Here is a 111,798-nt window from a genome sequence, read left to right on the forward strand (position 1 = left end):
CGTAGCTGCGGCGGCCGAACATCATCGCGCCCGCCTCCTCCATCTCGCTGGCCTTGATCGCGTAGGCCTCCGGCAGGAACTCGATGTCCTTGAAGGTCCAGCCCCCGCTGCGGTGCTGCTCGGACGGCGAGCCGCCGCCGGGGGAGTCGACGACGCCGTCGAGGGATACGAACGCTGAGTAGATGAGGGTGCGCATGGGGCAGATCCTGCCGGGCGGACCCGGATGCCGCCACCAGTATTCGACGACCCTGGGCCGACGCCCCGATGGGGCCACGTCGGGCTCGTCGAGCACTAACGTGGGTCACGTGACCGCTCGACGACGTGCTCAGGAGTTCTGCGAGGCGTACGGCCTCTCGATGCCGATCCTTCAGGCGCCGATGGCGGGGGCCTGTCCGCCCGCGGCGGCGGCCGCGGTCGCCGATGCGGGCGGGATGGGTGCGGCGGGGGTGGTGCTCGACTCGCCCTCGCGGATCGCGGAATGGGTGGACGAGTTCCGGTCGATGTCGGCCGGCCCGTTCCAGCTGAACATCTGGATCCCGGACCCGCTCGACGACGACCCGGCCCGGATCTCGGCCGCGGAGGAGTTCCTGGGCAGGTTCGGTACGCCGGGCCCCGAGCAGCCGCCCGCGCCCTCGTTCGAGGAGCAGTGCGAGGCGATGCTCGCCGCCCGGCCGAGGGTCGTCTCCTCGATCATGGGACTCTTCCCGTCCGACTACGTCGATCGTCTGCACGAGGCCGGGATCGCCTGGTTCGCCTGCGCGACGACCCTGGCCGAGGCGCGCGCTGCCCAGGAGGCGGGTGCCGACGCCATCGTCGCCCAGGGCCTCGAGGCGGGCGGGCACCGCGGGGTCTTCGAGGCGGAGACGGCGGAGCGTACGGCCGTCGGGCTGTTCGCGCTGCTGCCGCACATCGTCGACGGCGTGGACGTGCCGGTGATCGCCACCGGCGGGATCGCCGACGGCCGTGGGGTCGCCGCGGCGCTGACCCTCGGTGCGAGCGCCGTGCAGGTCGGCAGCGCACTGCTGCGGTCGCCCGAGACCGGGATCGCCGACGCCTGGGCGGCCTCGCTGGACGGGCTCGAGCCGGAGGAGACGGTCGCGACCCGGGCGTACTCCGGACGGCTCGGCCGCGCCGCTCCGACGCCCTACGTGCGCTCCTGGGAGGCCCCGGACGCACCCTCGCCCGCGCCTTACCCGCAGCAGCGCCGCCTGGTCGCCAGGTGGCGCAAGGGAACTCCCGATCCCGCCGCCACGGCGCCCCTGGATCGCGCCAACCACTGGGCCGGCCAGGCGGCTGGTCGCGCCGTCGCCGAGCCGGCCGCCGACATCGTGACCCGGATGTGGAGCGAGGCCCGGAGTCTGCTTCCCGGCGCGGAGCAGGACGACGGTGTAGAACGGAAGGCATGAGCGAAACCTGGCCCCAGCGACTGCTCGCGGACGGCTTCGGCCGGATCGCGGAGACCCTTCCCACGATCGTCGACGGCCTCTCGGTCGACGACCTGCTGTGGCGGCCGTACGACGAGGCGAACTCGATCGCCTGGATCCTGTGGCACATCGCCCGGATGGAGGATGCCCAGATCGCGCCGCTCGCCGGCACCGACGAGGTGTGGGCGCGCGACGGCTGGGTGGAGCGGTTCGGGCTGCCCTATCGGCCGCGCGCGATGGGCTACGGGCAGTCAGCCGCGGAGGTCGGCGCCTTCCGGCTGGAGGACCCGACGCTGCTGACCGGCTACTACGAGGCGGTCCACGCGGCCACCATCGAGCTCGTCGACTCGCTGAGCGAGGAGGATCTCGCCCGCGTCATCGACGAGCGCTGGGACCCGCCGGTCACCACCGCGGTGCGCCTGGTCAGCGTCGTCGACGACGCCGCCCAGCACATCGGCCAGGCGGCGTACGTCAAAGGGCTGCTCGGTCTCCGCTGAGTCAGAGGACGGCGGCGATGGCCTCGTCGATCGAGGCGTCGCCCGAGACCAGCTCCCACTGCTTGCCCACGGTGGCGTCGTCGTCGATGACGGCGGCGATGACCGCGGCCACGTCGGCGCGCGGGATGGTGTGCCGGTCGAGCTTCGGGGCCAGCTTCACCCGCCCGGTCCCGGGCTCGTCGGTGAGCCCGCCGGGACGCAGGATGGTCCACTCGAGGTCGCTGTCGCGCAGCGCGATGTCGGCGTCGCGCTTGGCCTCGACGTAGGCCTTCCAGACCTCGCCGGTATCGGCCGGCACCGGCTCGTCGACGCTGATCGCCGAGACCTGCACGAACCGCTTGATGCCGGCCGCCTTCGCGCCGGCGATCGACTTCGTCGCGCCCTCCAGGTCGACGGTGCGCTTGCGCTCCTTGTTGCCGTCGGCGCCGCCGCCGGCGGCGAAGACCACCGCGTCGCAGCCCGCGAAGGCAGCGGCGAAGCCGTCGGCGTCCTGGTTCTCGATGTCGAGGATGCCGACCTCGGCCCCGAGCGACTCGAGCTCGGCTCGGTAGCTCTCGCTGCGTACGAGCGCGAGCGGGGTGTGGCCCGCGGCGGCCAGGATCGGATGGAGGTGCAGGGCGACCTTGCCGTGGCCGCCGACGATGGCGATGCGCATGGCCTCAGCCTAGGCATACGAGGCCACTGACATTTGTCACCGACGGGTCCCGACAATCACATCTGCCGCCGGTGGTCGTGCGGGCGCGAGTCTGGAGACACCACTCACGGTGGGTGGTGGAGACGGAGGCTCGCATGACAACGTCGATGAACGAGACCGCGCAGCGGACCCGGGTCGGGTGGCCGCGGATCGCGGGAGTGGCGGCCGTCGCGGCCGTGGCGGCGACGGCCGTGTGGCTGCTGTGGACGGCGGCCGGGGGAGTGGACCTCGCGGTGAAGTCTGGGGCGGATGCTCAGGAGATCGGGATCGGCTCGGTCATCATCAGCAGCCTGCTGATCGGACTGGCCGGCGGGGCGCTGCTGCGCTGGTGGGAGGGCCGTTCCGAACGCGGGACGAGGCGGTGGACGATGCTCGCCGTCGGGATCGCCGTGGTCTCGCTGATCACGCCGACCAGCGCGCTCACCGTGGCCGCCGGTCTCGGGCTCGCGAGCCTGCACGTCGTCGTCGCTGTTGTGGTCATCGCCGGTCTGCGGCGGCGATAAGGTGACGAGCGTGTCCGGCCTGTGGTGTCACCTCCAGCGCCACGGCGTGGTGCTGATCTGGCTGCCGGTCCTGCTGCTCTTTCCGCTGCTGAACCTCTCCGACGGGGTGCTGCCGGCGGTCGGCCAGGTCGCTCTGGTGCTGGGGATCGCCGCCGTCGCGGTCGCCCTCGTGGTCACCGGGCGTGTGCCCGTCCTGCTGCCCGCCCTCGTCGTCCTGATCGTGCTCGCTGCGATGCAGGGTGAGGGCTGGCAGACCGTGTGGGGAGTGCTGGCCATCGTCTCGCCGGCGGTTCTGCGCGGCTGGCGCCTGCTGGTCGCCATCGCCGCGGCCACGGTCGGGGTCGCGGTCTCGATCGCGCTGATCGAAGGCGTCGGCGACGCCTACCTGCTCAGTGTCGGTGGCACCCTCCTCAGCGGCATCACCACGACCTCGTTCCTGCGTCTCATCGAGGCCGTCGAGCAGCTCCGCCGCACCCGCGAGGAGCTCGCTCGCGCGGCCGTCGCCGAGGAGCGCGCCCGGATGTCCCGCGATCTCCATGACCTGCTCGGCCACACCCTGAGCGTGATGGTCGTCAAGGCCGAGGCCGTACGCCGCCTGGCGGCTCGTGACCCGGAGGCCGCGGCTGCGCACGCGGCCGACATCGAGGAGGTCGGGCGTGCCGCCCTGGCCGACGTGCGGGTCGCGGTCGACCAGATGAAGACGCTCTCCCTGGCCGAGGAGCTCGACGGCGCACTCCGAGCACTCGACGCCGCCGGGATCCGTACGTCGGCGACCCCTGCTCCGTTCGAGGTCCCCGACATCGCCGGTCAGGCGCTCGCCTGGGTCGTGCGCGAGGGGACCACGAACGTACTCCGTCACTCCGGGGCGGCCAGCTGCCGCTTCGAGCTCACCGCGGACGACGGTGAGTTCCGGCTCGCCGTGATCGATGACGGGGTGGGCGGTCCGGTGGGTGAGGTCGGCTCGAACGGACCGGGGGAGAGAGCCGGCGGGCTCGAGGGCCTGCGGCAGCGGCTGCGCGCGGTCGACGGGCGGCTCGACGTACGTGCTGGGGCCGAAGGCTTCCGCCTCGAGGCGAGGGTGCCGGCATCGTGATCCGCATCCTGCTCGCCGAGGACCAGGCGATGATGCGCGGCGCGCTCGCCGTGCTGCTCGGGCTCGAGGATGATCTCGAGGTGGTGGCCCAGGTCGGCACCGGCACCGAGATCGTGCCGACCGCGCTCGAGGTGCGCCCCGATGTGGCTCTGCTCGACATCGAGCTGCCCGGGATCAGCGGGCTCGAGGCCGCGCGTGAGCTGGCCGCGCGTATCCCGGAGTGCCGGGTGATGATCCTGACGACGTTCTCCCGGCCCGGCTACGTTCGCGAGGCGATGGCTGCGGGCGCGGTCGGCTTCCTGGTCAAGGACGGGCCGGTCGAGGAGCTGGCCGACGCGATCCGCCGGGTGCTCCGCGGCGAGACGGTCCTCGACGCCGACCTGGCCGCCGCCACGCTCCGTGCCGCGCCGAACCCGCTGACCGCACGCGAGCGCGACGTGCTCGCGGCCTCCGAGGACGGGTCGAGGATCGCCGACATCGCCGGCAGGCTCTTCCTCTCGCCGAGCACCGTGCGCAACTACCTCTCCGCCGCGATCGGCAAGACCGGCACGCGCAACAAGACCGAGGCCGCTCTCGCCGCCCGGCGCAATGGCTGGCTGGGCTGATCTTCGGGCGGGGCTGATCTTCTGGCGGGGCTGATCTTCTGGCTGGGCAGAACAGCGGGTGAACGAAAATTCCTTCACCACGAGATGGTGAATGAAAGTTCGTTCACCGGGAGAGGGTGAATGAAAGTTCGTTCACCCCGAGATCGCGAATGAAACTTCGTTCACCCTGCGACGGCGAACGAATTTTCGTTCACCTCCGTGGCGACATCCCCCGGAGCAGCCCCGGGTGGCGTCGAGCGGAGCCCCGGCTTCCGTGCTTCGTCAGGCCGGCGACAGCGATCCGAGCGCGTGCACGAGCGGCGCGAGCTCGGGGATCTCGGCGGCCTCGTCGAGTGCCGTACGCAGCACCTCGTCGTGCAGCGGCCGAGCCTTCTTCAGCAGGGCCCGTCCGGCCGGCGTGAGCTCGGTGTAGATGCCGCGCCGGTCGTCGGCGCAGAGGATCCGGGTGAGGAGGTTGCGGTTCTCCAGGCGGGTGACCAGGCGGGTCGTGGCCGAGGAGGAGAGGGCCGCGGCGCGGGCCAGCTGCTGCATGCGCATGTGCCAGCCGTCCTGGCGGCTGAGCGCGTCGAGGACGGTGAACTCGACGACCGAGAGGCCGTGCTCGCGCTGCAGCGCCTTCTCCAGCGCGGCCTCGATCAGGCCGTGCACGGCCGCCAGCGTGCGCCAGCCCTGAGCACGGATCTCGACGGCGTCGTCTGCGATTCCCATGGGTCCTCCTTCGTGGACACCTCCAAGCATACCCGAGTTGCGCGGATAGTGCGCGCGTGCAACTATAAATACGAAGCGCGTGCAACTACTGCGCACGCGGACTATCGACAGACGCAACCCGTCTCGACCAAGGAGCATCCATGCCCGTCGCACTGCTAGCCCTCGCGATCGGAGGGTTCGGCATCGGCCTCACCGAGTTCGTCATCATGGGCCTGCTGCCCGAGGTCTCCGCCGACTTCGCGGTCAGCGAGACCACCGCCGGCTATCTCATCTCCGGCTACGCCCTCAGTGTCGCGATCGGCGCGATCGCCCTGACCCTCGCGCTCACCCGTGTGCCCCGTAAGTTCGCTCTGCTGGGCCTGATGGTGCTGTTCATCATCGGCAACCTGATCTCCGCGATCTCGCCCGACTACGCCACCATGATGGTCGGCCGGATCATCGCGGCGCTGTGCCACGGTGCCTTCTTCGGCATCGGTGCCGTCGTCGCCGCTCAGCTGGTCGCCCCGGAGCGCAAGGCCAGCGCGATCGCGTTCATGTTCGGCGGCCTCACCCTCGCCAACGTCCTCGGCGTGCCGCTCGGCACCCTGCTCGGCCAGGCTGCCGGCTGGCGCTCGACCTTCTGGGCGATCACCGCGATCGGCGTCATCGCCTTCATCGGCATCGCGCTCCTGGTCCCCGCCCACACCGGCCGCAACGAGGAGGCCGCCCCGGCCGTACGCACGGAGCTGGCCGCCTTCGCCAGCCCGCAGGTCTGGTTCTCGATCGCCCTGACCGTGCTCGGCTACGGAGGCATGTTCGGTGGCTTCACCTACATCGCCTTCACCCTGACCGAGGTCAGCGGCTTCTCCTCCGGCGCCGTCCCGCTGCTGCTCGTCCTCTTCGGTGTCGGCCTGTTCTTCGGCAACATCGTCGGTGGCCGCGCCGCCGACCGCGACCTGGTCCGCACCCTCGGTGTGCTCCTCGCGGCCCTGACCGTCGTCCTCGCCGTCTTCGCCCTCGTCGCCGCCAGCCAGGTGCTGACCGTCGTCGCGCTGGTCCTGATGGGCGCGGTCGGCTTCGGCACGGTGCCGGCCCTGCAGATGCGGGTGATGGGATACGCCGACCAGGCCCCCACCCTCGCCTCCGGCGCCAACATCGCCGCCTTCAACGTCGGCAACGCGCTCGGCGCCTGGATCGGCGGCGTCACCCTCGCTGCCGGACTCGGCTACACCTCGCCGCTGTGGGCGGGTGCCGGGGTCACCGCGCTCGGTCTCCTCGTGCTGCTGGTCGCCGTCCGTGCGCCCGGGGGCGAGCGGCGTACGTCCGTCCCTGTTCCTGCTTGAACCCCGATCCCCAAGAAAAGAGAAGGCTCATGACCATCCCCGACATCACCCTGAACAACGGCGTCGAGATGCCGCAGCTCGGCTTCGGCGTCTTCCAGGTGCCGAACGACGAGACCGAGGCGGCCGTGACGGCCGCGCTCGAGGCCGGCTACCGCAGCATCGACACCGCGGCGGTCTACGGCAACGAGGCCGGCGTCGGCCGCGCCCTCGCGACGTCGGGCATCGCCCGCGAGGAGCTCTTCATCACCACGAAGCTCTGGAACGCCGACCACGAGCGGCCGGTCGAGGCGTACGAGAAGAGCCTCGAGCTCCTCGGCCTCGACCGGGTCGACCTCTACCTGATCCACTGGCCCGCCCCGGCCCGTGACCTGTACGTCGGGGCCTGGCAGGGCCTAGAGGAGCTGTACGCCGCGGGCCGGGCCCGCGCGATCGGCGTCTCGAACTTCCTGCCCGAGCACCTGGACCGGATCGTCGGGCTCGGTGGCACGGTACCGGCGGTCAACCAGATCGAGCTGCACCCGGCGCTGCAGCAGCGTGCCACGGTTGCCGCGAACGACAAGCTCGGGATCGTGACGGAGGCGTGGAGCCCGCTCGCCCAGGGCGCGATGCTCCAGAACCCGGCCATCACCGCGATCGCCGACCGCCTCGGTCGCACCGCCGCCCAGGTGATCCTGCGCTGGCACCTCCAGCAGGGCCGGGTCGTGATCCCCAAGTCGGTGACCCCGGCACGGATCGCGCAGAACATCGACGTGTTCGGCTTCGACCTCACCGCGGCCGACCTGGCCGCGATCGACGCCCTGGAGAGCGCGGGTCGCACCGGCCCGGACCCGGCGGAGTTCAGCGCCGCCTGAGCCCCTGGCGGCCAGGGGCAGGTGTTATCGATCGGTGATCGGCCCAGGGGTGGTCTCCGTCCCGGTTCGGGGCATGCTTGGCTCATGCGATTGACCGAGCATGAGCTCACCGTGGCCCTGACCGGGACGGCGAAGACCTTCCTGGGCTCCGGCCGGAAGTTCCGCAAGGGCGGCGCCGACATCGACCAGGTCTGGGACGAGACCGACCGTTTCCAGCGCTTCAAGCTCCTGGACAGCATCGGCACCCAGATCTTCCCGGTGCTCACCGACCTCCCCGACGTCGACGTCCCGGTCGGCGGTCGTCCGTCCTTCCCGGAGGAGCAGATCCGCGAGGTCGTCGAGCGCCACGTCGGTGACGTCGGCCGGCTCCGCCGGGCGGTCACGGTCAAGGCACGCGTCGCGCTCGTCCAGACCGCCCTCTCCAACCTGCCGCCCCGGGCCGAGGGCGATCTGCGCCTGAACGACTGACTCGTCCGGGTCAGTCGCGTAGCAACGCCGCGACCGCTTGGCCGACCTTGGCCGGATTCGCCTGCGCGCCGGTGATCATGTCGGTGTAGAGAAATGTCTCCACCACTCGCACCAGCAGGTAGGCGAGGTCTGGAGGCTCCATGGGCAGCTTGGCCGGGTCCAGGTGCTGGTTCAGCAGTTCCTGCATCGCGGCTGTCATTCTGCCCTGGAGAGAGCCCGCGCGAGTGGTCAGCACGCGCAAGGCCCGTTCTGGCTCGCGACGCAGGAACACGGCGAAGTAGTCCGTCGCGAGCAGCGTTTCGCTGAAGCTCTCCAATGCGCCGGCCAGCTTCGTGCCGCCCTCGCCCGGTGCCGCTGCGACCGCGTCGCGCAAGGTCGGTTCGGCGAGCGACCACATCACCTCGGTCAGCAGCTCGTCTCGACCGCCGACCCAGCGAAACAGCGTCGCCCGGCTGACGCCGACCTCGGTGGCCAGGTCTTGCATCTCGATGCGCCGGCCGGCCTGGAACCAGCGTCGGGCGATCTTGAACGCGGTCAACGGATCGGGCCGGCCTTTCGGGCCCGCCAGCTGTCGTCCCAGTGGTGTCTGGCTGATGGGGACCTCCTAGAAGAGACATATCTGAAAACGTTGCATGACTGAATCAAATGGGGTAAACAGAGCATACATGTGAGTGCTGTCACATTTGTATCGCTTTGGCGAGTGGCTTCGTGCCCGCGCCCTCGGAGCAGGAGGAGTCTGGTGAATAGGAACAGATGGCGATCGTCGGCTGTGTCGATCGCGTCCGCACTGGTCGTGACGCTGAGCGCGCTCGCGATGTCGAGCGGTCCGGCCGTGGCGACCGACCGCGAGTCCGTGTCGGTCGACGATCACGAGTTCGCTCCGATCGACCAGCCAGGTCCGGCCCTCACGGTGCCGGAGGCGACCCTTGCCAAGAGCGTGGTGTGCTCCGGGAATGTCGAGCAGTCTCGGCGCGGGGTCGTGCTCTTTGTCCACGGCACCACGATGACGCCGGGTGAGAACTTCGAGTGGAACTGGCTGCGGGCGATGACGCAGAGTGGCCGGCCATATTGCACGGTAGCCATGCCGAACCGTGCGATGACCGATGCGCAGATCTCGGCCGAGTACGTGGTGCACGCCGTGCGCTACGTTCATCGGACGAGCGGTCGCAAGGTCGACATCCTGGGGCACAGCCAAGGCGGTCTGGTGCCCCGCTTCGCCCTCCGGTTCTGGCCGGACATCCGTGCCATGGTCGATGACTACGTCGGCTTCGGTGCCACCAACCATGGATCGTTCGTGGTCAATGCACTGTGCCCCCCGGCTGTTGGCTGCTCGCCGTCTCTGTGGCAGCAGACGGCGGACTCGGACTTCACCAGGGCAACCAACTCGCGGCAAGAGACCTTCGCCGGCATCTCGTACACCAACATCTACAGTCGCACCGACGAGTTCGTACGTCCCGCGCTCGACGACACCGGCACCAGCTCGCTGCACACCGGTGACGGTCGCATCACCAATGTCGCGATCCAGGACGTCTGCCCACTCGATGCCGCTTCCGAACATATCGCGGTCGGAACCTACGACCCGGTGGCCTATGCGCTGGCCATAGACGCGCTGGATCATGACGGTCCGTCGGACCCGGGAAGGGTCGCGCGTTCGGTGTGCACGCAGTTGTTCATGCCTGGCGTGGACACGCTGCAGTTCGCCACCGAGTATGTGAACTCGATGACCTCCATCGCCAAAGAGCTCGTGCTGCACAACCGCACGCCGAAGGAGCCTGAGCTCAAGTCGTACGTGTTTGCCAGGTGAGGTTCGGGGCCGGATCTCTGTCTGTTCTCTGAGTCGGTGACCAGTGGTCTGTGCTTGGGCGGCCGAGTGGGTGGACCCCCTCGGCCGCTCAGGACAGCCGCTGGGCGACGTTGTCGCTGAGGTGCTCGAGCGAGTCCTTGAGGATGGTGAACTCCTCGGTCTGGAGGGCCATCACCTCGGCGATGGTGTCGGGCACGCCTTCGGCCCGTTTGCGCAGGTCGGCGCCGGCGTCGGTCAGGCGGAGCCGGACGCTGCGCTGGTCGTCGGGGTGCTTCTCGCGGGTGATCAGCCCGGCGGCCTCCAGGCGCTTGACCAGCGGCGTGACGGTGCCGTAGTCGAGGCCGAGCTGCTCGCCGAGCTCTCCGGTCGAGATGGGGGAGCTCTCCCATAGCACGAGCATCGCTACGTACTGGGAGTAGGTCAGGCCGAGGGCATCGAGGATCGGTCGGTAGGCGGCGGTCACGAGCCGCTGCGCGGTGTAGAGCGAGAAGCACAGCTGCTCGCTCAGCTCCAGGCTGTGGCGAGTCTCTGTCATGACCCCAGCCTACAACCCCTTGCGCGCAAGCCTTTTGATGTAGAGCCTTGCGTGCAAGGTAAGTGCGGGTAAGATTCCTTGTGCGCAAGGTATTTGACCTGAAGGAGTGACCGACATATCCAAGTCCGTGCTGGAGCCGGCAGCAGCCGAGTTCGCTGACCTGCCCTGCCTGTCCGACCGCGGCCCCGCCGATGGTCGTGTGCCCACGTCCCACGTCCGCCGGCGGATCGCGTTCCTGCTCTTCGACGGGGTGAAGATGCTCGACTACGTCGGTCCCGCCGAGGTCTTCGTCGAGGCCAACCAGGCCGTGGACGGCTACGACATCGTGCTGCTCTCGCCGGACGGGAAGGACGTGGTGACCTCGCTCGGCAGCCGGGTCTCCGTGCACGGGGCGGCCCACGAGGTGGGCGATCTCGACACCGTGATCGTGCCGGGGAGCGAGCTGCCACCCCACGAGTTCGTACGCAGCCCGGTGACCGAGGCGGCGAGCGCGCTCGCTTCGCGTGCCCGACGGGTGGTCTCGATCTGCAGCGGCGCCTTCGTGCTCGCCGAGATCGGCCTGCTCGACGGCCGGCGCGCGACGACGCACTGGAAGTTCGCGCCGGAGCTCCAACGTCTGTATCCGAGCGTGCGGGTCGAGCCCGACGCGATCTTCGTCCGTGACGGCGAGATCCTCACCTCGGCCGGCGTCGCGGCGGGCATCGATCTGGCGCTCGCCCTGGTCGAGGACGACCACGGCGCCGACGTCGCGCGCCAGGTCGCGCAGCTCCTGCTCGTCTACCTGCAGCGCTCCGGCGGTCAGTCGCAGTACTCGGTCCCGCTGCGGGCCCGGGCGCAACCGGCGTCGATCGTCCGCCGTGCGACCGATCTGGTCGATGCCGATCCCACCCGCGCCTGGACCGTGACCGACCTCGCCCGTCTCGTCTCGACCAGCCCGCGCCACCTGGCCCGGCGCTTCCGCGACGAGCTCGGCCAGTCACCCTCCGAGTACGTCACCGCGGTGCGCTTCGACCTCGCCCGGATGCGCCTCGAGGTCGGTGCCAGCGTGACCGAGACGGCGGCGCAGTCGGGATACGGCAGCCCCGAGGCGCTGCGGCGTACGTTCATCGCGCGGCTCGGCATCTCCCCGTCGCAGTACCAGCGCCGGTTCCGGTCCGCACTGCCGGCCGAACGCGGCCGGCGCAAGGGACGAGCCGAGTTCGAGCTGGCGGACTGAACCGCCTCAGAGCGCCTGGTTGCCGACGACCGTCACCAGCGCCAGGCGCTCGGCATCCTCGGTGCCGGGCTCGGCGGTGTAGACCATGATCCGCAGGCCCTCGACGGCGACGGTCAGCGTGTCGCAGTCGAGCGCGATCCGGCCGACCGTGGGGTGCTCGATGATCTTGTGGCGCGCCGGTTCATGGTGCTGGGAGGGGTCGGCGCTCTCCCACAGGTCGGCGAAGTGCGGGCTGGCGGCGCGCAGGTCGTCGAGGAGCCGTCGCAGCCGCTGGTCACCGGGGTAGCGAGCCGCGGTGAGCCTCAGGTCGCCGACCAGGCCCGCCTGCAGCGCCTCGGTCTCCGCCTGGGTGGTGACCGCCCGGCTGCTGGGGCCGACGAAGTTGCGCCACACCGCGTTGCGCTCGCGGCTCTCCCAGGTCGTGGTCTCTCCCATGAGCGCGTCGTAGGCCTCGTTGGCGATCACCAGGTTCCATGCCGCGTCGTAGACCACGACCGGGGTGTGCGCCAGCCGGTCGAGGAGCCGCTGCACGCTGGGCGGAACCCGCGAGGAGACCACCTCCCGGCCGGGAGTGGCATGCCCGGCGAGGCGGAACAGCAGGTCACGGTCGGCGTCCGGGAGCCGGAGCGCCCGGGCGAGCGCCTCGACCACCTGCGCCGACGGTGAGGTCGCCCGCCCCTGCTCGAGCCGGGTCAGGTAGTCGACCGAGATGCCGGCCAGGCTCGCGACCTCCTCGCGCCGCAGCCCGGTGGCCCGGCGCCGCCCGCCCGCCGGCAGGCCGACCGAGGTCGGCTCCACGCGGTCGCGCCAGCGACGCAGCACCCGGCCGAACTCCGATGACTCCACCCCACCAGTCTCCGACATGGCCGAGCCGATGTCCTGGCCCTGCCGGTCCTACGAAAACCGGACCGCTTCCTAGGGCCGCGTCGCCGACGCAGCCTGGAGACATGACCACCACACTGATCACCGGGGCCAACAAGGGTCTCGGCAAGGAGACCGCCCGCCGCCTTATCGCCGCCGGGCACACCGTCTACGTCGGCGCCCGTGACGAGGCCCGTGGCCGGGCCGCGGCCGCCGAGCTCGGCGCCCGGTTCGCACGCATCGACGTCACCGACGACGCCTCCGTCACCACTGCGGCCGAGCAGATCGCCGCCGACGGCGGCCTGGACGTACTCGTCAACAACGCCGGCGTCGAACCGCGGCTGGCCGGCAACGCCATCCCGACCGCCGCCGACGAGAGTGTCGAGGACGTACGCGCCACCTTCGAGACCAACCTGTTCGGCGGGCTCCGGGTGACCCGGGCCTTCGTCCCGCTGCTGCTGAAGTCGCCGGCACCCGTCATCGTCAACGTCTCCAGCGGCCTGGCCTCGCTCGGCATGCTCAGCGACCCCGAGGGCTTCACCTACTTCTACCGGGGCCTGAGCTACCCGGCCTCCAAGGCCGCCGTCAACGCCGCCACCATCCAGCTCGCCAAGGCCTACCCGAGCATCCGGATCAACGCGGTCGAACCCGGTTTCACCGACACCGACCTCAACGGCCACACCGGCACCCAGACCGTCGAGGAGGGTGCCGAGATCATCGTCCGGATGGCGCAGCTCGGCCCGGACGGCCCGACCGGGACGTACGTCTCGGGCCAGGGCCCGCTGCCCTACTGATCCTGTTCCTGCTGCTGGACGAGCGGCAGTACGTCGGCGATGGAGGAGACCACGCGCGTGGGCCGGAACGGGAAGGTCTCGACCTGCTCGGGCCTGGTCGACCCGGTCTCGACGAGGATCGTGCGCATCCCGGCCTCGAGGCCGCTGATGATGTCGGTGTCCATCCGGTCGCCGATCATCACCGTGGTCTCGGAGTGAGCCTCGAGCTGGTTGAGGGCGCTGCGCATCATCAGCGGGTTGGGCTTGCCGATGTAGTAGGGCGCCCGGTTGGTCGCGGCGCTGATCAGCGCGGCCACGGAGCCGGTGGCGGGGAGGGTGCCCTGCGGGCTCGGCCCGCTCGGGTCCGGGTTGGTCGCGATGAACCGGGCGCCGCCCTCGATCAGCCGGATCGCCCGGGTGATCGACTCGAACGAGTAGGTGCGGGTCTCGCCCAGCACGACGTAGTCGGGGTCGTTCTCCGTCATCACGTAGCCGACCGCGTGCAGCGCGGTCGTCAGGCCGGCCTCGCCGACGACGTAGGCCGATCCGTCCGGGCGTTGGTCGGCGAGGAACTGCGCGGTCGCCATGGCCGAGGTCCAGATCGACTTCTCGGGCACGTCCAGGCCGGAGCGGAGCAGTCGGACCCGCAGGTCGCGCGGGGTGTAGATCGAGTTGTTGGTCAGCACCATGAACGGCACCGATGCCTCGGTGAGCTTCTTCAGGAACTCGGCGGCGCCCGGGATCGGCTCCTCCTCGCGCACCAGGACACCGTCCATGTCGGTCAGCCATGTGTTGATGGGGCGCTCGTCGATCACGAAGACATCCTCGCCCACGGATCGCTGGATTGGCGAGATGGAGTTCACCGACGGCGAGCCGGTGCCGGATCGGCCGGCGATGGCCGAGGTCGAGGCGTATGTCGAGACCGCCGGCCCCGACACCCGAGCCGTCCGGCTGCGGCCGACCGCAAGCGGCCCGTCCGTTGCGGTCGGGGTGCGCTCGAAGGTGTCCGGATTCGTGGGGTATCGGGCAGATGGGGCGGGGCGGTGGAGGGTACCGAGCGCCGAGGATTGACGTGGCGTCGGGACCGCGACAGCTTCGGCGATGGGGGCGGCGGACCGACGTATGACTGCGAGGACTCCCACCATGCCAACCTTCACCACCTCTGACGGCACCGAGATCTACTACACCGACTGGGGCGCCGGGAAGCCCGTCGTGCTGAGCCACGGCTGGCCGCTCAGCTCGGACGCCTGGGCGGCCGTGGCCAAGCTGCTCGCCGACGCCGGCTACCGCGTCATCTCCCACGACCGCCGGGGTCACGGCCGTTCGACCAACACCGACCTCGGGCACGACATGGACACCTACGCCCGCGACCTGGCCGAGCTCGTCGAGCACCTCGACCTCACCGAGCTCGTCGTGATCGGCCACTCGACCGGCGGCGGCGAGGTCGTCCGCTACGCCGCCCAGCATGGCAAGGGTCGCGTCCGCAAGGTCGTCACCGCCGGCGCGGTGCCGCCGGTCATGGTCCAGTCGGAGACCAACCCCGAGGGCACGCCGATCGAGGTCTTCGACGGCATTCGTGCCGGTGTGCTGGCCGACCGTTCGCAGTTCTACAAGGACCTGGCGGTGTCGTTCTACGGCTTCAACCGCGAGGGTGCCAAGGTCTCGCAGGGCCTCATCGACGACTTCCAGCGTCAGGGGATGCTGGCCGGTCTCGTCGCTGCGTACAACTGCGTCAAGGTCTTCTCCGAGACCGACTTCACCGAGGACTTGAAGGCGCTCGACGTGCCGATCCTGATCGCGCACGGTGGCGACGACCAGATCGTGCCGATCGCTGCCGCCGCCGACAAGGCGATCAAGCTCGTGTCCGACGGCACCCTGAAGGTCTACGAGGGTGCTCCGCACGGCGTCGCCGGCGACTACCAGGACGCCCTCGTCGCCGACATCCTCGAGTTCATCGCCGACTGAGGCTCGGGAATAGCCCGGCGGCGGCCGCGCGCTGCCTCAGGTGTGAACCAGGACCGCACGGCATGGGAGATGACGTTCGCCTACCAGGAGGAGCTGGCCGCCGGCTCCGCCGGTGAGGACGTACGCAACGCCGGCTGGTTGCTCGTCGACGACGGCACGGTCGTGCTGACCGCCGCCGGGCAGTCGCACCTGCTCCGCGCGGGCGACGCGGCTCTGGTCGGGGGACAGGTCAGACACCGGCTGGCGACCCACGACGGGGCGGTGCTCACCCGAGCCGACCTGCGGGCGGTCGCGGTGGCGTACCCGCTCGCGAACCCGCTGGTCGTGCGCGACTTCGTCGGCCGGCACGGCGGCGTGGCCGAGCTCGTGCGGCGGTGCCCGCTGGCGGGCCCCTGCCGGCCGTCGGCGCTGTTCGCCTCGGGCTACGCATCGCTGCTCGGCGCCGCGATGACCGCCTCCTGGCTGGAGGACACCGGGCGCGGGACCGACGGTCCCGCGCCCGTCCTCGACCCGGCCGTGGCCCAGGTGCTGTCTGCGTTGATCGACGATCCAGGACGGGCCTGGTCCGTCGAGTCGATGGCGGAGTCGGTGCACCTGTCGAGGTCCGCACTGGGGGAGCGGTTCCGGCGCAGCCTGGGGCAGAGCCCGAGCGAGGCGCTGCGGGACGTACGGATGCGCGCGGCCCGCCACCTGCTCGCCGGCAGCGACCGTCCGGTCGAGCAGGTGGCGTACGCCGTGGGCTACGGGTCGGGCGCAGCGTTCAGCCGGGCCTTCACCGCCACCCACGGGATCGGGCCGCAGGCCTGGCGCGAGGATCCTTCAGGAGCGCGGGACGCGGAGCGCACCGAAGCCCGCCGCGGCGACGGCCGCACCGATCGCGCCGATGAGGAGCACGCGCCCGACGCCGTACTCGTCGAGGACCGCGCCTCCTAGCGCTGCACCGAGGGTGATCGCCACCTGGAACGCGGTCACCTGGAGCGCCAGCGCCGACTCGGTGCGATCGGGCTCGACGCGGGTGACCCACAGCTGCGTGCCGACCGGCACCATGTTGAACCCGAACCCCCACACGAGCATCGCCAGCGCCATCACCGGTGTGCTCTCGGCGAGGACGGTCAGCACCAGCCCGCCGGCGAGGAGGAGCGGCGCCACGGTCACGACCGCCCGCAGCCGGTGGGAGAACCGGCCGGCCGCAAGGTTGCCGAAGAGCCCGCCGACGCCCCACAGCGCCAGCATCCACATGCCCGCGCCGGGGGAGGTCTCGGCGATGGCGATCCGGATGAACGGGTACGCGACGAAGTTCCCGAGCACCACCACGACGAGCACCACCACGCCGGCCACCAGGAGCGGGTTGCGGAGGGCCTGACGCATCATGGTGAGCCCGGCCGCCGGGTGGGCGGGCACCGGCGGGAGCGCCCGCGCCAGCGCCGCGGCAGAGACCAGGCTCAGCACCGTCGCCGCCCCGAACCCCCAGCGCCAGCCCGGCCCGTCGGCGAGCAGCGAGCCCAGCGGCAGGCCGACGATCGTGGCCCCGGTGACACCCAGCGCGATCGAGGTCGAGATGACGTGGTCACGGCCGGGCGATGCGTACGTCCCGACGGCAAAGGCGAAGGACCAGTAGCCGGCGATCGCCGCCCCGAGGACCAGCCTGCCGAGGAGCAGGACGACGAAGCCGGGCGCCACCGCGACCGCCAGGTTGGCGACCGCGGCGGCGACGAGCAGGCCGACCAGCAACGTACGCCGGTCCATCCGGGGGAACACCATGGCGATGGTCGGCGCGGTGGCCGCCCCGGCGATCGCGGTCGCGGCCACCGCCAGCCCGGCAGTGCCCTCGCTGATCCCGAGGTCGCGCGCCATCGTGGGCAGCACGCCCGCGGGCAGGAACTCGCTCGAGACCAGGATCGCGATCCCGGCGGCGAGCGCGATCACGGGCGCGGCGCGCCCGGAGGTCGTGGTCGGTGGGGTGGTCGGGGTGGCGGTCGAAGCCGGCGAAGTCGATGTCACCCTTCGATCGTCGCCGTGATCCGGCCGCCCGAGTTGATCATCCGTCGCCCGTGCTTGACCGGATGGCCGGTGGTGACGAAAAGCGCCCCTCGTTGCCCACAAAGAGCGAACCGAGCAGGATCAGGCAAGAGATCACCAGGAACGGTCTAGGGCATCGGTTCGTCAGGCACCAGGGTCGAAGACATGAACATCTCTCTCATCACCGGTGGTAGCTCGGGCATCGGCCAGAGCACGGCTCTCCAGCTCTCACGTCAGGGAACCGGCGTGATCGTGACCTACCGCAACAACCCCGACGGGGCCGAGGCGACCGTCGAGCAGATCACGAGGTCGGGTGGGACCGCGGCAGCGCTCCCGCTCGATGTCGGCAGCGTCGAGACCTTCGACGGCTTCGTGGAGGACGTACGACGCTGCCTGAAAGACGTCTGGCAGGCCGACCGTCTCACCGGCCTGGTCAACAACGCGGGGCTCTCGCGGGCACTGCCCTTCGACCAGATGGACGTCGGGACGTTCGACGAGCTCTCCGACGCTCTGCTCAAGGGGCCCTACTTCCTCACGCAGCGGTTGCTGCCCGTCCTTGCGGACGGAGGCGCCATCGTGAACACATCCAGCAACGCCGCCGGGCTGACGGGACTCACGCCCGGATTCTCGGCGTACGGCGCACTGAAGGGTGCCGTCGTGGTGTGGACCCGGTACCTGGCCAAGGAGCTCAGCCCGCGAGGGATCCGGGTCAACTCGGTCGCCCCGGGGCCGACTCGGACCCGGCTCGGCGACGACGGGTTCGCCAAGCACCCGGAGCTCATCGCCCCGCTCGCGGCCCAGACGGCCCTGGGCCGGATCGGCGAGGGCGAGGACATCGCCGGCGTGATCGCCTTCCTCCTGTCCGACGGCGGTGGCTGGATCACCGGCCAGGACATCGAGGCCTCCGGCGGGTTCAATCTCTAGAACGCTGTGCGCAGCGCCTCCGGGAGTGCCTGCTCGGGAAGGTCCCGGAAGCGCCGCCGTGGCATCGCCCAGGTGACGGCCACGCCGGCCGGATCCGGCGCCGAGGGCTCAGTCGAGGACGCCGAGGGCGACGAGCAGGACGAGGGTGAAGGTGATCGCGGCGAGGATCCCGTGGCCGTAGATCACCGGGCGCGGGATCTCGTGCTCGGCGACGTCGTACGGCCGGCGGACCGGATCACCGACCTCGTCGGTCTCCTCGGCGAGGACGAAGCGATCAGGTTTCATGGTCTGGGCGAACAGGACGGCACCGAGGCTTATGCCGGCGGCGAGCATGCCGACGGCGACCCAGGCGAACGCGCGCTCCTCGGTGATGATGAAGCCCAGCCACGCGGCGAAGGCGCCTCCGGTCAGGGTGGGGTGGGAGAGCAGGGCCGGGCCCGGGAGCCGCGAGTTGCGGATGGCTGCGGGCGGGGCGCCGAAGCGGCTAGCGGTGCCGAACATGAACGCTCCGGCGGCCATCGTGAAGAGCCAGACGAGCACCACCCCGTTCGTCACCATCAGCGGGCTCCTCGCCACGCCGCGAGCCAACCGGCCTCCAGGGCGGCGTCGAGCAGGTAGGTCCAGCGGATCCGGCCCTGGGGGACGTACACGAGATCGATCGCGAGCAGGGTGAGAGCGGTGCCCTGGCCGATCCGGCGGGCGGCGACCGGCTCACCGGCCCGGGCGGCGGCGATCTGCGCCGCGCCGTTGACGCAGAGCAGGCCGGCGACCGTGTACTCGAGCCAGCGGTCCTGCTTGGGCCCGAACACCCACTCGAAGCTGCGCAGGCTCAGCAGCGGCCACAGACCCGCGACGATGTTGAACACGCCCTGGGGGACCGCGGGCCCGGTCGGCGCATCGGAGGTGGATGACGGCTGCATCCTCGGGCGGTACCCGCGGACGCCGTCCGATATGTCACCTGCCCGAGGCTCGGGCAGGTGACCGGCGTCGGAGGCTCAGCCGCTGTGCACCCCCGCGATCCCGACGGCCCGGGAGATGACGGCGTCGGCGAGAGGATCGGGCAGGCGCCCGATCATGGGCAGCATCCCGGCGCCCCGTCCGGCGGTGTAGAGGGTGCGTGGCCGAGGCGTGGTGATGGCCTTGACCAGCACCTTCGCGATCGAGTCCGGGTCGGCCAGGGCCATCTTCGCCCCCGCCTCGTCGGCCGCGGCGATCATCGGCGCATACAGCCGCTGGACCTGCGGGTCGGTCCGCTCGAACGAGTCCTCTGCGGCGGCGCGGGCGCGCGCGAAGATCGGGGTGTCCGCCGCCGTCGGCTCGACGATGACGACCTTGATGCCCCACGGCGCCAGCTCTCCGCGGAGTGCCACCGAGAGTGACTCGAGCGCGGCCTTGCTGGCCGAGATCGGACCCATCAGCGGCACGGCCCGGCGCGCGGTCGGCGCGGACACGTTGACGATCCGGCCGGGGCCGGGACGCAGCAGCGGCAGGAACGCCCGGATGACGGTCGCGGGACCGAGCACGTTGACCCGCAGCTGCCGCTCCAGCTCGGTGCCCTCGACCAGCTCCAGCGGGCCCTGCACGATGATGCCGGCGTTGTTGACGACGGCGTCGAGCGGGTCGGCGCCGAGCTGCGCTGCGACCGCCTTCGCCGCAGCGGTCACGGAGGCCTCGTCGGTGACGTCCACCTCCACCGGAACCACCCCGGTGAGGTCGTCGAAGGCGCGCGCGAGGTCGCGGTCGCGTACGCCGGCGAAGACCCGGTGGCCCTGGCCCGCGAGCATCCGCACGGTCGGTACGCCGATGCCGCCGGTCGCTCCGGTGATGAACACGTTGCTCATGTCTTTCCTCGTTCCTCGGGATCTGTCGGGCGATACGACGATCGTGACGAACCACGAGGGCGCCAACCAGATGCAGCGGATGCTGGTAGCCGGATCACCAGGCTTGGGCACAATGGAGGTCGTGACCACCGTCGACCTGCGCCGCGAGCTCGGCGACTTCCTCCGCAGCCGTCGCGAGCGCCGGCGGCCCGAGGACGTCGGCCTGCGGGTGAGCGGGCGCCGACGTACGCCGGGGCTGCGTCGCGAGGAGGTGGCGACCCTCTCCGCGGTGAGCGTGACCTGGTACACCTGGCTGGAGCAGGGGCGAGCGGACGTACGGGCGTCTCGGCAGGTGCTCTCCAGCATCGCCGAGGTCCTCGGCCTCGACGACCTCGAGACCCAGCACCTCTTCCAGCTGTCGGGGGAGCTGCCGCCGCGGCGCGCGGAGCGCTCCGACGCCGGTCGCTACCAGCGGCTGCTCGACCACCTCGACCCGAACCCGGCGTTCGTGGTCGACCGCCACTTCTTCATCGTCGCCTGGAACCGGGGCGCGGAGCTGCTCTTCCCCGGCCTGGACCAGCTCGCCGACTCCGAGCGAAACGTCATCTGGCAGACCTTCACCTCGCCGCAGGTGCGCGCGATGTCCGAGAGCTGGGAGGCCGAGGCTGCCGAGGCGGTCGCCTTCTTCCGCTCGCAGACGGCCGTCGACATGGCCGACCCGGAGGTCGCCAAGCTGGTCGCCGACCTGGAGTCGGTCAGTGACGAGTTCCGTACGCTGTGGGGTCGGCGTGACCTGGCCGCGATCGGCTCGCACACCCGGGTGGTGCGCCATCCGAGCCTCGGGCGGGTCGAGCTGGAGCTCACCAAGATGCGCACCGTCGACGACGAGCTGACCCTGGTCGCCTACCTGGCGCCGCCCGGATCCGAGGTGCTCGGCGCCCTCGCCGACGCCGTGCGCCACACGCCCTAGCCGGGTTTCATCGAGGAGGACCGAAACGGTTACGCCGCCGAAATAACCGCTCCTTACGCTCGAAAATGTTCATCTCATCAACATTTTGAGCGGAGAGGGGGCGCCGATGACCGGGGCACGAGGTACGGGACAGGTCGGTCCGGTGGACGGTCCGGCGTCCCTGGCCGGCGTGGAGCTGACCGCCCTGCGCAACGTACGCCTCCTCGACGGCACCCTCGCCGACCTCGATCTCGCGGCCGGTGAGATCACCGTCGTCCGGCCGGTCGAGGGCGGCCCCGGGACCGACGCCACGGGCTGGCGGCTGGTCCCCGGCGCAGGTGAGCCGCACGCCCACCTGGACAAGGCGCTGAGCGCGGAGCTGATCACGCCCGGCCCGCGGGCGGGCAACGACCTGGTCGCGGCGATCGAGCAGTGGCGTGCGCTCGTCCCCACGCTCACCGCAGCCGACTTCGCCGACCGCGCCCGGCGGGCGGTCCACCGCTACGTGGCGAACGGCATCACCACGATCCGTACGCATGCCGACGCGCTCCTCGCCGGCGACCCGCTGCGTGGGGTCGACGCCCTGCTCGGGCTACGGGAGGAGCTTCGGGGCGTGGTCACCCTCCAGGTCTGCCTGCTCGCCGGGCAGGACGTCCCGGACGCGGTGATCGAGGACGCGATCGGCCGTGGCATCGACGTCCTCGGCGGCTGCCCCCACCTGGCCGAGGAGCCGGCCAAGGAGACCAGCCGCATCCTCGACCACGCCGAGCGGTCCGGTCTCCCCGTCGACCTGCACACCGACGAGCAGACCACCACCCACCACCTCGACCTCGCCGATCTCGCCGAGCAGGTCATCGCCCGGGGCCTGCAGCAGCAGGTGACCGCCTCCCACTGCGTACGCCTCGGCATGCTCGACCACGACCGTCGCCGTCCCGTCGTGGACCTGGTGGCGAAGGCGGGGATCGGCATCGTGACCCTTCCGATCACCAACCTCTACCTGCAGGGACGCGACGCCGACGGGGCGGTGCCGCGGGGCCTCACCGCCCTCCGGGCGCTGCTCGACGCGGGGGTGCCGGTCGCGGCCGGTGCCGACAACCTGCGCGACCCCTTCAACCCGGTCGGCCGGGCGGACCCGTTCGAGACCACCTCGCTCCTGGTCGCCGCCGGACACCTGCGGCCGGCGGAGGCGCTCGCCGCCGTCACGACGACCACCCGCACCGTGCTCGGGCTCCCGGCCGCGGGCACGGGACCGGGCAGCCGGGCGGACTTCCTGCTCGTCCCCGACGTACCTCTCGACGAGGTCGTCGCCGGCGCCCGGACCGCCCGCGTAGTGGTCCACGGCGGCCGCGTGCTCGCCGACACCCGCGTCAGCACCGTCCTCGATCTCGATCCCATGCCGAGGTGACATGAAAACGACCACCGCCACGCTCGCCCTCACCGGGGTGACCAAACGCTTCCCGACCGGCACGACGGCGCTGACCGGGGTCGACCTGAGCGTCGACGCCGGCGAGTTCGTCTCCGTCGTCGGCCCCTCCGGTTGCGGCAAGTCCACCCTGCTCCGGCTGGCCTCGGGACTCGAGGAGGCCACTGTCGGCCGTGTCGACGTCGACGCGGGCACCAGCAGCTACGTCTTCCAGGACCCCACCCTGCTGGAGTGGCGCAGCGCCCGGAAGAACGTCGAGCTGATCGGCGAGCTGAGCGGGCTCCCGAAGTCACAGCGGCAAAAGGCTGCCCAGGAGGCGCTGGATCTCGTCGGTCTCACCGGCTTCGAGAAGCAGCACCCGCGCCAGCTCTCCGGAGGCATGCGGATGCGGGTCTCGATCGCCCGCGCGCTGGTCGCCGAGCCCGACCTCGCCCTCTTCGACGAGCCGTTCGGTGCCCTCGACGAGATCACCCGGCTGGCGATGCAGACCGAGCTGCAGCGGCTCTTCAGGCTCAAGGGCTTCGCCGGTCTCTTCATCACCCACTCCGTGGCCGAGGCCGTCTACCTCTCCACCCGCGTCGTGGTGATGAGCGGCCGGCCGGGCCGGATCGTGGCCGAGATCCCGGTGCCCTGGGAGTTCCCGCGCCCGCCCGAGCTGCGGTTCGAGTCCGACTTCGCCCACCTGGTCGGCCAGGTCTCCCAGGCACTGGAGGAGCACGCATGAGCACCGAGCTGGTTGTGGGCCCGGACATCGCCGCTGCGACCGAGGCCGCTCCCGTTGAGCCGACCACAAGACGTACGCCGCCACTGCTGCGCCGGGCCGTCGCCAAGGTCGTGCCGATGATCGCGGCGCCCGGCGGTCTGGCGGGGCTGTGGTACCTGGTGACGTACGTCGTCCTGAGCGAGGACAAGCGGTTCCTGCTCCCGCCGCCGCACCAGGTCTTCGGGGAGACCCTCGGCCGGCCGGAGATCATGCAGCCGATGCTCGCGGCGCTGTGGCAGTCGGTCCAGGTCGCGCTGGCCGGTCTGCTGATCTCGGTGGTGATCGGGATGGCCTGGGCGATGGTGATGGCCCAGACCCGGCTGCTGGAGAAGGTGCTCTATCCCTATGCCGTCATCCTGCAGACGGTCCCGATCCTGGCGCTGACCCCGCTGATCGGGATCTGGATGGGCTACGGCATCTCGGCCCGGATCGTGGTCTGCGTGATCATCGCGGTCTTCCCGATGATCGCCAACACGCTCTTCGGCCTGCAGTCGGCGACCGCGCCGGCCCACGACCTCTTCACCCTCAACCGGGCGACCCGGCTGCAGCGGCTGCTCAAGCTGCAGCTGCCGGCGGCGATGCCCGCGATCTTCACCGGCCTGCGCAACGCCGCCGGGCTGTCGGTCATCGGCGTGATCGTCGGTGACTTCTACTTCCAGCAGGGCAGCCCCGGCATCGGCGGGCTGCTCCGGGTCTACACGCTGCGGCTCAGCATGGAGCCGCTCTTCATGGCGATCATCCTCACCGCCCTCTTCGGGGTCGTCGTCTTCTCGGCCTTCGCAGCTCTCGACCGTGCCGTCATCGGCAAGTGGTACGGCGAGCGCTGACCCTCCACCCTCACGAAACGGACACCGCATGAACAGCGTCTCGAACCGCGCCTTGAATCGTCCCCTGAACCGACCCAGACACCGCCGCGCCGCCGCCCTGATCGCACTGGCCACTGTCGTACCGCTGGCCCTGACCGGCTGCGGGAGCGACTCCGGCGCCGCCAGCACCGCGAGCGCCGGGGAGGTGACGAAGGCGGAGAAGGGCAGCGCGAAGGACCTCTCCGACGTGTGCCCGGCGACCGTGGTGATGCAGCAGGACTGGCAGCCGGAGGCCGAGCACGGCGGCATGTACAGCCTGGTCGGCGAGGGCTACACCGTCGACACCGACAAGAAGTCCGTCACCGGTCCGCTCGTCTCCGGAGGCGTCGACACCGGTGTGAAGATCGAGGTCCGCTCGGGCGGTCCGGCGACCGGCTTCCAGCCCGTCCCGGCGACGATGTACCTCGACAAGGACATCCTCATCGGGGCGGTCAACACCGACGCCGCGATCGCCGCCGCGGCGAAGCAGCCCACCGTGGCCCTGACCTCCCAGCTGACCGTCTCGCCGCAGATCCTGATGTGGGACCCGAAGAGCCAGGACGGTGCGAAGACCATCGCCGACGCCGCGAAGGACGGCGACCCGGTCGTGACCGCCGGCGACGTGATCCCGGCGCTGCTAGAGTCGCAGGGGATGATCGAGAAGAAGCAGTCGGACCTCTCCTACGAGGGCACCCCGCAGCGCTTCGTCACCGAGCCCACGATCCTGCAGCAGGGGTTCGCCACCGCGGAGCCCTACATCTACGAGAAGGAGATCAGCAGCTGGGGCAAGCCGATCGGCTACCAGCTCCTCTCCGAGGTCGGCTACGACATCTACCCCGAGCCGATCGCGGTCCGCGCCGAGGACGTCGAGAAGGAGGCCGACTGCCTCGAGAAGCTCGTCCCGGTGATGCAGCAGGCCGAGATCGACTACCTGGCCGACCCGGACTGGGCCAACAGGATCATCGTCGACATCGTCGACCGCTACCAGACCGGCTGGACCTACAGCGAGGGCGTCGCCGCGTACGCCGCCAAGACGATGACCGACCTCGACCTGGTCCACGACGACCCGAAGTCGGGGGTCTTCGGGCAGATCGACGGCGAGCGGATGAAGCAGGTCGTCGAGACCTTCGCGCCGATCATGAAGCAGGCCGGCACGATCGGCTCCGACGACATCGACCCGGAGTCGCTCTACGACAACCGGTTCATCGACGACTCGATCTCGATGAAGTGACGCCGATGACGATCTCGCAGCGCACGTCCCTGGTGACCGCCCAGGTCGCCGACCGCCTCGGCGCGGACCGGGTCGAGACCGACCCGGCCGCGCTGGTCAAGCTCTCCTCGGACTGGTCGCGGATGTCACCGATCCTCCAGGAGAAGGTGCCGAGCGGCCGCTACGTCGCCGACGCCATCGTCCGGCCGCGGACCGAGCAGGAGGTCGCCGACGTGCTGGCGATGGCCTACGAGCACGACGTGCCGGTCGTCCCGCGCGGCGCCGGCACCGGCAACTACGGCCAGGCGACCCCGTTCACCGGCGGGATCATCCTCGACCTCCGCGGCCTGGACGCGATCGAGGTGCTGGCCGACGGCGACGTACGCGCCGGGGCCGGTGCCCGGATGACGAAGATCGACAAGGTGGCCCGGGAGGCCGGGCGCGACCTGTGGATCTTCCCCTCCACCAAGGGCTCCACGATCGGCGGCTTCATCGGTGGCGGCAGCGCCGGCACCGGGACGATCGAGCACGGCACCACCTCCGACGGGTTCGTCACCGAGCTCACGGTGGCGCCGATGGACGGGAGCGGCCGGCTCCTCACCGTGCGGGGCGAGGAGACGCTGCCCTACATCCACGCCTACGGCGTGACCGGCGTCGTGACCTCGGTGGTGGTCCGCACCGATCCCGCGCGGGACTGGGTGGCGGTCTACGCCGCCTTCGACAGCTGGGACGCGATGGTGGCCGTGCACCGCCGGCTGCTGGACCTGCCGGTGCTGCCGCGGCTGGCCTCGGGCGACGAGCCCGCGCTGGTCCCGACCCTGACCACCAACGTCGATCTCGACCCGGCTCAGCACAGCCTGCGGGTGATCGCCGAGGCCTCCACGGTCGCCGCGATCGAGTCGCTGGTCGTGGCGGCCGGGGGCAGCGTACGGGCGTGTCTGGAGGACTACGCCGCGACCGACCTGCTCTCCGGGATGTCCTACAACCATCCGGTCTACTTCCTCCAGCGCGCCCACCGCGACCGGAGCTGGTTCCACATGGAGACCGGGGGAGAGCTCTACTGGACCGACGCCGACCGGGTGCGCGAGGTCTACGACGGGCCGGTCTGGCTCCACCTCGAGCTGATGGGGAGGGGACCGCTGGCGATGGTGGTCGCCGAGTACGTCTCCGAGGAGCAGGTCCTGGCCGGCATCCCGCGCTTCGACGAGATCGGCGTGGGCGTGCACTCGCCCCACCAGTGGTACGTCGACCGCAACCTCGAGCTCGTCACCGAGGTCGCGCGCGAACGCGACCCCAAGGGCCTGCTCAACCAGGGCAAGCTCACCGACCACGCCCTGGTCGACACCCGCGTCAACATCGGAGTCCGCTGATGCCCCGTTTCGCCGACCTCACCGCGCCGGAGATCGCCGAGCTGCCGCCGGACACCGTGGCGGTCCTCGGTCTCGGCGCGATCGAGCAGCACGGTCCCCACCTGCCGGTCTCGACCGACTACGTGATCGCCGCCGAGGCTGCCGAAGCCGCCGTGGCGGCCGTGGCCGAGGCGGGCAGCGCCTCCGTGGTGCTGCTCGAACCCCTGGCCTACACGAAGTCCGACGAGCACTCCTGGTCGCCCGGCACGATCTGGCTCTCCTGGGACACCCTGATGCGGGTGCTCGTCGACATCGGCCGCTCGCTGAGCACCTCCGGGATCACCCGGCTGCTCTTCGTCAACGGGCACGGCGGCAACTCCGCGCTCGGCCAGGTCGCCAGCCGGGAGCTGCGCAAGCAGTTCGGGCTGGCCACTTTCTTCGCGCACCTCTCGGTGCCGCCGGACCAGGGCGGCCGATCGTCGCGGGAGGACGAGCTCGGGCTCGGTATCCACGGCGGCCACGGGGAGACCTCCATGATGCTTCACCTGCGGCCGGAGCTTGTCCACCAGGATCGAGGCGAGCGGAAGGTGCCTTCGCATCTCGCCGGTTATCAGCACATCGGCTTCGGCAAGCCGGTCTCCTTCGGCTGGCTCTCCGACGACTTCGGCACCGACGGCTATCTCGGCGACCCGACCACCGCGACCGCCGAGGATGGCAAGGCCCGCTTCGAGGCCGGGGTCGCGACGCTGGCCGAGGTCATCGTGGAGGCCGCTCGCTTCTCGCCGTCGGCATGACGCTGCGGATCACAGGGGCGGCCGCGGGGGATCTCGAGGTCGAAGGGCCCGACGATGACCTGGACGCCTCGGGGTGCCTGGTCACGCCGGGCCTGGTCAACGCCCACCACCACCTCCTGCAGACCGCGTTCCGCACCCTCCCCGGCACCCGTGGCGTCCCCATGGCGACCTGGCTGCCCACCATGGCCGCGGCCTACGACCGGGTCGGGGTGGACACCGAGCTCACCTACGCGGCCGCCCGGGCCGGGCTCGCCGAGTCGCTGCTCTGCGGGGTCACGACGGTCGCCGACCACCACCTGACCTGGCCGGCCCCGCTGACTCCCGAGGAGACGGTGCCGCTGGCGCAGGGAACCGCCCGGGCGGCGGCGGAGCTCGGCGCCCGCCTGGTGTTCGTCCGTGGTGCCGCCCGGGACGACCCCGAGACCGCGGCGCACAGCGCCGACCTGATCGCCGAGGCGCTGGTGGGGGAGGCGCCCGGCGGGGTGAGCGCCGACGGGATGCTGCAGGTCGCGGTCGGCCCGGCCGGGGTCCACTCCGACCCGGAGCCGACCTTCCGGCTGCTCGGGGAGGTGGCGGCCCGGCGCGGGCTGCGGCGGCGTACGCAGGCCAACGAGCAGGTCGACGTCGCGATCGCGGCCGAGCGCTACGGCCGGCGCCCGATCGACCTGCTGGAGGAGTGGGGCTGGCTCGCGCCCGACGTGACCCTGGCCCACCTGTGCGACGTGACGCCGGACGAGATCCGGCGGCTCGCAGTGGCCGGGGTGAGCGGCACCCACGCGCCCGGCTGCGACCTGCCGATGGGGTGGGGGATCGCGCCGGTCGCCGCGCTCCGGGAGGCCGGGATCGAGGTCGGCCTCGGCACCAGCGGCGGCGGCAGCAACGACGCCGGCCACCTGCTGGCCGACGCTCGCCTCGCCATGCAGGTGGCGCCGCTGGTCGGTCCGCCGCTGGCCGCCGCCGACGTGCTCGAGATGGCGACGGCCGGCTCTGCGGCCGGTCTCGGCCGCCCCGGGCTGGGGTCGGGGCCGGACCTGTGCGTCTGGGACGTCTCCGGTGTCGCCGACGCCGGGGTCCACGACCCCGTCGCCGGACTGCTGTGGGCCTCGCCCGGGCGACGACCGCGGCACGTGGTCGTGGCCGGCCGGGTCGTCGTACGCGACGGCGTGCTCGTCACCGCCGACGAGCACGAGATCGCGGCCGGGCTGAGGCGGTTCAGCGCCTGCGCTGCTCCTTGACCACCAGCAGCCGGAAGAGCCCGCCGTCGGCGCTGGCCCACCGGTGACGTACGCCGCCGGGGATGTAGACCGAGTCGCCGGTCTCCATGACCTGCTCCTCCTCGTCCAGGTCGATCCGCAGCGTGCCGCCCACCACGTAGACGAACTCGTCCTCGTCGTGCTGCCAGTAGCGGTCCCAGGCGGTCTCGTCGCCGGCGAACTCCATCGGGATGAACGCATGGTCGGCCCCGGCGACGAGCGCCTGGACCGCACCGTTGGAGGCCTCCGCGGTGCCGGGGCCGGAGCGGCGTACGACCGCTGCCGGGCCGGTGGAGACGCTCTCGACGCTGTCCGCCAGGAGCCCCTGCTGGGTCGTGCCCAGGGTCTGCGCGATCCGGAACAGCGAGGACATCGAGGGGCGCGCCATCCCGCGCTCGATCTGGCTCAGGAACGGGTGGGACAGGTCGGTCGCCTCGGCGAGCTGGACCAGGGTCATGCCCTGTGCCTTGCGCAGCTCCCGCACGCGGGCACCCAGCCGCAGCACCGAGCGATCCAGGGACTGTCGCGGGTTCCGGGTCACCCGCTCAACCTAGCCCCGAACCTGGTCCGGCGGTCACGGTGCCATGAGGAACTCACCGTCCCGTGACGTGTGGGAAACACCTCGCCGTGCCGAACCCCGGGACGATGGTCCCGGAATGCGGTCGACAGCGGTAGTAGGTTGAACGCCATGACCGTTCCTCCTGTGGTCAGACAGGAACAGCTCATCGATGAGATCGCCCTCCACCTCGCCGACGAGGTAGAGGGCGACTGGTCCACGTTGGTCTTCAACCACCGCAACCTGTCGATGTTCTTCACCGGTCGCATCGACGTGCACCGACCCGACGGCAGCCTCGCCTACGCCAAGCCGCCCGACAGCATCCTCGCGCTGACCGACGAGCTCAGGCGGGTGATGTACGAACCCGGCAAGGGCGCCTGGTTCTCCGCCCGCTGGACCATCGCCAGCGGCGAGGGCGAGGGGGAGAAGAACTTGACGAAGGTCGTGTTCAACTACGACGACGAGCCGGTCTGGCGCTGGCCGGCCCATCCGGGGCTGTACGCGCTCGACCTCGAGACCTTCCCCCGTGACGAGGACCGCATCCCCGCCTGGCTCCGGCAGAAGATCAACGGCGCTCGCAGGACGTTGTAGCCCTCCCGTCACGGGGTGAGACGAGTCGCTCCGCGAGGGCGCACGTCCACTGGCTGCCGAGCCTCTCGGGGGTGCTGAGCCTCCGTGACCGAGGTCGGCTGTTCCAGGGCCGGCACGAAGTACAGGAGATTGCGGTTCCGTCCGGTTCCGCGCACCGCGCGACACCTGGAGCCGGGTTCAGCACTCCCGCGGGGGAGCGGAACCTGGGAGTGATCGGCGGCATGCCCTCTTCCGATGAGGGCCAGAACGATCCGCAGACCGGTCAGTGCCGCGATACCGACCGCCATGACCAGCAAGGTCTCGAATGTCATGGGGCGACCTCGATTCTTCCGGTGAACACGCGGCTCGTGCCGCACGTTGTCTCGGAATGGTGACTGCCGTCACACCGGCTGGACAGCGCTCGGCGAGGGAAACGCCCGTCGCCATCACCCCATGCGGAAAGCGCCCAGGATTTGGCGATCCGGGCGCCCGCCACCCGGTGAGAACGCGCCTGTATCGCCACCTCCGGGCCGTTCTCGCCGTCGTGTCAGCCGGTATTCGGCGGGGATTCCGACGGGTGTGGAACGGCGGCGCTCGATGACGGTGTGACGCTCGACACAGGTATCGACGGGCCCTTCACTGAAGCGATCCCGGGGCGGCAGACCGCTGCTGACCCGGTCGGCACAGCCATCACGCCGAAATCGCATCAGGAGGACACCGCATGATCACCAGGGACGGCAAGAACTACTTCATCGTCGACGGCCACATCCACATCTGGGATGGGTCGGACGAGAACTGCCTGAACGACTATGGCAAGGGCTGGACCCAGTGCTTCTTCGACTACCACAACGGCCTCTCCCCGGAGGAGGAGAAGTGGTCGAAGGAGCGCTTCGCGAAGATCGAGAAGGCCGACGTCGTCAAGGACGTGCTCGACAACGGCGGTGTCGACGTCGCCATCTTCAACCCGACCGTCCTGAGCGCGTTCTACAAGACCGGATTCCGCCGCGAGAAGGAGGCGCTGGAGCTGGTGGAGGAGAACCCGGGCAGGTTCATCCTCAACACCTCCTGGGATCCGCGCTTCGGTGAGGAAGGCCTCGAGCTGCTCGAGAAGGAGGCCTCCGAGCGCAAGATCCAGGGCGTCAAGCTCTACACCGCGGAGTGGCAGGGCGACTCCCGTGGCTACTCGCTCACCGACCCGATGGCCTACCGCTACCTGGAGAAGTCCCAAGAGCTCGGTATCAAGAACATCCACATCCACAAGGGCCCCACGGTCTGGCCGCTCGACCGGGACGCCTTCGACGTCCACGACGTCGACCACGTGGCCACCGACTTCCAGGACCTCAACTTCATCGTCGAGCACATCGGACTGCCGAGGCTCGAGGACTTCTGCTGGATCGCCACCCAGGAGCGCAACGTCTACGCCGGCATGGCCGTCGCGATGCCGTTCGTCCACGCCAAGCCCCGCTACTTCGAGCAGATCATGGGCGAGCTCCTCTACTGGCTCGGCGAGGACAAGATCTGCTTCGGCAGCGACTACGCGATCTGGACCCCGCGCTGGCTGGTCGAGAGGTTCCTCGACTTCCAGTTCTCCGAGGGCAGCGAGTACGACGCCATCACCGACGACCAGAAGGCCAAGGTCCTCGGCCTCAATGCCGCGCGTCTGTACGACATCGAGGTCCCGGAGGGCGTCGTCGGCGGCGCAGAGGTGGATGCCCTCGTCGAGGTCGTGGCTTGATGTCGACCGCATCCGACGTCCTCGCGGCGCTGGAGGAGGTGCACGACCCGGAGGTCGACCGCTCGGTGACGGACATGGGATTCATCCGGTCCGTCACCGAGGACGGCGGAGCCGTGCGCATCGTCATGCAGCTGCCGACGTACTTCTGTGCGCCGAACTTCACCTGGCTGATGGTGGACGACGTACGTCAGGCGGCCGAGCGCGTCGTCGGGAAGGGCGCCGTCTCTGTCTCCGTCGAGGACCACTTCGAGTCGGAGCGGATCCAGTCCGGCGTGCAGAGCAGGGGTGGGTTCATGACCGCATTCCCCAGTGAGGCCGAGGGGAACCTCGAGGACCTGCGCGACCACTTCCGGCGCAAGACCCTGCTGATCCGTCAGGAGCAGGTCTGTCGCCAGCTGGAGGAGGTCGGCGTCGACGCCGAGAGTCTCGTCGATCTCGTGCTGGGAGACGTGATCCGCCTCGACCCTCCCGCTCTCGGGAAGTACCTGACCACGCGAGAGGAGCTCGGGGTCGGCAGTCGCCACGACGATCCCTTCCTCATCGCCGCCGATGGCCGTCCGGTGGGTCCGGAGCAGGTCCGGGCCCATCGGCGGTCTGCCCGCGTGATGGCCGTGTCCTTCGAGGGCAACGGTCATCTCTGCAAGGCGCTGCTCGCGGAGCGCTACCCCGCACAGCTCACCACCGTCGACGAAGGAGAAGTGGCATGAAGGCCGCGCGGCTCTACACCTATGACTCGAAGCTGGTCATCGAGGACGTGCCGAAACCCCGGATCACCGGGCCGCACGACGTGGTGATCAAGGTCGGCGCCGCAGGCGTGTGCCGGACCGACCTCCACGTGATCGAGAAGGTCTGGAAGGACACGCTCGACACCGAAGGCACCCTCCTCCCGTTCATCCTCGGCCACGAGAACGCGGGCTGGGTCGACGAGGTCGGTTCCGCGGTCACCACGGTGGCTCCGGGTGACACCGTGATCCTGCACCCGCACATCACCTGTGGCGTCTGCGCCGGGTGTAGGCGCGGCGAGGACATGTACTGCGAGACGGCCGGATTCCCGGGGCTTGCCATGGACGGCGGGTACGCCGAGTACATGCTCACCAACGAGCGCGCCTGCATCAAGCTCGATCCGAGCCTGCAGCCGGTCGACGTCGCCCCGCTCGCGGATGCCGGCATCACGGCGTACCGGGCGGTGAAGAAGGCCGTGCCCCGGCTGCAGGCCGGGACGAAGACCGTGGTGATCGGTGCCGGCGGTCTGGGGCACATCGCGATCCAGTCGCTCAAGGCGCTCAGCCCGACCGAGATCGTGGTCGTCGACACGAACCCGGACGCCCTCGAGCTCGCGAGACAGATCGGTGCGGACATCACGGTCGACGCGAGCGAGGGCGACGTCGTCGAAGCGGTCAAGGACCTCGCCGGCGGAGACGGAGTCGAGGCTGTCATCGACTTCGTCGCCGAGCACGGCACCACCGACCAGGGCCCGAACATGCTCCGCCAGGGCGGGACCTACTACGTCGTCGGCTACGGCGGCAACGTCAACGTGCCGGCACTCCAGGTCATCTTCAGCGAGATCAGCGTCGTCGGCAGCCTGGTCGGCAACTACACCGAGCTCTCCGAGCTGATGGAGCTGGCGGCAGCCAAGAAGGTCACCCTCCACTCCCAGATCTACTCCCTCGACGACGCCAACGTCGCGCTCGACGACCTGCACCACGGACGGGTGCGCGGTCGGGCCGTCCTCATTCCCTGACCCGGACCTCCGCACGACAAACGGAAGGAAAAACCATGTCCACAACCATCACCCCGGAATCCCGGGAGGACACTCGCGGGGACTCGTCCGGCGAGTTCCCCAAGGGCCGCGGCCCGATCGACTGGAACGGCGGCTGGCGCTGGATGTTCATCGGGAGCTTCCTGCTCGCCGGATCATTCATCGGTCTGCGGATCTACCAGCAGAAGTTCGCCTGGTACAAGGAGTACGGCCTGGACGCGGCGAGCGATGGCTTCCGGACGTACTGGTTCAACCTCTTTCTCGGCGAGCTGGTCGTCGTCACGATCGTGACGCTCGCCTGGTGGGGATGGTTGATCAAGTCGGGCCAGAACCTGGCCGCCAAGGCTGAGGCCAAGCCGATCAGCAAGGCCGAGGAAGTACGCCGCATCGCCGTCTTCTGGGGCCTGATCGGCGCCACGTCGCTGACGCTCTACTTCATGGCGAGCTTCTTCCCGAACCAGGACGGCGTCTGGCACCAGACGGCCGTTCGCGACACCGCGCTCACCCCCAGCCACATCGTGATGTTCTTCTGGGCGTTCCCGCTCGGCATCACGATGACGGTGGGCACGTATCTCTACGGACGTACCCGCCTGCCGAAGGTCTACTCGCCGGACAAGGGTTTCCCCTGGTCCTTCTTCCTCCTCATCGCCGCCTCGGTCACCGAGATGATGCAGGTCGCGATGAACGAGTGGGGCCACAGCCTCTGGATCACCGAGGAGATCTTCGCCGCTCCGTTCCACTGGCCGTTCGTGACGTACGGCTGGCTGGCATCCGGGATCTTCGCCCTCTGGGCCGAGTCCCTGGGTCGACTGCTCCAGATCGAGGACGAGATCGAAGAGGAACGACAAGCCGTGACGACCTCGGATCCCGCGATCGCCTGACCAGTGGACCGTTCACATCCCCAAACCAAGGAGCCCTCATGAGTGCCACAGCTTTGGCGCCGGAGTCAGAGGAGCGTACGCAGGCACTGCGGAAGCTGCTCAACCGCCGTTACACCTTCATCGACCGTAAGTGGGACATCGTCTTCTGGGTCACGGCAGCCTTCGTGGTCGCCGCCGCAGCCGACATCACCAAGCTCCTGTTCGCAGGGGACTGGGACTTCTGGACGGACTGGAAGGACCGTCAGTGGTGGCCGATGGTGACCCCGTTCGCGGTCATCATCATCCCCTCGGCCCTGCAGTACATCCAGTGGCTCGCCTGGCGCATGCCGACAGGTGCCGTCTACACCGCCATCAGCATGACGATCGCGTCCTGGATCGGCCGCATCTTCAACTGGGACATGTTCGGCGGCTTCCCGCTGGCCTTCGTGTGGCCGGTGATGATCCTGGCCGCCGCCATCTGGCTGGACTGGGTCCTGTTGAAGACGAAGAGCTTCGTGCTGACCTCGCTGGTCGGAGCGTTCGGTTTCGCGCTGATCCTCTGGTTCACGAACTACACGGTGCTCGCGCCCTACCTGCAACCGATCGACTGGATGGGTCTGCACGTCACCGTCGCCGACGTCCAGGGCATCGAGTACGTCCGTGGTCAGACACCGGAATACCTCCGCATGATCGAGCACGGGTCGCTCCGCACCTTCCTCGGCGAGACCCAGTACGTCTCGCTGGCCTTCGGAGCCACCCTCGCCGTCGCCGGCTACTGGGTCGGCCAGGCCATCGGTCGCGGACTTGCCATCTGGCCCATCGGCCGCTTCATCAAGCGGTTCTGAGAGGAGTACGACATGCGTAGCAAACTGAAGTACATCGGGGCGGTGATGGCCGCTGCCATCGCTGTGGTGCTCGCTCTGCCGCCGGCGCCGGCTTCGGCCCACGGGGAGACGGCCCAGGAGGCGTTCCTCCGGATGGGCACGGTCGCCTTCTGGGACGTGAAGTACTCCGCGGAGGAGGTCGCCCAGGGCGAGGAGCTCACCATCACGGGGACGGCGAAGATCCTCGAGACCTACCCTGAGCAGCTTGCGGAGCCGAAGCTCGGCTTCATCGGCGTGATCGCTCCTGGCCCGACCGTCGTCATCAAGGAACGCACCATCAACGGCGCTCCGGCGCCGATGGCGATCGAGATCGAGAAGGGCGGGGTCTATCAGTTCAAGATGGTGCTCCAGGGGCGGCGGGTCGGTCACTGGCACATCCATCCCATCTTCGGGATCCATGGCGCGGGTTCGCTCATCGGGCCGGGACAGTACGTCGACGTGACCGAGTCCGCCGGCGGCTTCACCAACGACGTCAAGCTGCTGAGTGGGAAGACGGCCGACCTCGAGAACATCGGCATGGGCGGTGTCACCTTCTGGAACGTCATCTGGCTGGTGATCGGCTTCGCCTGGTTGCTCTACTGGATCGTCCCGAAGCCGACCGTGACGCGTCTGCCCGTGACGAGCCAGATTCCGCTGAACACCGACGGTGGTGCGTACGGGCTGATCACGAAGAAGGACCACCGCGTCATGAACGTCATGATGGGCGCGACCATCGCCCTGGTGGTGGGAGGCATGCTGTGGCAGGCGCAGGCCTATCCGGACAAGATGCCGCAGCAGGTGCTCCACTTCGCGCCGGAGGACGCGGTGGTCGACGCCAAGTTCGTCACGGCGGACGCCTCCGAGGCCGCGTTCGACCCGGCGACGGACACCGTGACGGCCAAGGTCACCGTGCAGAACACGGGAAGCTCGCCGGCCTCTGTCGAGTCGTTCACGACGAGCACGCTCACCTTCCCGGTGGCTGAGAAGGGGAGTGCGGAGCGGTCCGTCCAGATCTCCCCGGCGACGCCGATCGCCCCGGGCGAGACGCGGGAGCTGACGATGAGCATGACGGACGCGGTGTGGGCCAAGGAGCGGCTCATGCCGGTCGGCGAGTCGCGCATGCAGCTCACCGGTGTGCTGCGGCTCCAGGACGAGGCCGGCCACGAGAACTTCGTGACCATCCAGAGCTTCGTCACTCCGTCGGCCATGGCCTGACGGAACCCATTCACCCGGTGGTGCCGCTCTCTCTCGGCACCACCGGGTTTCCACCCTTGAACCAGGAGTGCGCATCATGACCATCCCGACGATCCTCCCCATGCATGGGGGAGGCACGAGCTCCATGGACATGCTGATCGGGCTCGGTCCCGTCATCCTCGGCGGACTGCTGATCGGCATCTTCGTGCTGATGCTCTCGATCGACATGTCCGGCACCTCGAACCGGCGCTATCAGTCGGGTTACCGCGATGAGCGTCCGACGGGTGCGCGGCTGCTCTTCAGCGGCAAGTACTTCGAGCTCGAGGAGCTCCTCCGGCGCGACGCCGAGGAGCCCTCCCGGACCCGGGAGACCGTGCCCGCCGATCAGCCGGAGGGGAAGTGACGAGCATGAGGAACCACGCTCACGTCGACGAGGCGCCGACGGGCTGGCGGACGTTCGATGCTGCGATCGAGAGAGGAGCGGTCGCCGGGAGTCTGTCGGCCCTGGTCATCATCGCGCTGCTCGCCCTGGCCGGCGCGGTCCAGGGGGTGGGAGCGGCCACCCCGTTCTACGCGATCGTCTCGATCCTGTCGCCGGGCGCCCTCGAGGTGGCGCAGGCCGCGACAGCAGCCGGCGAGGCCGTGCCCTTCTTCCAGCAGGAGTTCGTCGGCGGGCTGGGGATCTGTGTGGTCCTGGGCGGCGTGAGCGGAGCGATCTTCTCGCTCGGCACGCGTAACCATCCCGTCACCGGACGGGCCCTGTACGCCGTCGCCGCCCTGCACGGCGTCATCCTCATGTGCTTCTTCTACCTGGTCTGCCTCCAGGTCGTCGGGACCGTCGTCGGTGCGCAGCCGGAGGCCTCCAGCCTGAGCAGCCTCATCGGCTGGCCGTGGATGGTCGGGATCCATGTCGTGCACGGCCTTGTCCTCGCCCTCGTCATCAGCAGCCGCCTCGTGACCGACGAACGTCGTCTCGGAAGGAACCAACATCCATGATCAGCACACGTCTCGCGCTTGCCCTCGCCACCGTCCTGACCGCCTCGGCCCTCGCAGCCTGTGGCGTGGAGACCTCCACCGCCGCGGAGGCGGACCACTCCGGGCACGGGTCGACGGAGGCAGCGGCGCCCTCGGCGAGCGCCACGCCCTCGCCGGCGGACACGCAGCCGACGGGCACGGTCATCCGGATCGAGGTCGTGGACGGGAAGCCGTCCCCGCCGGCGCATCTGGAGCCCGTCGGCCTCGGCGAGCAGGTGACCCTCGCCGTCACCAGCGACGTCGCGGACGAGCTGCACCTGCACGGCTACGACACGCACCTCGACCTGGCGGCCGGCCAGGAGGGCCGGCTCACCTTCACCGCCGACATCCCCGGTCGTTTCGAGGCGGAGCTGGAGGGAGCGGGCGCGCTGCTCGTCGAGATCGAGGTGAAGTGATGATCCTGACCCACGGGCTTGGTGACCGCTCGGACCTCCCCGTCCCGGTATGGATCGCCCTGTACGTCGCGGTGGGGGTCCTGCTCTTCTCCTTCCTCGCGCTCGGGCTGCTGTGGCGTTCGAGCCGGTTCGGGACCGAGGACGGAGTGGTGCTCCCTCGGTGGACACAGGTCGTGGTGGGGGAACGGTCCTCGCACATCGCACAGGCTGTCGCGCTGGTGGGTGCGGTGGCGTTCCTCGCAGTCGCGTGGTTCGGTCCGACGAGTGTGGCGACGAACCCGGCTCCCACCTGGCTCTACGTGTGGGTGTGGGTCGGCCTGGTGCCGTGCTCGCTGCTCCTGGGGCCGGTGTGGCGGTTCCTCAACCCGGTGCGGGCACTGGCACGGCTGCTCCGCAGAGCGGTGCCCTCCCGCCTCCGGCGGTCAGGGCTCCCGGCGCGCGTGGGCCGGTGGCCGGCCGTCGCCTCGCTGGGCGTGTTCCTGTGGCTGGAGCTCGTCTTCGACCACTCCGACGAGCCGCGGGTGGTGGCCGGGTTCGTGACCGCGTACGTTCTCGTGCACGGGATCGGTGGTGCCGTGGCCGGTCCACGGTGGTTCGACGCCGCCGATGGGCTCGAGGTCTACTCGGCGACCATCGGGCGGCTCGCACCATGGGGTCGGTCGGAGGACGGCGAGGCCATCGTCCGCCACCCGCTGGCCGGACTCGCCGCCATGCCGGTCCCGCCGGGGCAGATCGCCGTGCTGTGCACGCTGCTCGGGTCGACGGCCTTCGACGGGGTGACCCGCACCTCGTTCTGGGGCGACCTGACCCGCGACCTCGGCCGGCCCGACTATCTGATCACCGGCACCCTCGGCCTGCTCGCCGCCATCCTGCTCGTGGCCGGTGCCTACCAGTTAGCGATGCGCGCCACGGATGTCTTCTCGCGGTATGCCGACGGCACCTCGCAAGCCTTCGCGCACACGATGGTGCCGATCATCGTCGGCTACACCGTGGCCCACTACTTCTCGTTCGCGATCTTCCAAGGCCAGGTCGGAGCGATCCTGGCGTCCGACCCCTTCGGTCGCGGGTGGGACCTCTTCGGGTCGGCCCAGGCGTCGATCGACTACCTGGTCGTCTCACCCCGGACGATTGCCGTCGTCCAGCTCGCCGCGGTGGTCTGCGGACACGTCGTCGGCGTCGTGGCGGCCCACGACCGCTCGCTCGAGGAGCTCCGTCCGCGATCGGTCGCGGTGGGGCAGCTGCCGTACCTCCTGTTGATGGTCGGCCTGACCTCGACGGGCCTCGTTCTCCTGATGGGATTGTGAGAAATGATGATCACGCCGTTGCACATCGTCGACTACCTGTGGGTGTTCCCGATGGTGGCCATCGCGCTCGTCGTCGGCCTCTACGCATGGCTGAAGGCGCCGTCCCCCGTCGAACGTGAGGAGCGCACCGACAGGGACGGGCCAGCCGACTGAGGGTCAGGCGCCGGGCTCGATGTTGTAGGCCTTGATCTTGCGGTAGATCGAGGCCCGCGACATACCGAGCGCCTCAGCGGCGCGCGCCTTGTCCCAGTCGCAGGCTCGCAGCGACTCCACGATGGCGTCCCTGGTCATCCACTCGAGCGGGGTGAGCCGATACCGCAGCCCGCTGCCGAAGTCGGCCGGAAGGTGCTGCTCGCGCAGGACGGAATCGGTCGCCGACGGGATCATCCCGGTGACCAGCTCGACGACCTCGGCCAGGTTTCCCGGCCACGGCTCGCGGATGAGGCGGGTGAGCAGCTCGGGGGAGACCGACGTGACCCGCCCGCGGCTCAACCGGCGCACCATGTCAGGCAGCAGGACGCGTAGGTCCTGGACGCGTGCCCTCAGCGGGGGAAGGGCGATCATCGGGATACCGGCGGCAGCCAGGTCGCTCTCGGTCTCCTCGGATCCCTCGGCGCGCTTGTGATGGGTGCGGGTCGTGAAGGTGAGCCAGCCGCCGGTCGAGGGAAGGTCCATGCCGTTGACCAGCTCTGCGAGGCGCCCGGACGCCAGTCCGTCGGCGTCGCGGACGATGACGGGATGACCATCGGCGAGCTGCTCGCCGACCGATCCGAGCTTGGCCTCGATGTCCGCGTCTCCGCAGTCGATGACGACGACCGTACGTCCCGGGAACTCGCGCATGGCGATGTCCTGGATGAGGGTGCGTTTGCCGGTGCCCGGCTCGCCGACGAGGCAGACGGGCAGTCGCGCGGCCGCCATGCGGCCGACCATGGCCATGGGGCCGAGGACCAGCGGGCTGAGCTGGTGGGCTCCACGTGGACGGGGCGGGCTCGACTGCTGCACCGGTGGTGCGGGAGCGGAGGCGGGGATCTCGACGATCGCACCGTCGAGCCTGCCGTACGACGAACGGATGGCGCGCACGGTCAGGGTGGTGGCGTACTCGGTGCCGGACATGAGCGAGATCTCGGCGCGGTCGGAGTTGCCGAGCGCGTCCACGGTCAGCGCCCACAGCTCGGGTCGTCCCAGGCCGCCGATGCGGTCGGCGGCAGCGGCCGATCCGATGAACGCCTCGTCGCTGACGGCGATGACGCGGTCCTCAGCGGCTCGGCTGCAGCGGAGATACTGCTCCAGAAGTGACCGCGCTCCTCTGCTCGACATCGTGAGGAGGCTGTCCTCGATGGAGGCACCGGCCTGCCGGACCAGTGCCGTGAGCGCGGGATGGGCACGGTCGGCCCAGGTGGTGATGTCCAGGACGCCGAGCTGGCGGCGGGTGATGGGGTCCCGCACGGGGACGCCGACGCAGGCGAACACCTGGAGCTGCTCGTTGAAGTGCTCGGCGCCGCGTACGAGGGCGGTCGTTCGATCCTCGAGAGCGGTACCGATGCCGTTGGTGCCGGCGTACTTCTCGGCATAGCTGAACCCCGGAGCGAGCAGGGCGCGGTCGAGCTGACCTTCGAGGCACGGCTCGCCCGAGTGCCGTAGCAGCACCTTGCCGGTGCTGTCACCGAGGATGAGGGTCAGCGGGCTGCCGTCGATGTCGCTCTGCACCTTCTCGATGACGGGGCGGGCGGCGCGGACCAACCTGGTCGACAGGTTGAGGTTGTCGTCGTAAGGCAGGTCGAGGCGGTCGCCGAGGGCCTGGCTGTCGTAGGAGCGACGCCAGGACGCGAGGATTCCGTCGCGGACCCGGGCATCGGGATCGGACGAAGCTCGCTCCTCGAGCCGTTCGAGGGAGTGCGTCAGCACGTCGGACCAGTTCGGCATGGCGCTGGGCATGGGCGTTCTCGTTTCTGCCTGAGCCTGTCTCAATGTGAGACCCATCACACTAGTCCGGTTTGCTTTGATCAGTTGCAGGTAATCGGCGGGTTACTTCTACACCGGAGGAAACCATGACGGAAACGACCAGCCTGGACGCAGTCGAAGGCATCCCTGCACAGAAGAGAGTCCTCAACTCGGCCATCCACATCGCCAATACGCTGGCGATCATCTCCGAGAATCCGGCGGGTGTATCGGCCAAGGTGTTGGCACGCCGCCTCGAGCAGAGCTTGTCGACCACCTACTACGCGCTGCAGACGTTGACGGACGTGGGGATGATCGAGCATTCGCCGACCACGTCTGGGCTGTACACCCTCGGCCCGCAGATCGCCGCGCTGTACCGGGGCTACGTCGCCAACCGGACCCAGCCGGAGCGACTGGCGGCGGTGCTGCAGGATCTGCGTGACGAGACCCGCGCGCGTGCCTATCTGGGCTGGTGGAAGCAGGGTGATCTGGAGATCGCGGACACCCGAGGACGCCGGGGCGCGGCAGAGCTGCGCGACATCTCGGCGGGCTACCGCGGCGGCGCTCACGCGCTCGCCCTCGGCAAGGTCATGCTCGCCTCGATCGGCTCCGATCGCTGGCCCGCCTACCTTCGGCAGCCGCGCCTGCGGAGGTTCACCGATCACACGCTCGACACCCCGGATCGGCTGCGCCGCGAGGTGCTGCGGATGCGGGCGGCGGGGTTCGCCACCGACGTGGACGAGTACGAGATGGGCGTCTCCTGCGTGGCAGCCCCGGTGCGGGACAGCGCCGGACGGGTGATCGCGGGTCTGGGCGTCTCCGTCTCGTCCCGTCGCTTCCTGGACGAACGTGAGCAGCTGGAGCTGGCGGTCAGGCGGGCCGCACGGGACGCGACCCGGATGTACGTCGACCTCGACCCGCTCACGGCCATGGTGTGTGAGCGGGCCTGGGCATGACGTACCGGGCGCTGGCTTCGGCGGTGGGGGCGCTGCTCCTGTGGACAGCGCCCTCCTGCGGTGCGTCAGAGACACCGTCACACACCGGCGAGACGAAGGCCGGGGTGGCCGGATGGGGCGATGGCCTCGTCGACCACCAGGCTGGCTATCGGCTCTCCGACATCCGGGCCGACGGTGGACGCGCCGGGCGGGTCCGCTTCGAGCTCGAGAGCGGACAGGCAGACATCGCCGAGCTGACGTCGTGGTACTGGTCGGCCGACCTCCGCTACTTCGAGCGAGCTGTGGCGCGGCCGATGGGTGACGGCGCCTGGGAAGCGACGTTTCCTGACAGTCCAGGAGGCCCGGGCCACCTGGTGGTGGCCTTCGACAGCGGCGACGAGGAGATCGGCGACCTCGTCCTCGGCTCTGATCTCGTCGCACCGCAAGGGAAGCGTCGACCGTCCGAGGCTCGTGTCTCCGACGGGGACGTACAGAAGGTGGGCGGGTACGACGTCACGCTGTCGGGCGACCTGCTGCTCGCCCAGCCGTCGACGCTGACGCTGTCGGTGGCCTCGGCCGGCAAGCAGGTCCGGTACGCCGAGGCGGAGATCGCCGCGGTCAGCATCGCCAGCGGAGCCTTCGCCCGGTTCGAGGCGGGCCCGGACGGAACGTTCAGCGGCACGCCGTCCTCGCCGGGACGGTTCCGTGTCGTGGTCGATGTCGTCATCGCCGATCAGCAGTTGCACGCGGTGTTCGAGCGGGCCGCCTTCGGGTGATCCCCGGAGCAGGCGTCCTGGTCTCGGTTTCCCGCATGGCGTGGAAGTTCGGTGCGGTTCGAGCGGTCGCACCTGTCGGGTAACCGCGAAGCCTCCTACGTTGCGACCAGGCCGGGAGACCGGCGTCGACACCCGAGAGGAAGAGCGATGATCTTCATCACCGCACGGTTCGCCGTGAAGCCCGAGCATGCCGACGACTGGATCGAGATCTCACGCGCGTTCTCCGAGGCGACCCGCGCCGAGGAGGGATGCCTCTGGTACGACTGGAGCCGCTCTGTCGACGACCCGAACCTCTTCGTCCTGGTCGAGGCGTTCGCGGACGAGGCTGCCGGTGGCGTACACGTCGGTTCGGAGCACTTCCGCGAGGCCCGGCGGACGTTGCCGCAGTACCTCTCGCGTACCCCCGACATCGTTCATGTCCAGACTCCCGAGTCGGGTTGGTCGGAGCTGGGCGAGCTCGCCGTCTCTGCGTGAGGCTCCTCTTCGTGGTGGCGGTCGCGGCCGTCACCACGGCCGGCCTGGCCGCCGATCGATTCGTCGATGCCCGCGGTCAGGCATGGCTCGGCCTGGGATGCACGGCTCTGTTCGTCGTGGTGGCCCGCAGGGCCGACGTCCACGAACGGCGTCAGGCGCTCGTCGTGGTGGCGGTCGCGACGTTCTTCGAAGTGGTCGGTGCCCAGCTCTGGGGGCTCTACGACTACCGGCTCGGCAACCTGCCGCTCTTCGTCCCTGCCGGGCACGGGCTGGTGTTCCTCACCGGGCTGCGCCTCAGCCAGGTGCCCCTCCTGGTCCGGCACCGAGATGCTTTCGTCCGGGTGACGGCGGTGGTGGCGACGGCCTGGGCAGTGCTCGGTGCCGCCGGGCTGCTCGGGACACGCGACCTCTCCGGAGCCGTTGGCTCTGCACTCGTCGTGGTCATGCTCGCCCGAGGCCGTCAGGCCGGCCTGTTCGCCGGCGTCTGGTGGTTCGTCGCCTACCTCGAGCTCTACGGCACCGCCATCGGAACCTGGACGTGGTCGCCCGTCGTACCCGGGTTGGGTCTGCCTGCGGGGAACCCGCCCAGCGGCGTCGCCTCGGGCTACGTCGTCTTCGACTGGCTGGCGGGTGTGCTGGTCGCAGGAGCGACTCGCTTCGCGCGAGCCGCGGCGACCACCGGGTGACCTCAGGTGATCATGTCCCGGAGAGCCTCCCCGTCAGGCGGCCTCTTCTCGTGGCGCGAGGTGACCGGCAGGCAGTGTGGAGCCGGGCATCAAGGTGGGCTCGCAATCGCATCCGTCCCCGCATGCCAGATAGATGTGTGCCGGGTGGCCGCACCGCGGGCACGGTAGGTCGTGTGACAGGTGACGCGAGTTGATCTGGATGACGCCCCTCATGGCGTGCCTCCTTTCTTGGTCTCTCAGGTACCCAAACCCATCACAACCCAGTTGCGATCTCGGGGTGTCTCAGTTTGAGATCGGCCGGAAGCAGCGGTCGACGGCGTCCGCCGGGCGTTGTAGGAAACGGCCATCCTGAGCGGGTGACAACGGCGCGAACCTGGGGTGCCTCCGGGCGGTGTCCACTAGGAAATCGACAAGGAATCCATCAGAAGCCTGTCGGAGTCGAGCGGTCACAGGAGCGGCGCCTGATGAAAAAGTCTGCACCGTGCCACAGGTCTCTCGAATTGCCATCGTCAACCGCGGCGAAGCCGCGATGCGTCTGATCCATGCCGTCCGCGACCTCAACGCGCGGGATGCGTCCGAAGGGACGATCCGCACCATCGCGCTGCACACCGACGTCGACGCCGGAGCGGCGTTCGTACGCGAGGCCGACGAGGCCTATCTGCTGGGAGCTGCGGCGGACCGTCCCTACCTCGATCTCGCCGTCCTCGAGCAGGCGCTGACCACCACCGAGGCCGACGCCGCCTGGGTCGGCTGGGGCTTCGTCGCCGAGGACCCCGCCTTCGCGGAGCTGTGCGACCGGCTGGGCGTCACCTTCATCGGCCCCAGCGCCGAGGCCATGCGGAAGCTGGGCGACAAGATCGGCTCGAAGCTGATCGCCGAGGAGGTCGGCGTCCCGGTGGCTCCCTGGAGCCGCGGCGGGGTCGACACGCTCGAGGAGGCGCTGGCCAGCGCCGAGGAGATCGGCTACCCGCTCATGCTCAAGGCCACCGCCGGCGGTGGCGGTCGCGGCATCCGGAAGGTCACCTCCGGCACCGAGCTCGCCGACGCCTACCAGCGCACCCGCGACGAGGCGGAGCGGGCGTTCGGCAGCGGCGTCGTGTTCCTCGAGAAGCTGGTCACCGATGCCCGCCACGTCGAGGTCCAGGTGATCGCCGACGGTCAGGGCACCGCCTGGGCGATCGGCGTACGCGACTGCTCGGTGCAGCGCCGCAACCAGAAGGTCATCGAGGAGTCGTCCTCCCCGCTGCTGGCCGACGACCAGGCCGCCGACCTCAAGGCATCGGCCGAGCGGCTCGCCAACGCCGTCGGCTATGCCGGCGCGGGCACCGTCGAGTTCCTCTATCACCCCGGCGACAAGACGTTCGCCTTCCTCGAGGTCAACACCCGCCTCCAGGTCGAGCACCCGATCACCGAGGTCGTGACCGGCACCGACCTGGTCGCGCTGCAGATCCAGGTGGCCTCCGGCGTCCCCCTCACCGGCGACCGGCCGGTCGAGCGCGGCCACGCGGTCGAGGCCCGGCTCAACGCCGAGGACCCGGACCGAGACTTCGCGCCGGCTCCGGGCCGGATCAGCCGCCTCGAGTTCCCCGCCGGGCCGGGCATCCGGGTCGACACCGGTGTGGCCGAGGGTGACACGATCCCGGCCGACTTCGACTCGATGATCGCCAAGGTGATCGCCTGGGGCGCCGACCGCGAGCAGGCGCTGGCGCGACTGCGCCGCGCGATGGGGGAGACCACCGTCATCATCGACGGCGGCGCGACCAACAAGAGCTTCATCCTCGACCTCCTCGACCAGCCCGAGGTCACCACCGGCAGCCCGGTCTGGGCCGACACCGGCTGGATCGACCGGGTGCGTGGCGAGGGGCGGCTTCAGGCCGCCCGGCATGCCGGCGTCGCGCTCGTCGCCGCCGCGATCGAGGGCTACGACGAGGCCGAGCGCGGCGAGATCGCGCGAATGCTGCAGACCGCCCAGGGTGGTCGACCGCAGATCCAGCACGACCCCGCCCGCACCATCGAGCTCAAGCTGCGCGGGGCGACGTACGCCCTGACCGTGCGGCAGTCCGGGCCCGCCCGCTACCAGGTCACCATCACCGCCGGGGGAGAGCGGCGCACCCTCACCGCGACCCTCGACCGGATCGACGAGGTGCACGGCCGGCTCACCGTCGACGGTCACCGCTACCGGCTGGTGACCGCCACCCACGGCCCCGTCCACCTGGTCGAGGTCGACGACGTGATGCACCGGGTCAGCCGCGACGAGGGCGGCATGCTGCGTTCGCCCGCGCCGGCGCTCGTCGTCTCCACCCCGCTCGCCGTCGGGGACGAGGTGGAGGCCGGTCATCCCGTGCTCGTGCTCGAGTCGATGAAGATGGAGACCGCGTTGACCGCGCCGTTCACCGGCCGGGTCAAGGAGCTCCTGGTCCGCGTCGGCAGCCAGGTCGAGACCGCGGCGCCGCTGCTGCGCCTCGAGCCGACCGGCGGCGCCGAGGGCGAGCAGGCGAGCACCGCCCGCCTGGCCGACCTCGACCTGCCCGTGCCCACCACCGAGCCCGGCCGCAGCAACGGGGCGATCGCCGACCTGAGCAGCCTGCTGCTCGGCTACGACGTCGAGGAGGACCAGCGCCCGGCGCTGCTCGCCGCCCACCTGGCCTCCCGCTCCGCCGGTGAGCCCGGGGAGACCCTCCGCACCGAGATGGCCCTGCTGTCGCTGTTCACCGACTTCGCCGAGCTCAGCCGCAACCGCCCGGCCGGGGACGAGCCGGCCACCGAGCTGCGGGTGCACAGCTCGCGGGAGTACTTCCACACCTACCTGCGCAGCCTCGACCCCGACCGGGGCGCGCTCCCGGACCACTTCCGCGACAAGCTGCAGCGGGTCCTCGCGCACTACGGGGTCCTCGACCTCGAACGTACGCCGGAGCTCGAGCGTGCGGTGTTCCGCATCTTCCTCGCCCAGCAGCATCCGTCCGACGTCGACGTCGCGATCGGGGTGCTGCAGCGCTGGCTCGCCGACCCGCCGCCGGCGAGCGAGGACGCCGCCGCGGTCCGTGCATTGCTCGAGCGGATGGTGCGCGCCACCCAGCTCCGGTTCGCCGTGGTCGGCGACCTGGCCCGCTCGGTCCGGTTCGGCTGGTTCGACCAGCCGGCGGTCGACGACGAGCGTCGCGCCGTGCTGGAGGGCGTACCGGCCGAGGTCGCCGCCCTCACCGACCCCGACGCCCCCGACCGGGCCGCCCGCATCGACGCGCTCGCGGCCGTACCCGAGCCGCTGGTCGGCTTCCTCCGCGACCGGCTGGTCGACGGCCTTCCCGAGCGCGAGCCGCTGCTGGAGGTGCTGATTCGGCGCCACTACCGCGACTACGACCTGCACGACCTGACCGTCACCGGCAATGGCGGCGGGCGCCCGCTGGTGCACGCCGAGTACGCCACGGACGACAAGGGCGCGACCCGGGTGGTCTCCACCATCGGCGACGTCACGGAGCTCGCCGAACCGGACGGCCCGCTCGCCACCGCCATCACCTCGGCGATGACCGCCGACCACGACGACGTCGTCGAGATCTACCTGCGCTGGACGGACGCGCCCACGGATCCGGACCAGGCCTCGGCCGAGCTGGCCGCGATGCTCGCCGGGCAGGAGTTCGCCCGCCGTGCCCGCCGCGTCTCGGTCGCGGTCTGCCATCCCGCGCCGCAGCCGATCGACTACTTCACCTACCGCCACCACGCGGACGGCGCCCCGCACATCCCGACCGACGAGCTGGTCGAGGACACGCTGGTCCGGGGCATGCACCCGATGGTCGGTCGCCGGCTCAACCTGTGGCGCCTCAGCGAGTTCGAGGTCACCAGGCTTCCCGCGCCCGACGACGTACTGCTCTACGAGTGCGTCGCCCGGGCCAACCCCGCCGACCGCCGTCTCGTCGCGGCCGCCCAGGCGCGCCAGCTCGCCGTCGTACGCGACGACGAGGGCCGCGTGATCGCGCTGCCGCACGTGGAGCGTGCCGTGGAGAACTGCCTCGAGGCGATCCGCCGCGTACGCACCGCCCGCGGCCGCGAGGGCACCAAGCTCGACGTCAACCACGTCTGGGTGACGGTGTGGCCGGTCGTCGAGGCGGACCTCGACCAGATCACCGCGCTGCAGAGCAAGATCACTCCGCTCAGCGAGGGCACCGGGATCGAGGAGGTCCTCGCCGAGGGCCGGGTGGCCTCTCCGGATGGCGGCGAGCCGACCCGGCTGGCGATCCGCTTCCACGCCCAGCCGGGCGCGGGCGTCGTGGCCGACGTCATCGAACCGCCCACCGAGCCGCTCGCCCCGCTGGACGAGTACGCCGCCAAGGTGCTGCGCGCCCGGCGCCGCGGCCTCGTCTACCCCTATGAGCTCCAGCGCGCCCTGGCCGGCAGCGGCACGGTCGTGGAGCACGACCTCGACGACTCCGGCACGCTCGTGCCCGTCGACCGTGCCCCCGGGCTCAACAAGGCCGGCATCATCGTCGCCGTCGTCACCACCCCGAGCCCGCTCTATCCCGACGGCATCACCCGCGTCGTACTCTGCGGTGACCCGCTCAAGTCGCTCGGCGCGCTCTCGGAGCCCGAGTGTGCCCGGGTGATCGCGGCCATCGATCTCGCCGAGCGGATGGGCGTCCCGGTCGAGTGGTTCGCGGTCTCGGCCGGTGCCCGGATCTCGATGGAGAGCGGCACCGAGAACATGGACTGGGTCGCCGCCGCGCTGCGCCGGATCGTCCAGTTCACCCAGGACGGCGGCGAGATCAACATCGTCGTCGCCGGGATCAACGTCGGCGCCCAGCCCTACTGGAACGCCGAGGCGACGATGCTGATGCACACCAAGGGCATCCTGGTGATGACCCCGGACAGCGCGATGGTGCTCACCGGCAAGCAGTCGCTCGACTTCTCCGGCGGCGTGTCGGCCGAGGACAACCACGGCATCGGCGGCTACGACCGGGTGATGGGCCCGAACGGGCAGGCGCAGTACTGGGTGCCTGACCTCGCCGGTGCGTTCCGGGTGCTCATGGCGCACTACGAGCACACCTATGTGGTCCCCGGCGAGACCGGGCCGCGCCGCGCGGCCACGGCCGACCCGAGCGACCGCGACGTGTCGACCTTCCCGCATCCGGGCGACTTCGCGACGGTCGGCGAGATCTTCTCGGCCGAGCACAACCCCGACCGCAAGCGGCCCTTCGACATCCGTACGGTGATGCGGGCGCTCGCCGACGCCGACCACGAGATGCTCGAGCGCTGGGCCGGCATGGCCGACGCCGACACCGCGGTGGTCGTCGACACCCGGATCGGCGGCTACCCGGTCAGCCTGGTCGGCATCGAGTCCAAGCCGGTGCCCCGCGCCGGCTTCCCTCCGACCGACGGCCCGGACACCTACACCGCGGGCACCCTGTTCCCGCGGTCGTCGAAGAAGGTCGCCCGCGCGATCAACGCGGCCTCGGGCAACCGCCCGCTGGTCGTACTCGCCAACCTGTCCGGCTTCGACGGCTCCCCGGAGTCGATGCGCAACCTGCAGCTCGAGTACGGCGCCGAGATCGGCCGCGCGATCGTCAACTTCCAGGGCCCGATCGTCTTCTGCGTCATCTCCCGCTACCACGGCGGCGCGTTCGTGGTCTTCTCCAAGCACCTGAACCCGTCGATGACCGTCCTCGCCATCGAGGGTTCGTACGCCTCGGTCCTCGGTGGCGCGCCCGCGGCCGCCGTCGTCTTCGCCGCCGAGGTCTCCAAGCGGGCCGCGGCCGACCCCCGGATCGCCGCGCTCGAGGAGCGCATCGACCACGCCGAGGACGGCGAACGCGGCGCGCTCGTCGTCGAGCTCGCCGAGCTCCGTGCCCAGCTGCGTGCCGACAAGATCGCCGAGGTCGCCGCCGAGTTCGACGACGTGCACAACATCCACCGCGCCGTCGAGGTCGGCTCGGTCGACGAGGTCATCGCGGCCAGCGACCTGCGGCCGAAGGTGATCGAGGTCATCGAGCGGGCGTGGGGAACTGTGTGATTGGCGACCGCTTGCTAGTGCGGTTGGTTTCTCGAGCCGTCGGCGAACGCGCGCCAGTCCACCAGCTCGTGCATGCCCGCTCCCGCCGTCACGAGCGGCAGGACCGGCACGAAGCATCGGGGTGACTGGCCCAGCAGGAAGCGAACAGCCGCGGCAACGTCGTCGGCTGGGATCATGCGATCACGAGTGTTCTCGGGGGCCCAGCTGGTGCCCGGGGTGTCGACGAGTCCGGGTGTGAGTGCGGTGATGTGGATGCCGTCGGGGCTGAGCTCGGCATGGAGGGAGCTCGAGAGGCCAACCAGGGCTGCCTTGGTGGCGGAGTAGACGGACGCATACGGGGGAGTCTCGGTCGCCGTCATCGAGCTGACGTTGATGATCCAGCTTGCGCCGTTGCTCCTGGCGGCGTCGCTCAGCTGAGGTAGAGCCTCCTGGATGAGCCTCACAGTGCTTCGGAGGTTCAGGGCGAGCTCCACATCGAGCTCCTTCGGCGTCTTCCGCTGTATCGGACCGATGAGGCCCGCACCGGCGTTGTTGACCAGGAGGTCCAGCCGACCGTGGCGGCCTACGTGTTCGGCGATCACATCGCTGGCAACGTCGGTCGCCAGGTTCGCGGCGATGACGTGGGCCCGGTCGGTTCCGAGCTGGGCGGCCGCGCTCACCAGCTTGTCGCGGTCGCGGCCGACCAAGGTCACCGACCAGCCTTGGTCGACGAGCATCGCAGCGATCGCCAGCCCGATGCCGGCTGAGCCGCCCGTGACGAGTGCAGCCGGAGCGCTCATGCGAGCGAGCGCCGTTCGTCCTGGACCTGGGCTGCTATCTGCGCGTGCAGACGCTTCTTGTCGATCTTGCCGACTGCGGTCTTGGGCATCTCCTCGATCCACTCGAGCCGCTCGGGCCATTTGAACTTGGCCACGCCGAGACCATCGAGGTGGTTCTGGATATCGGCCATGGTGAGCGGCTCTCCGTGTCCGACGAGGTAGGCACAAGACCGTTCCCCGAGTCTCTCGTCGGGCATGGCGACGACGGCGGCGCTGATGATGTCGGGATGACGCAGCAGCAGCACCTCGACCTCTTCGGCGTTGATCTTCTCGCCGCCTCGGTTGATGACGTCCTTGAGTCGCCCTTCCACGGAGAGGAAGCGACGGTCACCGTAGGTCTGCACGGAGACCAGGTCTCCGGTCCGGTAGAGCCCGGTCGAGGTGAAGGCTCCGAGATTGTGCTCGGCCGCGTCGAAGTATCCGCGCAGCGTGTAGGGCCCAGCGCAGCAGAGCTCGCCCACGTCGCCGTCGGGGACCTCGACTTCGGACCCCGGCTCCAGCACTGCGAACGAGTCCGCCGGCGACAGGCCGGAGCCGACAGTGGTGAGGCGAGCCTCGCGGGGCGCGTCGAGCGGGGTGACCGCGAAGAAGCCCTCGCCCATCCCGAACAGCTGGCCGCTCCAGATGCCGAGGCCCTCGAGGCGCTCGAAGATCGGAAGGGGCACTTTCGCTCCTGAGAGCACCACGGTCCGCAGTGTCGATGCGAGCGCGTCGAACTCCGTTGATCGGATGGCGTTGTAGTGGCCGTGACCGAGGAGCACGTCGGTGACTCCGGACACAGCGAGCAGCGGGAGGGCCTCGGAGAGGTCGGGGGTGGCGAGGATGAGTGTGCCGCCGACGCTGTGGGGACCGTGCAACCCGCAAACGATGCCGGCGTTGTGGATCAGCGGGATCAGGTGACCGTTACGTGTGTTCTCGTCCCATCCCCAGGCGGCGGCATAGGCGCGAGCGTTGTACCAGTACTCGGCGTGCAGGCGGGGGATGACCTTGGGTACGCCGGTGGTGCCGCCCGAGAGCTGGAAGGCCGCGACCTCGTCGGGATCGATGCCCGCCTGGACGGCGTCGACGACCTGGCGGGCGGCAGGGGCGTCCAGATTCCGGCCGAGATCCTCGATCCGTGTTCCCGGTTGGTCAGGGTCGGCATCGATCGTGAGCAGGTGCCTCAGCCCGGGATGCTCGGCTTGCTGCTCCACGGCGAAGGCGACGAGGTCGAAGCCGCGGGTTCCCGCCTCGACCACGTGCGCAACGGCACCGGTGCGCTCGGCGATGGTTCCGATCTCGTGAGCGCGATGCACCGCCAGCGTGCAGACCGGGATGAGGCCGGCCTTGAGGACGCCGTACCACGCGACGACCGTCAGCATGCGGTTCGTGACCTGGAACAGAACGCGGTCGCCGGGGTCGAGGCCGAGCTCGACGAGCCCGGCGGCAACGCGGTCGGCACGCTCGTCGAGCTCGGCATAGGACAGCCGCCCCTCTGAGGTGATCACCGCATCGCGCTCGGCGTACTTCTCGGCGACGGCGCGAAACTCGGCCGCGATGGGGAGCGTCCCCCAGAGACCTTCCGTGCGGTAGGTCGATACGAGTTCCTGCGGGAACGGGACGACGCGTCCCGACCAGTCGATGCTGCCCATCCTCTGCCCCTCGGCATCTCGCCGCGACGGCCCTGTGACCGTCGTCATCAGTCTGCACCGTATGCCGGATTCGACAGGAGCGTCAACTTCTTGACGTACGTGTAGAACGAGACTACCGTGGAGACACTTGTCGTCGGCCGAAAGGCATCACCGTGGAACTACGTTCCGTCGCCGTCCTGGGCGGAGGTCCGGGCGGTCTGTACGTCGCTCGCCTCCTCAAGCTGCGCCATCCCGGATGCGCCGTGGATCTGTACGAGCAGAGCCCGCCAGACCAGACCTTCGGCTTCGGCGTCGGGCTCGCGACGCGGACCCAGCGCAACCTCGAGGCGGCCGACCCGGCGAGTCTGGCCGCGATCGTCGAGCGGTCGTTCCAGCACGAGATGGCGATGAAGGTCCGCGGGCAGCGGTCACTGGTACCCGTCGACAACCTCATCGCCATCGGGCGCTCGACCCTGCTGGACGTCCTGCGTCAGTACGCGGAGGAGGCCGGCGTCCGGTTGCACTACGGCGAGCGAGTCTCGGCGGCCGAGCTCGACGTCGAGCTGGTGATCGCGGCGGACGGGGTCAGTAGTGCGACCCGGGAAGGGGCCGCCGATGCCTTCGGGGCAACCGTCGATACTCATGAGTCGCTCTACCTGTGGTGCGGGACCGACTTCGCTCTCCCGAGCGCCGTGTTTGTGCCTGTCGAGACCGAGCACGGCACCTTCGTGGCGCACGGCTACCCCTATGCGCCGGACCGCAGCACGTTCCTCGTCGAGACTGACGAGGAGACCTGGCGCCGCGCCGGTTTCGACCTGACGACGGCTCGCACCCCGTTCGACCAGACCGATGAAGAGTCGCTGTCCTACCTCAGTGCCGCATTCCAGGACGAGCTGCAGAACCATCCCCTGATCGGCAACCGCACCCGCTGGCTTCGGTTCCGCACCGTCAGGTGCGCGCGATGGCATCAGCGCAACGTCGTGCTGCTGGGGGACGCCGCGCACACGGCGCACTACTCGATCGGCTCCGGGACGAAGCTCGCCATGGAAGACGGGATCGCTCTCGATGCCGCCCTTGCCGCGGCGCCGGACTTGCCGACGGCACTCGACCGCTACGAGACCGAGCGCCGACCATCAGTGGAACATCTCCAAGACACCGCCCGGCGCAGCATGCGCTGGTGGGACACGTTCCCCGACCGGCTCGATCTCCCTGTCGACCAGTTGCTCATCGCCTATATGACACGCGCAGGGAAGGTGAGCGTCGACCGGTTCGCGGTCCTCGCCGACGACGTCGTACGTCGCGGACTGAGCCATTACGCCGGCTGCGCGGTCACCGAGGTGCCCGACGACGCTCGGACGCCGTGGATCCTGTCCCGCCCCCTTGTTCGTGACGGCGGGGCATGGTCGTCGCGGTCGGTCTCGGTCGAGGAGCTTGGCGACCATGACGAGGTCGTTGTCGACGTGCGCGACCCGTGGGGCCCGGAAGGTGACGCGCTGGTGAAGCGGCTGGGCGCCGGTATCAACCACTTCGCTGGCCGCGTTCTCCTTCGTGCTGAGGACGACCTTGGCTCGACGCTCACGATGTTTGACCTGGGCGAACGGCTGCGCCGGGACACGGGGTCGGTTGTGGCGGCACGGGTCGATGAGCGCTGGACCGAGCACGCCGTCGCCGCGCTGGCCAGCGGCCGCATCGACCTGGTGGTTCGTGCAACGTCCTGACGTTCCTGGGACAAGCACGAGGGCCCGATCTCCTTCTCGGAGATCGGGCCCTCGTGCGGTCGTGGTCAGAATCGCTGGCGGAGCCAGTCCTCGATACGCGTCGCCGCCAGCGAGGTGCCGGTCGGTGCGCCGGAGCTGATCGGCCCACCGAAGTGGGTGCCTTGCACGGCATCGACGGTCATGTCGCTCGCCGCCAGGGCATCGCTCATCGCCGCGATGTCAGCGGGGAAGGATGCCTGGTCTCCGGTGAACTCGAGCAGGAGGGTCGGGACGGTGACCCCTGGGGCGCAGCGGAGGAAGTCGGCGTTCGTGGTGTTCGCCGACCACGTCGAGAGCCAGGCTTCGGCCGTGCTCAGTCGGCCGAAGCCGACGAGGCCGTAGTTGGTCAGGTCCGGGCGTCGCCCGAACAGGGAGCCGTACGGCCGCTCGTTCGGGTCGAGGGTGAGGTCGACGTTGCGTAGATCGGCGTCGGTCCGATGCACCATGATCAGCCTCGGCGCCAAGGCGCGTCGACGCGCGGCGGGGTCGCCACTCTCACGGAACTCCTCGTTCGCGACACGAGACTGCTCGACGTGTCGACGCGCGACCTCATCGATCCGCTGCAGCCGGTCTTCTTGCGCTTGGCGGTAGCGCTCGACGAACTCGGCGGCGTACGTCGTCGGCTCCGGGGCCGCTCGGTAACCGTTGCGAGCGTCGAACGGGTCGAGTTGGGGATCGACCGACAGGGGGTCGGCCTCGTCCACGACGGACGGGTCGATGACGCGCCGGAGCAGGGCGCCCTGCCCGGGATGCGGCGCCAGGAAGACAACGCCGTCCGGCAGCGGCATGTCGGCTCCACGCAGCGCGACCGGACGCCCCGAGGGTGCCGTGGCCAACCGCTGCGCCGGGTCGATGCCCGCCTGCTGGCAGTAAAAGGCTGCAAGGGTGCCGCCGCCGGAGTGGCCCAGAGACACGACGCCGAGACCCCGTGACCGAAGGAAGACGTGCCCTGCTGCGAAGTCGAGGATCGCCTGCTCATGGATGAGGGCGAGGTCGTTGTTGGGAGACCTCGAACCCTGGGTCCACACCGCGTAGCCCGAGCGAAGGAGGTACGGCACGAGCGAGTGGTGGGTGACATCCTGGCGCGGGTGCATGATCGTCACGACGGTCTGCGCGCCCGCGGGCATCCGCAGCACGCCCGTGACCTTGGCATCATCGGCCGTGACGAGCTCGTGGATCGAGGTCACCACGCCGTTGGGCGCGTCGATCGCATCGACGTAACGGCCGGCGCCGAGCCGGGTGGCGGTGCCCGCCCGGTCAGACCTGGTGCCGGTCATCGCCGCTCCAGCCGGAGCGCGTCCTTGTCCCACTGCGCGATGCGGCAACCGTCGAGGCCTCCGACGCAGCTGTACCAGACCGCATGACGGGCGCCCGTCGCCCGGCGATCGATGGTGACCGGGTCCTCGGATGCGATGACGAAGTACGGTCCGAGCTTGTCGACCTCGACGCCGGGCGCGTCCCTGGCCACGGCAGCGATCGGGGTGTTCTCGGGAACGTCGAGCATAAAGAGACGGTGCGTCATCGTGCTACCGGCCCTTCCGGCCCGGCGACCTGATCGGACCGGGTGTCCTCGACGAGGGCCCTCTGGTGCTCCTGCCAGGTCTCGGCTCGTTCGATGATCAACTCGGCCTTGCGTACGAGCAGCTCGTCCATGCCGGCGCCAGGGCGCTGGGCGATGTCGACGAGGGCATCGATGGTGAGGTTGGCGTCGAGGTCCTCCTGGGGGGTGACCGGGCGCAGTGCACGGGTGATCTCGACCATGTAGCCGTTGGGATCGTGGGTGTAGATCGACTCGATCGTCTCGTGCTGGATCTGCATCTCGACGGGCCACTGGCTCGCGTCGAGGCGGCGGCGGTACTCCAGCAGGTGGTCCTCGCTGTCGACATGGATCGCCAGGTGGCGCGAACGGACGAACCACTCCGGTGTCTCATCCCCGAACTGGGCGTACACGTCGCCCTTCGACACCTGCGGCGCCGGCAGGCCGAAGTAGTAGAAGAAGGCGATCCGATCGTCGTTGCCGATGTCGAAGAAGAAGTGGATGAAGTCCGGGTGGTCGTCCGGGCCCCAGCCGGCGGCGCAGATCGAGTGCACGACCGGGAAGCCGAGGGTGTCCCTGTAGAAGCGCACCGTGCCGGCCGGGTCGAAGGTGGGGAAGGCGGCGTGGTCGACGCCGCGGACCAGGTGCTGGTCGGAGAGCGGGCTCATCGGGTTCCTTTTCTTTGGGTCGGCTGGTTCAGATGGCGGGCTGCAGGCTGTCGGCCCGCAGCAGGGAGCCGGCTCCAGGGATGTCCACCGGGAGCCCGGCGGCACGCAGGATGCTGTAGGCCCCGGCCGTTGCGGCGGACAGCACCGGCACACCGAGCTCCTGTTCGGCCGCCTCGACCAGCGGGAGCGACGGCATCTGGACGCATGCGGAGATGACGAGTGCGTCTACACCGGTCAGGTCGAGGTTTCGCGCGGCCTCCATGACCCGGTCGCCCGGGATGCAACCGACGTCGCGGTTGTCCTCGACCTCGAGCGCACGCCAGTCTGCGACCTCGAAGCCCTCGGCCTCGAGGTAGGCGACGACCTTTTCGGCAAGCGGCCTCATGTAGGGGGTGACCAGTGCGATGCGTCGCGCTGACAGCGCTTGGAGTCCTTCGATCAGTGACCCCGCGCTCGAGCGGACGCGCGCCTCGGCACCACCCGTCGCGAGCTGCTCGGCCACGAGACCCTCAACTCGCTGGTGTTCGCCCGGGCCGACGGACATCAGGGCGACCAGGCAGGCATAGAGGATGACGTCAGGCGAAGCGTCACCGAGCTCGAGGATGCAACGCTCGCGCTGCGCGTTCATCGCGGCGAGTTGCTCGGGGGAGACTTTTGCCATCCGCATGCGGCTGGAGTGGAACGAGAAGCTCGCCTGCGGGTGGCGGTTGAGGATGGCCGGCATCTCCGTCTCGACGGTCACGTTGGAGCTTGGGACGACCAAGCCGATTCGTACGTGGTTCATGAGGGTCCTTTCGTCTCATCTCATGATTCAACGCGCGCGACGAAAAGTCAACGCACCCGTCAATCACTACGACGCGGAGTGCTCGCCTCCCGAATTTACGAATTTGTCGAACTATTGACGAATATGTCACACGGATCTACGGTCGGCGTCGACAAAGGAGTTCGACATGCAGACACCCACGACCACGACCGGAGCCGGGATCCATGTCCGGCGAACCCCACGAGCCGTCCTCGCACTGAGCTTCGCGGCACTGACTCTCGAGGGCTATGACCTGATCATGTACGGCACCGTGGTGCCGAGCCTCTTGAGCTACCGGGCCTGGGACCTCACCCCGGAACAAGCCGGCTTCCTAGGATCGCTCGCCGTCTTCGGCATGCTGTTGGGTGCCCTGGGGTCGGGGGCCCTGACGGACCGGATCGGGCGCCGCTGGACCATGGTCCTGAGCGTGACTGTCTTCTCAGTGGCGATGGGCCTGTGCGCCGTCGCGACGAGCCCGGGCCAGTTCGGGTTCTTTCGGTTCGTCGTGGGCCTGGGTGCCGGCGGGCTCATGCCGACCGTGGTCGCGCTCATCGTCGAGTATTCGCCGATGCACCGGCGGAGCCTCAACACGGCCATCGCCTTCGCCGGCGTAGGGATCGGCGGCGCCGTCGCCGGCCTGCTCGCCATTGCCATCGTCCCCGCTTATGGCTTCCGGGCGATGTTCGCCGTCGGCCTCGCGCCGCTGATCATCGTGCTGCCGCTCTTGCTCCGATTCCTTCCTGAGTCGGTCGAGTACCTACGTGCACGGGGGCGCGAGGAGGAGATTCGCGAGGTCATCGAGCGCCATGGCCTCGAGATCGACCACGAGAGCGTCCACGGACCGCTCGACAGCGACGTCGCAGAGGTCCCGATCGCACGAGGGACACAGCTTCGCACGATCTTCGGCAGGGATCTGCTGGTGACCACACTGCTCTTCTGGGTGGGGACATTCCTGTGCTTGCTGGTGCTGTTCGGCGCCAATGCATGGCTGCCCGCCTTGATGGTCAAGGCTGGCTACGGCCTCGGCTCGGCGCTGTCCTTCCTCCTGGTGCTCAACCTCGGCGCAGTCCTCGGAACCTTGGCTGCCTCGCCGTTAGCCGATCGACTCGGCTCGAAGCCGATCGTCGCCGCGGCGTTCTTGGGTGCGGCAGTGTCACTGTCGCTGCTTGCGCTGCGCCCGCCGACCGCTGTCGTCTATCTCCTCGTAGCCATTGCGGGCGTCGGCACCACAGGTACCCAGATCCTGATCAACACCTATGTCGGGACCTCCTACCCGACCGCCAGCCGGGCGACGGCCCTGGGTCTGTCCCTCGGTGCCGGGCGCTTGGGTGGGGTTCTCGGTCCCTCCTACGGTGGCTATCTCCTGGCCACCGGGCTACCGGTCTCCGGCCAGTTCTACGCCTACGCCATACCGGCGCTCTTCGGCTGCTTGGTCGTACTCGCCATCCCCGGCGCCAAGCGCAACCAGTCGACGACGGAGGCTGGCAACCATGCGTGAAGCTGTCGTCGTCAGTACCGCCCGGACGCCGATCGGGAAGGCGTACCGAGGCGCGTTGAGTGAGGTCTCTGCACCGGAGATGGCGGCGCACGCCATCGCTGGCGCTCTCGGCCGCACGCCGATCGAGACTGGCGAAGTGGAGGACGTCGTCTTGGGCTGCGCCATGCAGGAAGGGACGTCCAGCTACAACGTCGCACGGCAGGCCGCTCTTCGGGCGGGGCTACCCACCAGCGTTCCGGGCATGAGCCTCGATCGTCAGTGCGCGTCAGGCCTGATGGCGATCGCAACCGCAGCCAAGCAGATCGTCGTGGACGGTATGCAGGTGACGGTCGGCGGCGGGGTCGAGTCGATCTCCTTGGTCCAGAACGACCATCGCAACACCTATCGCGCGCAGGACTCCTGGCTCGTCGAACGAGGGCACGACATCTATGTCGGCATGCTGGAGACGGCCGAGACCGTCGCGGAACGCTATGGCGTCACGCGGGACGTCCAGGACCAGTACGCACTGGAATCCCAGCGGCGTACTGCCCTGGCGCAGGCGAACGGTCTGTTCGCCGACGAGATCGTGCCGTTCCATCTCGAAGCTGACGAGGGCAACCGTCCGTCGACGACGATCGAAGGCCTTCGCGGGCTGACGCCGGTGCTCCCGCACCGGCCCAATCATCTGGCGACGATCACCGCTGGGAATGCCTCGCAACTGTCGGACGGGGCCGCCGCCGTCGTCCTCATGGAGGCCCGCGAGGCCGCCCGCCGCGGGATCGACCCTCTAGGGATCTACCGCGGAATGGCGGTGGCAGGGTGCGAGCCCGACGAGATGGGGATTGGCCCGATCTTCGCAATCCCGCGACTGTTGCGCCAACACGGCCTGAGCATCGATGACATCGACCTGTGGGAGCTCAACGAGGCCTTCGCCTCCCAGGCGGTCTACTGTCGAGACCGGCTGGGCATCGACCCCGACAGTTACAACGTCAACGGCGGAGCAATCGCCATCGGGCACCCGTACGGGATGAGCGGCGCGCGGATGGTCGGCCATGCCCTCCTTGAAGGGCGCCGCCGCGGAGCGCGGTACGTCGTCGTGAGCATGTGCATCGGCGGCGGCATGGGGGCTGCCGGGCTCTTCGAGCTGTGAGACCGCCATAGTGCTTGACATGAGCGTCAAATCGATAACATCAACGTCATGAGCGCCAGCAAACCCCTCCCGAAGACCAAGGCCGCCAAGGACGCCGAACCGGCCCGCTCCGGCGTACGTCGCAGCCTGGTCGAGCAGGAGATCTATGACCACGCCACCCGCCTGTTCGCGGAGCGTGGGTTCGCGGGGACGAGCTTCCAGGACATCGCCGACGCTGTCGGACTGACCCGGCCGGCTCTTTACCACTACGTGAGCAGCAAAGACGAGCTCCTCGCCAAGCTGGTCGCCGAGATCACCCAGGACTCCGCTACCGGCATCCAGGCGATCGCTGCTCGCGATGACATCGATGCCACTCGCAAGGTGCATGAGATCGTCGCTATGAGCGTGCGGCGCCAGGCTGAGAGCGCGGCGCGGTTCCAGCTCCTGATCCGCTCCGAGGCCGACCTGCCCGACGGCATCGCCGCCACGCACACGTCCGGTCGCCGCGCCGTGCTCAAGGCCATGGCCGGAGTCATCGAGGACGGAGTCGCTCAGGGCGCGTTCCGGCCGGTCGACCCGCGCGTGGCCGCGCTCGGCCTCCTGGGTATGAACAACTGGGTCGCCTGGTGGTATCAGCCTGACGAGCGCAACGATCTCGACCATATCTGCGAGCAGTTGGCCGATATGGCCGTGGCATCACTGCGCAACCCCGATGGCGATGCCGCGAGTCGCGCCGAGCCGCGCGACGTCCTGCGACTGATCCGCCGCGATCTCGATCACCTGGAGGATCTGCTCGACGGCTGAGCAGCGCCGACTCGTTCCTTCCTCGGGCCTCCGCGTGATCGCGGGGGCCCGATGTGTATCTGGCAGATCATCCTATTTACGCATACGTCAACCTATTGACGTTACTGTCGAATCGATCTAGCGTCTGTGACTACGGACACAACGAAACGAGGATGCTCATGGCTTACGTCATCGGTGTCGACGTCGGCGGAACCTTCACGGACGCCGTGCTCGACGACGACGCAGGGAACATCGTCGCGGCGAAGGCGCCGTCGACACCGCCGGACTACTCCCAAGGCGTGATGGACGTGCTGGCAGTGCTGGCCGAGCAGCTCGGCCTGCCGGTAGAGCAGATGCTGGCCGACACCCATCACATCGCTCACGGCACGACTTCGTCGCTGAACGCCCTGGTCATGGGCAACGTGCCGCCCGTCGGCTTCCTGACCACGGTCGGGCATCGCGACTCGATCTTCATCATGAACGTCGAGGGCCGCTACCTCGGTGGATCACCCGACCAGCTCCAGAACGTCCTGGGGCAGAGCAAGGACCACGGTCTGCTGCCCAAACGGCACGCGCTGGAGGTTGTCGAGCGCATTGACCGCGACGGCACAGTCGTCGTTCCCCTGGACGAGGAGTCGGTGCGTACCGCGGTTCGTAGGCTCCTCGACGCCGACGTCAAGGCGATCGCGGTCTCGCTGCTGTGGTCTTTCAAGAATCCGGCCCACGAGCAGCGGATCCGTGAGATCGTCCACGAGATCGACCCCGGCATGTTCGTCTCCCTCTCCTCTGAGGTGAGCCCGCGGATCCGGGAGTTCGCCCGCAGCTCCACCACGGTGATGAGCGCCCAGATCGGTCCCGGCCTGCGCGACTACCTCGGGTCTCTCGAGGGCCGGCTGCGCGAGCACGGCCTTGCCGGCCCGCTCCTTGTCATGCAGAGCAACGGTGGCGCCATCGCCGCCGCCGAAGCGCCCGCCACGGCCATCAGCACGGTGGGCTCTGTCCTCACCGGCGGTGTGGTCGGCGCCGTCTCGCTCGGCGAGCAGCTGGGACACCGCAACATCATCTCCACCGACGTCGGGGGCACGACATTCCTCGTCGGTCTGGTCGTTGACGGTGAGCCGGTGCGGACCAGTAGCACGATCATCAACCACCACCCGATCAACGTGCCGACCCTCGAGGTCCACGCCATCGGCTCGGGCGGAGGTGCCATCGCTTGGCTCGACAAGGGCGGGAACCTACAAGTTGGCCCGCGCAGCGCACAGTCGGTGCCTGGTCCCGCGTGCTACGACGCGGGCGGCACCGAGCCGACCAATACCGACGCCAACCTTGTGCTCGGGATCCTCCCGGAGGCGGGCTTGCTCGGCGGACGCAAGGCGCTCAACCTCGAGGCGGCGCGCGAAGCCATCCGGTTGAAGATCGCCGAGCCCCTCGGCCTCAGCGTCGAGGACGCCGCTGCCGCGATCTACGCGATCCAGAACGCCCAGACCGGTGACCTGCTTCGCAAGACCGTGGTCGAGACCGGCCACGATCCCCGCGACTTCGTCCTCTACGCCTTCGGTGGGGCCGGCCCCGCCTACTGCGGTTTCTACGCCGCCGAGGTCGGTGTCAAGGAGTGCATCGTGCCGCTCGGACCGGTCGCCTCCGCCTTCTCCGCCTACGGCCTCGCGTCCTCCGACATCGTGCTCGCCTCCGAGCTCTCGGATCCTGGCCAGATGCCGCTCGACCCGGCCCGCGCGATGGAGAACTTCGCCTCGCTGGAGGAGCAGGTGCGATCTGCCCTGGAGCGGCAGGGGCTCGACTTCGAGCGGATCGAGCTCGTCCGCTCGCTCGACCTGCGCTACACCGCGCAGCTCGCAGAGGTTGCCGTCGAGGTCCCGGCGGGCACGCTCGACACGGCGGCGATGACCCAAGTGACGGGCGACTTCGAGCAGCGCTACGCCGAGCTCTTCGGCGAGGGCACCGGCTTCAGCGCCGCCGGCGTCCAGGCGATCACCTTCCGCGTCCGCGGCACGGGCGTGCTGCCGTTCTCACCTGCCCTGCCGAAGGTGGATTCGGCTGCCGACCCCGATCCGTCCGTGGCGCTCCACGCGACCCGCAAGGTCTGCCTCGATCCCCGTCTGGGTTACGCCGACACCCCGGTCTACGACTACCGCAAGCTGCGGGCCGGCCATCGAATCACTGGTCCGGCGATCATCGAGGTCCCCACGACCACCGTCGTGGTACCGCCGGAGATGACCGGCACCGTCGACCACCTCGGCAACCTGACCATCACCACCAGGAATTAGAGGAACTGACATGACGATGCAGATACCCGGCTCGGAGCACTTCTCCAGCCGTCCTACGAACCTCGACGAGATCACGTCCGGACTGCCCGAGACCCTCGAGGTCCACACGGTCACGCAGGAGCAGATCGACGACCTCGACCCGCTGACCTACGAGGTCGTACGCCACCGGCTCTGGTCGGTCACCGAGGAGATGGGCGAGGCGCTCAAGCGCATGTCGGGCTCCCCGATCGTCACCGACGCCAACGACTTCGACTTCGCCATCTGCGACGAGCTCGGACAAGAGGTGCAGGTCGGCCTCTACAACACGATGCTCGCCGGAGCCGTCGACCTCGCGATCTACTGGACCCTGCGCAACCGGTCCCACAATCCCGGCATCCGCGAGGGCGACATGTTCCTCTGCAACGACCCGTGGGTCGGCGGCGGGCTGCACCAGAACGACGTGATCGTCTTCCAGCCGGTCTTCCATGAGGGCAAGCTCTTCGCCTGGACCAGCGCGATCTGCCACGAACCGGACCTCGGCGGTGTGGGACTTGGCTCGTTCAGTCCGGCCGCCCAGGACGTCTTCTCCGAGGCGCTCCCGACCCCGCCGATCAAGGTGGTCAAGGACTTCGATCTCCAGGACGACGTTGTCGACGTGTGGATCCGCCGCTCGCGGGTGCCGATGCTGGTCAACCTCGACCTGCGCGCCAAGGTCGGCTCCAACACAGTCGGCCGCAAGCGGCTCGAAGAGGTCATCTCCCAGTACGGCGCCGACACCGTCAAAGCCGTGATGAAGCGGATGATGGCCGACGCCGAGGGCCGGCTACGCGGCAAGCTCGGCGAACTGCCCGACGGAACCTGGCAGGCGACCGGCTACCAGGACCAGTCCCACGAGGGCGACCGCGGCGTCCACAAGATCACCGTGGCGATGACGAAGCAAGACGACCACCTGACCTTCGACTTCACCGGGACCGACCCGCAGGCCGGCATGATCAACTGCACCTACGCCGGCATGCGCGGCGGCGTGATGCTCGCCCTGCTGCCGATCCTGGCCAACGACATCCCGTGGTCGGCCGGCGGCCTGATGCGCTGCTTCGACCTCGTGTCTGAAGAGGGCACGATCAACAACGCGACCTATCCCGCGGCCGTCAGCCGCGGCCCGATCGGCCCCGCGTGGTTGACCGGCACCTTGGTCGCCCAGTGTCTGTCGCAGATGCTCGACCGGTCCGCCGATCTGGGCAAGAGTGTCCAAGCCGCCTGCTGTGGGACGTGGGACACGGCGGTCGTGGCCGGGCTCGACGAGCGCAGTGACGTCCCAACGCCGTTCCTCAACGTGATGATGGAGCCGATGGCCGGTGGCTTCGGCGCTCGACCCGAGATGGACGGCATGGACACGGGTGGCCTGTTCTGCATTCCGATGGGCCGTATCCCCGATGTCGAGATGACCGAGTTCCTCTATCCTCTGCTCACCCTGTGGCGTCGCGAGGAGCCCGACTCCGGTGGCCCGGGACGCCAGCGCGGCGGTGTGAGCGCCTCGCTGGCGGTCACTCTGCACGGGTCGTCTCAGCCGGCCGGGCTGGTGCTGGCCTCGGCCGGCAAGGCCGTCTCGCAGAACAACGGCCTCGCGGGCGGCTATCCGGGCAACACCGGGCTGGACGCCGTCGCCCGCCGGGTCGACATCGGACAGATTCTCGCCGAGGGCCGCATCCCCCAGTCCTTGGATGACTTCGGCGGCGATGTCGAGATCGGGAACTGCTATGCGCAGTCCTACCTCGCGCCGGGCGAGGTCCTCTACATGAACTGGCAGGGCGGTGGCGGATACGGCGACCCGCTTCTGCGCGACCCGCATGCAGTTCGCCACGACGTCGTCGAGGACAAGGTCAGCGCCATCGCCGCCGCCGCCGTCTACGGCGTCGTCCTCACCGAGGGTGAGGTCGACCATGCAGCAACCGGGCGCCGTCGGGCGGAGATGCGCGACGAGCGACGGAAGCGGTCGCGGACCGAGACCCGGGACCGTGGCAAGCTCGACACGGCTCGTGCACGTCGTATCGATGACAACCTCGTCATCGACGGCGACACGGTCGGCTGCGCCCACTGCGGTCATGGTCTCGCCGATGTCACCCGGGACGTTTCGCTCGGACTCGCGATCTACGACGGCCCGTCCACCGACGCCGGCCCCCAGGTCACCTCCGATCCCGCGCACTACGTCGACGAGGTGATCGTCTTCCGCCAGCGCTGCTGTCCAGGCTGCTGGACCGCGATCACTTCGTCGATCGTCCCGGCTGACCACATCGACTCGACCGAAGACGTCTCGCGCATCGGAGTCGCCGGTCTAGTCGCCACTCAGTAGATTTCGCTGCCCCGCAGCCCCGGCCGGGGCTGCGGGGCAGTTCGTCGGGTGGCGACACCGCGTTTTCCCGGACAGCCCGCCATGGGCAGCCGGGGGTCACGCAGGTGCTGCAGGTGGTCGCGGAGAACGTACGTCAGCGTCTGGTGCTGTTATCCCCGCGGCGACCGGGTCCGCAGGGATGGTAGTTCGCGGGCCAGAGGGTCAGGCGCCCTTGTCGCCGAACACGTCGGAGAGCGGGTCGGCCTCGAAGTACGCGGTCTTGACCTTCAGCCACTCGCCGCTGAGGACCATGTCCTTCAGGACGCCGTCGATCTGCTCCTTGCGCGGGTCGCCGGAGCGGATCACGAACCCGATCGGGGCGTCGTCGACGGGGTAGACGATCGGCTCCTCCAGGACGATGGGGGCGCTCTTGATGATCGACTGGGCGTACGGGGCTCCGTGGAACAACGCGTCCGCCTCGCCGCGCTCGATGAGCTGGACGGCAGCGCTCACGGTGGGGGCCTTGACGACCTTGACGTCGTGGTACTTGTCCCGCAGGTAGGACTCCTGGATGGCGCCGTCGACGACCGCGATCCTCTTCCCGTCGACGTCGCGGCGTGTCCGGATGGTCGATCCCTCGGGGGTGAGGAAGGCGACGTACGTCGAGAAGTACGGCGCGCTGAAGTCGAAGTCCCGCTCGAGGTCCGAGGTCTGCGTGACCTGGGCCCCGATCATGTCGATCTTGCCCGCTCGCAGGGCCGGGAAGAGCTCGTTGAAGTCCATCGGCACGAACTCGGGCTCGACGCCCATGCCTTCGGCGACGCCGCGTGCCATCTCGTAGTCGAAGCCCAAGGTCTCGCCGCCGCTCTGGAAGTAGACGGGTTCGGTGCTCTCGACACCGATCCGGAGGGTGCTGCTGCCGACCGCGGCGCTCGCCTTGTCGGTGGCGGAGGGCGCGGGGTGCGAGAAGTGTGCGCTGAAGACGATGACGCCCAGGAGGGCAGCTGCGCCGGCGACGACCAACTTGATCTTGTTCATGTGGGGGATCCTGTTGCTGGGGACGTAGGCACCGTCATCCAGACAACTGGACCCGTACGTCACGTGGCGCGTGCCTCGGCCAACACGACGCGAACGCACGGTGAATCCCGGGGTGCCGCAGCGGCCGGCCCTGGGTTCACGCCACCTCCGCGACCAGGTGCACGATGACCAGGTCGTCGGCCTCCAGCAGGGGAGCGATGATGCCGACCTCGTCGAGCAGCCGACCGCTCATCACCGTGCCGCCGTCGTACCAGGCGGGTCGCGGGCGGTCCTTGGGCGACACTGAAAGAGGCACCGGCGTCACCCGGTACGCGGTCTCCGGGGTCAGGCCGGGGAACCGGATGCGGCCGGCCGGCTGGCCCAGCGTGTGGTCGAGCGCCGACACCCGGAACAGCGCCTCGCGCCCGTCGGGGGCGACCGCGCCGTCGAGCTGGAGGCCGCCGGGCACGGTGTCCGCCCGTACGACGCGGCCGGAGTGGAGCAGCCCGCGGAACCGCTTGTGCAGCGCGATCCAGGCCCGGAGCTCCTCGCGCTCGTCCTCCGGCATGGTGGTGAGGTCCCGCTCGATGCCGAGATGTCCCCAGATGGCGGTGCCGGCCCGGAAGCGCAGGGTGTGCCGGCGTCCGGTGGTGTGGTCGGCGCTCGCTCCCACATGGGTGCCCATCAGCTCGGGCGGGAGGGTCAGCCCGGTCCACCGGACCAGCCGGTGCCCCTCGTGCGCGTCGATGCAGTCGGAGACCCAGGCCCGGTCGGTCCGCTCGAGGACTCCCAGGTCGAGGCGTCCGCCACCGCCGCAGCAGGACTCGATCTCGAGCCCGGGATGTTCGGCACGGAGTGCGTCCATCAGGCGATAGGCAGCGAGCGTCTGAAGGTGGACCGCGGGCCGGTGGTCCCGGCCGCGGCCCGCGCCGGTCAGCGCCCGGTTGTGGTCCCACTTGATGTAGGCGATGTCGTAGCGGTCCACCAGCGCCGAGATCTGGCCGAACACGTGGTCCCAGGCGTCGGGGTTGGAGAGGTCGAGGACGTGCTGGTTGCGCGAGCTGATGCCGGGACCGGCGTGGGTGCCGAGGATCCACTCGGGATGCTCCCGGGCCACGTCGGAGTCGAGGCTGACCATCTCGGGCTCGAACCACAGCCCGAACTCCATGCCCAGGCCCTGCACGGTCTTCACCAGCGGGGTGAGACCGTCGGGGAACACGTCCTCGTCCACGACCCAGTCACCCAGGGAGCTGGTGGCGTCGCGCCGCCCCTTGAACCAGCCGTCGTCGAGGACGTACCGCTCGACGCCGAGCTCGGCGGCACGCTCGGCGAGCTCGATGAGCTTGTCGGTGTCCATGTCGAAGTAGACCGCCTCCCAGGTGTTGAGGAGCACGGGTCGCTCGCGCCGAGGGTGCACGTCGCGCGCCCTCAGGTGTTCGTGGAAGCGGCCGGAGAAGGCGTCGAGCCCTTCGCCCCAGGAGGCGTAGAGCCAGGGCGAGGCGTACGTCTCGTCGTGGCCCAGGACGATCTCGCCGGGCATGAGCAGCTCGCCTCCGCGCAGCAGCTTCCAGCCGGTGAAGGAGCTCTCGGCGCAGAGCACCTGGTTGCCGCTCCAGCCGAGGTGGACACCCCAGACCCGACCGGTACGGAAGCCGAACCCGGGCCGGCCGGCGCACAGCACGGTGGCCGAGTCGTGGCCGGGCCGACCGCCCCAGGCCTCGCGGACGTGCTGTCCCTGGGTGAACGCGTGGCGCTGCGGGGTGCGTTCGTGGGCGTGCCGCCCCGCCATGTCGAGAAGCTCGTCGGCCTCGCCCGGCACCGGCAGAGCCGGCTCGAGCAGCGTCACCTCGTACGGCGTCTCCGCCAGGTTCCGCACGCTGGCACGCATGCGCAGCAGACCGTTGCCGAACAGCTCGATCTCGGTGGTCACCTCGACCTCGGCCGGCCCGTCCAGCGCGACGCTGGTGAGCCGGGTGCGGTCGGTCGACTCGGTGACCGTGTGGTCCACCGAGTCGAAGGTGAGCGCCCAGGCCTGGCCGTCGCGGCTGCCCAGCAGACCCGGACGACCCACCCAGCCACTGGTCTGCTGCGGCAGCACGGATGCCCACGAGTGCTGGTAGATCGGCCCGTCGAGGCTCGGCATCTCCAGCGAGCGGAGGAGGTCGGGTACGTGCTCGACCGCGGTCTCGCCGAGGTCCGGTCCCCAGTGCAGGATGCACGGGAGCTCGGTGGGGTCGAGCCGGACGACCAGGCTGGTGTCGCCACGGCGGAGATGCACCCCGCGGGTCGTGCTGGTCATCGGGCGGCGCGGGTGAACACGGCCACCCCGGAGCCCGCGAGCTCGGCGTCGCCGAGATCGGCACCCGAGGAGAACACCGGCTCGCCGAGGTCGCCCGGCTCGCCGAGACCGACCACGTCGTCGGTCCGGTTGACCAGGAACCAGTACTCCCTCTCGCCGTCCGTACGGATGGCGAGCTCTACCCGGCCGCGAAGCCCCTCGGGCAGCTCGCTGTCCACCCCGGCGGCCTCCAGCATTCGGGCCAGCAGCGGCTCGAGACCGTCCGCACCCAACCGCGTGGAGACGTACGTCGCCGACCCGTCGCCGATCGCCCGCCGGGTCACGGCCGGACGGCCCGCCTGCAGACCGGTCTTGTACGTCGCGAGGATCTCCGTGCCGGGAGCAGCGGTGATCCGGTCCGTCCACAGCGTCCCGACGCTGCCGTCGTCGAGAACGACCTCGTCGCCGTCCAGCAGCGGCCCGAACTCCTCGATGCGGATGCCGAGCAGGTCGCGCAGCGCACCCGGGTAGCCACCGGCGTACACATGGTTGTTCTCGTCCACGACCCCGGAGAAGTACGTCGTGATCAGATGGCCCCCGCGGTCGACGACCTCCCGCAGCAGGTCGGCGGTCGCGGCCGGCAGCACGTGCAGCACCGGCGTCACCACCACGTCGTAGCCGTCGAGCGAGGCACCGGCAGGCAGGACGTCGGCCCGGACCCCGAGCGCGAGGAACGCGGCGTACCAGTCGAGCGCCTCCGCCCGATGGCTCACCGAGGAGCTCGGGTTGGCCTCCAGGTCGAGGGTCCACGACGACTCGATGTCGAAGAGGATCGCCGCCCGGGCCTGCCGGCGCCGCGACCCGACGACGGGGGCGAGCCGCTCGAGGTGACCGCCCAGCCGGACCACCGTCCGATAGACGTCGCTGTCCTCGCCGGCGTGAGGCACCATCGCCGAGTGGTACTTCTCCGCGCCGGCCAGGGACTGCCGCCACTGGAAGAAGCAGACGGCGTCCGCACCGTGCGCCACGTGAGTCAGCGAGTCCCGCACCAGCGCGCCCTCGGCCTTGGGCGGGTTGATCGCGCGCCAGTTGACCGCGCTGGTCGAGTGCTCCATCAGGAACCACGGGTCACCGCCGGCGATGCCGCCGGTCAGGTTGGCCGAGAACGACAGCTCGTCGCGGGCGCGGTCGTCGACGAGCACGTAGTGGTCGTTGGAGACGAAGTCGACCTCGTCCGCCCAGCCGGCGTAGTCGATGCCGTTGAAGTGGGACATCACCATGAAGTTCGTGGTCACCGGTACGTCAGGAGTCAGCCGGTCGAGGATCTCCCGCTCCGCGCGCAGGTAGTCCTTGAGGGCGTCGGAGGAGAACCTCTTGAAGTCGAGCTGGTGCGTCGGGTTGGGGATGGTGGGCGTCAGCCGCGGCGGCAGCACCTGGTCCCACTCGCTGTAGCGCTGCGACCAGAACGCGGTGCCCCAGGCGTGGTTGAGACCGTCGAGGTCGGCGTACCTCTGCGAGAGCCAGGTGCGGAACGCCGCCGCGGCGTCCTCGGAGTAGTCGTAGAGGTTGTGGCACCCGAGCTCGTTGGAGACATGCCAGGCGGCGAGCGCCGGGTGCTGTGCGTACCGGCTGGCGATCGCCTCGACGACCGCCAGGGCGTGCTGCCGGAACACCGGTGACGTCGGCCGCCAGTGCTGCCGGGCGCCCGGCCACATGGTCTCGCCGGTGCGCGTGACCGGAAGGATCTCGGGGTGCGCGGCACTCAACCAGGGCGGCGGGGAGGCGGTCGCGGTGGCCAGGTCGACGGCGATCCCGTGGGCGTGCAGGAGGTCCATCACCTCGTCGAGCCAGGCGAAGTCCCAGGTCTCCGCGGTCGGCTGCAGGCGGGCCCAGGAGAAGATCCCGAGAGAGACGATGTTGACCCCCGCCTGGCGCATCAGGCGTACGTCCTCGTCCCACACCTCGCGGGGCCACTGGTCGGGGTTGTAGTCGGCCCCGAAGCCGAGCGGCCCGCGAGCGTTCTCGGTCGTGAGCGGCTCGGGCCATCGCACCCACCGGTGCGGCCGCCGGCTCATGCGTTCGTCCCGCGAGGCGCGGCGGTGCTGGCCCGGACAACCAGCCGGGGCGGCACCAGGACCTCCTGGTGCTCGTGGTCGCCGGACTGGATCTCCCGGATCAGGGCGTCGACCGCACCCCGGCCGACCTCGTCGAACGACTGGTGGACGGTGGTCAGCGGCGGCCAGAAGTACGCCGCCTCCTCCATGTCGTCGAAGCCGACGACGCTGACGTCGTCGGGCACCCGGCGACCGCGCTCGTGCAGGGCTCGCAGGAGTCCCAGGGCCATCTGGTCGTTCGCGGTGAACACCGCGGTCACCTCCTCGTTGTCGGCCAGCCGGAGGCCGGCCTCGTAGCCGCTTGCGGTCGACCAGTCGCCCGCCAGCACCGGCGGCACCGTTCGACCGTGGGCCTCGAGCGTTCCCTGCCACGACGTCCGGCGGCGCCGCGCGGAGTAGGACAGCTCGGGGCCGGCGACGTGCCAGACGGTCTCGTGCCCGAGGTCGAGCAGGTGCTCTGTGGCCAACCGCGCGCCGTGAGCCTGGTCGTTGTCGACGATCGGATAGTCGTACTGCGCGCTGGAGTCGACCACGACCACCGGGAGCCCCTCCGGCACGGCGACGCCGTCGAGCCGGTGCGTCTCGACCAGGATGATGATGCCGTCCACCGCCTGCTCGCCGAGCTGGTCGAAGGCCGCTCGCACGGCGTCCTGGGTGGCGTCGAGCACGGGCAGCAGGTTGATGGCGTAGCCGGTCTCGGTGGCGGCGGCCGCGATCGCGTCGAGGGTGTGGGTGGTGCCGACGCTGGAGAGCTCGAACGCGATCACGCCGATGCTCTGGAACCGACCGCTGCGCAGGGCCCGGGCCGCCCGGTTGGGCCGGTAGCCGACCTCGCGCATCGCGGTCAGCACCCGCTCCCGGGTGGCTGGGTCGACATAGCGGGCGCCGTTCGCGACCCGAGAGACCGTCTGTCCCGAAACTCCAGCGATGCGGGCGACGTCGGCCTGGGAGGCCCCGCGCCGTGTCACTGGTCCGCCGGCCGTGGTGTCTTTCGCCATGCGCCGAATAATCCTTCCGCCAACCTGTTGACGTCAACATGTGTCGTACGTCACTGTACCTGTTGACGTTAACAGGCCGCCACCGAATGGCGGTGAAAGGAGGCGGGACCGTGTCCCAGGGCGTGACCCAACTGGAGAGCCGCGGGGAGACCCGCGGTGGCGCGCGATCACCTGCGCCCGGTCGTCGGTGGTCGCGCAGCGACACCAAGGGGTGGATCTTCGTCGGCCCGTTCCTGGCGGTCTTCGCGCTGACCTTCCTGGCGCCGATCGGCTACGCGGCCTACCTCAGCCTCTTCCGGGCGCAGGCGTTCTTCGGCACCACGGAGTTCGTCGGTCTGGACAACTACGTCGACGTGTTCACCGACGACAAGTTCTGGGACGGCTCGTTGCGGGTCCTGCTGTTCTTCGTCGTCCAGGTGCCGATCATGCTCGGCCTCGCGCTGGTGGCCGCGCTGGCCATCGACAGCGCCCGGCTCTACGCCTCGAGCTTCTTCCGGCTCGTGATCTTCCTGCCCTACGCCGTGCCCGGCGTCGTGGCCGTCCTGATGTGGGGCTTCATGTACGGCACCAACTTCGGCCTGGCCGCCGACCTCAACGACCTGTTCGGCACCTCGATCGCGCCGCTCAGCAAGAACTGGATGCTCGCCTCGATCGCGAACATCGTGACCTGGGAGTTCGTGGGCTACAACATGCTGATCTTCTACTCCGCGCTGCGCACGGTGCCCGACGACATCTACGAGGCCGCCGCGCTCGACGGCGCCGGGGCCATGCGAACCGTGCTCTCGATCAAGATCCCGGCCCTGCGCGGGGCCATCCTGATCGCCACGATCTTCTCCATCATCGGGACCTTCCAGCTCTTCAACGAGCCGAACATCCTGCGCACGCTGGAACCCAATGTCATCACGACCTACTACACGCCGAACCTCTACGCCTACAACCTGTCCTTCGGCGGGCAGCAGTACAACTACTCGGCGACGGTCGCGATCGTGATGGGCCTGCTGACCGCGGTGATCGCGTACGCCGTCCAGCTCCGCGGCACCCGTGAGGCGATGAAATGACGCGCCGGGTGAGCACCTCGCCGCTGGCGCCGCGACGGTCGCCGCTGCTGACCGTGCTGATGGCGCTGTTCCTGATCTACACGCTGGTCCCGCTGGTGTGGCTGATCCTCAGCGCCACCAAGACCCAGGCGGACCTGTTCTCGAGCCCGGGGCTGTGGGTCGGCGACCACTTCGCGTTCTTCAGCAACGTCCACGACACGCTGACCTACCGCGACGGCATCTTCCTGCGCTGGCTGGCGAACACCCTTCTCTACGTCGTGGTGGGTGCCGGCGGCGCGACCCTGCTGGCCACCGCGGCCGGCTACGGCCTGGCCAAGTACCGCTTCCCCGGCCGGCGGGCGGTCTTCGCAGTCATCCTCGGCGCGGTGGCCGTGCCCGGCACCGCCCTGGCCGTACCGACGTTCCTGATGTTCTCGAACATGGGGCTCACCAACACGGTGTGGGCGATCATCATCCCCTCCCTGATCAGCCCGTTCGGCCTGTACCTGATGTGGGTCTACGCCGCGGACGCCGTACCGGACGAGCTGCTCGAGGCGGCGCGCATCGACGGTGCCGGCGAGATCCGGATCTTCTTCACGGTCGTGCTGCGCCTGCTCGCCCCCGGCATCGTCACGGTGCTGCTGTTCGCCGTGGTCTCGACCTGGAACAACTACTTCCTGCCGCTGATCATGCTGAGCGAGCCGAAGCTCTACCCGCTCACCGTGGGCCTCACCCAGTGGAGCGGTCAGGCGACGGGCGCGAACGCGCAGCCCGTCTACAACCTGGTGGTCACCGGTTCCCTGCTGACCATCGCCCCGCTCGTCATCGCCTTCATCCTCCTCCAGCGGTTCTGGCAGTCCGGCCTGAGCGCGGGAAGCGTCAAACAGTGAAATGAAAGGAACCTCATGTTGATCATCAGTGGGCGCAGAGCCCGCCGCCGGATCGCCCTCGTCGCGGCAGCCCTCACGGCCGCCTCCGTGCTGGCCGCCTGCGGCTCGGGCGACGGGGGCGGCAGCGGGAGCGAAGGCTCGGCCGCCGACCTCGACGCCGCCCTCGAGAAGGGCGGCACCATCACCTACTGGACGTGGACCCCGTCCGCCGAGGCCCAGGTGGCGGCCTTCGAGAAGCAGTACCCGAAGGTCAAGGTGAAGCTGGTCAACGCCGGCACCGGCAACGACCACTACACGAAGCTGCAGAACGCGATCAAGGCCGGCTCCGGCGGCCCCGACGTGGCCCAGGTCGAGTACAAGGCGCTGCCGCAGTTCGCGCTGCCCGGCGACCTGGTCGACCTCAGCCAGTACGGCTTCGACGAGTTCGAGTCGGACTACACGCCGTCGACGTGGGCCTCGGTGCACGCCGGGGACGGGCTCTACGGGCTGCCGCAGGACTCCGGCCCGATGGCGCTCTTCTACAACCAGCAGGTCTTCGACGAGCACAAGCTCGGGGTGCCGAAGACCTGGGACGAGTACGTCGCGGCTGCCCGGACCATCAAGAAGGAGAACCCGTCGCAGTGCATCACCAACGACAGCGGTGACTCCGGCTTCACCACCAGCATGATCTGGCAGGCCGGTGGCACGCCGTTCCAGGCCGACGGTGAGAAGGTCACGATCGACCTGCAGGACGACGGCACGAAGAAGTGGACGGGCGTGTGGGACCAGCTCGTCGAGAACCAGCTGGTCTGCACCATCCCCGGCTGGACCGAGGAGTGGTTCAAGGCGCTCGGCGACGGCACCATCGCCAGCATCGCGCTCGGTGCCTGGGCGCCCGGCGTGTTCGAGCAGTCGGTGCCCGACGGTGCGGGCAAGTGGCGCGTCGCACCGATGCCGACGTACGACGGCCAGCCGGCGACCGCCGAGAACGGCGGCAGCACCCAGTCGGTCCTGGAGCAGAGCAAGAACCCCGCGCTGGCGGCGGCGTTCGTACGCTGGCTCAACCACGACGAGGGCATCAAGCCGTTCCTGGAGAGCGGTGGCTTCCCGGCCACGGTCGCGGATCTTCAAGACCCGGCGTTCGTCGACAAGAAGGTCGACTACTTCGGTGGCCAGCAGGTCAACCAGGTGCTCACCGACGCGGCCACCCAGGTGGTCGAGGGCTGGCAGTACCTGCCCTACCAGCTCTACGCCGACACGATCTACGGCGACACCGTCGGCAAGTCCTACCAGACCCACTCCGACCTCAACGGCGGACTGGTCTCCTGGCAGGACGCGCTCGTGAAGTACGGCAACGACCAGGGCTTCAGCGTCAACTGATCCACGACAGACGGGACGGACAGCCGCCGCGCATCGCGCCGCGGTGGTTGTCCGTCCCCTCACGAGAGGTAGGCATGCCCGAGTTCACGATCGGCGAGACCGACTTCCTTCTCGACGGTGAGCCGTTCCGGATCCTCTCCGGCGCGCTGCACTACTTCCGGGTCCACCCCGACCACTGGGCGGACCGGATCGAGAAGGCCAGGCTGATGGGCCTCAACACCATCGAGACGTACGTCCCGTGGAACGCCCACAGCCCCCGTCCGGGCGTCTTCGACACCGACGGCATCCTCGATCTGCCGCGGTTCCTGCGCCTGGTGGGGGAGGCCGGCATGCACGCGATCGTGCGTCCCGGGCCGTTCATCTGCGCGGAGTGGGACAACGGCGGCCTGCCGCCCTGGCTGTTCCGGGAGCCGGGCGTCGGCATCCGCCGCCACGAGCCGCGCTTCCTCGACGCGGTCGAGAAGTATCTCCACCAGGTCCTCGCCCTCGTCCGCCCGCACCAGGTCGACCAGGGCGGACCCGTGCTGCTGGTCCAGGTGGAGAACGAGTACGGCGCCTACGGCGACGACCGGGACTACCTGCAGGCCGTCGCGGACATGATCCGCGGCGCCGGCATCGACGTCCCGCTGGTCACCGTGGACCAGCCCGTCGACGCCATGCTCGCCGCCGGCGGTCTCGACGGGGTGCTGCGTACCAGCTCCTTCGGGTCGGACAGCGCGAACCGCCTCCGCACCCTCCGCGACCACCAGCCGACCGGGCCGCTGATGTGCATGGAGTTCTGGGACGGCTGGTTCGACCACTGGGGAGGCATCCACCACACCACCCCCGTCGAGCAGGCCGCCGCGGAGCTCGACGCCTTGCTCGCGGCCGGCGCCTCGGTCAACGTCTACATGTTCCACGGCGGCACGAACTTCGGCCTGACCAGCGGTGCCAACGACAAGGGCATCTACCGGCCGACGGTGACCTCGTACGACTACGACGCTCCCCTCGACGAGGCCGGGAACCCGACCGCGAAGTACTTCGCGTTCCGCGACGTCATCGCCCGCTATGCGGAGGTGCTGGCCGAGGTCCCGGGCGCGGCCGTTCCCGCCCCCGAGCAGACGGTGGCGTTGGGCGAGCCGGTGCGCCTGTTCGAGGATCCGGCTGCGTGGGGCTCCTGGAGTCGTTGGGAGTCGCCCCCCGTCTTGGACGAGCTGGAGACCGACACGCGTCTGGCTGTCTACCGAACGGAGCTGTCGGGCGACGGCCCGGGCGTCCTCACCCTCGGCGAGGTACGTGACCGGGCAGCCGTCCTCCTCGACGGCGCCCCGGTCGGTATCCTCGAGCGCGAGCACCACGAGCGGGCGATCGCGCTCCCGCGCGCGAGCGGCCGGCTGGAGCTGGTCGTCGAGGACCAGGGCCGGGTCAACTACGGCGCCCGCATCGGTGAGCACAAGGGCCTGGTCGGGCCGGCTCTGCTGGACGGGTTTCCGCTCACGGGCTGGGAGGTCCTGGCCATCGACCTCGACCGGGTGCCACGCCTGTGGGAGTCAGGCCCACCCGACGACGGTGGATCCGGCGTCGGCCCCACCGCGTGGCGCGCACACTTCTCGGCCGAGCCCGACGTCGACGTCTTCCTCGACACCTCCGTCTGGGGCAAGGGCATCGCCTGGGTCAACGGCTTCTGCCTGGGCCGCTACTGGCGCCGCGGGCCGCAGCACACCCTCTTCGTGCCCGGCCCACTGCTGCGGCCCGCCCGCAACGAGCTCGTCGTCCTGGAGCTGGACGTGCTCGCCGATCCGACGGCCCGGTTCGTCGCCGGCCCATCCCTGGGGCCGCTCGAAGACTGAGTCGCGGCCGACGCGTGAGCGGCGGGTTCTTCTGTGTCACGAGACCGTGGCCGCGCGTGTCCGAAGCTCAGTGACGGCGATCGCGGCGGCGCAGCCGGTGATCAGGATGATCGCGGCGATGAAGCCGGTGCGGGCGTCCGCGAAAGCGGCGAATGTGCCGAGGATCGCGATTCCGACGGACTGTCCCACCTGACGCGCGGTGTTGTAGATGCCCGAGGCCAGGCCGGCCGAGCCAGCGCCGAGCGAGGTGCTTGCGCGCTTGTTCAGAGCAGTCGAGTAGACGGCGGTCCCGGCGCCGATGATGAACTGTGCGATCACGAGAACCCTCCAGCCTTCGGCTGTGGTCGCGCCGAGGAGCAGGAGGGTCCCGGCAGCCGCGGCCACGGAGCCGACGAGGATCATCTGGCGGGTTCCCCGTGACAGCAGGTATGGGTTGGCGAACAGACTCGCGAGGACGACGCCGATCGCATAGGAGGCCAGCAGCAGGCCGCCGGTCAAGGCGGAGACGCCCCAGGCGGCTTGGAGGTAGACCGCGAGGAAGAACTGGAGTCCGTAGGCACCGAACTGGAAGGCGAAGCCTCCTGCGACTGCACCGCTCAATCCCGGGCTGCGGAAGACGCCCAGCGGCATCATCGGAGCCCTCGAGCGGTGCTCGACCAGAACGAAGACGGCGAGCAGCGCCACACCGCCCGCGAGGAGCGCCCAGGTGAGCGTCGGGCTCGTGTCGCGGCCGACCTCGATGAGACCCGCGACCAAGGCGACGAGGCCGACTGTTCCGGTGAGCTGCCCTGCCAGGTCGAGGTGAGAGCGATTCTGCCTGGCGCGGGGAAGGTCCGCGGCACCGACGAGGACCGCGGCGGCGATCGCGAACGGCACGGTGAGCCAGAACACCGCCCGCCAGCCTGTCGTATCGGTCAGCAGCCCGCCGAGGAACGGGCCGACGGCCATCCCGGCTCCGCCGAAGACCGTGATCATGTTCACCGCGGTCGAGCGATGTCCGGCGTCCTCGAAGCTCTTGCCGATCAGTGCGAGGACCATCGGAAGCAGGAGCGCAGCGAACACCCCCTGCGCGGCCCGGCAGGCGATGAGCAACCCGATCGACGGGCTGAGAGCGCACGCGACCGAGGCCGCGGCGAAGCCGATCGCGCCGATACGGAACAGCCGCTCCGCACCGAGCCAGTCACCGAGGCTCCCGCCGAGCAGCAACAGCGACGCCAACGGCAGCGTGTACGCATCGACCGCCCATGCGATCCCGCCCTCCGGTGCCTGAAGCTCGTCCGCGATCGTCGGAAGGGCAAGGTTCAGAGCACTGCCGTCCAAGGTGATCACGATCCAGCCCAGATAGATCGCCCAGCCGCGCGCCGACCATGCCGTACGTACCGGTGCGTCGATCAGGGTCACGAGCGCGCCGCTTCGAGCAGAGCCAGCACGCCCTCGACCGCATCGTCGAACACCGAGACATCTTGTGCCGCCCGCGCCAACACGTACGCACCCTGCAAGGTCGCCGCGACCGCCGTCGCCGTCCGAGTCGGGTCAAGACCCGGGGCGAACTCGCCGCTGTCGACGCCGCCGGAGATGACTTCCTCGAGACGGCTGCGAACCCACGCGAACATCTCCTCGACCTGGCCCCGCAGCACAGGGGATTCGACCACGTCCGGGTCCTGCACCAGGCGACCGAACTGGCAGCCCTTGAGGACCTCACGCTCCCGGGTCAGGTATGCCCGAACGTGCGCGACCGCGCTCCCGCCTGAAGCCAGGTCGCCTGCGATCTGAGCCTGCATCTCCTCGGCGTTCCGCTCGATCGCTGCCTGCGCCAGCGCCTCCTTGCCGCGGAAGTGGTGGTACATGCTGCCCTTCCCGGCGCCAGCAACATCCAGGATCTCCCGCGGGCTCGCCGCCCCGTAGCCACGTTCCCACAGCAGTTCGCGAGTCGCCTCGATCAAGTCATCACGTGTACTCACGTGATGCAGTGTACCTACCTGTAGGTACAGAACCGAGTCGGCGTCACCAACAGGTGTCCTCAGACACGGTTGCATGACTGGATCGTGTGCGTGCAAGGCTGGGGGAGTGGCCAACCGACTCGCGTCCGCGACCTCTCCGTACCTGCTCCAGCACGCCGACAACCCGGTGGACTGGTGGGAGTGGGGGAGCGACGCGTTCGAGGAGGCGCGGCGGCGGGACGTACCTGTCCTGCTGTCGGTCGGCTACGCCGCGTGCCACTGGTGCCACGTGATCGTGCGTACGCTCCGAGAGTGGTGATGATCTGAGAAAGTGCAGGTCAGAAACGCCATATTGTGCCGCCCCGGTTCAGTGCTGACCGCTGTTGGTCGCCGAATTCGAGGCTTCGTGTATCACTTCGTGTATCACGCCGGTGCCCCTGCAGTAGGCCATCTCTTCCCTGGGTGAAGCCGTCGGGCGTACCCTTGAAGTATGACCGAATCCGTATCGATCGACGACGACGTGCTGGCGGAGGCCCGCGAGATCGCGGCCGCCGATGGCCGGAGTGTCGGTGCGGTGATCTCGGAGCTCGCTCGACGGTCGTTGACTCCGGTCGGGATCCGCTATGACGACGATCTCCCAGCCTTCGACGTGCCAGCAGGCGCGCCGCGAGTGACGTCGGCTCAGATCGCAGCGGTGCTGGATGACGAGTGAGGGTGGCGCCCTGCTCGACGTGAACGCCTTGGTGGCTCTCGCTTGGCCGAACCACGTCGGCTACGAGGCGGCTCGCAAGTGGTTCATGTCGGCGGCAGCCGATGGGTGGGCCACGACGCCCGTGACGGAGTCGGGGTTCGTGAGGATCTCGTCCAATCGGAAGGCCATGCCGCTCGCGACGACCCCGGAGATCGCGGGGTCGATGCTGGAGCAGCTGACCCAGCACGGTGCCCACGATTTCTGGCCAGACGCCGTTCGGGTGGTCACGGGCGACGCGTTCGGGCTCGCGACCCTGCGTGGCCATCGACAGGTCACCGACGCACACTTGCTGGCGGTGGCTGCTCAGAACAGCGGGCGACTGGTCACCTTCGACACCGGGTTGAAGAGCCTCGGCGACCATGTCGGCGTCGACGTCGAGCTGCTCGGCTGAAGCCTGGACCGCGACCGCAGCCCTACACGAAGTCTGTTGAGCAGGTGTGGAAGGACCTGCAACACTGCCACCTGCGACTTCGTCACCAACCCCGCTCGGCGAAGAGCTTCATGAGGTTTCGCTTGCGTCGGTGCTGAGTAGCCAGGTCGGAGACGTACGCGGCGAACTCCTCCTCGCGCCCGGCTGTTCTCAGCAGTCGGCTGATCCGCTCGATCGTGGCTACGGCGTTGGCGTACGACGAGTTGTTCATCGCGTTGATCTCGCGGGTCACCTCCTCCCGCCATACGGGGATGGCGTCGTCAGGGTGGTCGTCCTCGCGGAGGCGGGCGAGCTCCAGCAGTTGGTCGCGCCGACAGCCGCCCAGGGTGGCCTCGGTCCAGGCATCCTCGACCGCGCCGTCGACGAGCAGGACGGCGACCAAGTTCGAGCGGTCGCGTTGACTGCTCGACTGCCGGCGGAGGTGGGCGAGTGCCTGCTCGTGCCGGACGGGCCATGTGCCCGCGCGCTCGGCGTGCTCCTTCAGTCGGCCGTAGGTCTGCACTCCGGGCGTCTCCTCAAAGGCCTGCCAGACGAGCTCGACCGCCTGTGAGGCGCGGCCGAGCCGGTGGTGCTCCTCGGCTGCGATCTCAACCAGGCGGTAGTCGTGGTAGCCGTGCAGTGACAAGCCCTTGAGTGCCCACTCCAGTGCCTCGTCACGGCGATCGGCCTGCAGCAGTACCTGGGCGATCCGGACGAACTGGTAGGCCGTGGACTGGTCGCGTGCCAGCACGTTGACCACCTCGTCGACGTCGTCAGAGAGCTCTGCGAGGGAAACCATGATGCGGGTCAGGCGAAAGCGATCCGAGGACCAGGTCCTGTCGTCTCCGGGGCCGAGTGCAGGGACGTGCTCCCATTCAGATCGGGCCAGCTGCCGGTACTCGTCAAGTCCCGCGTCACCCAGGATCTCGGTGTAGGTCTCGACGGCGCCGTAGAACACTTCCAGATCGTCGCCGTTGCGCTCGAGCCGGTAGAGGCTACGGGCCAGCGCTACTGGGTCCGGCTGTGCGTCCACGCAGGCGGATCGGTGGAGGTCGCTGATCTGCTCGGCCACTATCGACATCCCGCCGTCCGAGTCATCGATGTAGCCCAGTGAGTCTTGGGCCAGCTGGGCGGCGTATTCGCTCAGCGTCATCACGTCCGCGGCGTGGCCTTCATCCAGCAGTGTCTGCAGCTCGTGGAGCATGGATGTGATGCCGGCGGTGTAGTCGTACGCCTCGCGGTAGCTGACGTAGCCGTCGGTGTCGAAGGCTGCGGCGAGTGCCTGCCGGTAGGACGTGAGGTCGGGTCGCGCGCCGCTGGTGCTCGCGGCAGCCGCCCGTAGCCGTGCGCCGAAGAGTCCGTCTGCGGCGGCTCTTTCCAAAACGAGGTCGACGAGTGCCTGGTGGTCCAGTCCGGTGAGGTAGCCAGCGAGATCGACTTCATCGGCGACCTCGGTGACGTCGTCGGTCACGTCAGGCACGATCTCGCCAGTCGCGACCAGTCCTAACGCGACTACGTGCTTGCAGAACTCGTCGTCGAGGCCGACAGGACAGGTGCAGCTCCACTCCGCATCACCGTGCTGGGCCGAGAGGCGCACCTGGTACGCCGCCGTGCCGTCCACTGTCGCGGTCACCTCATGGTCAGTGACCTGCAACCGTCGTACGTGCCCGTCGAGTGCGTAACTGCGCCCCCGCTCGAACGTGCGCCCTGTGCTCAGCGACTGGAGCTCGCGTCGCGCGAAGGTCCGCTGGAACGTACGACCGGGCTCTTCAAGCACTGGCCGCCACCATGATGTCGCTCACGGTCCTCCAGACTATCCACGCGCGGTCCCGACTGTGGACGCCGCAGCGGGCGCGCCGATTCTCAGGCCGAGACGGTGAGATCGCCGTGGGTGGCGGCTTCGCGGCCGCTGATCTGACGGAAGTAGGTCGAGCCGTCGGCGATCTCGTCGATCAGGACCCACGACCAGAAGCCCGGGCGGCCGGCGACGGCGACATCGCCGGGCTGGAACCGACGACGGTCGGGGAGGCGAGCGACATTACGGTCCTCGTCGTCGACCAGGTTCAGGTCGGCGTCGATGTCGATGTGGATCATGTCGGCCCCTCCCAGCTCGGTTCCTGTTGATGGTGCGGGTTGTCTTCCACAGCGTAGGCGGCGACTGCGATGCTGCCACAGGCTGGGCGCCTACGCCGATCGGCGGCGTCTCTTCGACCGGGGCAGCAGGGCCGCGATGTCGTCCGCCGTGAAATCGTCCTTGGGATGGGCTTCCAATGCAGCTTCGGCCGCGGCCATTCGGCGTTCCTCCCAGGCGAGGAGCTGGTCGAGGCGCCAGCGGTTCGGGTGGATCAGCACCGGTTCGGGGACAAGAGTCCGGTCCTTGAGGTTCTGATACCCCCTGGTCTTGCCCCAGCCGTAGCGCCGCATCACCTCTTGTGCGTCGAGGAAGATGTGGCGCGGGTCTCGGCCTTCGGGCGTGGCCGTCTGGCGATCAGTGGTCGTCGACATCGGCTCTCACCTCCTTCCCGCCGTTCTGTCCGGTGTGCACGAACCGGCGTGCTTCGCCGACGGTGGTGTAGATCCTGCCGGTGTGGCCCAGGCGCCTCCAGCGGACGCCGACCTTGCGGCGCTTCCAGTCGCGGACGGTGCGCTGGGGTGTCTGGATGAGGGTGCAGAACTGTTCGAAGGTGAGCAGTGCGTCGTCGTCCCAGTCCTTGGGGATCGAGATCGGTGCAATGTTGTTCGCGCGTGTGTTCGGGCCCATGCCCTCCCATGATCCGCACGGAGGTTACCTCTTTCGCACCCCCAGGCCGGGGTGAGCAGGGGGGGACCTTGGGGGTACGCCTCGGGGGATGTCAGGGTTTCCGCAGGTCAGCAAGGGGGAGCATGGGCATCCCCCAGATCCCCTAAGTTTTACTTTCGTGGGGTTGCTTACAGGCCGATTCCGGGGCTTGAGAGGCTCTCGGTCCGGCTGGGGGCGGTGTTCGTGCGCAGGGGGTATGTCTGCTGAGGGTGTCTCCATTGGGGTTGCTCACCCTGGGAGAGCAACCTTGCGAGTGGCCGTCGGGGTTGTGGCCCGTGGGTGTTGATGTCGGTGGCGGCGCGCTCGGCGGCATGGGCGGGTCCGAGGTCGGCACGGTCGCGGCTGAACACGTCGATCCATTGTTGGCGGGCGTCGGCCAGGTCGTCGGCGACGAGGTGGGCGATGTTGCGATCTCTGCCGCGGGTCATCGCGACGTAGGCCGCGGCGGCGCCGGTGGTGTGGTCGATCGCGACGTGGCCGGAGTCGACGGTCTCGCCCTGTGCCCCGTATACGGTGGTGGCGTAGGCGAGCTCCACGTGGTCGCGTACGTACTCGGCCGGGATCCTCACCGTTCCGGCTCTGCCGTTGAGCTGCAGGCTGCCGTCGGCGGTTACCCGGCTGACGGTCCAGGTGTCACGGTTGGCTACGCCGAGGTCACGACGGTTGAGCCGCGTGGTGACCCGGTCTCCGTACGTGATCAGCTCGCCACGCCCGGTGACCACGCTGGCGTCCTTTGACGCAGTCCGCCCGAGTCGTTGCTTCGGTGTCGTGGTGGATCGTTGCTCGCGGGCAGCGGCGTTGAGGAGGCTGACCTGTTCGCGGGTGTCGGCCATGACCAGTGCCGTCTTGGTGGCGGCTAGCTCGGCCAGGGCAGCGGTCCGCTCGATCGCGGTCGGGTGCACGACGATGGCCCCGCGCGCGACCAGGTCGTCGAACACCTCGCCGGGGCGTTGGCCGGTGCGCATGCGCAGGCTCAGCGCGCCGTACGTCTTGTCGGTGAAGCGGTGCACGGCGGACAGCTCGAGCACGTTGGTCGGGTGCGCCCGTCGGGCGGCATGGTCGAGGACGCCGCCACGGCCGACCGCGGGCAACTGGTGACGGTCGCCGACGAGCACGACCCGGGCATGGTGTTCGTCGGCGATGGTGATCAGAGCAAGTGCGAGGTCTTGGTCGAGCATTCCGGCTTCATCGACAAGCAGGACGTCGCCGGGCTCCAGGCGGGCGGCCCCGCGGGGCCCGAGTTTCCTGCCGGGGTCGTTGAAGCGCTCGGTGTTCGGGACGCGGCCGAAGCGGCCGTCCTCGTCCCAACGGAAGCCATGCTGGATCGCGAGCCAGTGTGCGGTGCTGGCCTGCGTCTTGATCTCTCGGGAGGCGACACGTGCGGCCTTGAGCGTGGGTGTGACGACCAGCAGTCGATGCCCGATTCGTCTCAAGGCGGCTTCTGCTGCGGCGAGGGTGGTGGTCTTGCCGGCGCCCGCAGCGCCCTCGATGACTACCAGGGGCGCGGTGCCGGCGATAGCGGCGGCCGCTCGTCGCTGGGCCGCGTCGAGCCCTCGAGCATGTCGGGGCGCGTCGAGCCGAACCGGCCGGGGCTGGGATCGGGCGCGGTTGGCGAGTCTGGAGACCAGTGCTTCCTCGACGTGCACCACCCGCTGGGAGGTGAGGGCGCGTACGTGCTCGGGCACGTCGCCGCGGTCGAGCAGGGGAGTGCAGGCTGCGACGGTCCGGCTGGTCAGGTCTTCGGCGAGCTCGCGGCGTACGGTGCCCTCGGCGATGATCCCGACAGCGGCGATGATCTTCTCCACCTCGCCGCGGATGTCAGCGGCGTTCCACGCCGATCGCCTTCCGCCCAGGCGGCTGAGCACGAGGTCGACGACTGCGGCCCGGTCGAGTCTGGCGATCGGGAGCGCCTTGAGGGACACGGGGTGGTCCGGCGGGTCGTAGCCGAGTTCGTGGAGTTCCGCGCGCCACCGTTCCACGAGCGCGACGCCGTCGACCGGGATGTCCTTGTCGGGCCGGTTGTCGGCCCAGGCCCGTCGGTCCCAGCCGCGTCGTAGCGCCGGTCCGGGCGTCTGGCCGGGGTGTTGACGGCGCCACTCGGCTTCGTAGCGGTCGAGGTTGCGGGTGACCTGGGCCGAGCGTTGGCTGAACCGACCGATGTAGGGCTTGATTTCGCGGATCTCACCGTCGGCCTGCAGGGTGTACCCGTAGGCGGCCAGGGTGCGTCGCAGCTCGGGGTCGCAGGCGACCGCGGCGTGACCGATGCCGTTGATCGCCTCGATGCTGTCAACGGTCCCGACCGAATGCAGCCCTCGCCACCGTCCGTTCGTGAAGACGCGGGCATTGATCTGCAGGTGCAGGTGGCGGTGGGGGTCGCCGGCACGAGAGGTGTAGTGCCGGATCACCGCGGCCTCGATCTGGTCGACTGGGACCTGCACCTGACGCCCGCGAGGCCCGACCCTCGTGGTGGAGTGCTGCGCGACCCAGTTGATCACCTCACGTACCGCTCGATCCTGCGCGGCCTCATAGACCTGGGCGATCTGAGGGTGCTCGGCGGCCGCAAGCGACCACGACTTCGGGCCGTTGACAACGACCTCGACGAACCGCAGCCCCTTCTCATCCTTCCTCAGCCGCCCCTTCGCCACGCCGGTGTCGACGTCGTACCCGGCGACCCACCGCTTGTACGTCTCACCATCCATGTTGCCTGCCGCAATCACTGCCGGTTCATCATGTTCATCGACGTTGACGACGTATCTGGCCGCGACACCAGATCCTTCGGCGAGGTAGTAGTCGTCGGCCCGTGAGTGGTCGGCTTCGACATACGCCCGCGCCGCGGCCGCCGCGCCGCGATAGAACTTCACGCCACCGTGCATGTCTCTCGTCACCGCCCGTCACACCTCGTCAAACCGCTCTGAAATGACGCTCGGCCCGCCCAGGTGAGCGGACCGTTCTACGGACCTTCGTAGCATGCGTGCCGACCGCATTGAAGAGTTGAGTAGCTGCCCGCGAGGTTAGGGTTCAGGGGTCGGTAGTCGTCGTAACGGGTCGGCAAGCATGGGCGCGAGTTGCGGTTCGGCAACCCGCTCTAAAAAGGACTTGTCGCACGGGCTGTATGTGGCGTCGAGACCCATGTAGTCGGGGTGGAAGGTTGTAGGGTATCGCCGCTCGATCTGACCTGCGCCCTGTCGGCTCGCTGTCAGCGGGTTTCATGGCCCGTAGGGCGGGAAGCGGTCCCGTGGGAAGAGTTGGTGATGGCTGTCGACGGAATTATGCGGTTGAACTGCGAAAACGTGATGGGCGTCGTTGTTGTCAGCTGTCTGGAGTGACTCTCGACCGGACAGTAGCCGGACAGTAGGGGTGAGCCCGTCGCGGTCTGGGATTCATGTGCCTGTGGTGAAGCGATGTCCCGTGCAGCCCGAGCGCTGGAGGACCGCTTGCTATGAATCGGGTGCACGATGCCCCGGAGCATCAGGTCGAGCCCGAGCTCGAACTGCGCCTCCGCGTTTGACTGGCCGTAGTGCCATACCTGCCTGCCGGCATCGGTGCCTTCCCGCTCGGTGAGCGCACCGCCATACGGCGGGGCACCCGGTGCCACTACTGACGCGGGCGCCCTGGTTGCACACGTCGGTAGCGCGGAGGATGCTGGAAACCATGCCAACGCACGCAGAGCCGGAGGCCGATGAACGGCGGCGCTGCTGGTGCTGCGATAACGAGTTCCGTGCCGAGGAGGTCGTCCATCTGGGCGCGCACCCCGAGGTCTCGATCTGCTTCGACTGCGCCCGGTGGGGTACGTCGCCGGGCGGTGCTCCGTGCCGACGCAGGTCGTCGCGGGATCCGGGCGGGTTTACGTCGAATCCCGGCGCAGATGCGGGCCGCCGTGGTCGGCCGTGGCTGGCATGATCGCCGAGTGATTGGCCCGATCCTACGGTGGATCGACCGACGACTGCCGTGATGCGCCCGCGGCGACTCGTGGTTTGAGCGTGTGCCCCACTCAGGCATCGCTCGGGTGAGGCCTCATCCGGCGAGTTGGTTGCTGTCAGTCGCCGCAGATGGCCTCGAGGCGCTGCCGGTCGTTCACGGCGATCCGGCCGCGTCCGAGGGAGATCAGCCCGCGGTCGGCGAGCTCGCCGAGGACCTTGGTGGTTGTCTCGCGTGAGGTGGCGGCGAGGGCAGCCAGTTGCTCATGGGTGAGCTTGACCTGCTGTCCTCGGCCGAGCGGTGTGGCGTGGCCCTCGGACAAGGTGAGGAGGGTGGTGGCGAGGCGTTGTGGCACGGACTTGAAGACGGCGTCGGAGAGCCGCTGTTCGAGGTCGCCGAGTCGGCGTCCCAGGGTCTCGGAGATGCGGGCGGCGATGCGTTGGTCGCCGAGCAGGAGCTTTTGGACGTCGGCCTTGGTCATGACGCAGACCACGACGTCCTCCATCGCCTCGGCGAAGTTGTCGTGCATCTGCTGGCCGACGATGATCATCTCTCCGAAGATGGTTCCCGGCTCGACGATGGCGGTCGTGAGGGCACGGCCGTCGGCAGAGACCCGGAAGATCCTGATTCGGCCTTGTTTGAGGATGAAGAGTGTCTCGGCGGGCTGGTGGGGCGTGTAGATGAGGGAGCCCCGCTTGAACGTCCGCATCGGTGCGGCCCGCGCCATGGCGTCCATCTCCGCGGCGTCGAGGTCGCAGAAGATGTCGACCTCGGCCATGCACCAGAGCCGGTCGGGCCGGTCGGGGTTGTTGGCTGCGCGTTCGATGTCCACATCTTCCTCTCGTCGGCCCGGCGACCAGGGTCTGGCGCCGCCTGCCAGATCTGCCGGGTTGGCGATGTTGAGGCAGGAAGGGGGCTCGGGAGTCATCGTGCCAGCCTTTCGTGCTTGGTTCCTCTGGTGGGTGAGCCGGTCCCTCTCGGGAGAGGTGGCCCGGCTCACCGGTTTGTGACGATCAGGCGTTGACGGTCGTCTTGGTGCTCGTCCGGAGACTGAGTGCGTAGAGAACGCCGAGGATGATCCCGAAGACCAGGTGCTCGGGGATGAAGACGTTCGTGCCGGCCATCTCGGCCATGTCGCTGATCGGGTTCATGCCCTTCATGTCGCCTTCGCCCAGCGCGTCGACACCGAAGATGCCTGCGGCTACGGGCAGGCTCACGAATGCGCTGATCAGGTAGACGATGAAGCCGTAGACGAGGCCGGCGATGCCGAGCAGTGCGACGGAGACCTGCTTCAGCCATGTGGCCGCGGCACCGAACAGGGCGCCGTACATGGCTCCGGTCATCATGTGGATGATCAGGCCGAGGATTGCCGGGCCTGCCGAGATCTCGAACGATCCCGCCCCGTTCATGGCGCCCGTCATCGACTCCATCATGGCTTTCGGGTCGACGAACAGCGTGGCGATGTGGTGCAGAGGGGTGAAGAAACCCGTGTCCTTGATCAGCGACGCGATCATCGCGTACATCCCCATGACGATCGAGGCCACGACACCGGCGCCGGCGCCGTAGGCGGCGCCCTTGGCCAGGCTGGGACTGGTGGTGCTCATCTGCTTGCTCCTTCTTGTGTCGGCAGTGATGGCACCGAGTCTTGTGGCGCATGCAGGGTCGTGTCGGTGAGCGTGCTTACAGTCCGGAGCAGCACATCCGTTGGAAGATGGGGCCATGTCGCCCGCATCTCAGCAGCCCGCCGACGAGGACAGGCTCGCATGGAGCAAATGGCCGCAGGCCTGCTGGCTGATCGCGTGCGGCCGCACTCGTCGCCCTGCGCTCCGGGTCGCTCTCGTCGTCGGCGCCCTGCTTTCGCTGGTCAACCAGAGCGACGCGATCCTGCACCGCGCGTTCTCCTGGGAACTCGCCGTGCGCATTGCAGCGAACTTCGCCATCCCGACGTGGTGTCGAGCATCGGGTTCCTGAGTGCCTACCGTCGCGAGCCTCCCCGAATCCCTACTGAAGGAGCATAGGCGTGACCGAAGTCGTGTCCCGGGTGCTACTGGACCTGGAACTACGTACGCCGGCGGGCGAACCGGTGTCGCTCGGCGACCACCTCACCGCGTCGTTGACCGTGGTGCAGTTCGTCCGCTACTTCGGCTGCCTGCCGTGCCAGGAGTGGCTGGTCGAGGTCGACCGGACCGCTACCGCAGAGAAGCTCGGTGCCTTTGCGGTCGGTGGTTCCGCGGACTATCAGGCCACGTGGCTGCGGGAGGAACGAGGCGTACGCATGCCGTTGCTGCTCGACCCCGAGCACCGTCTCCGCGACCACGTCGATGCGGTCAAACCGCTGGGCTGGCGGCTGGCGGATCCGCGCGGTGCGGCCGCCTATGTGCGTTCGTTGCGGCACGGGTTCAAGCCGCAGGCAATCACCCGAGACACCGTTCGCAGTCCCGGGGTGGTGATCCTCGACAGTGACGGCGAGGTGCGGTGGAGCTACATCGGCAACCGGATCGGTGACTATCCGCCGATCAACCAGGTGCTCGACGCGGCATCCCGGCTGTGACCATCAGACCGTGTGCGTGCTCTACGCGCGTCGCTCGCTCTCTGCGCGGATCGCGTCGAGGGACTTCGCTACGGCGGCGACCCAGCTGCGGGCGACCAGGTCGCCCCAGAGACCGCCGAGTCGCCACTGGTCGGTGGCGAGTTCCCCGGTGTAGGTGAGTCGGGTGCCGCTCTCGGTGGGTTCGAAGACGAAGGTCTCGGCGACGTGAGGTACTGGGCCACGCATGAGCTGGAACCCGATGCAGTCGGGCTCCTCGAGCACCACGGTCTCCACGGTGGTGGCGGTCAGCCCGAGCCCGACGGGGGTGTGGTGAGCGACGATCAGCGCCCGGCCCTCTCGGGCCAGGATCTCCACCTTCTCCTCCATTGCCCGTGGACGACGCTCGGCATAGGGCGCCGCGGCGACGGCGAAGACCGTCTCCCGGGGCGCGGCGATGTCGAGCGTGATCGGGCCGAGCGGGCGGGTGCGGCGGCCGACTCCCAGGTCGATGGTGATGCGACCGGTGACGACTCCGACGTACGCACCGGCGGCGGCCAGGGCGGCGCCGGAGCCGGCGGCCAACAGGGCGGCTTTGTTCATGCGCGCCCTGTTCATGCCGGCTTCTCCGCGACGATGAGCACGTAGCCGAGGGTACCGGCCTCGATGGCGTCCTGGACGGCGGTGAAGACCGGTTTGACCTGGTCGAAGTCGAGGCCGAGCCGTTCGGCCTCGGCGCGCCGGTAGATCCGGAGAAGCTCGATGCGGGCGGCTGCCTGCACCACGGTCCGGACCAACGCCTCGGGGTGCTCCTCGACCGTGGTGACCCGGAGACCGGCCGCGGTGATCAAGTCGGCGTACTCGGCGGTGGGGCGGGCGTCGGCGACGCAGGCGACCCAGGCGCTGAGACCGGTGAGGATCTCCGGGAGCCGGTCATGGTGGGCGGTGACGTCGGTGATGCCGGTCCTGCCGCCCGGGCGCAGCACGCGGGTCCGGCGATCGCGGTGGGCTTGTCGGGGAAGGTGCACAGGGCGCATTCGCACATCACCACGTCCCAACCGCCATTGGCCAGGGGCAGCGACTCGGCGTCGCCGTGGTGGAACCGGGCGGTGAGCCCGGCAGCCTCGGCGGTGGCGCGAGCACGGTCGAGGCTGCGCTCGGACAGGTCGACGCCGTCGACGCTGAGGCCGTACTCGTCCGCGGCCAGCAGGCTGGTGGTCCCGATGCCGCAGGCGACATCGACCAATCGGTCGCCGGGCCGTACCGAGAGCGCGTCGAGCAGTCGCCGGGTCAGTCGTCGTCCGCCCGGGTGGTAGGAGTCGCCCAGCAGGAGCGCGGCCAGGTCGGAGGAGTAGCCGGCGGCGCAGCAGCTCTTGAGCTCGTCGGTGTCGATGGTCCCGTCGGCGAGCCAGGTGCGGACCGGGCCAGTGGGGCGATCCGCGGGGCGGGTCATCGGCTCGCCTTCCGGCTGCCGTACGGCGTCGGGGTCAGTAGCGGGGCGAGCTCGACGGCGTTGGGGACCGCGATGCCGCTCATCTCGGTGCGGACCTGCTCGCGGTAGCCGACGGAGTTGTAGGCGCAGAACGGGATCAGGCGTCCGTCGGGCGTGATCTCCTCGACGCAGCACTTCATCAGCTGACGTACGTTGAGGGTGTAGGGGTCGAGGAAGTCCTGCACCACGATCATGAACGCGTTCTCGGTGATGTCGGCCAGTGCCTCGGGGAGATTGACGCCGCAGGCGTCGACGCAGTCGAGCGCCTCGGCGACCTGGCGCAGTCGGGTGTCGTTGGTCGCCGTCCCGATGAAGGCGGAGGCGCTCCACAGCTTCTCGAGCGCTTCGCGAATCGAGGGGTCGGGGATGACGCGGTTGGCGACGTAGTCGAGATGGTCCTCCACGGTGAGCAGCCGGGGGATCGGCACCAGCCCGAAGTCGGGGTCGTCGGGATGACCCTGGGTGAGCAGGTACGTGATCGAGCGGCAGGTGGGCGCACAACACGGCACCGGGAAGAAGTCATCGGTGCGGAACCACTGCGGGAGCTGCTCGGCGATCGCGTGCAGCACGTCCGAGTTCGTCAACCGGGTGAGCGGGTCGAACTCCACATGCCGGCCCGAATGGGTCACGGGCTGGAAGGCGACCGAGCGGACCGCGGGGTGGACCAGCCCGGTGCGGATGATCGGCCCGATCTCGTGCTCGTTGAGGCCCTTCTCCACCGCAGCTACCAGCGTGACGGTCAACCCGGCCTCGGCGCAGTTGTCCAGCGCCCGCTGCTTGATCGTGCGCAAGTCGCGGCCGCGCAGTGCCAGATGTGTCTCGGCGTCGAGACCGTCGAACTGGAGGTACACATTGACGCTCTTACCCGGGCGGTTGCGCGCCCCGAGCTCCTGGGCGAAGGCTCTGTCCGAGGCCAGGCGTACGCCGTTGGTGTTCAGGTTCACCGCCCCGATCGGCCGCTGCTGTGCCAGGTCGACCATGGCCAGGATGTCGGGGTGGATGGTCGGCTCACCACCCGAGAGCATCACCACCTCCGGTTCCCCCTCGGCGGCGACGAACGCGTCGAGCATCGTGGCGCATTGGTCGACAGTGATCGAGTAGCCGTCTGGCCCGTTGGCCCGAGGGCTGCCGGAGTCCGCGAAGCAGATCGGGCAGTCCAGGTTGCACCCGGTGTTGACCTCGATGATCCCCAGGCAGGCGTGCTGCTTGTGCTCGGGACACAAGCCGCAGTCGCTGGGGCACCCGTCGACCACCTCGGTCTGGGTCTGCAGCGGTCGGGTGCCCGGCTTGTTGAACCGCTGAGCCGCGACGTACATGTCCGCATCGCCGTAGACCCGGGCCTCGAACACACCATGCTCGGAGCAACGTTTGCGCAGGTAGACCGCCCCATCGCGGGCGTTCACCTCCGCGTCGACCGTCTGCTTGCACACCGGACAGATCGACCGCGTCAGCTCCAGGAAGACCTCGTCGCGATCACGGGATGTCGTCATGGGAGCGACGCTACGCCCGGTCGCGCGACGACAACGTGTGCTCGCTTACAGTCAGGGAAGTCGCTTTGAATCAGGCGCCGAGGGCGCCTGGGTTGCCATGCGCGAAATGGGTCGCCGCGCATCCATTCCGTGCCGCAGGCCTCGCGCTCGACGGCGATGTTGCCGTCGGTCCGATCGCGAGGGCGCTCGATCTCACTGCAGGGGGCACTTCATGCACGCTCCTGAGGCATGTCCGAGTGGTCACACCCCAGCTTACCTTCACGTAACGGTAGGGTTGGCGGTCGCCTTGTGGCGCTCGACCTCTGTGCTGAGCTCGGCGGCGAACTCCTCGGCGATCGTCAACTGCCGCCGCACGGCCTCGACCCGGGCATTGGCGGCCTCGTGGAACATCTCGAGTCGGCCGACGAGATCGGCGCGGGCCTCGGGGTCGGGGCCGGCCTCGATGGCGTCGAGCACACTGAGGAGATCCTTGGATTCCTCCAGGCTGAACTCCAGCGGCTTCATCCGCTTGATCAACTGCAGTCGGGCGACGTTCTCCTCGGTGTAGAGCCGGAAACCGCCGGTCGAGCGTGCCGAGGGGACGACCAGTCCCATCTCCTCGTAGTAGCGGATCGTCCTGAGGCTCAAGCCCGTCTGCTCGGCGACCTCGCCGATCTGCATGTGCCGCTGTGTCATGGACCGTCCCAACCTGGTTGGCCGTATCGGCCGAGTCTATCCGGGGTTCATCGGTGCCCCCGCGTGGTCAAGGTCACTGCCGAGAGCAAGTTCTCGATGTCAACTCTACCCTTCCGTAAGGGTAGAGTGCGGGGTGTGGCCCGAGTGTGTTACGCACGCCATCGGGCCGCACCAACAGACTTTCCTGGGGTCGGAATCGACGCCGCAGGCGCATCGTCGCGCCCGGAGCCACGATTCGACCAATTCGCCCCCTTCGTCACTGCTTGGAGTCGCCTTGTCCACCCATGCCGTCTCGCCGCCCGTAGGCGCGTCCAAGGACTCGGTACGCGCCGTCCTGAGGAGCCCTTCGCTGCTGCGCCGCGAGGTCATCGCCGGCCTCGTCGTCGCACTCGCGCTGATCCCCGAGGCGATCTCCTTCTCCATCCTGGCCGGCGTCGACCCTCGCCTGGGCCTGTTCGCGTCGTTCACCATGGCCGTCTCGATCGCCTTCCTCGGCGGCCGCCCGGCGATGATCTCCGCAGCCACCGGCGCAGTCGCGCTGGTTGTTGCCCCGGTCGCACTCAACTACGGTGTCGACTACCTCGTCGCCACCGTCATCCTGGCCGGCGTGTTCCAGGTCATCCTGGGCGTCGCCGGTGCGGCTCGGCTGATGCGGTTCATCCCGCGCTCGGTGATGGTCGGCTTCGTCAACGCGCTCGCGATCCTCATCTTCGAGGCCCAGATCCACCACATGGTGCACGTGCCGTGGATGGTCTACCTCTTCATCGCCGTCGGCCTCGGCATCATCGTCGCAACCCCGAAGATCACCAAGATCGTCCCCGGCCCGCTGGTCGCCATCGTGGTCCTCACCGGCGCCGCGCTTGTCGGCGGCTTCGACCTGCCGAACGTGAGCGACCAGGGAGACCTGCCCAACAGCCTCCCCGCCCGCTTCTTCCCGAACGTTCCGCTGACGTTCGAGACCTTCCAGATCATCGCCCCGTACGCCCTCGCGATGGCCCTGGTCGGCCTGCTCGAGTCACTGCTGACAGCCAAGCTCGTCGACGACATCACCGACACCCACTCCAACAAGACGCGCGAGGCCTGGGGCCAGGGCGCCGCCAACGTCATCACCGGCTTCTTCGGCGGCATGGGTGGCTGCGCCATGATCGGTCAGACGATGATCAACGTGAAGGCCTCCGGCGCCCGTACGCGCGTCTCGACGTTCATGGCCGGCGTGCTCCTCCTCGTCCTGGTCGTCGGCCTCGGCGACATCGTCGGCCAGATCCCGATGGCAGCACTGGTCGCGGTGATGATCATCGTCTCGGTCGGCACCTTCGACTGGCACTCACTGCGGATGATCCGCACCATGCCCAAGTCCGAGACCACCGTGATGGTCACCACCGTGGTCGTCGTCGTCGCCACCCACAACCTCGCCATCGGCGTCGCGGTCGGCGTGCTGGTCGCGATGGTGCTCTTCGCCCGCCGCGTGGCCCACCTGGTCAACGTCGAGCGTGAGCTGATCGAGCGCCCCGACGGCAGCACCTACGCCCACTACACGGTCACCGGCGAGCTCTTCTTCGCCTCCAGCAACGACCTCTACTCCCAGTTCGAGTACGCCGACGACCCCGACGAGATCCTCGTCGACCTGACCCACTCCCACATCTGGGACGCCTCCACCGTCGCCGCACTCGACGGCGTCACCAACAAGTACGCCCACAAAGGCAAACAGGTCGAGATCATCGGCCTCAACGACCCCAGCGCACACATCCACGGCAGACTCACCGGACAGCTCGCCTCCCACTGAGTCGCGACCAGGGATCGCTTTTGTGCGGACGGTCCGCTCATACTCTGTAAACGGCTCTTCATGATCCGGGGTTTAGTTGCGGTTTTTATATGATGGTTGCGGTCTGTACGGTGGGCTGTCCTTCGTTGTGTTCGGGGTCAGGCCCTGACGCCATGCCCGCCACAGGGTGTCGACTCGTCATCAGCCGGCTCTCGAACGAGGGTCGCGCGGCCGAGCGGTTGCAGCGTGCGGCGAGACAGCTGGGACGTGCCCCGGACCTTGACCGCGTACTCGCCTTCCTGGCCGGCTCCAATTGCGGAGTCGCGGCCTGCGAGGGCCTGCAAGGCGACCGCCGGAGCGGGTCCGCCAATGCTGCGGGACGAAGGGAATCGCCGGGACCCGGGCTGATCCGCTGCCAGCCGCACGGGCGGCGGCGATGGCCGGCGCGGAGAGGAGCAGGGCAGTAGCGGCGACGCAGATGCCTGTGATCAGCACACCGACGGACGGCGTCAACAGCACCATCGCGCCTCCGGCCAGGAGCGGGCCGAGGAACTGCCCACCGAGGAGGAAGCTGTTGGCAACACCGACATAACCGGCGCGTTCGTGTTGGCCCGCCCTCTGGGACGCGTACAACAGCAGCGACTGAGCCAACGCCGCGAAGCAGAAGCCCTGGATGAATCGCAGCGGCACCAGCGCCGGCAGCCAGCCCACAGCCGCCTGGGCGAGCACCGTCACCGCAGTGATCCCGCTCGCGATGACGAGCGTGCGCAGCGGGAGGCCGGTCCTGTCGTTGACCCTGCCCCACCACAGGGAGCCGACCAGAGTGCCACCCCACATCACCGCATGGAGTCCGCCCACCCACGGCCCGGCTTGCTGGGGCTCAGCCACCAGCTCGGTGACGAAGCCGGCATAGATCGGGATCAGCCCATAGACGCCGAAGAAGGCCAGGAAACCTCCGGCCAGCGGGATCCAACCGATCCGGGCGCCTACCGATACGAGGCCGGCACGTACAGGTTCTGCCCCCGCCGGCGACCGCCGCGCATCGTGGGGGTTTCGTAGCCGAACCACGCAGACGGCGCCGAGCAGCAGTGCCGCGAGGGCGATCCCGATCAGCAGCGGTCGGAGGTCTCCCGTCGCCACCAGCATGCCGCCCGCGACCGGCCCGGCCAGAGCACCGGCGGCGGTGGCGCTGTAGGAGCGGCCCAATGCGCGCCCGCGACTGCCCTCGGAGGCAGCCGATCCCACGTACGCAGCGGCAGCCTCGACCACGCCTCCGAACGTGCCTTGCACGATCCGTGCGGCCAGCAGGCCGAGTGGGCTGCCGGCAGCGGCCATCAGCGCCATCGCCAGGCACAGGCCCAGGAGGGCGCGGACCACCATCCACTTGGGACCGATGCGGTCACCCAGTCGGCCCCACAACGGCGTGGTGATCGCCAGCGGGAGGGCGGGGGCCGCGATCGCGGCCCCCGCCCAGACCCCGACGGTGGCATCGGAGGCACCGAGTGAGGCCATGTACAGCGGCATGATCGGCACCAGCGCCATCAACCCGGCGGTGTTGACGAACTGGGAGATCCACAGCAGACCCATGTCCGTCCGCCGCAGGACTGGTTGCTCTCTCATGCCCGGGTGGAGACATCCAGTCGCTGACCTGCCACCCCGCCAACCGTGGAGACCATCTCGAGCCACTGGTCGTCATAGACCAGATCGAGATACCTCTCCCCGCGGTCCGGCAGCACGGTCAGGATGCGACTCCCGACCGGTGTGGTCGGCAGGAACTGGGTGATGGCTGCGATCACCGCCCCCGAGGATCCGCCACCGAGGACACCCTCGGTGGCAACCAGATGTCGGCAGCCCAGCGCAGCTCGGGCATCGTCGACGTGGACCACATGGTCGATCTCCCCGCGGCTGAGCAGCTCCGGCACGCGGCTCGCTCCGTAGCCAGGAATCTCACGCGGCGCCGCAGGCGTGCCGAAGATGACCGACCCGACGGCATCGACAGCCACCACCTGCATCGCGGAATACCGCTCCCGAAGCCGCCTGGCCAGTCCCAGGATCGAACCGGTGGTGGAGACCGCCGCCACCAGGTAGTCCACCGGGGTCTGGATCGCGTCGAGGACCTCGCGGCCGCTGGTCTCGTAGTAGGCGCGCCAGTTGAGATCGTTGGCGTACTGGTTGACCCACACACTGTCCGGGCTGGATTCCGCCAGTTCCCTGGCACGCCGGACCCGGGTCTGCAGATAACCGCCACTCTCGTCACGCTCGGTCACCAGGTCCACCTCGGCACCTACTGCCCTCAGTAGCCGAAGGTTGGTCGAGGTGGTCTTCGGGTCGACCACCGCGGTGAACGCCAGCCCGTGGAGTCCGGCCATCGTCGCCAGGGCGACACCGAGATTCCCCGAGGTGCTCTCGACGAGCCGCATCCCAGGTCGCAGGTCGCCGGAGGCAAGTCCGGATTCGATGATGAAGCGCGCCGGCCTGTCCTTCATGCTCCCTGCGGGGTTGAGCATCTCGAGCTTCGCAATCACCTCGCGGTCGGGGTCCGGGAAGCAACGTCCCAGCCGGAGCAACGGCGTATCGCCGACGCACGTCGTCAGGGAGTCGTGGATGTTTTCGGGCATGCCAAAGTTCCTTCGTTCATGAAGTCGAAAAGTGCTGGAGGAGGAATAGAAGGGTGTCGCCAGGACCCCTGGCTCCTAGACCTGCTGCACTCCGAGTTCGCGAACGAGATGAGGCGTGCTCCGTGGCTGACCCACAGGCCCTTGGGACCGGATGAGTCCCTCGGGACGCGGGAGGACCCACAGGCAGCCCAGCGCAGGCACCAATGCTGAGGCTGTGACTCCGAGACGCGACTGGGTGACCTCGCCGCACTCCACCTCGTCATGGGGATGGTCGACCGTCAGCACATCCACGACATCGGCGGCTGAGGGTGTCGACGACTCTGTCACCGACTCGACAACACCATGGCCGGAATCACCGTGGTGTCCGCTGTGCATGCTCAGCAGGTGCACCGCGAACACGATTGCGGCCACCAAGGCCACCACCACACGCGGACGGCCCCCGGAGAACGGGAAGCGACGAAAACGGTGAGAGAACACCGCGTTGGCTCCCGAGACCATACGCCCCCTTGCGTCGTCATCCTCAACAGTCCGGCGCGGCTCAAGTTAGCAGCCGATCCTGAAGAAACCCTGACACCACGATGTGTCCTATCGTGGCGTCTACGACGGCGAGCAGCTCATGCGGGGCACAACCTCGACATGTCATCAAGGACACACACCACCGTGCCGTTCTTCCAGATTTGGCCGGTCGGGGTCGACCTCCCGATCTCAAGTCCCTGACAGGCTGCACCCATCGACCACGGTTACCGATGATGATCCCGTCGGGGTCCACATGCGGAGATGTGAGCGGCGATCTGTCAGGATCGCGGTGTGGGTGATCTGCATGCCGGCATCGGCCTGCGGCTTGCGCGCGGTGTCGTCACCGCCGTCGTGGCCGTGGGAATCGGTGTGCTTTGCCACGTCTGGGCCGGCGGGCTGTTGCCCTCCGTGCCCTGGTTGGTCGCCGTCTTCGCGGGGGTTGCGGTCGTCACCATCGCTGCGATGGGGATTCCGGTCGGCGCGCTCCGAGCGATGGTGTTGGTCGGCGGGGGCCAGTTCGTGACTCACGCGATGCTCACCGCGCTCGCCGGTCACAGTGGTGACCACGAGCATCATCATTCGCCGGCGGACGTGGTCGTTGGCTCCGTTCAGGCTACCGACGCATCCGGAGTCGGCAGGCAGGGCTCGCTCTATGACCTGTCGATGACGCCGACACCCCGGGGACTGCGCCGCATTGGCTCTCGCGCATCATCGAGGACTTCACAGGACCGCATCTGGCGATGGCGCTAGGACATCTTCTAGGTGCATTGCTCGTGGCGTGGTGGCTCGCGCAGGGGGAGAAGGCGCTGTGGCGGCTCGTCCTGCTGGTGGCCGCAGTCGCTGTCGGAGGTCTCGGCGCGCTGATAGCGCGCAGCAACCTCTCGCCGATCGAGACACGATTCCCCGCTGCGCCTGCGGCTCTGCCGACCCGACCACGCCTCCACCTGGCACCTCTGACCGGCGGCGTGGCCCGTCGTGGTCCGCCTGTCGTCGTGATCTGACCCTCCCCCCTCGTCCGGTTGCGGACGAGTGCTCGCCGCGCCGGGTGCACGCCATGCGACCTCTCGCGGCGCACGCGAGCGACCCTTCGGACACGACTCACGAGAGAGGCACCCATGCCTTCGTTCCACCGCCCCTTCGGGCGAATCAGCGCCACCGCCGCTGTGACCTTCACGCTCGCCCTCGTCCTCGCCGCGTGCGGGAGCACCGGTGAGGATGCCGCGCCAACCGCAGAACCGAGCGACGCGACGACGTCGGTGACCCCTTCGGCGGCCACCTCGTCCGGCGCGCTGGCCGGCACTGCGCCCGAGTCAACCGATCGCGGGCCGCTCCTCACGGTCACGATCAACGGGGAGGAGGTATCGCCCAACGTCGAGGAATTCGAGCTCGGCACCGGAGAGAAGCTCTTGGTCGAGGTCGACTCCGACCGGGCCGGAGAGTTGCACGTCCACTCCGCCCCGGAGCAGTTCATCGAGTTCGCCGCCGGGACCACCAACACCGAGATCGTCGTGAACACGCCAGGCACCGTCGAGGTCGAGGATCACGAGACCAGCGCTGTCGTCGCCATCATCGAGGTCCGCTGACGTGTTCCCACTGATCCTGCCCATGCACGGCCTGGGCGGGGGAGCAGACCTACCCATCCCCGCATCCTTCGCGATAGCGGGCGGCACCGCCGCCCTCGCGCTGTCCTTCGTCGTTCTGCTCCTGGCGTGGCGTACACCGCGGTTCGCGACCCCCGGCGGAGAACGAGCCATCCCCTTCGAACTCGCCGCGATCCTCGATAGTCGCAGCTGGACCCTGAGTGTCCGTGTGCTGGGGATGGTGTTCTTCGGCTTCATGCTCTGGCCCGCGCTATTCGGTCCGGACTTGCTGAACAACCCCACCTTCGGCGTGGTCTACGTCTGGCTCTGGGTCGGGGTCGTCCCGGCCTCTCTGCTGTTCGGGCGCTTCTACCGCGCCGTCAGCCCGGCATGCACGGTGCACCTCGTGCTCTCCAAGGCTGCTGGACGACAACCCTCCGAAGGCACGCGCCACTACCCGGCCTGGCTGGGCTACTGGCCCGCAGCGGTCGGGCTGTTCGCCTTCGTCTGGCTCGAGCTCGTCTCTCCCCAAGCGACCTACCTGGGTCCGGTACGTACCTGGTTCGCGTTCTACCTGGCGGCGATGCTGCTCGGCGGCGTGATCTTCGGTGAGCGATGGCTCGAGCGCGCCGACCCGTTCGAGGTCTACTCCACCCTCCTGGCCCACCTCTCACCATGGGCGCGCAACGACCAAGGCGACCTGGTCTGGATCAGTCCATTGCGTCACCTCGCCCGCGTCCCGGGCGAACCCGGACTCGTGGCCACGGTCGCCGTTCTTCTCGGGAGCACCGCCTACGACAGTTGGCGCGAGAGCGTGACCTGGATCCGGTTCGTCCAGTCCGGCGGCATCGATCAGACCGTATTGGGGACGGCCGGGCTCCTGACGGCGGTCACCGTGGTGGGAGTCGTCTTCATGGCGGCGTCGATGGCAACAGGGGTCGATGACGGCGCCGATCGCCGTCGGGTCCCACGTCAGCTTGCGCACTCCATCGTCCCGATCGTCGTCGGCTACATGGTGGCGCACTACCTGAGCTTCTTCGTACAGGTCGGCTCACAGACTCTGATCCAGATCAGCGACCCGATCGGAACCGGGGCGAATCTGTTCGGCACGGCGGACTGGGAGGTCAACTATTGGTTCTCCCAGCACGCGACGCTCCTGGCCTCGACCAAGGTGGTTGCCATCGTCAGCGGTCACGTGCTCGGTGTCATCGCCGCCCATGACCGTGCCCTGGAGATCCTCCCTCGACGACACCAGGTCGCCGGCCAGCTGCCGCTGCTCTTCACGATGGTGCTCTACACCTACATGGGCCTCTACCTGCTCTTCGGAGCCTGACATGAGCCCAGCCCCTGACGCCGGACTTTCGACCCGACCCCCACAAGGCGTCTCGACATGCTTGCCCGATCCCTGCAGCAGATGGCCGGTCGTCGCCGCCATCGGCGCGGTGCTCGTCTTCGTCGCGGCCCCTGCCCGCGCAAACGGCATTGGCAGCGACACGTTCGCGCGTCGCGTAACACCGGTTGGACCGGCGTACTGCGATGGAACGCGCGGGGCTGGAGTTCCTGGAGACCTTCGACGGCCTGGCGAACCGGAGCGAGCCGGCCTGCGGACCGGTCGCGTACATCGTCACGTGCGGCGGCGCCGCGCGTCTGCCGGAATGACACCAACAAGTTCCATCACGGACACCGCTGGGCTAGACGCGTCCGCCAACATCAGAGACTCAACGGCTTCGTCTTACTCCACGGCAGAAGAGAAGTCGAGGACCACCGCCGATGACAACGACCCGATCGACTGACGACAGAGACTCAGATACCCGGGCAGGTATGCCCGTTTGGGTCCATTTGATGACGATAAGTCCCGCATGGTGGACAGGGTGGCATGACTTACCTCACGTCTTGCGGTCAGAATCGGTGTCGACAATTCGCCCTGGCGCCAGACCTCTGGACGTCAGAGCGAGGGCCCCTTTTGGATTTGGCAACAACTCGGCCACATCGTGGTTGGCATGTTCGGTTCTCGGTGTCGATCGCGCGGCTGGCCTCACCCATCCCCCGAACAGGATCCCCCTCCTATGAACCACACCAAGCTCGTGGTCGCCACTGCCGGCACCCTGGCCCTCCTGGGCGCAGTCATCTTCGGCGGACAGCTTGCCAACCCCGCCCCCACGACGACCAAGCAGGCGACTGACAGGGCGAGCGCCTCGGTCGGCGGCACGCTTCGGATCGGTGTGACCAGCGCCGAACCGGCCTACTACAAGGCCGACGGCGTGACCAAAGGCTTCGACTACGAGATGGCACGCGGCGTCGCCGACCAGATGGGCACCGAGCCCGAGTTCGTGGAGATGGAGCTCAACAAGCTCTTCCCGGCCCTGAAAGCGGGCAAGATCGACATGATCGGGGCCCAGGTCACCAAGACCACAGATCTGGAGCGAGACTTCGACTTCAGCGCGCCGTACTTCGAGACGTACGTGTCCTTCCTCGTCCCCAATAACTCGACCATCCACACGCGGGGCGATGTCCACGGCAAGACTATCGCGGTCGTTGCCGGCACCATCCAGGAACGCTACCTCCAAGACCAGTACCAGCAGGTCGACATCGTCAAGGCCCCAGACGCAGCTGCCGCGGTCGAGATGATCGGACGAGGCGAGGCCGACGTGTTCTGCTCTGGCGCTCCCTACGTCGAATCGATCATCAAACGCGCGCCCATCGCGTTGAACGAGCCGATCCGCTACCGAGCCAAACAGGCGCCGATCGGCTTCGTGATCCGGTCGGGCGACCCGCGCAAGGAGCAGATCGACGCAGCCATCGAGGACATGATCCGCAGCGGTGAGTGGCTCAAGATCAAGACGACCTACTTCGAGCCAGACCCGCTGGCCGAGATGTTCCAGGAGAAGGGCGCCTGACCCGGCCGCCGCACTGTGAAGCACCCCGGGTTTTGCGAATGCCTTGCCGCCAGTTTCTCGTGTATCGACCGACGTACGTGGCGGTCAGTCCCGACCTTGATGCTGTCATGTCGGCGAAGGGCGTCCTTGATAGCGAGTATTTGGGGCAACCCGCCTCGACTTGCCGTGCTCATGGCTGGAAGAGCGTGACGCCAGGGCCGTGCCGGTCGGTGAGCTTCGTTTGGAACATCAGGTCGGGGAAGGCGCGATGAGCGTGTTCGGGCCAGGCGTCGGCGAGCAGATGCGCGATGTCCTCCAGCGGCTGTTCCTCGGCCGGGTCCGTCGGGTCGAAGACGTCTGAGCATGGTGGTCCTCATTCCCATCAAGCGCTGCGTGTGCTACCACATCGGCGGTGAGGTGGTGACCGGTCTTGCTCGGCGTTCAGTGCGAGCTTGCCGGTATGGCTCTGGAGACGGAGGGACGCAAGCCTTGTCGAAGCAGAAGTGGCTGACCACAGCACCAGATCGTCGCCCGAGCCACAGCACTCTCCGTGGCCCGTCGACATCGCCTTTTCGACCAAGCGCACTCGGCAGGCGGTTCGGTCACCAACTCTGGCACGCCTGTCGAAACTGGCTCGGAGACTGGCCAGTCCATCGTTTGAAGGCGTGTGAGAAGTTGGTGAGGTCGCTGTAACCGAGATCAGCGGCGATCTCGCTGACCGACATGGATCGGTCGAGCAGCCGTAGTGTGGCGCGCTCTAGCAAGGACGACTCGAGCAGTTCGCGAAACGTCGTGCCCTCCTCGCGGAGGCGTCGCTTGAGAGTGCTGGCGGACATGGAGAACTCATCAGCGACCGTCTGGCTACTTTTCAGTCCGGAACCCTCGTCCAACGACGTTCTTACCTTGCTCGAGAATGACGTGGCCCCGATTCGGTGGTCGAGAGATTGCCGCAGATCGGCAATGGCGAGCCGGTACGCGATGGGGTCGGAGAACCGGCAAACCTCATTCAGCATCGGAGTCGGCACATGGAGGAACGTCATTGGGGCGTTGAAGATCAGGTGCCCCCCCAGCGTGTCCACATGCTGAGCCATGGAGGCCGGGGCTGGCCAACTGATGTGCAGCCTGACGCTCGACACGTCGCCGACGAGCATCTGGATCAATCGCAGGAGCGCCGAACCGCAGTAGGTGACGACCAGGCAGTCCAGCTCCGGATCGCCAGTGTGGCCTGTGAGCCCGACAGTGAGGCCCTCGTCGTTCGGGTGGAACCGCGTACTGACGGCTGTCGAGATCAAGGGCAGGTAGGTGAGTAGTTCCATGATCTCGGATACCGAGCCTGCACTGATCAGGGGAAGGCTCAACGGGCCAAAGGAGGTCAACTGAGCCTGTTCTGCGAACGCGTGGCCGAGGTGGGTTGCCTGGTCGGCGTCGAGTTCGGGGTAGACCTCCCGGAACCATCGCACCGGGGCTTGGCCGTCCAGCTGCCGCAGGGTCGCCTCGTCGGTTTTTTCGCGTGCCATGATGCTGCGGAAGCGCGCGGCTGCGTCCGCGTCGACCGCCCGACTCTCGAGCAGTTGCGCGAACATGACGTAGGGCACACCCGCTTCGCCGAGGTTCACCATACTCCCCTTGTGAGCCGAATTCACAACATCTTGACACGGGTGACCATAGTCACAGCGGCCATCCGCGACAAGAGTGTGACCAGGCATTAGCACCTAAGGACATCGCACCAGGAGTTGGTTATGGCAGTGGTTACGTTTGTGTCGCACGGCGGTGAGAGGCATGAAGCGTCGCTGGAGGCAGGTCGGTCGCTGATGCAGATCGCGACCAACAATGCGGTTCCCGGCATTGACGGTGACTGCGGGGGCGAGGCCGCCTGCGGGACCTGTCACGTGATCGTCGACCCGAAATGGTCCGAGCAGGTCGGCCTCTCCGGCGCGGACGAGGAGGAGATGCTCGCGATGAACCCCGAACGTCGACCGACCTCCCGGCTGTCTTGCCAGATGATGGTTTCGACCTCATGGGACGGCTTGACCGTCGAACTGCCTGAATTCCAGATGTGACGATGAGAGAGGGATACGACGTGATGAAGATTTCCGACGCGATCACCGCCAAAGTTCAGTCAGCCATCCCGATGGAGCGGCAGATCCAGGGCGCGCATATCTATGACAAGACTCGGCGATGGATGACCGGGACCAACGGGGAGAAGATCTTCGTCGAGGCACCGATTCCGCCGGTCGAGGACGTCGAACTCGCCGACATCGACCTCAGCAATCCTTTCCTATACCGGCAGGGCCATTGGAAGTCCTACTTCGAACGCGTTCGCAACGAGGCTCCGGTTCACTTTCAGCCCGACAGCCCGTTCGGTCCGTTCTGGTCCGTCACGCGGCACGCCGACATCATCGCAGTCGACAAGAACCACGAGCTCTTCTCCGCTGAGCCGTTCATCATCATCGGCACCCCGCCGCGTTTCCTCGACATCGAGATGTTCATCGCGATGGACCCACCACGACACGACCTGCAGCGTCAGGCCGTGCAGGGTGTGGTCACGCCGAAGAACCTGCGCGAGATGGAGGGTCTGATCCGATCGCGCGTCCAGGAGGTGCTCGACAGCCTTCCCGTGGACCAGCCGTTCGACTGGGTGCAGAACGTCTCGATCGAACTGACCGGCCGAATGCTCGCCACCTTGCTGGACTTCCCGTACGAGCAGCGCCACAAGCTCGTCTACTGGTCAGACCTTGCGTCCTCGATGGAACAGGCAAACGGCGGGCCGTCGGACAACGACGAGGTGTTCGAAGGAATGCGCGACATGGCGCGAGGTCTCAGCGCGCTCTGGCATGACAAGGCGGCCCGGACAGCTGCCGGCGAAGAGCCCGGCTTCGACCTGATCACCATGTTGCAGAGCAACGAGAACACCAAGGACCTGATCAACCGCCCCATGGAGTTCTTGGGCAACCTGGTGCTGCTCATCGTCGGAGGCAACGACACGACGCGGAACTCGATGAGCGGCGGCGTTCTTGCACTCAACCAGTTTCCTGACCAGTTCGAGAAGCTGAAGGCCAACCCCGACTTGATCCCGAACATGGTCTCGGAGATCATCCGCTGGCAGACCCCACTCGCCTACATGCGCCGGATCGCCAAGGCCGACACCATGCTGAACGGCCAGTTCATCCGCAAGGGCGACAAGGTCGTGATGTGGTACGCCTCTGGCAACCGCGACGAGAGTGTGTTCGACCGCCCCGACGACTTGATCATCGATCGGCCCAACGCACGCAACCACATCTCCTTCGGCTTCGGCGTCCACCGCTGCATGGGCAACCGGCTCGCCGAACTGCAGCTGCGGATCCTCTGGGAAGAGCTGCTCCCGCGTTTCGAGAACATCGAGGTCGTCGGTGAGCCTGAGTACGTACAGTCCAACTTCGTACGGGGCATCAGCAAGCTCATGGTCCGTCTCACCCCGAAGCCCACCGCATGACCCTGCAGCGGGCCGTCATCGTCGGGGCAAGCCATGCCGGTGCCCAGCTCGCAGCCAGTCTGCGTCAGGAAGGGTGGAACGGGGAGATCGTCCTGGTAGGCGATGAATCGGCTCTGCCCTACCAACGCCCGCCGCTGTCGAAGGCCTACTTGGCAGGGAGGAGCACGCTTGGGGAACTGGCGATCCGCAGCGCGGAGTTCTATGCCAAGCAGGAGATACAACCACTGCATGCGACGGTCCAGGGGATAGACCGCACGGCAGGTCGCCTCGTGCTGAGCAGCGGCGAGTCACTCGCCTACACCAAACTCGCTCTGTGTACGGGCGCCCGTCCTCGACGGCTTCGCACCCCGGGAGCCGACCTGGCCGGGGTCTACTACCTGCGCACTGCCGCAGACGTCGAACTGATTCGAGAGGCCGCCACCCCCGGGGGCAGGGCCGTGATCGTCGGCGGGGGCTACATTGGGCTGGAGACGGCCGCCTCGTTGCGTGCGCTGGGTCTGGAAGTCACCGTTCTCGAGGCGGCCGAGCGTGTTCTCGAACGAGTCACCGCTCCCGAGGTCTCTGCATTCTTCGAGCGGATCCACCGGGAGAAGGGCACCGACGTTCGGACGGGCGCCCTGGTCGAGGCCCTCACCGGCGATAGCCGGGTCCGCGAGGTGGTTCTGTCCAGCGGCGAATCAATCCCTGCCGACCTCGTTATTGTCGGCATCGGCGTTGAACCGAACACCGACCTCGCCTCAGCAGCAGGTCTGCTTGTCGACGACGGCATCGTTATCGATGACCGGGCCCGGACCAGCGACCCTGGCATCGTCGCCGCCGGCGACTGTGCGAGCCACGACATGGCGCGATACGGCCGTCGGATCCGTCTGGAGTCCGTCCCCAGCGCGGGCGAGCAGGCCAAGGTCGCCGCCGCGACCATGTGCGGGAAGTCCAAGGAGATCACTGCACTTCCATGGTTCTGGTCAGATCAGTACGACCTCAAGCTCCAGATCGCCGGACTCAACACCGGGTACGACGAAGTGGTCCTCAGCGGCGATCCGAGCCGGGACCGCGACTTCACGTGCTTCTACCTCCGACAAGGCGAGCTGCTCGCGGCGGACTGTGTCAACCGCCCTCGCGACTTCATGTTCAGCAAGCGTGTCATAACCGACCCGACTATTCCCGTCGATGGGCTGCCGATCACCCTGGAGCACAGGTGAGTCAGATACCAGAGTCGTTCCTGGAGGCGACCGAATTCCTCGACATCGAGCACGAGGCCGTCCGTACGTTCGCCGCCGCCTCGATCGGTGACGCGCGCACCGACCGAGACAAGGCGAAACGCCTCTTCGCTGCCGTCCGCGACCAAGTCTGGTACGACCCCTACACCGTCTCGGACGATCCCGCCCATTACCGAGCGAGCTTCGTCCTCCAGGCCGGCCGCGCCTACTGTGTCCCGAAAGCGGTGCTTTTGACCGCGGTTTGCCGTGCGGCAGGGATTCCGGCACGGCTGGGCTTCGCCGATGTCCGCAACCACTTGCAGACCGAAGCATTGCGAGCGCGCATGGGCGGCACCGACCTGTTCGTCTATCACGGCTACAGCAGCCTCCATATCGATGGCAGGTGGCTCAAGGCGACCCCGGCGTTCAACACCGAACTGTGTGCTCGTTTCGGTGTTCCTCCCGTGGAGTTCGACGGCGAGCACGACGCTCTGATGCACGCCTTCACTGCGGACGGAACCCAGCACATGGAGTACGTCCGCGAGCGCGGCGTCTTCGACGACCTGCCCTTGGTCACCATCCTGGCCGAGCTTCGGGACACGTATGGACCGATGGTGGATACCTCCGCGCATCCGGTCGATGACGCATTCACCGACCAACCCACAAGTCAGACCAGGCCCGGTGGAGCTTTCCGCGGGTCCCACTCATCCCAGGAGGCCTGATGAGCACGACGACCACAGCAGCCACCCTGGAGGTGCGGAACCCATCCGACGACGGTCTGGTAGGAACCGTCCCCGTGGACGATCGTGAGGCCGTGAACCGCGTCGCGGCTGAGCTCCGCCTCGCCCAGGACGCATGGGCCGAGGCTGGTCCGCGGCAGCGTGCACGGTGGCTGCGTCGGTGGCGCGACTGGATCCTGGCTCACACCGATGAGCTAACCGACCTGCTGCAGGCCGAGACGGGCAAGGTACGCCCTGACGCACTCGTCGAGACGACAGCGTCGTGCGAATTCATCACCTACTACGCCGACCATGCCGAGGACTTTCTCGCCGATGAGAAGGTCAAGTCCTCGGGTCTGCTGAGTCTGCCGAAGAGACTGTCCAAGACCTACCAGCCCTACCCCCTCGTCGGACTCATCACTCCGTGGAACTTCCCGATCACCCTCTTCCTCATGGACGCAGCACCCGCACTCGCTGCCGGCAGTGCAGTCCTTGCCAAGTCCTCGGAAGAGACGCCGTTGACCTGCGCGCGGATCATCGAGGGCTGGCGTGAGATCGGCGCCCCGCCCGTTCTGGCACACGTCGCGGGGGCCGGCGACACCGGTGCAGCAGTGGTTGACGCCGCTGACTTCGTACAGTTCACCGGCTCCACCGTCACGGGTCGCGCGGTCGCCGTTCGCTGTGCTGAGCAGTTGAAGCCGTTGAGTCTGGAACTGGGCGGCAAGGACCCGGCGATCGTGCTCGAGGACGCCGACCTTGCTCGTGCGGTCGAGGGCGTCGCCTGGGGCGGTCTGTTCAACGCAGGGCAGGTCTGTATTTCCGTCGAGCGGGTGTACGTGGTGGCAGCAATCTACGACGAGTTCGTGTCTCGTCTGGCCCAGCGGGTACAAGCGCTGAGCCAAGGTGTGGCGCCAGGAGACGATGTCGGCGCAATGGTCACCGCGAGGCAGGTCGACATCGCGGATCGCCACGTCAACGAGGCAGTCGTGGCCGGTGCGAAGGTCCTGGCAGGCGGCACCCGGGGTGCGGCCGGGAACTACTACGCGCCGACCGTCCTGGTCGACGTGGACCACACGATGGCGTGCATGACCGAGGAGACCTTCGGCCCCACAATCCCGGTGATGCGCGTCGCAGACGAAGACGAAGCCATCAGACTGGCCAACGACTCGCCCTACGGATTGTCGGCGACGGTGTGGACTCGCGACCACGCTCGTGGGCAGCGGGTCGCACGACGTTTGGACGCGGGTGCGGTCAACATCAACGACGTCTTCAGCAACCTCTTCGCCATGACCCTGCCCCACAGTGGCTGGAAGGCCTCGGGGATCGGCGCCCGGCTCGGAGGAGCCTACGGGCTGCACAAGTACTGCCGGGTCCAAGCGGTCACCGAGCCGCGACTCCCCGTGCTCGCACGAGAACTCACCTGGTACCCGTACTCCTCCCGGCGTACGGCCATCGCCGGAAAGGTGTTGCGCGCGGCAGCCGGGCGCGGCCTGCGTCAACGCCTCGGCCTGAACAAGGAGCACAACAAGTGACGAAGCGCACCACGACCATGGCAGCCAAGACGATCGCGATCACCGGCGGAGCACGCGGTATCGGTTACCAGACCGCGGAGGAGCTGATCCGACGAGGCCACCGCGTCGCCATTGGCGACGTCGACGAGGCACGTGCCAAGGAGGCCGCAGACGAGCTCGGATTGTCTGTCGTCACCCGCCTCGACGTCACCGACCCCGACTCCTTTCGGGCCTTCCTCGACAGGGTGGAGAAGCAGCTCGGCTCCCTCGACGTCCTGATCAACAACGCGGGCATCATGCCCACCGGGCACGCTCACGAGGAAGATGACGCTGTGACTCGCCGGCAGGTCGAGATCAACGTCCTCGGAGTGATCTTCGGGACAAAACTCGCCTTGCAACGGATGCTGCCGCGGCGTTCCGGGCACATCATCAACACTGCATCGCTGGCCGGCGAGCTCGCAGTGCCCGGTTTGGCGACCTACTGTGGCACGAAGTTCGCCGTCATCGGTTTCACCGAGGCATCCCGACAGGAATATCGCAAGTCCGGGGTCCAACTGTCCACCGTTCGACCCACCTTCACCAACACCGAGCTCGTCGCCGGAACGGCCGGAGCCAAGGGGCTACGCAACGCCGAACCCCAGGAGATTGCCCGGGCGACGGCCGACTTGATCGAGCGCCCCCGTCCGTTCGTGCGCGTCACCCGCCTCGCCGGCGGCATGGTCGCAGCGATGAAGTTCGTGCCCGGACGGGTGGCCGCCGGACTCGGCTCCGCCCTGGGCACGGACTCGGTGTTCCTCGACGACGTCGACGTGGAGGCCCGCCAGGCCTACCTGGATCGAATCCGGAACAACTAGTCCCCATCTCCGAACCAGCCCGCCAACACGCGAAGGACGTCACATGCCCCTCAGAACCCTGATCCAGGACTACCCCCATCGGATGGGCGGACACTGCGGTTCGGGCGCCATGCGGGATCTTCTCCACTGGCACGGTCTCGGGTGGGACGGACCGCCCGATGAGGGACTGGTGTTCGCGCTCGGCGGCGCCTTGGGGCTGTCCTACCTCCGGTCGAGCGACCTCATTCCCCCGCTGTATCTGGTGGGCCGAGGGGCCGACTTCGAAGTCGAGTTGCCTCTACGCCTCGGCGGACTGGTGCAAGTTCTCACCACCGACGATCCCGAGGAGGGATGGTCGTGGGTTCGCGACGAAGTCGACGCCGGCCGACCCAGCCTCATGTGGGGCGACATCGCCGAACTGCCGTACCTGCGGGTCCAGTTGCAGATGAGCCGCCACGACATTGTGGTGATCGGCTACGACGACGCCAAGGGGATCGCCTTCGTCGTGGACAACGACCGCGCCGAGGTGCAGGAGGTACCGCTCGAAGCATTGGCTCGGGCTCGGGCCTCAACAGCCTTCCCACAGCCGACGCGTCACTGCACGTACCGCATCACTTGGCCTCGCTCCGTTCCAGCAGTTGCGGGCGTGGCGGCAGGGGCATTTCGCCAGTCCGCCGCCAACATGCGCCACCCGTCGCTGCACGGCATCGCCGATCCCACAGCAGCGGCGATCGGCGCCGAGGGCCTGGCAGCGGTCGCTCAGCTGGCGGAGGACGTCGAGACCTGGACCGAACTTCCCGACGACGAACTCGAGATCCTCCTGTTCAGCCTTGGTGCCTTCATCGAGAAGGCTGGCACCGGTGGCGGGCTCTTCCGACGCCTGCTCGCCGATGGGTGCACTGAGGTCGCACGGCTGACCGGCGACCCCGCGACCGCAGAGCTTGCAGTTGCCGCCACCCGTTGCGCGCAGACCTGGACCGATACCGCACGCGCCGCGATCCAACGCGACACTCACGTCCGAACTCGGGTTAGCGACGTCGCCTCGATGGCCAGTCGACTGCCGGAAGTCGAATTGCGCCTGGTCGAGTCCCTGGAGCTTGCCGCAAGCTCTTTGAACACTGCAGATCACTGATCGGCGGCTGTTTCCCGGACACGTGGCGAGCCCCGCCCGAATCGATGTCCGTCCGAATGTACCCACGATGAAGGAATGTTCATGCAGAGCACGATGATGAATGCCCCGTTGACGACCACGGCGATTCTGCGCCACGGCTCGAGCGTCCATGGCTCAGCAACCGTGCGGACCTTGCAGCCAGATGGGTCCGTGAAGGTCGGCACGTTCGCTGAGGTTGGCCGCAGGGCTGCTCAGTTGGCCAACGCGTTGCGCGGCTGTGGGATCACGGGCGACGAGCGCGTCGCGACCTTCATGTGGAACAACCAGGAGCACGTGGAGGCCTACGTGGCGGTGCCTTCGATGGGCGCGGTGCTGCACACCCTGAACCTGCGCCTCACCTCGGAACAACTTGTCTACATCGGCAATCACGCCCAGGATCGAGTCGTGATCGTCGATGGCAGTCTGGTATCCCTGCTGGCTCCCGTGTTGCCGCAGATCAGAAGCGTGCACACCGTCGTGGTGACTGGCCATGTCGATCTCGCCCCGCTGCGCCGCGATGGGGTCACAGTCGTGGGTTACGAGGAGTTCATCGCTGCTCAGCCCGAGACCTTTGACTGGCCGGACCTCGATGAGCATTCAGCAGCGGCCATGTGCTACACGTCCGGCACGACCGGCAACCCCAAGGGCGTGGCCTACAGCCACCGGTCGACATACCTGCACTCGATGGCGGCTTGCGCCGCCGACGGCCTTCGAGTCAGCTGCGAGGATCGCATCCTGTCGATCGTGCCGATGTTCCACGCCAATGCGTGGGGCCTGATCTATGCGGCGTTCATGGCAGGTGCCGACCTGCTCATGCCCGAGCGGTTCTTGCAGGCCGAACCACTGGTGCGACTGATCGGTGCCGAGAAGCCGACGATCGCCGGCGCGGTCCCGACAATCTGGAACGACGTCTTGAACTTCTTGGATTCGAACCCGGGCCACGACGTCTCCTCTCTCGGTCTCGTCGCCTGCGGTGGCTCTGCGGTGCCCCTGCACCTGATGCAGACCTTCGAGGAAAAGTACGGGGTCCAGATCCTCCAGGCGTGGGGGATGACCGAGACCTCTCCGTTGGCCGCCATCGCACATCCTCCCGCATCGCTCGACGAGCAGGAGCGGTGGCG

General features: G+C 68.7%; 109 protein-coding genes and 1 pseudogene (2 of these 110 running past the window's edge). 69 read left to right on the plus strand and 41 right to left on the minus strand.

Annotation, left to right across the window (positions count from 1 at the left end):
- Nucleotides 1-196, minus strand: partial view of a dihydrofolate reductase family protein gene (locus UG56_RS04460; protein ID WP_045548434.1) — the beginning only. 386 nt of this gene lie to the left of the window's left edge; 196 of the gene's 582 nt are visible here — the first part of the coding sequence; the start codon lies at nucleotides 194-196; its stop codon lies off the left edge, out of view.
- 109 nt (nucleotides 197-305) lie between these two features.
- Here UG56_RS04460 and UG56_RS04465 point away from each other — a divergent pair, with 109 nt between their 5' ends.
- Nucleotides 306-1,406 carry an NAD(P)H-dependent flavin oxidoreductase gene (locus UG56_RS04465; RefSeq protein WP_218145126.1) on the plus strand — a complete coding sequence of 367 codons (1,101 nt, stop codon included), beginning with the start codon at nucleotides 306-308 and terminating at the stop codon, nucleotides 1,404-1,406.
- Nucleotides 1,403-1,921, plus strand: coding sequence for a mycothiol transferase (locus tag UG56_RS04470; protein WP_045551021.1), 519 nt, complete (start codon nucleotides 1,403-1,405; stop codon nucleotides 1,919-1,921). The genes UG56_RS04465 and UG56_RS04470 overlap by 4 nt, the downstream gene beginning before the upstream one ends.
- A gap of 1 nt (nucleotide 1,922) precedes the next feature.
- On the opposite strand, the gene UG56_RS04475 is transcribed toward UG56_RS04470, so the two are convergent.
- Nucleotides 1,923-2,576 carry an SDR family oxidoreductase gene (locus tag UG56_RS04475; protein ID WP_045551020.1) on the minus strand — a complete coding sequence of 218 codons (654 nt, stop codon included), beginning with the start codon at nucleotides 2,574-2,576 and terminating at the stop codon, nucleotides 1,923-1,925.
- A 134-nt stretch (nucleotides 2,577-2,710) separates the two neighbouring features.
- Here UG56_RS04475 and UG56_RS04480 point away from each other — a divergent pair, with 134 nt between their 5' ends.
- From UG56_RS04480 to UG56_RS04490, 3 genes are read left to right on the plus strand one after another with little or no spacing between them, the layout of a single operon-like run.
- The gene (locus tag UG56_RS04480; protein ID WP_143054905.1) at nucleotides 2,711-3,118 is read left to right on the plus strand and encodes a DUF6069 family protein; all 408 of its coding nucleotides are present in this window, start codon (nucleotides 2,711-2,713) and stop codon (nucleotides 3,116-3,118) included.
- Nucleotides 3,119-3,128: 10 nt separating this feature from the next.
- The gene (locus tag UG56_RS04485; RefSeq protein WP_052694051.1) at nucleotides 3,129-4,211 is read left to right on the plus strand and encodes a sensor histidine kinase; all 1,083 of its coding nucleotides are present in this window, start codon (nucleotides 3,129-3,131) and stop codon (nucleotides 4,209-4,211) included.
- A complete protein-coding gene (locus UG56_RS04490) occupies nucleotides 4,208-4,816 on the plus strand; it encodes a response regulator transcription factor (protein ID WP_045551018.1) in 609 nt (202 codons plus the stop codon). The genes UG56_RS04485 and UG56_RS04490 overlap by 4 nt, the downstream gene beginning before the upstream one ends.
- 261 nt (nucleotides 4,817-5,077) lie before the next feature.
- Here UG56_RS04490 and UG56_RS04495 read toward each other — a convergent pair whose 3' ends face one another.
- A complete protein-coding gene (locus tag UG56_RS04495; RefSeq protein ID WP_045551017.1) occupies nucleotides 5,078-5,524 on the minus strand; it encodes a MarR family winged helix-turn-helix transcriptional regulator in 447 nt (148 codons plus the stop codon).
- A gap of 140 nt (nucleotides 5,525-5,664) precedes the next feature.
- Here UG56_RS04495 and UG56_RS04500 point away from each other — a divergent pair, with 140 nt between their 5' ends.
- From UG56_RS04500 to UG56_RS04510, 3 genes are all read left to right on the plus strand, one after another.
- Complete coding sequence (locus UG56_RS04500; protein WP_045551016.1) at nucleotides 5,665-6,846, plus strand: MFS transporter; 1,182 nt, start codon at nucleotides 5,665-5,667, stop codon at nucleotides 6,844-6,846.
- A gap of 29 nt (nucleotides 6,847-6,875) precedes the next feature.
- Nucleotides 6,876-7,697: an aldo/keto reductase gene (locus UG56_RS04505; RefSeq protein ID WP_045551015.1), complete on the plus strand. Its 822-nt coding sequence runs from the start codon at nucleotides 6,876-6,878 to the stop codon at nucleotides 7,695-7,697.
- 84 nt (nucleotides 7,698-7,781) lie between these two features.
- A complete protein-coding gene (locus UG56_RS04510) occupies nucleotides 7,782-8,165 on the plus strand; it encodes a hypothetical protein (protein WP_045551014.1) in 384 nt (127 codons plus the stop codon).
- Nucleotides 8,166-8,175: 10 nt separating this feature from the next.
- On the opposite strand, the gene UG56_RS04515 is transcribed toward UG56_RS04510, so the two are convergent.
- The gene (locus UG56_RS04515; RefSeq protein ID WP_256206430.1) at nucleotides 8,176-8,703 is read right to left on the minus strand and encodes a QsdR family transcriptional regulator; all 528 of its coding nucleotides are present in this window, start codon (nucleotides 8,701-8,703) and stop codon (nucleotides 8,176-8,178) included.
- Nucleotides 8,704-8,934: 231 nt separating this feature from the next.
- Here UG56_RS04515 and UG56_RS04520 point away from each other — a divergent pair, with 231 nt between their 5' ends.
- Nucleotides 8,935-9,969 carry an esterase/lipase family protein gene (locus UG56_RS04520; RefSeq protein ID WP_218145127.1) on the plus strand — a complete coding sequence of 345 codons (1,035 nt, stop codon included), beginning with the start codon at nucleotides 8,935-8,937 and terminating at the stop codon, nucleotides 9,967-9,969.
- 88 nt (nucleotides 9,970-10,057) lie between these two features.
- Here UG56_RS04520 and UG56_RS04525 read toward each other — a convergent pair whose 3' ends face one another.
- The gene (locus UG56_RS04525) at nucleotides 10,058-10,504 is read right to left on the minus strand and encodes a MarR family winged helix-turn-helix transcriptional regulator (RefSeq protein WP_045551012.1); all 447 of its coding nucleotides are present in this window, start codon (nucleotides 10,502-10,504) and stop codon (nucleotides 10,058-10,060) included.
- A 106-nt stretch (nucleotides 10,505-10,610) separates the two neighbouring features.
- On the opposite strand from UG56_RS04525, the gene UG56_RS04530 reads away from it, so the two are divergent.
- Entirely contained in the window at nucleotides 10,611-11,720 is a 1,110-nt protein-coding gene (locus tag UG56_RS04530) for a GlxA family transcriptional regulator (RefSeq protein WP_256206431.1), read from the plus strand.
- A 6-nt stretch (nucleotides 11,721-11,726) separates the two neighbouring features.
- Here the strand turns inward: UG56_RS04530 and UG56_RS04535 are convergent, their stop codons facing one another.
- Nucleotides 11,727-12,566, minus strand: coding sequence for a helix-turn-helix transcriptional regulator (locus UG56_RS04535; RefSeq protein WP_071326872.1), 840 nt, complete (start codon nucleotides 12,564-12,566; stop codon nucleotides 11,727-11,729).
- 101 nt (nucleotides 12,567-12,667) lie between these two features.
- Here UG56_RS04535 and UG56_RS04540 point away from each other — a divergent pair, with 101 nt between their 5' ends.
- The gene (locus UG56_RS04540) at nucleotides 12,668-13,375 is read left to right on the plus strand and encodes an SDR family NAD(P)-dependent oxidoreductase (protein ID WP_045551999.1); all 708 of its coding nucleotides are present in this window, start codon (nucleotides 12,668-12,670) and stop codon (nucleotides 13,373-13,375) included.
- On the opposite strand, the gene UG56_RS04545 is transcribed toward UG56_RS04540, so the two are convergent.
- Nucleotides 13,369-14,130 carry an HAD-IIA family hydrolase gene (locus UG56_RS04545; RefSeq protein ID WP_045552000.1) on the minus strand — a complete coding sequence of 254 codons (762 nt, stop codon included), beginning with the start codon at nucleotides 14,128-14,130 and terminating at the stop codon, nucleotides 13,369-13,371. The genes UG56_RS04540 and UG56_RS04545 overlap by 7 nt on opposite strands.
- Before the next feature lie 76 nt (nucleotides 14,131-14,206).
- On the opposite strand from UG56_RS04545, the gene UG56_RS04550 reads away from it, so the two are divergent.
- The 3 genes from UG56_RS04550 (at nucleotide 14,207) to UG56_RS27450 (ending at nucleotide 16,252) form a co-directional block, all read left to right on the plus strand.
- Nucleotides 14,207-14,425 (plus strand): hypothetical protein, encoded by a 219-nt coding sequence (locus tag UG56_RS04550; protein ID WP_143054908.1) that lies wholly within the window; start codon nucleotides 14,207-14,209, stop codon nucleotides 14,423-14,425.
- Nucleotides 14,426-14,497: 72 nt separating this feature from the next.
- Entirely contained in the window at nucleotides 14,498-15,319 is an 822-nt protein-coding gene (locus UG56_RS04555) for an alpha/beta fold hydrolase (RefSeq protein ID WP_045551997.1), read from the plus strand.
- A 69-nt stretch (nucleotides 15,320-15,388) separates the two neighbouring features.
- Nucleotides 15,389-16,252 carry a helix-turn-helix domain-containing protein gene (locus tag UG56_RS27450; RefSeq protein WP_084100492.1) on the plus strand — a complete coding sequence of 288 codons (864 nt, stop codon included), beginning with the start codon at nucleotides 15,389-15,391 and terminating at the stop codon, nucleotides 16,250-16,252.
- On the opposite strand, the gene UG56_RS04560 is transcribed toward UG56_RS27450, so the two are convergent.
- Complete coding sequence (locus UG56_RS04560) at nucleotides 16,139-17,320, minus strand: MFS transporter (RefSeq protein ID WP_084100495.1); 1,182 nt, start codon at nucleotides 17,318-17,320, stop codon at nucleotides 16,139-16,141. The genes UG56_RS27450 and UG56_RS04560 overlap by 114 nt on opposite strands.
- Before the next feature lie 183 nt (nucleotides 17,321-17,503).
- Here UG56_RS04560 and UG56_RS04565 point away from each other — a divergent pair, with 183 nt between their 5' ends.
- Entirely contained in the window at nucleotides 17,504-18,262 is a 759-nt protein-coding gene (locus tag UG56_RS04565) for an SDR family NAD(P)-dependent oxidoreductase (RefSeq protein ID WP_045551801.1), read from the plus strand.
- Nucleotides 18,263-18,370: 108 nt separating this feature from the next.
- Here the strand turns inward: UG56_RS04565 and UG56_RS04570 are convergent, their stop codons facing one another.
- The 3 genes from UG56_RS04570 to UG56_RS04580 form a co-directional block, all read right to left on the minus strand.
- Nucleotides 18,371-18,820 (minus strand): hypothetical protein, encoded by a 450-nt coding sequence (locus UG56_RS04570; RefSeq protein WP_045551802.1) that lies wholly within the window; start codon nucleotides 18,818-18,820, stop codon nucleotides 18,371-18,373.
- Nucleotides 18,820-19,182 carry a hypothetical protein gene (locus tag UG56_RS04575; protein ID WP_045551803.1) on the minus strand — a complete coding sequence of 121 codons (363 nt, stop codon included), beginning with the start codon at nucleotides 19,180-19,182 and terminating at the stop codon, nucleotides 18,820-18,822. The genes UG56_RS04570 and UG56_RS04575 overlap by 1 nt, the downstream gene beginning before the upstream one ends.
- A gap of 75 nt (nucleotides 19,183-19,257) precedes the next feature.
- Nucleotides 19,258-20,103 (minus strand): SDR family NAD(P)-dependent oxidoreductase, encoded by an 846-nt coding sequence (locus UG56_RS04580; protein ID WP_045551804.1) that lies wholly within the window; start codon nucleotides 20,101-20,103, stop codon nucleotides 19,258-19,260.
- A gap of 121 nt (nucleotides 20,104-20,224) precedes the next feature.
- Here UG56_RS04580 and UG56_RS04585 point away from each other — a divergent pair, with 121 nt between their 5' ends.
- From UG56_RS04585 to UG56_RS04620, 8 genes are all read left to right on the plus strand, one after another.
- Nucleotides 20,225-21,052 (plus strand): helix-turn-helix transcriptional regulator, encoded by an 828-nt coding sequence (locus UG56_RS04585; protein ID WP_442756958.1) that lies wholly within the window; start codon nucleotides 20,225-20,227, stop codon nucleotides 21,050-21,052.
- 106 nt (nucleotides 21,053-21,158) lie between these two features.
- Nucleotides 21,159-22,436 carry an amidohydrolase family protein gene (locus UG56_RS04590; protein ID WP_256206432.1) on the plus strand — a complete coding sequence of 426 codons (1,278 nt, stop codon included), beginning with the start codon at nucleotides 21,159-21,161 and terminating at the stop codon, nucleotides 22,434-22,436.
- A 1-nt stretch (nucleotide 22,437) separates the two neighbouring features.
- The gene (locus UG56_RS04595; protein WP_143054909.1) at nucleotides 22,438-23,178 is read left to right on the plus strand and encodes an ABC transporter ATP-binding protein; all 741 of its coding nucleotides are present in this window, start codon (nucleotides 22,438-22,440) and stop codon (nucleotides 23,176-23,178) included.
- A complete protein-coding gene (locus UG56_RS04600; RefSeq protein ID WP_045551746.1) occupies nucleotides 23,175-24,044 on the plus strand; it encodes an ABC transporter permease in 870 nt (289 codons plus the stop codon). The genes UG56_RS04595 and UG56_RS04600 overlap by 4 nt, the downstream gene beginning before the upstream one ends.
- Before the next feature lie 28 nt (nucleotides 24,045-24,072).
- On the plus strand, nucleotides 24,073-25,293 hold the full coding sequence (locus UG56_RS04605) for a hypothetical protein (RefSeq protein ID WP_256206433.1): 1,221 nt from the start codon (nucleotides 24,073-24,075) through the stop codon (nucleotides 25,291-25,293).
- A gap of 5 nt (nucleotides 25,294-25,298) precedes the next feature.
- Nucleotides 25,299-26,642 (plus strand): FAD-binding oxidoreductase, encoded by a 1,344-nt coding sequence (locus UG56_RS04610; RefSeq protein WP_045551750.1) that lies wholly within the window; start codon nucleotides 25,299-25,301, stop codon nucleotides 26,640-26,642.
- Nucleotides 26,642-27,415 (plus strand): creatininase family protein, encoded by a 774-nt coding sequence (locus tag UG56_RS04615; protein WP_045551747.1) that lies wholly within the window; start codon nucleotides 26,642-26,644, stop codon nucleotides 27,413-27,415. Before UG56_RS04610 ends, UG56_RS04615 begins: the two co-directional genes overlap by 1 nt.
- Nucleotides 27,412-28,650: an amidohydrolase family protein gene (locus UG56_RS04620; RefSeq protein ID WP_071326875.1), complete on the plus strand. Its 1,239-nt coding sequence runs from the start codon at nucleotides 27,412-27,414 to the stop codon at nucleotides 28,648-28,650. Before UG56_RS04615 ends, UG56_RS04620 begins: the two co-directional genes overlap by 4 nt.
- On the opposite strand, the gene UG56_RS04625 is transcribed toward UG56_RS04620, so the two are convergent.
- Nucleotides 28,628-29,209, minus strand: a complete 582-nt coding sequence (locus UG56_RS04625) for a helix-turn-helix domain-containing protein (protein WP_045546892.1) — start codon at nucleotides 29,207-29,209, stop codon at nucleotides 28,628-28,630. The two genes, UG56_RS04620 and UG56_RS04625, sit on opposite strands and share 23 nt — an antisense overlap.
- A gap of 147 nt (nucleotides 29,210-29,356) precedes the next feature.
- Between UG56_RS04625 and UG56_RS04630 the strand changes: the two genes are divergently transcribed.
- The 12 genes from UG56_RS04630 (at nucleotide 29,357) to UG56_RS28230 (ending at nucleotide 39,092) form a co-directional block, all read left to right on the plus strand.
- A complete protein-coding gene (locus UG56_RS04630; protein WP_084100501.1) occupies nucleotides 29,357-29,815 on the plus strand; it encodes an agglutinin cell wall attachment protein in 459 nt (152 codons plus the stop codon).
- Nucleotides 29,816-30,515: 700 nt separating this feature from the next.
- On the plus strand, nucleotides 30,516-31,529 hold the full coding sequence (locus UG56_RS04635) for an amidohydrolase family protein (RefSeq protein WP_045546891.1): 1,014 nt from the start codon (nucleotides 30,516-30,518) through the stop codon (nucleotides 31,527-31,529).
- Nucleotides 31,529-32,236 (plus strand): iron-sulfur cluster assembly protein, encoded by a 708-nt coding sequence (locus tag UG56_RS04640; protein ID WP_045546890.1) that lies wholly within the window; start codon nucleotides 31,529-31,531, stop codon nucleotides 32,234-32,236. Before UG56_RS04635 ends, UG56_RS04640 begins: the two co-directional genes overlap by 1 nt.
- Nucleotides 32,233-33,270 (plus strand): NAD(P)-dependent alcohol dehydrogenase, encoded by a 1,038-nt coding sequence (locus UG56_RS04645; protein WP_045546889.1) that lies wholly within the window; start codon nucleotides 32,233-32,235, stop codon nucleotides 33,268-33,270. The genes UG56_RS04640 and UG56_RS04645 overlap by 4 nt, the downstream gene beginning before the upstream one ends.
- 35 nt (nucleotides 33,271-33,305) lie before the next feature.
- Nucleotides 33,306-34,169, plus strand: coding sequence for a methane monooxygenase/ammonia monooxygenase subunit C (locus UG56_RS04650; protein ID WP_045546888.1), 864 nt, complete (start codon nucleotides 33,306-33,308; stop codon nucleotides 34,167-34,169).
- Nucleotides 34,170-34,207: 38 nt separating this feature from the next.
- The gene (locus UG56_RS04655) at nucleotides 34,208-34,993 is read left to right on the plus strand and encodes a methane monooxygenase/ammonia monooxygenase subunit A (RefSeq protein ID WP_008359136.1); all 786 of its coding nucleotides are present in this window, start codon (nucleotides 34,208-34,210) and stop codon (nucleotides 34,991-34,993) included.
- 12 nt (nucleotides 34,994-35,005) lie between these two features.
- On the plus strand, nucleotides 35,006-36,226 hold the full coding sequence (locus UG56_RS04660; RefSeq protein WP_045546887.1) for a methane monooxygenase/ammonia monooxygenase subunit B: 1,221 nt from the start codon (nucleotides 35,006-35,008) through the stop codon (nucleotides 36,224-36,226).
- Nucleotides 36,227-36,302: 76 nt separating this feature from the next.
- Nucleotides 36,303-36,608: a hypothetical protein gene (locus tag UG56_RS28225; protein WP_045546886.1), complete on the plus strand. Its 306-nt coding sequence runs from the start codon at nucleotides 36,303-36,305 to the stop codon at nucleotides 36,606-36,608.
- Nucleotides 36,609-36,613: 5 nt separating this feature from the next.
- Complete coding sequence (locus UG56_RS04670) at nucleotides 36,614-37,201, plus strand: hypothetical protein (RefSeq protein WP_143054910.1); 588 nt, start codon at nucleotides 36,614-36,616, stop codon at nucleotides 37,199-37,201.
- Nucleotides 37,198-37,635 carry a hypothetical protein gene (locus UG56_RS04675; protein ID WP_052693098.1) on the plus strand — a complete coding sequence of 146 codons (438 nt, stop codon included), beginning with the start codon at nucleotides 37,198-37,200 and terminating at the stop codon, nucleotides 37,633-37,635. The genes UG56_RS04670 and UG56_RS04675 overlap by 4 nt, the downstream gene beginning before the upstream one ends.
- Nucleotides 37,635-38,939, plus strand: coding sequence for a hypothetical protein (locus UG56_RS04680; RefSeq protein WP_045546884.1), 1,305 nt, complete (start codon nucleotides 37,635-37,637; stop codon nucleotides 38,937-38,939). Before UG56_RS04675 ends, UG56_RS04680 begins: the two co-directional genes overlap by 1 nt.
- Nucleotides 38,940-38,945: 6 nt before the next feature.
- A complete protein-coding gene (locus UG56_RS28230) occupies nucleotides 38,946-39,092 on the plus strand; it encodes a hypothetical protein (protein ID WP_177191418.1) in 147 nt (48 codons plus the stop codon).
- Nucleotides 39,093-39,095: 3 nt separating this feature from the next.
- Here UG56_RS28230 and UG56_RS04685 read toward each other — a convergent pair whose 3' ends face one another.
- Nucleotides 39,096-40,874 (minus strand): sigma-54-dependent Fis family transcriptional regulator, encoded by a 1,779-nt coding sequence (locus UG56_RS04685; RefSeq protein ID WP_045546883.1) that lies wholly within the window; start codon nucleotides 40,872-40,874, stop codon nucleotides 39,096-39,098.
- Nucleotides 40,875-40,987: 113 nt separating this feature from the next.
- On the opposite strand from UG56_RS04685, the gene UG56_RS04690 reads away from it, so the two are divergent.
- From UG56_RS04690 to UG56_RS04710, 5 genes are all read left to right on the plus strand, one after another.
- Complete coding sequence (locus UG56_RS04690) at nucleotides 40,988-41,833, plus strand: IclR family transcriptional regulator (RefSeq protein ID WP_045546882.1); 846 nt, start codon at nucleotides 40,988-40,990, stop codon at nucleotides 41,831-41,833.
- Entirely contained in the window at nucleotides 41,830-42,588 is a 759-nt protein-coding gene (locus UG56_RS04695; protein ID WP_143054911.1) for a hypothetical protein, read from the plus strand. The genes UG56_RS04690 and UG56_RS04695 overlap by 4 nt, the downstream gene beginning before the upstream one ends.
- A gap of 147 nt (nucleotides 42,589-42,735) precedes the next feature.
- Entirely contained in the window at nucleotides 42,736-43,062 is a 327-nt protein-coding gene (locus UG56_RS04700) for a putative quinol monooxygenase (RefSeq protein ID WP_045546880.1), read from the plus strand.
- Nucleotides 43,059-43,748 (plus strand): hypothetical protein, encoded by a 690-nt coding sequence (locus UG56_RS04705; RefSeq protein ID WP_052693096.1) that lies wholly within the window; start codon nucleotides 43,059-43,061, stop codon nucleotides 43,746-43,748. The genes UG56_RS04700 and UG56_RS04705 overlap by 4 nt, the downstream gene beginning before the upstream one ends.
- A 481-nt stretch (nucleotides 43,749-44,229) precedes the next feature.
- Nucleotides 44,230-49,746 (plus strand): ATP-binding protein, encoded by a 5,517-nt coding sequence (locus tag UG56_RS04710; RefSeq protein WP_084100510.1) that lies wholly within the window; start codon nucleotides 44,230-44,232, stop codon nucleotides 49,744-49,746.
- A gap of 14 nt (nucleotides 49,747-49,760) precedes the next feature.
- Here the strand turns inward: UG56_RS04710 and UG56_RS04715 are convergent, their stop codons facing one another.
- The 3 genes from UG56_RS04715 to UG56_RS28785 form a co-directional block, all read right to left on the minus strand.
- The gene (locus UG56_RS04715; protein WP_045546878.1) at nucleotides 49,761-50,525 is read right to left on the minus strand and encodes an SDR family oxidoreductase; all 765 of its coding nucleotides are present in this window, start codon (nucleotides 50,523-50,525) and stop codon (nucleotides 49,761-49,763) included.
- Nucleotides 50,522-52,195: a (2,3-dihydroxybenzoyl)adenylate synthase gene (locus UG56_RS04720; protein ID WP_045546877.1), complete on the minus strand. Its 1,674-nt coding sequence runs from the start codon at nucleotides 52,193-52,195 to the stop codon at nucleotides 50,522-50,524. The genes UG56_RS04715 and UG56_RS04720 overlap by 4 nt, the downstream gene beginning before the upstream one ends.
- A gap of 158 nt (nucleotides 52,196-52,353) precedes the next feature.
- Nucleotides 52,354-52,572, minus strand: coding sequence for a hypothetical protein (locus UG56_RS28785; protein WP_256206434.1), 219 nt, complete (start codon nucleotides 52,570-52,572; stop codon nucleotides 52,354-52,356).
- Nucleotides 52,573-52,575: 3 nt separating this feature from the next.
- Between UG56_RS28785 and UG56_RS04725 the strand changes: the two genes are divergently transcribed.
- Nucleotides 52,576-53,892 carry an FAD-dependent monooxygenase gene (locus UG56_RS04725; protein WP_256206435.1) on the plus strand — a complete coding sequence of 439 codons (1,317 nt, stop codon included), beginning with the start codon at nucleotides 52,576-52,578 and terminating at the stop codon, nucleotides 53,890-53,892.
- A 65-nt stretch (nucleotides 53,893-53,957) separates the two neighbouring features.
- Here the strand turns inward: UG56_RS04725 and UG56_RS04730 are convergent, their stop codons facing one another.
- From UG56_RS04730 to UG56_RS04745, 4 genes are read right to left on the minus strand one after another with little or no spacing between them, the layout of a single operon-like run.
- The gene (locus UG56_RS04730) at nucleotides 53,958-55,208 is read right to left on the minus strand and encodes a hypothetical protein (protein ID WP_045546875.1); all 1,251 of its coding nucleotides are present in this window, start codon (nucleotides 55,206-55,208) and stop codon (nucleotides 53,958-53,960) included.
- Complete coding sequence (locus tag UG56_RS04735; RefSeq protein WP_256206436.1) at nucleotides 55,205-55,435, minus strand: hypothetical protein; 231 nt, start codon at nucleotides 55,433-55,435, stop codon at nucleotides 55,205-55,207. The genes UG56_RS04730 and UG56_RS04735 overlap by 4 nt, the downstream gene beginning before the upstream one ends.
- Before the next feature lie 14 nt (nucleotides 55,436-55,449).
- Complete coding sequence (locus UG56_RS04740; protein WP_045546873.1) at nucleotides 55,450-56,136, minus strand: VOC family protein; 687 nt, start codon at nucleotides 56,134-56,136, stop codon at nucleotides 55,450-55,452.
- A 28-nt stretch (nucleotides 56,137-56,164) separates the two neighbouring features.
- Nucleotides 56,165-56,920: a maleate cis-trans isomerase family protein gene (locus tag UG56_RS04745; protein ID WP_045546872.1), complete on the minus strand. Its 756-nt coding sequence runs from the start codon at nucleotides 56,918-56,920 to the stop codon at nucleotides 56,165-56,167.
- A 166-nt stretch (nucleotides 56,921-57,086) separates the two neighbouring features.
- Between UG56_RS04745 and UG56_RS04750 the strand changes: the two genes are divergently transcribed.
- From UG56_RS04750 to UG56_RS04770, 5 genes are all read left to right on the plus strand, one after another.
- Nucleotides 57,087-58,436 carry an MFS transporter gene (locus UG56_RS04750; RefSeq protein WP_052693094.1) on the plus strand — a complete coding sequence of 450 codons (1,350 nt, stop codon included), beginning with the start codon at nucleotides 57,087-57,089 and terminating at the stop codon, nucleotides 58,434-58,436.
- Complete coding sequence (locus UG56_RS04755; protein ID WP_045546871.1) at nucleotides 58,429-59,565, plus strand: acetyl-CoA C-acyltransferase; 1,137 nt, start codon at nucleotides 58,429-58,431, stop codon at nucleotides 59,563-59,565. The genes UG56_RS04750 and UG56_RS04755 overlap by 8 nt, the downstream gene beginning before the upstream one ends.
- A gap of 48 nt (nucleotides 59,566-59,613) precedes the next feature.
- The gene (locus UG56_RS04760) at nucleotides 59,614-60,348 is read left to right on the plus strand and encodes a TetR/AcrR family transcriptional regulator (RefSeq protein ID WP_052693091.1); all 735 of its coding nucleotides are present in this window, start codon (nucleotides 59,614-59,616) and stop codon (nucleotides 60,346-60,348) included.
- Nucleotides 60,349-60,506: 158 nt separating this feature from the next.
- A complete protein-coding gene (locus UG56_RS04765; protein WP_045546917.1) occupies nucleotides 60,507-62,612 on the plus strand; it encodes a hydantoinase/oxoprolinase family protein in 2,106 nt (701 codons plus the stop codon).
- A gap of 10 nt (nucleotides 62,613-62,622) precedes the next feature.
- Entirely contained in the window at nucleotides 62,623-64,941 is a 2,319-nt protein-coding gene (locus UG56_RS04770; RefSeq protein WP_045546869.1) for a hydantoinase B/oxoprolinase family protein, read from the plus strand.
- 201 nt (nucleotides 64,942-65,142) lie between these two features.
- Here UG56_RS04770 and UG56_RS04775 read toward each other — a convergent pair whose 3' ends face one another.
- The 4 genes from UG56_RS04775 to UG56_RS04790 form a co-directional block, all read right to left on the minus strand.
- Nucleotides 65,143-65,958 (minus strand): substrate-binding periplasmic protein, encoded by an 816-nt coding sequence (locus UG56_RS04775; RefSeq protein ID WP_045546868.1) that lies wholly within the window; start codon nucleotides 65,956-65,958, stop codon nucleotides 65,143-65,145.
- Between the two features lie 136 nt (nucleotides 65,959-66,094).
- The gene (locus tag UG56_RS04780) at nucleotides 66,095-68,236 is read right to left on the minus strand and encodes an alpha-galactosidase (protein WP_045546867.1); all 2,142 of its coding nucleotides are present in this window, start codon (nucleotides 68,234-68,236) and stop codon (nucleotides 66,095-66,097) included.
- On the minus strand, nucleotides 68,233-70,290 hold the full coding sequence (locus tag UG56_RS04785) for a beta-galactosidase (RefSeq protein WP_045546866.1): 2,058 nt from the start codon (nucleotides 70,288-70,290) through the stop codon (nucleotides 68,233-68,235). Before UG56_RS04785 ends, UG56_RS04780 begins: the two co-directional genes overlap by 4 nt.
- Complete coding sequence (locus tag UG56_RS04790) at nucleotides 70,287-71,327, minus strand: LacI family DNA-binding transcriptional regulator (protein ID WP_045546865.1); 1,041 nt, start codon at nucleotides 71,325-71,327, stop codon at nucleotides 70,287-70,289. The genes UG56_RS04785 and UG56_RS04790 overlap by 4 nt, the downstream gene beginning before the upstream one ends.
- 110 nt (nucleotides 71,328-71,437) lie before the next feature.
- On the opposite strand from UG56_RS04790, the gene UG56_RS04795 reads away from it, so the two are divergent.
- From UG56_RS04795 to UG56_RS04810, 4 genes are all read left to right on the plus strand, one after another.
- A complete protein-coding gene (locus tag UG56_RS04795) occupies nucleotides 71,438-72,385 on the plus strand; it encodes a carbohydrate ABC transporter permease (RefSeq protein ID WP_256206437.1) in 948 nt (315 codons plus the stop codon).
- A complete protein-coding gene (locus UG56_RS04800; RefSeq protein WP_045546864.1) occupies nucleotides 72,382-73,254 on the plus strand; it encodes a carbohydrate ABC transporter permease in 873 nt (290 codons plus the stop codon). Before UG56_RS04795 ends, UG56_RS04800 begins: the two co-directional genes overlap by 4 nt.
- 15 nt (nucleotides 73,255-73,269) lie before the next feature.
- Entirely contained in the window at nucleotides 73,270-74,613 is a 1,344-nt protein-coding gene (locus tag UG56_RS04805) for an ABC transporter substrate-binding protein (RefSeq protein ID WP_052693089.1), read from the plus strand.
- Between the two features lie 74 nt (nucleotides 74,614-74,687).
- On the plus strand, nucleotides 74,688-76,442 hold the full coding sequence (locus tag UG56_RS04810) for a glycoside hydrolase family 35 protein (RefSeq protein ID WP_045546863.1): 1,755 nt from the start codon (nucleotides 74,688-74,690) through the stop codon (nucleotides 76,440-76,442).
- A 36-nt stretch (nucleotides 76,443-76,478) separates the two neighbouring features.
- On the opposite strand, the gene UG56_RS04815 is transcribed toward UG56_RS04810, so the two are convergent.
- Nucleotides 76,479-77,843 carry an MFS transporter gene (locus UG56_RS04815; protein ID WP_045546862.1) on the minus strand — a complete coding sequence of 455 codons (1,365 nt, stop codon included), beginning with the start codon at nucleotides 77,841-77,843 and terminating at the stop codon, nucleotides 76,479-76,481.
- A complete protein-coding gene (locus tag UG56_RS04820) occupies nucleotides 77,840-78,403 on the minus strand; it encodes a TetR/AcrR family transcriptional regulator (protein WP_045546861.1) in 564 nt (187 codons plus the stop codon). Before UG56_RS04820 ends, UG56_RS04815 begins: the two co-directional genes overlap by 4 nt.
- A 73-nt stretch (nucleotides 78,404-78,476) precedes the next feature.
- On the opposite strand from UG56_RS04820, the pseudogene UG56_RS04825 reads away from it, so the two are divergent.
- The 3 genes and pseudogenes from UG56_RS04825 to UG56_RS04835 all read left to right on the plus strand — a co-directional run.
- Nucleotides 78,477-78,677, plus strand: a pseudogene (locus tag UG56_RS04825) (DUF255 domain-containing protein); the annotation flags it as partial.
- 195 nt (nucleotides 78,678-78,872) lie between these two features.
- Entirely contained in the window at nucleotides 78,873-79,094 is a 222-nt protein-coding gene (locus UG56_RS04830) for an antitoxin (protein WP_045546859.1), read from the plus strand.
- Nucleotides 79,084-79,524, plus strand: a complete 441-nt coding sequence (locus UG56_RS04835) for a TA system VapC family ribonuclease toxin (protein ID WP_045546858.1) — start codon at nucleotides 79,084-79,086, stop codon at nucleotides 79,522-79,524. Before UG56_RS04830 ends, UG56_RS04835 begins: the two co-directional genes overlap by 11 nt.
- An 82-nt stretch (nucleotides 79,525-79,606) precedes the next feature.
- On the opposite strand, the gene UG56_RS04840 is transcribed toward UG56_RS04835, so the two are convergent.
- From UG56_RS04840 to UG56_RS04870, 7 genes are all read right to left on the minus strand, one after another.
- Entirely contained in the window at nucleotides 79,607-81,319 is a 1,713-nt protein-coding gene (locus UG56_RS04840; protein WP_045546857.1) for an SWIM zinc finger family protein, read from the minus strand.
- 86 nt (nucleotides 81,320-81,405) lie between these two features.
- Nucleotides 81,406-81,636 carry a hypothetical protein gene (locus UG56_RS04845; protein WP_045546856.1) on the minus strand — a complete coding sequence of 77 codons (231 nt, stop codon included), beginning with the start codon at nucleotides 81,634-81,636 and terminating at the stop codon, nucleotides 81,406-81,408.
- Between the two features lie 90 nt (nucleotides 81,637-81,726).
- A complete protein-coding gene (locus UG56_RS04850) occupies nucleotides 81,727-82,047 on the minus strand; it encodes a hypothetical protein (RefSeq protein WP_045546855.1) in 321 nt (106 codons plus the stop codon).
- On the minus strand, nucleotides 82,031-82,303 hold the full coding sequence (locus UG56_RS04855; RefSeq protein ID WP_045546854.1) for a hypothetical protein: 273 nt from the start codon (nucleotides 82,301-82,303) through the stop codon (nucleotides 82,031-82,033). Before UG56_RS04855 ends, UG56_RS04850 begins: the two co-directional genes overlap by 17 nt.
- Before the next feature lie 167 nt (nucleotides 82,304-82,470).
- Nucleotides 82,471-85,227, minus strand: a complete 2,757-nt coding sequence (mobF, locus tag UG56_RS04860) for a MobF family relaxase (protein ID WP_256206438.1) — start codon at nucleotides 85,225-85,227, stop codon at nucleotides 82,471-82,473.
- A 1,151-nt stretch (nucleotides 85,228-86,378) separates the two neighbouring features.
- Nucleotides 86,379-87,092, minus strand: a complete 714-nt coding sequence (locus tag UG56_RS04865; RefSeq protein ID WP_256206439.1) for a Crp/Fnr family transcriptional regulator — start codon at nucleotides 87,090-87,092, stop codon at nucleotides 86,379-86,381.
- Nucleotides 87,093-87,273: 181 nt separating this feature from the next.
- Nucleotides 87,274-87,864, minus strand: coding sequence for a hypothetical protein (locus UG56_RS04870; RefSeq protein WP_045546852.1), 591 nt, complete (start codon nucleotides 87,862-87,864; stop codon nucleotides 87,274-87,276).
- Between the two features lie 115 nt (nucleotides 87,865-87,979).
- On the opposite strand from UG56_RS04870, the gene UG56_RS04875 reads away from it, so the two are divergent.
- Nucleotides 87,980-88,231, plus strand: coding sequence for a hypothetical protein (locus UG56_RS04875; RefSeq protein WP_071326878.1), 252 nt, complete (start codon nucleotides 87,980-87,982; stop codon nucleotides 88,229-88,231).
- 49 nt (nucleotides 88,232-88,280) lie between these two features.
- Nucleotides 88,281-88,811 carry a redoxin domain-containing protein gene (locus tag UG56_RS04880; RefSeq protein ID WP_177191420.1) on the plus strand — a complete coding sequence of 177 codons (531 nt, stop codon included), beginning with the start codon at nucleotides 88,281-88,283 and terminating at the stop codon, nucleotides 88,809-88,811.
- 21 nt (nucleotides 88,812-88,832) lie between these two features.
- On the opposite strand, the gene UG56_RS04885 is transcribed toward UG56_RS04880, so the two are convergent.
- The 5 genes from UG56_RS04885 to UG56_RS04900 all read right to left on the minus strand — a co-directional run bounded on the left by UG56_RS04885 (nucleotide 88,833) and on the right by UG56_RS04900 (nucleotide 92,444).
- The gene (locus tag UG56_RS04885; protein WP_218145128.1) at nucleotides 88,833-89,405 is read right to left on the minus strand and encodes an SRPBCC family protein; all 573 of its coding nucleotides are present in this window, start codon (nucleotides 89,403-89,405) and stop codon (nucleotides 88,833-88,835) included.
- Nucleotides 89,402-89,638: a hypothetical protein gene (locus UG56_RS28625; protein ID WP_218145129.1), complete on the minus strand. Its 237-nt coding sequence runs from the start codon at nucleotides 89,636-89,638 to the stop codon at nucleotides 89,402-89,404. Before UG56_RS28625 ends, UG56_RS04885 begins: the two co-directional genes overlap by 4 nt.
- Nucleotides 89,635-90,240, minus strand: a complete 606-nt coding sequence (locus UG56_RS04890) for a class I SAM-dependent methyltransferase (protein WP_218145130.1) — start codon at nucleotides 90,238-90,240, stop codon at nucleotides 89,635-89,637. Before UG56_RS04890 ends, UG56_RS28625 begins: the two co-directional genes overlap by 4 nt.
- On the minus strand, nucleotides 90,237-91,769 hold the full coding sequence (locus UG56_RS04895; RefSeq protein WP_045546849.1) for a radical SAM protein: 1,533 nt from the start codon (nucleotides 91,767-91,769) through the stop codon (nucleotides 90,237-90,239). The genes UG56_RS04890 and UG56_RS04895 overlap by 4 nt, the downstream gene beginning before the upstream one ends.
- 258 nt (nucleotides 91,770-92,027) lie before the next feature.
- Nucleotides 92,028-92,444 (minus strand): MerR family transcriptional regulator, encoded by a 417-nt coding sequence (locus UG56_RS04900; RefSeq protein ID WP_045546848.1) that lies wholly within the window; start codon nucleotides 92,442-92,444, stop codon nucleotides 92,028-92,030.
- Nucleotides 92,445-92,718: 274 nt separating this feature from the next.
- Between UG56_RS04900 and UG56_RS04905 the strand changes: the two genes are divergently transcribed.
- On the plus strand, nucleotides 92,719-94,227 hold the full coding sequence (locus tag UG56_RS04905) for a SulP family inorganic anion transporter (protein WP_256206440.1): 1,509 nt from the start codon (nucleotides 92,719-92,721) through the stop codon (nucleotides 94,225-94,227).
- Nucleotides 94,228-94,407: 180 nt separating this feature from the next.
- Here the strand turns inward: UG56_RS04905 and UG56_RS04910 are convergent, their stop codons facing one another.
- The gene (locus UG56_RS04910; RefSeq protein WP_084100519.1) at nucleotides 94,408-95,826 is read right to left on the minus strand and encodes an MFS transporter; all 1,419 of its coding nucleotides are present in this window, start codon (nucleotides 95,824-95,826) and stop codon (nucleotides 94,408-94,410) included.
- The gene (sbnA, locus tag UG56_RS04915) at nucleotides 95,823-96,824 is read right to left on the minus strand and encodes a 2,3-diaminopropionate biosynthesis protein SbnA (protein ID WP_045546847.1); all 1,002 of its coding nucleotides are present in this window, start codon (nucleotides 96,822-96,824) and stop codon (nucleotides 95,823-95,825) included. Before sbnA ends, UG56_RS04910 begins: the two co-directional genes overlap by 4 nt.
- Before the next feature lie 807 nt (nucleotides 96,825-97,631).
- Here sbnA and UG56_RS04920 point away from each other — a divergent pair.
- From UG56_RS04920 to UG56_RS04940, 5 genes are all read left to right on the plus strand, one after another.
- Complete coding sequence (locus UG56_RS04920) at nucleotides 97,632-98,090, plus strand: hypothetical protein (RefSeq protein WP_045546846.1); 459 nt, start codon at nucleotides 97,632-97,634, stop codon at nucleotides 98,088-98,090.
- A 23-nt stretch (nucleotides 98,091-98,113) separates the two neighbouring features.
- Complete coding sequence (locus tag UG56_RS04925) at nucleotides 98,114-98,341, plus strand: hypothetical protein (RefSeq protein ID WP_143054914.1); 228 nt, start codon at nucleotides 98,114-98,116, stop codon at nucleotides 98,339-98,341.
- Nucleotides 98,342-98,455: 114 nt separating this feature from the next.
- Nucleotides 98,456-98,923: a hypothetical protein gene (locus UG56_RS04930; RefSeq protein WP_052693083.1), complete on the plus strand. Its 468-nt coding sequence runs from the start codon at nucleotides 98,456-98,458 to the stop codon at nucleotides 98,921-98,923.
- 1 nt (nucleotide 98,924) lies between these two features.
- Complete coding sequence (locus tag UG56_RS04935; protein ID WP_256206441.1) at nucleotides 98,925-100,253, plus strand: hypothetical protein; 1,329 nt, start codon at nucleotides 98,925-98,927, stop codon at nucleotides 100,251-100,253.
- A gap of 667 nt (nucleotides 100,254-100,920) precedes the next feature.
- Nucleotides 100,921-101,817 carry a substrate-binding periplasmic protein gene (locus UG56_RS04940; protein ID WP_256206442.1) on the plus strand — a complete coding sequence of 299 codons (897 nt, stop codon included), beginning with the start codon at nucleotides 100,921-100,923 and terminating at the stop codon, nucleotides 101,815-101,817.
- 581 nt (nucleotides 101,818-102,398) lie between these two features.
- Here UG56_RS04940 and UG56_RS04945 read toward each other — a convergent pair.
- Nucleotides 102,399-103,412, minus strand: a complete 1,014-nt coding sequence (locus UG56_RS04945; protein WP_256206443.1) for an AraC family transcriptional regulator — start codon at nucleotides 103,410-103,412, stop codon at nucleotides 102,399-102,401.
- A gap of 123 nt (nucleotides 103,413-103,535) precedes the next feature.
- On the opposite strand from UG56_RS04945, the gene UG56_RS04950 reads away from it, so the two are divergent.
- The 8 genes from UG56_RS04950 to UG56_RS04985 form a co-directional block, all read left to right on the plus strand.
- A complete protein-coding gene (locus UG56_RS04950) occupies nucleotides 103,536-103,856 on the plus strand; it encodes a 2Fe-2S iron-sulfur cluster-binding protein (protein WP_045546844.1) in 321 nt (106 codons plus the stop codon).
- 23 nt (nucleotides 103,857-103,879) lie between these two features.
- Complete coding sequence (locus tag UG56_RS04955) at nucleotides 103,880-105,268, plus strand: cytochrome P450 (RefSeq protein WP_045546907.1); 1,389 nt, start codon at nucleotides 103,880-103,882, stop codon at nucleotides 105,266-105,268.
- Nucleotides 105,265-106,467: an NAD(P)/FAD-dependent oxidoreductase gene (locus UG56_RS04960; protein ID WP_045546843.1), complete on the plus strand. Its 1,203-nt coding sequence runs from the start codon at nucleotides 105,265-105,267 to the stop codon at nucleotides 106,465-106,467. The genes UG56_RS04955 and UG56_RS04960 overlap by 4 nt, the downstream gene beginning before the upstream one ends.
- Nucleotides 106,464-107,186: a transglutaminase-like domain-containing protein gene (locus tag UG56_RS04965; protein ID WP_045546842.1), complete on the plus strand. Its 723-nt coding sequence runs from the start codon at nucleotides 106,464-106,466 to the stop codon at nucleotides 107,184-107,186. Before UG56_RS04960 ends, UG56_RS04965 begins: the two co-directional genes overlap by 4 nt.
- Entirely contained in the window at nucleotides 107,186-108,715 is a 1,530-nt protein-coding gene (locus UG56_RS04970) for an aldehyde dehydrogenase family protein (RefSeq protein WP_045546841.1), read from the plus strand. Before UG56_RS04965 ends, UG56_RS04970 begins: the two co-directional genes overlap by 1 nt.
- A complete protein-coding gene (locus UG56_RS04975) occupies nucleotides 108,712-109,548 on the plus strand; it encodes an SDR family oxidoreductase (protein WP_256206444.1) in 837 nt (278 codons plus the stop codon). Before UG56_RS04970 ends, UG56_RS04975 begins: the two co-directional genes overlap by 4 nt.
- A 43-nt stretch (nucleotides 109,549-109,591) precedes the next feature.
- Nucleotides 109,592-110,659 carry a BtrH N-terminal domain-containing protein gene (locus UG56_RS04980; protein ID WP_045546840.1) on the plus strand — a complete coding sequence of 356 codons (1,068 nt, stop codon included), beginning with the start codon at nucleotides 109,592-109,594 and terminating at the stop codon, nucleotides 110,657-110,659.
- An 81-nt stretch (nucleotides 110,660-110,740) separates the two neighbouring features.
- A protein-coding gene (locus tag UG56_RS04985) for a long-chain fatty acid--CoA ligase (protein ID WP_045546905.1) crosses the window boundary here: on the plus strand, nucleotides 110,741-111,798 show its 5' portion. The gene runs 574 nt beyond the window's last position; 1,058 of the gene's 1,632 nt are visible here — the first part of the coding sequence; its start codon is at nucleotides 110,741-110,743; the stop codon falls past the right edge of the window.

Source organism: Nocardioides luteus (genome assembly GCF_000960475.2).
Classification (GTDB): Bacteria; Actinomycetota; Actinomycetes; order Propionibacteriales; family Nocardioidaceae; genus Nocardioides; species Nocardioides luteus_A.

What these genes read in the sequence shown, in the direction of transcription:
- UG56_RS04470 (WP_045551021.1), top strand. Translation starts at nt 1,403, where the DNA reads ATGAGCGAAACCTGGCCCCAGCGACTGCTCGCGGACGGCTTCGGCCGG.
- UG56_RS04475 (WP_045551020.1), bottom strand. Translation starts at nt 2,576, where the DNA reads ATGCGCATCGCCATCGTCGGCGGCCACGGCAAGGTCGCCCTGCACCTC.
- UG56_RS04480 (WP_143054905.1), top strand. Translation starts at nt 2,711, where the DNA reads ATGACAACGTCGATGAACGAGACCGCGCAGCGGACCCGGGTCGGGTGG.
- UG56_RS04495 (WP_045551017.1), bottom strand. Translation starts at nt 5,524, where the DNA reads ATGGGAATCGCAGACGACGCCGTCGAGATCCGTGCTCAGGGCTGGCGC.
- UG56_RS04500 (WP_045551016.1), top strand. Translation starts at nt 5,665, where the DNA reads ATGCCCGTCGCACTGCTAGCCCTCGCGATCGGAGGGTTCGGCATCGGC.
- UG56_RS04505 (WP_045551015.1), top strand. Translation starts at nt 6,876, where the DNA reads ATGACCATCCCCGACATCACCCTGAACAACGGCGTCGAGATGCCGCAG.
- UG56_RS04510 (WP_045551014.1), top strand. Translation starts at nt 7,782, where the DNA reads ATGCGATTGACCGAGCATGAGCTCACCGTGGCCCTGACCGGGACGGCG.
- UG56_RS04525 (WP_045551012.1), bottom strand. Translation starts at nt 10,504, where the DNA reads ATGACAGAGACTCGCCACAGCCTGGAGCTGAGCGAGCAGCTGTGCTTC.
- UG56_RS04540 (WP_045551999.1), top strand. Translation starts at nt 12,668, where the DNA reads ATGACCACCACACTGATCACCGGGGCCAACAAGGGTCTCGGCAAGGAG.
- UG56_RS04545 (WP_045552000.1), bottom strand. Translation starts at nt 14,130, where the DNA reads ATGGACGGTGTCCTGGTGCGCGAGGAGGAGCCGATCCCGGGCGCCGCC.
- UG56_RS04550 (WP_143054908.1), top strand. Translation starts at nt 14,207, where the DNA reads ATGGAGTTCACCGACGGCGAGCCGGTGCCGGATCGGCCGGCGATGGCC.
- UG56_RS04555 (WP_045551997.1), top strand. Translation starts at nt 14,498, where the DNA reads ATGCCAACCTTCACCACCTCTGACGGCACCGAGATCTACTACACCGAC.
- UG56_RS27450 (WP_084100492.1), top strand. Translation starts at nt 15,389, where the DNA reads ATGACGTTCGCCTACCAGGAGGAGCTGGCCGCCGGCTCCGCCGGTGAG.
- UG56_RS04565 (WP_045551801.1), top strand. Translation starts at nt 17,504, where the DNA reads ATGAACATCTCTCTCATCACCGGTGGTAGCTCGGGCATCGGCCAGAGC.
- UG56_RS04570 (WP_045551802.1), bottom strand. Translation starts at nt 18,820, where the DNA reads ATGGTGACGAACGGGGTGGTGCTCGTCTGGCTCTTCACGATGGCCGCC.
- UG56_RS04575 (WP_045551803.1), bottom strand. Translation starts at nt 19,182, where the DNA reads ATGCAGCCGTCATCCACCTCCGATGCGCCGACCGGGCCCGCGGTCCCC.
- UG56_RS04580 (WP_045551804.1), bottom strand. Translation starts at nt 20,103, where the DNA reads ATGAGCAACGTGTTCATCACCGGAGCGACCGGCGGCATCGGCGTACCG.
- UG56_RS04590 (WP_256206432.1), top strand. Translation starts at nt 21,159, where the DNA reads ATGACCGGGGCACGAGGTACGGGACAGGTCGGTCCGGTGGACGGTCCG.
- UG56_RS04595 (WP_143054909.1), top strand. Translation starts at nt 22,438, where the DNA reads ATGAAAACGACCACCGCCACGCTCGCCCTCACCGGGGTGACCAAACGC.
- UG56_RS04600 (WP_045551746.1), top strand. Translation starts at nt 23,175, where the DNA reads ATGAGCACCGAGCTGGTTGTGGGCCCGGACATCGCCGCTGCGACCGAG.
- UG56_RS04605 (WP_256206433.1), top strand. Translation starts at nt 24,073, where the DNA reads ATGAACAGCGTCTCGAACCGCGCCTTGAATCGTCCCCTGAACCGACCC.
- UG56_RS04610 (WP_045551750.1), top strand. Translation starts at nt 25,299, where the DNA reads ATGACGATCTCGCAGCGCACGTCCCTGGTGACCGCCCAGGTCGCCGAC.
- UG56_RS04615 (WP_045551747.1), top strand. Translation starts at nt 26,642, where the DNA reads ATGCCCCGTTTCGCCGACCTCACCGCGCCGGAGATCGCCGAGCTGCCG.
- UG56_RS04620 (WP_071326875.1), top strand. Translation starts at nt 27,412, where the DNA reads ATGACGCTGCGGATCACAGGGGCGGCCGCGGGGGATCTCGAGGTCGAA.
- UG56_RS04630 (WP_084100501.1), top strand. Translation starts at nt 29,357, where the DNA reads ATGACCGTTCCTCCTGTGGTCAGACAGGAACAGCTCATCGATGAGATC.
- UG56_RS04635 (WP_045546891.1), top strand. Translation starts at nt 30,516, where the DNA reads ATGATCACCAGGGACGGCAAGAACTACTTCATCGTCGACGGCCACATC.
- UG56_RS04640 (WP_045546890.1), top strand. Translation starts at nt 31,529, where the DNA reads ATGTCGACCGCATCCGACGTCCTCGCGGCGCTGGAGGAGGTGCACGAC.
- UG56_RS04645 (WP_045546889.1), top strand. Translation starts at nt 32,233, where the DNA reads ATGAAGGCCGCGCGGCTCTACACCTATGACTCGAAGCTGGTCATCGAG.
- UG56_RS04650 (WP_045546888.1), top strand. Translation starts at nt 33,306, where the DNA reads ATGTCCACAACCATCACCCCGGAATCCCGGGAGGACACTCGCGGGGAC.
- UG56_RS04655 (WP_008359136.1), top strand. Translation starts at nt 34,208, where the DNA reads ATGAGTGCCACAGCTTTGGCGCCGGAGTCAGAGGAGCGTACGCAGGCA.
- UG56_RS04660 (WP_045546887.1), top strand. Translation starts at nt 35,006, where the DNA reads ATGCGTAGCAAACTGAAGTACATCGGGGCGGTGATGGCCGCTGCCATC.
- UG56_RS28225 (WP_045546886.1), top strand. Translation starts at nt 36,303, where the DNA reads ATGACCATCCCGACGATCCTCCCCATGCATGGGGGAGGCACGAGCTCC.
- UG56_RS04670 (WP_143054910.1), top strand. Translation starts at nt 36,614, where the DNA reads ATGAGGAACCACGCTCACGTCGACGAGGCGCCGACGGGCTGGCGGACG.
- UG56_RS04675 (WP_052693098.1), top strand. Translation starts at nt 37,198, where the DNA reads ATGATCAGCACACGTCTCGCGCTTGCCCTCGCCACCGTCCTGACCGCC.
- UG56_RS04680 (WP_045546884.1), top strand. Translation starts at nt 37,635, where the DNA reads ATGATCCTGACCCACGGGCTTGGTGACCGCTCGGACCTCCCCGTCCCG.
- UG56_RS28230 (WP_177191418.1), top strand. Translation starts at nt 38,946, where the DNA reads ATGATCACGCCGTTGCACATCGTCGACTACCTGTGGGTGTTCCCGATG.
- UG56_RS04685 (WP_045546883.1), bottom strand. Translation starts at nt 40,874, where the DNA reads ATGCCCAGCGCCATGCCGAACTGGTCCGACGTGCTGACGCACTCCCTC.
- UG56_RS04690 (WP_045546882.1), top strand. Translation starts at nt 40,988, where the DNA reads ATGACGGAAACGACCAGCCTGGACGCAGTCGAAGGCATCCCTGCACAG.
- UG56_RS04695 (WP_143054911.1), top strand. Translation starts at nt 41,830, where the DNA reads ATGACGTACCGGGCGCTGGCTTCGGCGGTGGGGGCGCTGCTCCTGTGG.
- UG56_RS04700 (WP_045546880.1), top strand. Translation starts at nt 42,736, where the DNA reads ATGATCTTCATCACCGCACGGTTCGCCGTGAAGCCCGAGCATGCCGAC.
- UG56_RS04715 (WP_045546878.1), bottom strand. Translation starts at nt 50,525, where the DNA reads ATGAGCGCTCCGGCTGCACTCGTCACGGGCGGCTCAGCCGGCATCGGG.
- UG56_RS04720 (WP_045546877.1), bottom strand. Translation starts at nt 52,195, where the DNA reads ATGGGCAGCATCGACTGGTCGGGACGCGTCGTCCCGTTCCCGCAGGAA.
- UG56_RS04725 (WP_256206435.1), top strand. Translation starts at nt 52,576, where the DNA reads ATGGCGATGAAGGTCCGCGGGCAGCGGTCACTGGTACCCGTCGACAAC.
- UG56_RS04730 (WP_045546875.1), bottom strand. Translation starts at nt 55,208, where the DNA reads ATGACCGGCACCAGGTCTGACCGGGCGGGCACCGCCACCCGGCTCGGC.
- UG56_RS04735 (WP_256206436.1), bottom strand. Translation starts at nt 55,435, where the DNA reads ATGCTCGACGTTCCCGAGAACACCCCGATCGCTGCCGTGGCCAGGGAC.
- UG56_RS04740 (WP_045546873.1), bottom strand. Translation starts at nt 56,136, where the DNA reads ATGAGCCCGCTCTCCGACCAGCACCTGGTCCGCGGCGTCGACCACGCC.
- UG56_RS04745 (WP_045546872.1), bottom strand. Translation starts at nt 56,920, where the DNA reads ATGAACCACGTACGAATCGGCTTGGTCGTCCCAAGCTCCAACGTGACC.
- UG56_RS04750 (WP_052693094.1), top strand. Translation starts at nt 57,087, where the DNA reads ATGCAGACACCCACGACCACGACCGGAGCCGGGATCCATGTCCGGCGA.
- UG56_RS04755 (WP_045546871.1), top strand. Translation starts at nt 58,429, where the DNA reads ATGCGTGAAGCTGTCGTCGTCAGTACCGCCCGGACGCCGATCGGGAAG.
- UG56_RS04760 (WP_052693091.1), top strand. Translation starts at nt 59,614, where the DNA reads ATGAGCGCCAGCAAACCCCTCCCGAAGACCAAGGCCGCCAAGGACGCC.
- UG56_RS04765 (WP_045546917.1), top strand. Translation starts at nt 60,507, where the DNA reads ATGGCTTACGTCATCGGTGTCGACGTCGGCGGAACCTTCACGGACGCC.
- UG56_RS04770 (WP_045546869.1), top strand. Translation starts at nt 62,623, where the DNA reads ATGACGATGCAGATACCCGGCTCGGAGCACTTCTCCAGCCGTCCTACG.
- UG56_RS04775 (WP_045546868.1), bottom strand. Translation starts at nt 65,958, where the DNA reads ATGAACAAGATCAAGTTGGTCGTCGCCGGCGCAGCTGCCCTCCTGGGC.
- UG56_RS04780 (WP_045546867.1), bottom strand. Translation starts at nt 68,236, where the DNA reads ATGACCAGCACGACCCGCGGGGTGCATCTCCGCCGTGGCGACACCAGC.
- UG56_RS04785 (WP_045546866.1), bottom strand. Translation starts at nt 70,290, where the DNA reads ATGAGCCGGCGGCCGCACCGGTGGGTGCGATGGCCCGAGCCGCTCACG.
- UG56_RS04790 (WP_045546865.1), bottom strand. Translation starts at nt 71,327, where the DNA reads ATGGCGAAAGACACCACGGCCGGCGGACCAGTGACACGGCGCGGGGCC.
- UG56_RS04800 (WP_045546864.1), top strand. Translation starts at nt 72,382, where the DNA reads ATGACGCGCCGGGTGAGCACCTCGCCGCTGGCGCCGCGACGGTCGCCG.
- UG56_RS04805 (WP_052693089.1), top strand. Translation starts at nt 73,270, where the DNA reads ATGTTGATCATCAGTGGGCGCAGAGCCCGCCGCCGGATCGCCCTCGTC.
- UG56_RS04810 (WP_045546863.1), top strand. Translation starts at nt 74,688, where the DNA reads ATGCCCGAGTTCACGATCGGCGAGACCGACTTCCTTCTCGACGGTGAG.
- UG56_RS04830 (WP_045546859.1), top strand. Translation starts at nt 78,873, where the DNA reads ATGACCGAATCCGTATCGATCGACGACGACGTGCTGGCGGAGGCCCGC.
- UG56_RS04835 (WP_045546858.1), top strand. Translation starts at nt 79,084, where the DNA reads ATGACGAGTGAGGGTGGCGCCCTGCTCGACGTGAACGCCTTGGTGGCT.
- UG56_RS04845 (WP_045546856.1), bottom strand. Translation starts at nt 81,636, where the DNA reads ATGATCCACATCGACATCGACGCCGACCTGAACCTGGTCGACGACGAG.
- UG56_RS04850 (WP_045546855.1), bottom strand. Translation starts at nt 82,047, where the DNA reads ATGTCGACGACCACTGATCGCCAGACGGCCACGCCCGAAGGCCGAGAC.
- UG56_RS04855 (WP_045546854.1), bottom strand. Translation starts at nt 82,303, where the DNA reads ATGGGCCCGAACACACGCGCGAACAACATTGCACCGATCTCGATCCCC.
- UG56_RS04870 (WP_045546852.1), bottom strand. Translation starts at nt 87,864, where the DNA reads ATGAGCACCACCAGTCCCAGCCTGGCCAAGGGCGCCGCCTACGGCGCC.
- UG56_RS04875 (WP_071326878.1), top strand. Translation starts at nt 87,980, where the DNA reads ATGTCGCCCGCATCTCAGCAGCCCGCCGACGAGGACAGGCTCGCATGG.
- UG56_RS04885 (WP_218145128.1), bottom strand. Translation starts at nt 89,405, where the DNA reads ATGAACAGGGCGCGCATGAACAAAGCCGCCCTGTTGGCCGCCGGCTCC.
- UG56_RS04890 (WP_218145130.1), bottom strand. Translation starts at nt 90,240, where the DNA reads ATGACCCGCCCCGCGGATCGCCCCACTGGCCCGGTCCGCACCTGGCTC.
- UG56_RS04895 (WP_045546849.1), bottom strand. Translation starts at nt 91,769, where the DNA reads ATGACGACATCCCGTGATCGCGACGAGGTCTTCCTGGAGCTGACGCGG.
- UG56_RS04900 (WP_045546848.1), bottom strand. Translation starts at nt 92,444, where the DNA reads ATGACACAGCGGCACATGCAGATCGGCGAGGTCGCCGAGCAGACGGGC.
- UG56_RS04910 (WP_084100519.1), bottom strand. Translation starts at nt 95,826, where the DNA reads ATGAGAGAGCAACCAGTCCTGCGGCGGACGGACATGGGTCTGCTGTGG.
- sbnA (WP_045546847.1), bottom strand. Translation starts at nt 96,824, where the DNA reads ATGCCCGAAAACATCCACGACTCCCTGACGACGTGCGTCGGCGATACG.
- UG56_RS04930 (WP_052693083.1), top strand. Translation starts at nt 98,456, where the DNA reads ATGCCTTCGTTCCACCGCCCCTTCGGGCGAATCAGCGCCACCGCCGCT.
- UG56_RS04940 (WP_256206442.1), top strand. Translation starts at nt 100,921, where the DNA reads ATGTTCGGTTCTCGGTGTCGATCGCGCGGCTGGCCTCACCCATCCCCC.
- UG56_RS04950 (WP_045546844.1), top strand. Translation starts at nt 103,536, where the DNA reads ATGGCAGTGGTTACGTTTGTGTCGCACGGCGGTGAGAGGCATGAAGCG.
- UG56_RS04955 (WP_045546907.1), top strand. Translation starts at nt 103,880, where the DNA reads ATGAAGATTTCCGACGCGATCACCGCCAAAGTTCAGTCAGCCATCCCG.
- UG56_RS04960 (WP_045546843.1), top strand. Translation starts at nt 105,265, where the DNA reads ATGACCCTGCAGCGGGCCGTCATCGTCGGGGCAAGCCATGCCGGTGCC.
- UG56_RS04970 (WP_045546841.1), top strand. Translation starts at nt 107,186, where the DNA reads ATGAGCACGACGACCACAGCAGCCACCCTGGAGGTGCGGAACCCATCC.
- UG56_RS04980 (WP_045546840.1), top strand. Translation starts at nt 109,592, where the DNA reads ATGCCCCTCAGAACCCTGATCCAGGACTACCCCCATCGGATGGGCGGA.